At 63.8% G+C, this 113,725-nt stretch carries 106 protein-coding genes and 1 tRNA gene (1 of these 107 cut by a window edge); 50 read left to right on the forward strand and 57 right to left on the reverse strand.

The window, feature by feature from the left end:
- From Q3Y64_RS07135 to Q3Y64_RS07195, 13 genes are all read right to left on the reverse strand, one after another.
- Positions 1-245, reverse strand: a 245-nt coding sequence (locus Q3Y64_RS07135) for a sugar phosphate nucleotidyltransferase (protein ID WP_303560614.1), incomplete at its 3' end; no start/stop codon positions are given.
- 20 nt (positions 246-265) lie between these two features.
- Positions 266-1,168, reverse strand: coding sequence for a glucose-1-phosphate thymidylyltransferase RfbA (rfbA, locus tag Q3Y64_RS07140; RefSeq protein ID WP_303560615.1), 903 nt, complete (start codon positions 1,166-1,168; stop codon positions 266-268).
- A 14-nt stretch (positions 1,169-1,182) separates the two neighbouring features.
- A complete protein-coding gene (rfbD, locus tag Q3Y64_RS07145) occupies positions 1,183-2,067 on the reverse strand; it encodes a dTDP-4-dehydrorhamnose reductase (protein ID WP_303560616.1) in 885 nt (294 codons plus the stop codon).
- Positions 2,068-2,069: 2 nt separating this feature from the next.
- Entirely contained in the window at positions 2,070-3,140 is a 1,071-nt protein-coding gene (gene rfbB / locus Q3Y64_RS07150) for a dTDP-glucose 4,6-dehydratase (RefSeq protein ID WP_303560617.1), read from the reverse strand.
- 130 nt (positions 3,141-3,270) lie between these two features.
- Entirely contained in the window at positions 3,271-4,116 is an 846-nt protein-coding gene (locus tag Q3Y64_RS07155) for a symmetrical bis(5'-nucleosyl)-tetraphosphatase (protein ID WP_303560618.1), read from the reverse strand.
- 4 nt (positions 4,117-4,120) lie between these two features.
- Positions 4,121-5,995 carry a nucleoside-diphosphate sugar epimerase/dehydratase gene (locus tag Q3Y64_RS07160; RefSeq protein WP_303560619.1) on the reverse strand — a complete coding sequence of 625 codons (1,875 nt, stop codon included), beginning with the start codon at positions 5,993-5,995 and terminating at the stop codon, positions 4,121-4,123.
- On the reverse strand, positions 5,988-7,052 hold the full coding sequence (locus Q3Y64_RS07165; RefSeq protein WP_303560620.1) for a glycosyltransferase family 4 protein: 1,065 nt from the start codon (positions 7,050-7,052) through the stop codon (positions 5,988-5,990). Before Q3Y64_RS07165 ends, Q3Y64_RS07160 begins: the two co-directional genes overlap by 8 nt.
- Positions 7,045-7,986, reverse strand: coding sequence for an NAD-dependent epimerase/dehydratase family protein (locus Q3Y64_RS07170; RefSeq protein WP_303560621.1), 942 nt, complete (start codon positions 7,984-7,986; stop codon positions 7,045-7,047). Before Q3Y64_RS07170 ends, Q3Y64_RS07165 begins: the two co-directional genes overlap by 8 nt.
- Entirely contained in the window at positions 7,983-8,819 is an 837-nt protein-coding gene (locus Q3Y64_RS07175) for a glycosyltransferase family 2 protein (RefSeq protein ID WP_303560622.1), read from the reverse strand. Before Q3Y64_RS07175 ends, Q3Y64_RS07170 begins: the two co-directional genes overlap by 4 nt.
- Positions 8,816-10,288 carry an oligosaccharide flippase family protein gene (locus Q3Y64_RS07180; RefSeq protein WP_303560623.1) on the reverse strand — a complete coding sequence of 491 codons (1,473 nt, stop codon included), beginning with the start codon at positions 10,286-10,288 and terminating at the stop codon, positions 8,816-8,818. The genes Q3Y64_RS07175 and Q3Y64_RS07180 overlap by 4 nt, the downstream gene beginning before the upstream one ends.
- Positions 10,285-12,447 (reverse strand): glycosyltransferase, encoded by a 2,163-nt coding sequence (locus tag Q3Y64_RS07185; RefSeq protein WP_303560624.1) that lies wholly within the window; start codon positions 12,445-12,447, stop codon positions 10,285-10,287. The genes Q3Y64_RS07180 and Q3Y64_RS07185 overlap by 4 nt, the downstream gene beginning before the upstream one ends.
- A gap of 5 nt (positions 12,448-12,452) precedes the next feature.
- Positions 12,453-13,460 carry an NAD-dependent epimerase gene (locus tag Q3Y64_RS07190; protein ID WP_303560625.1) on the reverse strand — a complete coding sequence of 336 codons (1,008 nt, stop codon included), beginning with the start codon at positions 13,458-13,460 and terminating at the stop codon, positions 12,453-12,455.
- A 52-nt stretch (positions 13,461-13,512) separates the two neighbouring features.
- Positions 13,513-14,265 (reverse strand): glycosyltransferase family 2 protein, encoded by a 753-nt coding sequence (locus tag Q3Y64_RS07195; protein WP_101941878.1) that lies wholly within the window; start codon positions 14,263-14,265, stop codon positions 13,513-13,515.
- Positions 14,266-14,331: 66 nt separating this feature from the next.
- On the opposite strand from Q3Y64_RS07195, the gene waaC reads away from it, so the two are divergent.
- Together waaC and waaA are read left to right on the forward strand one after the other, a co-directional pair.
- Complete coding sequence (gene waaC, locus Q3Y64_RS07200; protein ID WP_101941879.1) at positions 14,332-15,291, forward strand: lipopolysaccharide heptosyltransferase I; 960 nt, start codon at positions 14,332-14,334, stop codon at positions 15,289-15,291.
- Positions 15,288-16,556, forward strand: a complete 1,269-nt coding sequence (gene waaA / locus Q3Y64_RS07205) for a lipid IV(A) 3-deoxy-D-manno-octulosonic acid transferase (RefSeq protein ID WP_303560626.1) — start codon at positions 15,288-15,290, stop codon at positions 16,554-16,556. Before waaC ends, waaA begins: the two co-directional genes overlap by 4 nt.
- A gap of 46 nt (positions 16,557-16,602) precedes the next feature.
- Here the strand turns inward: waaA and Q3Y64_RS07210 are convergent, their stop codons facing one another.
- The 6 genes from Q3Y64_RS07210 to Q3Y64_RS07235 all read right to left on the reverse strand — a co-directional run bounded on the left by Q3Y64_RS07210 (position 16,603) and on the right by Q3Y64_RS07235 (position 23,854).
- Positions 16,603-17,910 (reverse strand): TolC family outer membrane protein, encoded by a 1,308-nt coding sequence (locus tag Q3Y64_RS07210; protein ID WP_101941881.1) that lies wholly within the window; start codon positions 17,908-17,910, stop codon positions 16,603-16,605.
- Positions 17,911-17,940: 30 nt separating this feature from the next.
- A complete protein-coding gene (locus Q3Y64_RS07215; RefSeq protein ID WP_303560627.1) occupies positions 17,941-18,267 on the reverse strand; it encodes a rhodanese-like domain-containing protein in 327 nt (108 codons plus the stop codon).
- A gap of 10 nt (positions 18,268-18,277) precedes the next feature.
- Complete coding sequence (locus Q3Y64_RS07220; protein WP_303560628.1) at positions 18,278-18,913, reverse strand: protein-L-isoaspartate O-methyltransferase; 636 nt, start codon at positions 18,911-18,913, stop codon at positions 18,278-18,280.
- Between the two features lie 71 nt (positions 18,914-18,984).
- Complete coding sequence (locus Q3Y64_RS07225) at positions 18,985-22,119, reverse strand: efflux RND transporter permease subunit (RefSeq protein ID WP_101941884.1); 3,135 nt, start codon at positions 22,117-22,119, stop codon at positions 18,985-18,987.
- Complete coding sequence (locus tag Q3Y64_RS07230) at positions 22,116-23,213, reverse strand: efflux RND transporter periplasmic adaptor subunit (RefSeq protein WP_303560629.1); 1,098 nt, start codon at positions 23,211-23,213, stop codon at positions 22,116-22,118. Before Q3Y64_RS07230 ends, Q3Y64_RS07225 begins: the two co-directional genes overlap by 4 nt.
- Positions 23,210-23,854 carry a TetR/AcrR family transcriptional regulator gene (locus Q3Y64_RS07235; RefSeq protein WP_303560630.1) on the reverse strand — a complete coding sequence of 215 codons (645 nt, stop codon included), beginning with the start codon at positions 23,852-23,854 and terminating at the stop codon, positions 23,210-23,212. The genes Q3Y64_RS07230 and Q3Y64_RS07235 overlap by 4 nt, the downstream gene beginning before the upstream one ends.
- Before the next feature lie 202 nt (positions 23,855-24,056).
- Between Q3Y64_RS07235 and Q3Y64_RS07240 the strand changes: the two genes are divergently transcribed.
- The 4 genes from Q3Y64_RS07240 to Q3Y64_RS07255 all read left to right on the forward strand — a co-directional run bounded on the left by Q3Y64_RS07240 (position 24,057) and on the right by Q3Y64_RS07255 (position 27,042).
- Positions 24,057-24,305 (forward strand): FeoA family protein, encoded by a 249-nt coding sequence (locus tag Q3Y64_RS07240; RefSeq protein ID WP_101942228.1) that lies wholly within the window; start codon positions 24,057-24,059, stop codon positions 24,303-24,305.
- Entirely contained in the window at positions 24,302-26,158 is a 1,857-nt protein-coding gene (locus tag Q3Y64_RS07245; protein ID WP_303560631.1) for a ferrous iron transporter B, read from the forward strand. The genes Q3Y64_RS07240 and Q3Y64_RS07245 overlap by 4 nt, the downstream gene beginning before the upstream one ends.
- Positions 26,155-26,406: a DUF6587 family protein gene (locus Q3Y64_RS07250; RefSeq protein WP_101941888.1), complete on the forward strand. Its 252-nt coding sequence runs from the start codon at positions 26,155-26,157 to the stop codon at positions 26,404-26,406. Before Q3Y64_RS07245 ends, Q3Y64_RS07250 begins: the two co-directional genes overlap by 4 nt.
- A 108-nt stretch (positions 26,407-26,514) precedes the next feature.
- A complete protein-coding gene (locus Q3Y64_RS07255) occupies positions 26,515-27,042 on the forward strand; it encodes a hypothetical protein (protein WP_101941889.1) in 528 nt (175 codons plus the stop codon).
- Between the two features lie 69 nt (positions 27,043-27,111).
- Here the strand turns inward: Q3Y64_RS07255 and gloA are convergent, their stop codons facing one another.
- From gloA to glyQ, 6 genes are all read right to left on the reverse strand, one after another.
- Complete coding sequence (gene gloA / locus Q3Y64_RS07260) at positions 27,112-27,501, reverse strand: lactoylglutathione lyase (RefSeq protein ID WP_101941890.1); 390 nt, start codon at positions 27,499-27,501, stop codon at positions 27,112-27,114.
- A gap of 39 nt (positions 27,502-27,540) precedes the next feature.
- The gene (locus tag Q3Y64_RS07265; RefSeq protein ID WP_101941891.1) at positions 27,541-28,299 is read right to left on the reverse strand and encodes a M48 family metallopeptidase; all 759 of its coding nucleotides are present in this window, start codon (positions 28,297-28,299) and stop codon (positions 27,541-27,543) included.
- Positions 28,299-29,063, reverse strand: coding sequence for a 1-acyl-sn-glycerol-3-phosphate acyltransferase (locus tag Q3Y64_RS07270; RefSeq protein WP_101942229.1), 765 nt, complete (start codon positions 29,061-29,063; stop codon positions 28,299-28,301). The genes Q3Y64_RS07265 and Q3Y64_RS07270 overlap by 1 nt, the downstream gene beginning before the upstream one ends.
- Before the next feature lie 2 nt (positions 29,064-29,065).
- Entirely contained in the window at positions 29,066-29,608 is a 543-nt protein-coding gene (gene gmhB / locus Q3Y64_RS07275; RefSeq protein ID WP_101941892.1) for a D-glycero-beta-D-manno-heptose 1,7-bisphosphate 7-phosphatase, read from the reverse strand.
- A gap of 153 nt (positions 29,609-29,761) precedes the next feature.
- Entirely contained in the window at positions 29,762-31,861 is a 2,100-nt protein-coding gene (gene glyS, locus Q3Y64_RS07280) for a glycine--tRNA ligase subunit beta (protein ID WP_303560633.1), read from the reverse strand.
- A 2-nt stretch (positions 31,862-31,863) separates the two neighbouring features.
- Positions 31,864-32,805, reverse strand: coding sequence for a glycine--tRNA ligase subunit alpha (gene glyQ / locus Q3Y64_RS07285; protein WP_101941893.1), 942 nt, complete (start codon positions 32,803-32,805; stop codon positions 31,864-31,866).
- A 198-nt stretch (positions 32,806-33,003) separates the two neighbouring features.
- Here glyQ and Q3Y64_RS07290 point away from each other — a divergent pair, with 198 nt between their 5' ends.
- Positions 33,004-33,927, forward strand: a complete 924-nt coding sequence (locus Q3Y64_RS07290; RefSeq protein ID WP_303560634.1) for a hypothetical protein — start codon at positions 33,004-33,006, stop codon at positions 33,925-33,927.
- Between the two features lie 83 nt (positions 33,928-34,010).
- A complete protein-coding gene (locus tag Q3Y64_RS07295; RefSeq protein ID WP_303560635.1) occupies positions 34,011-34,844 on the forward strand; it encodes a hypothetical protein in 834 nt (277 codons plus the stop codon).
- A gap of 6 nt (positions 34,845-34,850) precedes the next feature.
- On the opposite strand, the gene lnt is transcribed toward Q3Y64_RS07295, so the two are convergent.
- From lnt to hemC, 8 genes are all read right to left on the reverse strand, one after another.
- On the reverse strand, positions 34,851-36,317 hold the full coding sequence (gene lnt / locus Q3Y64_RS07300; protein ID WP_303560636.1) for an apolipoprotein N-acyltransferase: 1,467 nt from the start codon (positions 36,315-36,317) through the stop codon (positions 34,851-34,853).
- Between the two features lie 80 nt (positions 36,318-36,397).
- Positions 36,398-36,853 (reverse strand): C-GCAxxG-C-C family protein, encoded by a 456-nt coding sequence (locus Q3Y64_RS07305; protein WP_101941897.1) that lies wholly within the window; start codon positions 36,851-36,853, stop codon positions 36,398-36,400.
- Between the two features lie 11 nt (positions 36,854-36,864).
- The gene (locus tag Q3Y64_RS07310; protein ID WP_101941898.1) at positions 36,865-37,707 is read right to left on the reverse strand and encodes an HlyC/CorC family transporter; all 843 of its coding nucleotides are present in this window, start codon (positions 37,705-37,707) and stop codon (positions 36,865-36,867) included.
- A 100-nt stretch (positions 37,708-37,807) separates the two neighbouring features.
- Complete coding sequence (ybeY, locus tag Q3Y64_RS07315) at positions 37,808-38,263, reverse strand: rRNA maturation RNase YbeY (protein WP_303560637.1); 456 nt, start codon at positions 38,261-38,263, stop codon at positions 37,808-37,810.
- A 2-nt stretch (positions 38,264-38,265) separates the two neighbouring features.
- Positions 38,266-39,438 carry a heme biosynthesis HemY N-terminal domain-containing protein gene (locus tag Q3Y64_RS07320; RefSeq protein ID WP_303560638.1) on the reverse strand — a complete coding sequence of 391 codons (1,173 nt, stop codon included), beginning with the start codon at positions 39,436-39,438 and terminating at the stop codon, positions 38,266-38,268.
- A gap of 8 nt (positions 39,439-39,446) precedes the next feature.
- Positions 39,447-40,541, reverse strand: a complete 1,095-nt coding sequence (locus Q3Y64_RS07325; protein ID WP_303560639.1) for a uroporphyrinogen-III C-methyltransferase — start codon at positions 40,539-40,541, stop codon at positions 39,447-39,449.
- 34 nt (positions 40,542-40,575) lie between these two features.
- Positions 40,576-41,343 (reverse strand): uroporphyrinogen-III synthase, encoded by a 768-nt coding sequence (locus Q3Y64_RS07330; RefSeq protein ID WP_303560640.1) that lies wholly within the window; start codon positions 41,341-41,343, stop codon positions 40,576-40,578.
- Complete coding sequence (gene hemC, locus Q3Y64_RS07335) at positions 41,340-42,296, reverse strand: hydroxymethylbilane synthase (RefSeq protein WP_303560641.1); 957 nt, start codon at positions 42,294-42,296, stop codon at positions 41,340-41,342. Before hemC ends, Q3Y64_RS07330 begins: the two co-directional genes overlap by 4 nt.
- Before the next feature lie 128 nt (positions 42,297-42,424).
- Here hemC and ppc point away from each other — a divergent pair, with 128 nt between their 5' ends.
- The 8 genes from ppc to Q3Y64_RS07375 all read left to right on the forward strand — a co-directional run bounded on the left by ppc (position 42,425) and on the right by Q3Y64_RS07375 (position 54,083).
- Complete coding sequence (gene ppc, locus Q3Y64_RS07340) at positions 42,425-45,193, forward strand: phosphoenolpyruvate carboxylase (protein WP_303560642.1); 2,769 nt, start codon at positions 42,425-42,427, stop codon at positions 45,191-45,193.
- A gap of 144 nt (positions 45,194-45,337) precedes the next feature.
- Positions 45,338-46,483 (forward strand): type IV pilus twitching motility protein PilT, encoded by a 1,146-nt coding sequence (locus tag Q3Y64_RS07345; RefSeq protein WP_101941906.1) that lies wholly within the window; start codon positions 45,338-45,340, stop codon positions 46,481-46,483.
- A gap of 101 nt (positions 46,484-46,584) precedes the next feature.
- The gene (gene rsmB / locus Q3Y64_RS07350) at positions 46,585-48,012 is read left to right on the forward strand and encodes a 16S rRNA (cytosine(967)-C(5))-methyltransferase RsmB (protein WP_303560643.1); all 1,428 of its coding nucleotides are present in this window, start codon (positions 46,585-46,587) and stop codon (positions 48,010-48,012) included.
- Between the two features lie 28 nt (positions 48,013-48,040).
- A complete protein-coding gene (locus Q3Y64_RS07355; RefSeq protein WP_170019924.1) occupies positions 48,041-48,613 on the forward strand; it encodes a DUF4390 domain-containing protein in 573 nt (190 codons plus the stop codon).
- Positions 48,610-50,745: an ATP-binding protein gene (locus Q3Y64_RS07360; RefSeq protein WP_101941909.1), complete on the forward strand. Its 2,136-nt coding sequence runs from the start codon at positions 48,610-48,612 to the stop codon at positions 50,743-50,745. Before Q3Y64_RS07355 ends, Q3Y64_RS07360 begins: the two co-directional genes overlap by 4 nt.
- A gap of 25 nt (positions 50,746-50,770) precedes the next feature.
- A complete protein-coding gene (locus Q3Y64_RS07365; RefSeq protein WP_101941910.1) occupies positions 50,771-52,009 on the forward strand; it encodes a sigma-54 dependent transcriptional regulator in 1,239 nt (412 codons plus the stop codon).
- Positions 52,010-52,162: 153 nt separating this feature from the next.
- On the forward strand, positions 52,163-53,137 hold the full coding sequence (ttcA, locus tag Q3Y64_RS07370; RefSeq protein ID WP_254048210.1) for a tRNA 2-thiocytidine(32) synthetase TtcA: 975 nt from the start codon (positions 52,163-52,165) through the stop codon (positions 53,135-53,137).
- The gene (locus Q3Y64_RS07375; RefSeq protein ID WP_101941912.1) at positions 53,115-54,083 is read left to right on the forward strand and encodes an FHA domain-containing protein; all 969 of its coding nucleotides are present in this window, start codon (positions 53,115-53,117) and stop codon (positions 54,081-54,083) included. Before ttcA ends, Q3Y64_RS07375 begins: the two co-directional genes overlap by 23 nt.
- On the opposite strand, the gene glmS is transcribed toward Q3Y64_RS07375, so the two are convergent.
- Positions 54,084-55,922 carry a glutamine--fructose-6-phosphate transaminase (isomerizing) gene (gene glmS, locus Q3Y64_RS07380; protein ID WP_303560644.1) on the reverse strand — a complete coding sequence of 613 codons (1,839 nt, stop codon included), beginning with the start codon at positions 55,920-55,922 and terminating at the stop codon, positions 54,084-54,086.
- Between the two features lie 137 nt (positions 55,923-56,059).
- Here glmS and Q3Y64_RS07385 point away from each other — a divergent pair, with 137 nt between their 5' ends.
- From Q3Y64_RS07385 to Q3Y64_RS07435, 11 genes are all read left to right on the forward strand, one after another.
- Positions 56,060-56,527 (forward strand): Lrp/AsnC family transcriptional regulator, encoded by a 468-nt coding sequence (locus tag Q3Y64_RS07385; protein WP_101941914.1) that lies wholly within the window; start codon positions 56,060-56,062, stop codon positions 56,525-56,527.
- Between the two features lie 98 nt (positions 56,528-56,625).
- Positions 56,626-57,360, forward strand: coding sequence for a hypothetical protein (locus tag Q3Y64_RS07390; protein WP_303560645.1), 735 nt, complete (start codon positions 56,626-56,628; stop codon positions 57,358-57,360).
- A 116-nt stretch (positions 57,361-57,476) separates the two neighbouring features.
- Positions 57,477-58,079, forward strand: a complete 603-nt coding sequence (locus tag Q3Y64_RS07395; protein ID WP_303560646.1) for a hypothetical protein — start codon at positions 57,477-57,479, stop codon at positions 58,077-58,079.
- A gap of 68 nt (positions 58,080-58,147) precedes the next feature.
- Positions 58,148-60,055 (forward strand): radical SAM protein, encoded by a 1,908-nt coding sequence (locus Q3Y64_RS07400; RefSeq protein WP_303561116.1) that lies wholly within the window; start codon positions 58,148-58,150, stop codon positions 60,053-60,055.
- Positions 60,056-60,146: 91 nt separating this feature from the next.
- Positions 60,147-62,909, forward strand: coding sequence for an EAL domain-containing protein (locus tag Q3Y64_RS07405; RefSeq protein WP_303560647.1), 2,763 nt, complete (start codon positions 60,147-60,149; stop codon positions 62,907-62,909).
- Positions 62,910-62,930: 21 nt separating this feature from the next.
- On the forward strand, positions 62,931-65,144 hold the full coding sequence (locus Q3Y64_RS07410) for a methyl-accepting chemotaxis protein (RefSeq protein WP_303560648.1): 2,214 nt from the start codon (positions 62,931-62,933) through the stop codon (positions 65,142-65,144).
- Between the two features lie 20 nt (positions 65,145-65,164).
- On the forward strand, positions 65,165-67,195 hold the full coding sequence (locus Q3Y64_RS07415; protein WP_303560649.1) for a methyl-accepting chemotaxis protein: 2,031 nt from the start codon (positions 65,165-65,167) through the stop codon (positions 67,193-67,195).
- Positions 67,196-67,209: 14 nt separating this feature from the next.
- Positions 67,210-67,641, forward strand: coding sequence for a hypothetical protein (locus tag Q3Y64_RS07420; protein ID WP_303560650.1), 432 nt, complete (start codon positions 67,210-67,212; stop codon positions 67,639-67,641).
- 305 nt (positions 67,642-67,946) lie between these two features.
- A complete protein-coding gene (locus tag Q3Y64_RS07425) occupies positions 67,947-69,566 on the forward strand; it encodes a methyl-accepting chemotaxis protein (RefSeq protein ID WP_303560651.1) in 1,620 nt (539 codons plus the stop codon).
- Positions 69,567-69,673: 107 nt separating this feature from the next.
- The gene (locus tag Q3Y64_RS07430; protein ID WP_101941923.1) at positions 69,674-69,961 is read left to right on the forward strand and encodes a hypothetical protein; all 288 of its coding nucleotides are present in this window, start codon (positions 69,674-69,676) and stop codon (positions 69,959-69,961) included.
- Between the two features lie 286 nt (positions 69,962-70,247).
- Positions 70,248-70,823 carry a hypothetical protein gene (locus tag Q3Y64_RS07435; protein WP_101941924.1) on the forward strand — a complete coding sequence of 192 codons (576 nt, stop codon included), beginning with the start codon at positions 70,248-70,250 and terminating at the stop codon, positions 70,821-70,823.
- A gap of 69 nt (positions 70,824-70,892) precedes the next feature.
- Here the strand turns inward: Q3Y64_RS07435 and Q3Y64_RS07440 are convergent, their stop codons facing one another.
- A complete protein-coding gene (locus Q3Y64_RS07440; RefSeq protein WP_303560652.1) occupies positions 70,893-71,438 on the reverse strand; it encodes an NADPH-dependent FMN reductase in 546 nt (181 codons plus the stop codon).
- Positions 71,439-71,587: 149 nt separating this feature from the next.
- Here Q3Y64_RS07440 and Q3Y64_RS07445 point away from each other — a divergent pair, with 149 nt between their 5' ends.
- On the forward strand, positions 71,588-71,923 hold the full coding sequence (locus tag Q3Y64_RS07445) for a TfoX/Sxy family protein (protein WP_303560653.1): 336 nt from the start codon (positions 71,588-71,590) through the stop codon (positions 71,921-71,923).
- A 65-nt stretch (positions 71,924-71,988) separates the two neighbouring features.
- Here Q3Y64_RS07445 and Q3Y64_RS07450 read toward each other — a convergent pair whose 3' ends face one another.
- Both Q3Y64_RS07450 and Q3Y64_RS07455 read right to left on the reverse strand, forming a co-directional pair.
- A complete protein-coding gene (locus Q3Y64_RS07450; protein ID WP_101941927.1) occupies positions 71,989-72,753 on the reverse strand; it encodes a LytTR family DNA-binding domain-containing protein in 765 nt (254 codons plus the stop codon).
- Complete coding sequence (locus Q3Y64_RS07455) at positions 72,753-73,805, reverse strand: sensor histidine kinase (RefSeq protein ID WP_101941928.1); 1,053 nt, start codon at positions 73,803-73,805, stop codon at positions 72,753-72,755. The genes Q3Y64_RS07450 and Q3Y64_RS07455 overlap by 1 nt, the downstream gene beginning before the upstream one ends.
- 73 nt (positions 73,806-73,878) lie before the next feature.
- Between Q3Y64_RS07455 and argH the strand changes: the two genes are divergently transcribed.
- Entirely contained in the window at positions 73,879-75,294 is a 1,416-nt protein-coding gene (gene argH, locus Q3Y64_RS07460) for an argininosuccinate lyase (RefSeq protein ID WP_303560654.1), read from the forward strand.
- Between the two features lie 87 nt (positions 75,295-75,381).
- A complete protein-coding gene (locus Q3Y64_RS07465; protein ID WP_303560655.1) occupies positions 75,382-76,281 on the forward strand; it encodes a fructosamine kinase family protein in 900 nt (299 codons plus the stop codon).
- Positions 76,282-76,324: 43 nt separating this feature from the next.
- Here Q3Y64_RS07465 and ruvC read toward each other — a convergent pair whose 3' ends face one another.
- From ruvC to thiS, 5 genes are all read right to left on the reverse strand, one after another.
- Complete coding sequence (gene ruvC, locus Q3Y64_RS07470) at positions 76,325-76,897, reverse strand: crossover junction endodeoxyribonuclease RuvC (RefSeq protein ID WP_101941933.1); 573 nt, start codon at positions 76,895-76,897, stop codon at positions 76,325-76,327.
- Positions 76,898-77,009: 112 nt separating this feature from the next.
- The gene (gene trmB, locus Q3Y64_RS07475) at positions 77,010-77,720 is read right to left on the reverse strand and encodes a tRNA (guanosine(46)-N7)-methyltransferase TrmB (protein ID WP_101941934.1); all 711 of its coding nucleotides are present in this window, start codon (positions 77,718-77,720) and stop codon (positions 77,010-77,012) included.
- Positions 77,721-77,742: 22 nt separating this feature from the next.
- Positions 77,743-78,348: a DUF1294 domain-containing protein gene (locus Q3Y64_RS07480; protein WP_101941935.1), complete on the reverse strand. Its 606-nt coding sequence runs from the start codon at positions 78,346-78,348 to the stop codon at positions 77,743-77,745.
- 16 nt (positions 78,349-78,364) lie between these two features.
- Positions 78,365-79,150 (reverse strand): thiazole synthase, encoded by a 786-nt coding sequence (locus tag Q3Y64_RS07485; protein ID WP_101941936.1) that lies wholly within the window; start codon positions 79,148-79,150, stop codon positions 78,365-78,367.
- Positions 79,151-79,205: 55 nt separating this feature from the next.
- Positions 79,206-79,409, reverse strand: coding sequence for a sulfur carrier protein ThiS (gene thiS, locus Q3Y64_RS07490; protein WP_170019880.1), 204 nt, complete (start codon positions 79,407-79,409; stop codon positions 79,206-79,208).
- A 118-nt stretch (positions 79,410-79,527) separates the two neighbouring features.
- On the opposite strand from thiS, the gene Q3Y64_RS07495 reads away from it, so the two are divergent.
- The 4 genes from Q3Y64_RS07495 (at position 79,528) to Q3Y64_RS07510 (ending at position 82,753) form a co-directional block, all read left to right on the forward strand.
- Positions 79,528-80,310, forward strand: a complete 783-nt coding sequence (locus Q3Y64_RS07495; protein ID WP_303560656.1) for a UDP-2,3-diacylglucosamine diphosphatase — start codon at positions 79,528-79,530, stop codon at positions 80,308-80,310.
- 3 nt (positions 80,311-80,313) lie between these two features.
- Positions 80,314-81,495 carry a glycosyltransferase gene (locus Q3Y64_RS07500; protein WP_303560657.1) on the forward strand — a complete coding sequence of 394 codons (1,182 nt, stop codon included), beginning with the start codon at positions 80,314-80,316 and terminating at the stop codon, positions 81,493-81,495.
- On the forward strand, positions 81,492-82,667 hold the full coding sequence (locus Q3Y64_RS07505; RefSeq protein ID WP_303560658.1) for a glycosyltransferase family 1 protein: 1,176 nt from the start codon (positions 81,492-81,494) through the stop codon (positions 82,665-82,667). The genes Q3Y64_RS07500 and Q3Y64_RS07505 overlap by 4 nt, the downstream gene beginning before the upstream one ends.
- Before the next feature lie 12 nt (positions 82,668-82,679).
- Positions 82,680-82,753, forward strand: a tRNA-Gly gene (locus tag Q3Y64_RS07510).
- 150 nt (positions 82,754-82,903) lie between these two features.
- On the opposite strand, the gene metK is transcribed toward Q3Y64_RS07510, so the two are convergent.
- Complete coding sequence (gene metK, locus Q3Y64_RS07515; protein ID WP_101941941.1) at positions 82,904-84,067, reverse strand: methionine adenosyltransferase; 1,164 nt, start codon at positions 84,065-84,067, stop codon at positions 82,904-82,906.
- 202 nt (positions 84,068-84,269) lie between these two features.
- On the opposite strand from metK, the gene Q3Y64_RS07520 reads away from it, so the two are divergent.
- From Q3Y64_RS07520 to xerC, 5 genes are read left to right on the forward strand one after another with little or no spacing between them, the layout of a single operon-like run.
- Complete coding sequence (locus Q3Y64_RS07520; RefSeq protein ID WP_101941942.1) at positions 84,270-85,145, forward strand: lysophospholipid acyltransferase family protein; 876 nt, start codon at positions 84,270-84,272, stop codon at positions 85,143-85,145.
- A 5-nt stretch (positions 85,146-85,150) separates the two neighbouring features.
- Positions 85,151-86,023 carry a lysophospholipid acyltransferase family protein gene (locus Q3Y64_RS07525; RefSeq protein ID WP_254048216.1) on the forward strand — a complete coding sequence of 291 codons (873 nt, stop codon included), beginning with the start codon at positions 85,151-85,153 and terminating at the stop codon, positions 86,021-86,023.
- Positions 86,024-86,049: 26 nt separating this feature from the next.
- Positions 86,050-86,880 carry a diaminopimelate epimerase gene (dapF, locus tag Q3Y64_RS07530; RefSeq protein WP_303560659.1) on the forward strand — a complete coding sequence of 277 codons (831 nt, stop codon included), beginning with the start codon at positions 86,050-86,052 and terminating at the stop codon, positions 86,878-86,880.
- Positions 86,881-86,903: 23 nt separating this feature from the next.
- Positions 86,904-87,554 (forward strand): DUF484 family protein, encoded by a 651-nt coding sequence (locus Q3Y64_RS07535; protein ID WP_303560660.1) that lies wholly within the window; start codon positions 86,904-86,906, stop codon positions 87,552-87,554.
- 4 nt (positions 87,555-87,558) lie between these two features.
- The gene (gene xerC / locus Q3Y64_RS07540; protein WP_101941947.1) at positions 87,559-88,467 is read left to right on the forward strand and encodes a tyrosine recombinase XerC; all 909 of its coding nucleotides are present in this window, start codon (positions 87,559-87,561) and stop codon (positions 88,465-88,467) included.
- A gap of 110 nt (positions 88,468-88,577) precedes the next feature.
- On the opposite strand, the gene Q3Y64_RS07545 is transcribed toward xerC, so the two are convergent.
- On the reverse strand, positions 88,578-89,087 hold the full coding sequence (locus Q3Y64_RS07545) for a hypothetical protein (protein WP_101941948.1): 510 nt from the start codon (positions 89,085-89,087) through the stop codon (positions 88,578-88,580).
- Positions 89,088-89,206: 119 nt separating this feature from the next.
- Here Q3Y64_RS07545 and Q3Y64_RS07550 point away from each other — a divergent pair, with 119 nt between their 5' ends.
- Positions 89,207-90,397, forward strand: a complete 1,191-nt coding sequence (locus Q3Y64_RS07550) for a class I SAM-dependent rRNA methyltransferase (RefSeq protein WP_303560661.1) — start codon at positions 89,207-89,209, stop codon at positions 90,395-90,397.
- Positions 90,398-90,474: 77 nt separating this feature from the next.
- Here the strand turns inward: Q3Y64_RS07550 and Q3Y64_RS07555 are convergent, their stop codons facing one another.
- Both Q3Y64_RS07555 and Q3Y64_RS07560 read right to left on the reverse strand, forming a co-directional pair.
- The gene (locus Q3Y64_RS07555; protein WP_303560662.1) at positions 90,475-91,458 is read right to left on the reverse strand and encodes a glycosyltransferase family 9 protein; all 984 of its coding nucleotides are present in this window, start codon (positions 91,456-91,458) and stop codon (positions 90,475-90,477) included.
- Positions 91,455-92,717: an O-antigen ligase gene (locus Q3Y64_RS07560; RefSeq protein ID WP_303560663.1), complete on the reverse strand. Its 1,263-nt coding sequence runs from the start codon at positions 92,715-92,717 to the stop codon at positions 91,455-91,457. The genes Q3Y64_RS07555 and Q3Y64_RS07560 overlap by 4 nt, the downstream gene beginning before the upstream one ends.
- 126 nt (positions 92,718-92,843) lie before the next feature.
- Here Q3Y64_RS07560 and Q3Y64_RS07565 point away from each other — a divergent pair, with 126 nt between their 5' ends.
- The gene (locus Q3Y64_RS07565) at positions 92,844-93,959 is read left to right on the forward strand and encodes a glycosyltransferase (protein ID WP_303560664.1); all 1,116 of its coding nucleotides are present in this window, start codon (positions 92,844-92,846) and stop codon (positions 93,957-93,959) included.
- The gene (locus Q3Y64_RS07570; RefSeq protein ID WP_303560665.1) at positions 93,956-94,972 is read left to right on the forward strand and encodes a glycosyltransferase family 9 protein; all 1,017 of its coding nucleotides are present in this window, start codon (positions 93,956-93,958) and stop codon (positions 94,970-94,972) included. The genes Q3Y64_RS07565 and Q3Y64_RS07570 overlap by 4 nt, the downstream gene beginning before the upstream one ends.
- 49 nt (positions 94,973-95,021) lie before the next feature.
- Here the strand turns inward: Q3Y64_RS07570 and Q3Y64_RS07575 are convergent, their stop codons facing one another.
- Together Q3Y64_RS07575 and alaS are read right to left on the reverse strand one after the other, a co-directional pair.
- Positions 95,022-95,324 carry a hypothetical protein gene (locus Q3Y64_RS07575; protein WP_303560666.1) on the reverse strand — a complete coding sequence of 101 codons (303 nt, stop codon included), beginning with the start codon at positions 95,322-95,324 and terminating at the stop codon, positions 95,022-95,024.
- A complete protein-coding gene (gene alaS / locus Q3Y64_RS07580) occupies positions 95,324-97,972 on the reverse strand; it encodes an alanine--tRNA ligase (protein WP_303560667.1) in 2,649 nt (882 codons plus the stop codon). The genes Q3Y64_RS07575 and alaS overlap by 1 nt, the downstream gene beginning before the upstream one ends.
- Before the next feature lie 190 nt (positions 97,973-98,162).
- On the opposite strand from alaS, the gene Q3Y64_RS07585 reads away from it, so the two are divergent.
- From Q3Y64_RS07585 to Q3Y64_RS07620, 8 genes are all read left to right on the forward strand, one after another.
- Positions 98,163-98,852: an energy transducer TonB gene (locus Q3Y64_RS07585; RefSeq protein WP_303560668.1), complete on the forward strand. Its 690-nt coding sequence runs from the start codon at positions 98,163-98,165 to the stop codon at positions 98,850-98,852.
- Positions 98,853-98,888: 36 nt separating this feature from the next.
- Positions 98,889-99,638 carry a MotA/TolQ/ExbB proton channel family protein gene (locus tag Q3Y64_RS07590; RefSeq protein WP_303560669.1) on the forward strand — a complete coding sequence of 250 codons (750 nt, stop codon included), beginning with the start codon at positions 98,889-98,891 and terminating at the stop codon, positions 99,636-99,638.
- A gap of 2 nt (positions 99,639-99,640) precedes the next feature.
- Complete coding sequence (locus Q3Y64_RS07595; RefSeq protein WP_303560670.1) at positions 99,641-100,066, forward strand: biopolymer transporter ExbD; 426 nt, start codon at positions 99,641-99,643, stop codon at positions 100,064-100,066.
- 128 nt (positions 100,067-100,194) lie between these two features.
- A complete protein-coding gene (locus Q3Y64_RS07600; RefSeq protein ID WP_101941958.1) occupies positions 100,195-100,641 on the forward strand; it encodes a copper resistance protein CopD in 447 nt (148 codons plus the stop codon).
- Positions 100,642-100,760: 119 nt separating this feature from the next.
- Complete coding sequence (locus Q3Y64_RS07605) at positions 100,761-101,066, forward strand: hypothetical protein (protein ID WP_101941959.1); 306 nt, start codon at positions 100,761-100,763, stop codon at positions 101,064-101,066.
- A 101-nt stretch (positions 101,067-101,167) separates the two neighbouring features.
- Positions 101,168-101,842: a response regulator gene (locus Q3Y64_RS07610; RefSeq protein ID WP_101941960.1), complete on the forward strand. Its 675-nt coding sequence runs from the start codon at positions 101,168-101,170 to the stop codon at positions 101,840-101,842.
- Entirely contained in the window at positions 101,839-103,194 is a 1,356-nt protein-coding gene (locus tag Q3Y64_RS07615) for an ATP-binding protein (protein ID WP_303560672.1), read from the forward strand. Before Q3Y64_RS07610 ends, Q3Y64_RS07615 begins: the two co-directional genes overlap by 4 nt.
- Positions 103,195-103,368: 174 nt before the next feature.
- Positions 103,369-105,618, forward strand: coding sequence for a bifunctional diguanylate cyclase/phosphodiesterase (locus Q3Y64_RS07620; protein WP_303560673.1), 2,250 nt, complete (start codon positions 103,369-103,371; stop codon positions 105,616-105,618).
- A 31-nt stretch (positions 105,619-105,649) separates the two neighbouring features.
- On the opposite strand, the gene Q3Y64_RS07625 is transcribed toward Q3Y64_RS07620, so the two are convergent.
- The 9 genes from Q3Y64_RS07625 to Q3Y64_RS07665 all read right to left on the reverse strand — a co-directional run.
- Positions 105,650-106,108, reverse strand: a complete 459-nt coding sequence (locus tag Q3Y64_RS07625; protein WP_101941963.1) for a bacterioferritin — start codon at positions 106,106-106,108, stop codon at positions 105,650-105,652.
- A gap of 11 nt (positions 106,109-106,119) precedes the next feature.
- On the reverse strand, positions 106,120-107,388 hold the full coding sequence (locus tag Q3Y64_RS07630) for a DUF2325 domain-containing protein (RefSeq protein WP_303560676.1): 1,269 nt from the start codon (positions 107,386-107,388) through the stop codon (positions 106,120-106,122).
- Positions 107,389-107,524: 136 nt separating this feature from the next.
- A complete protein-coding gene (gene rpsD, locus Q3Y64_RS07635) occupies positions 107,525-108,136 on the reverse strand; it encodes a 30S ribosomal protein S4 (RefSeq protein ID WP_101941964.1) in 612 nt (203 codons plus the stop codon).
- A 128-nt stretch (positions 108,137-108,264) separates the two neighbouring features.
- A complete protein-coding gene (locus tag Q3Y64_RS07640; protein WP_216821697.1) occupies positions 108,265-108,456 on the reverse strand; it encodes a hemin uptake protein HemP in 192 nt (63 codons plus the stop codon).
- Positions 108,457-108,466: 10 nt separating this feature from the next.
- The gene (locus Q3Y64_RS07645; RefSeq protein ID WP_101941966.1) at positions 108,467-108,766 is read right to left on the reverse strand and encodes a hypothetical protein; all 300 of its coding nucleotides are present in this window, start codon (positions 108,764-108,766) and stop codon (positions 108,467-108,469) included.
- 69 nt (positions 108,767-108,835) lie between these two features.
- Entirely contained in the window at positions 108,836-109,246 is a 411-nt protein-coding gene (locus Q3Y64_RS07650) for a DUF2149 domain-containing protein (RefSeq protein WP_101941967.1), read from the reverse strand.
- On the reverse strand, positions 109,243-109,740 hold the full coding sequence (locus Q3Y64_RS07655; RefSeq protein WP_217423229.1) for a MotA/TolQ/ExbB proton channel family protein: 498 nt from the start codon (positions 109,738-109,740) through the stop codon (positions 109,243-109,245). The genes Q3Y64_RS07650 and Q3Y64_RS07655 overlap by 4 nt, the downstream gene beginning before the upstream one ends.
- Positions 109,737-113,717, reverse strand: coding sequence for a cobaltochelatase subunit CobN (gene cobN, locus Q3Y64_RS07660; protein ID WP_303560685.1), 3,981 nt, complete (start codon positions 113,715-113,717; stop codon positions 109,737-109,739). Before cobN ends, Q3Y64_RS07655 begins: the two co-directional genes overlap by 4 nt.
- Position 113,718: 1 nt before the next feature.
- Positions 113,719-113,725, reverse strand: partial view of a TonB-dependent hemoglobin/transferrin/lactoferrin family receptor gene (locus tag Q3Y64_RS07665; protein ID WP_303560687.1) — the final stretch only. Its footprint extends 2,270 nt past the window's final position; the window shows 7 of its 2,277 coding nt (coding positions 2,271-2,277); its start codon lies off the right edge, out of view; its stop codon occupies positions 113,719-113,721.

The raw sequence follows: 113,725 nt of genomic DNA on the forward strand, positions 1-113,725 counted from the left end.
AGCACGATGCGGTCTGAACCTTTGCCGATCTGGCGCATCTGCTCGGCGATGATGAAGCGGTGCTCTTCGTTGGTGACCACGATCGGTTTGGCGATCTCGGCATCGAATCCGTCCAGACGGCGTGCGGTGATCTGCAGCAGTGATTCGGGGCCGGTAAGCGGCAGCAGCTGCTTGGGGTAGGTTTCGCGCGAAGCAGGCCACAGGCGGGTGCCGGAGCCACCAGAGAGGATGACAGGTTGGAGCATCGAATTCTTTCAGTTACTAATCAAAAAACACGTTCATTGAGTATCTGGGTCAGATACTGCCCATAACCACTTTTGCCCAGTCGCTTGGCCTGTTCTTCCAGCTGAGCATCAGTGATCCAGCCATTGCGCCAGCAAATTTCCTCCGGGCAGCACACTTTCAAGCCCTGACGCTTCTCCAGCGTCTGGATGAACTGACCAGCTTCGATCAGGCTGTCATGTGTGCCGGTGTCCAGCCACGCGTCGCCACGGCCCAGCATCTGCACATCAAGCTGGTTCTTTTCGAGGTAGATCCGGTTCAGGTCGGTAATCTCCAGCTCACCGCGTGCGGAGGGCTTGAGGTTCTTGGCGAAGTCGACGACCTGGTTGTCGTAGAAGTACAGCCCCGTCACGGCATAACGGCTCTTGGGGGCCTTGGGCTTTTCTTCGAGGCTGATCGCGCGACCGTCCTTGTCGAACTCGACCACGCCGTAGCGCTCGGGATCAGACACCGGATAGGCGAAGACGCTAGCCCCTGTTGGCTTGGCATCAGCAGCCTTGAGGCGGTTGGCGAGATCATGGCCGTAGAAAATGTTGTCGCCCAACACCAGCGCGGAGGGGTGATCCCCCACGAAGTCCGCGCCGATGATGAAAGCTTGCGCCAGGCCATCCGGGCTCGGTTGCACGGCGTATTCGAAACTCACGCCCCATGCTTTGCCATCGCCCAGCAGTTGCTCGAAGCGCGGCGTGTCCTGCGGGGTGGAGATGATCAGGATGTCACGGATGCCTGCCAGCAGCAGCACGCTGAGCGGGTAGTAGATCATCGGTTTGTCGTAGACCGGCACGAGTTGCTTGGAGACGGCCAGCGTGATCGGGTGCAAACGGGTGCCGGAGCCGCCGGCAAGGATGATGCCTTTACGGGGTTTGTTGGCCAGAGGAGCGGTCATCTCGAGAGTCTTTCTCAAAGGATTTCGATCAGCATGCGAGCGACACCTTTCTGCCAGTGCGGCAGGGTGAGGCCAAAGGCTTGCTGAAGCTTGGTGGTGTCGAGGCGCGAATTGAGCGGGCGCGCGGCTGGCGTGGGGTAGGCGCTGGTGGGGATGGGGCTAACCTCTTGCACCTTGAGTTCACGGCCGGCCTGGCGGGCTTGGTCGAAGACGAAGCGGGCGTAGTCGTACCAGCTGGTTTCGCCGCCAGCGACGCAGTGGTAGAGGCCGAACAGGGCCGGGTTGGCCAGGGCCTGGCGAATGGCGTGTGCGGTGACGTCGGCGAGCAGGTCGGCACCGGTCGGGGCGCCGATCTGGTCGTTGATGATCTTGAGCGCTTCGCGTTCGCTCGCGAGCTTGAGCATGGTCTTGGCGAAGTTGCCTCCACGTGCGGCATAGACCCAGCTGGTGCGGAAGATGAGGTGGCGGCAGCCGGATTGCTGGACGAGCAGTTCGCCTTCGAGCTTGGTCTGGCCATAGACGCTGAGCGGGGCAGTCTGCGCGGACTCGTCGCGCGCGCTGTCGCCGCTGCCGTCAAAGACGTAGTCGGTGGAGTAATGGACGAGCAGCGCGCCGATTTCCTTGGCGACCTGCGCCACGGCGCCGGGCGTGGTGGCGTTGAGCAGGCGGGCGAAGTCGGCTTCGCTTTCGGCTTTGTCGACGGCGGTGTGGGCGGCTGAATTGACGATGACGTCCGGGCGCAGCGTGCGCACGGTCTGCGCGACAGCTTCAGGCTGGCTGAAGTCGCCGCAGTAGTCGGCGCTGTCGAAATCGAGTGCGGTGACGTCGCCCAGCGGGGCGAGCGCGCGCTGCAGCTCCCAGCCGACCTGGCCGCCGCAACCAAGAATGAGGAGTTTCATGCTCAGGCTCCGCGATTGGCGTAGTTTTTGTCCAGCCACTCGCGATAGCTGCCATTGAGTACGTTGGCCACCCAATCCTGATTGGCGAGGTACCACTCGACGGTCTTGCGGATGCCGGTCTGGAAGGTTTCGGCCGGGCGCCAGCCGAGTTCGCGCTCGATCTTGCGCGCATCGATGGCATAGCGGCGGTCGTGACCCGGGCGGTCGGTGACGTAGGTGATCTGCTCGGCGTAGGACTTGCCATCCGCGCGCGGGGAGAGTTCGTCGAGCAGTTTGATGAGGGTCTGGACGATTTCGATGTTGGGCATCTCGTTCCAGCCGCCAACGTTGTAGACCTCACCGACCTGGCCCTTGGCGAGCACGGCGCGGATGGCGCTGCAGTGGTCGGTCACGTAGAGCCAGTCGCGGATCTGCTGACCATCGCCGTAAATGGGCAGCGGCTTGCCGGCGAGAGCGTTGGCGATCATCAGCGGGATCAGCTTCTCGGGGAAGTGATAGGGGCCGTAGTTGTTGGAGCAGTTGCTTGTGGTGACCGGCAGGCCGTAGGTGTGGTGCCAAGCACGCACGAGATGGTCCGAAGCAGCCTTGCTGGCCGAGTACGGGCTGTTGGGCTCGTAGGGGTTGATTTCGGTGAAGGGAGGGTCACTGGGCTTCAGCGAACCGTAGACTTCGTCCGTGCTCACATGATGAAAGCGGAAAGCAGTCTTGGCTTCGCCTTCAAGCGTGTTCCAGTAAGCGCGTGAAGCTTCGAGCAGGGTAAAGGTGCCGTCAATGTTGGTGCGCAGGAAGGCGGCCGGGCCGTGGATGGAGCGATCAACGTGGGACTCGGCGGCGAAGTGCACGATGGCACGCGGCTTGTGCTTGGCCAGCAATGAATCAATCAAGGCGCGGTCGCAGATGTCGCCCTGAACAAAAGTGTGGCGCGCATCCCCTTGCAGGCTCTTGAGATTTTCCAGATTGCCGGCGTAGCTCAGCACATCCAGATTCACCACCGACTCATCGCTCTGCTTGAACCAGTTCAGCACAAAATTGCTGCCAATGAAGCCGGCTCCGCCGGTGACGAGAATGCTCATGACGTCCTAGACCTAAAAGTTTCGGTAGCCCACCAACGGCGACCACCCAAAAAAGCTTTACATCTTAACGTGACTTCACAAATCCTCATCTGAACTCATGTCAAATATTCCCCAAAGGGCAAAGGAGCGCTCAATCACCCGTCTCTGGAGCAAGCCTAGGCTGGCCTTCGACCTGAAAAAGACGCCTATCCTCCAGGCGCAAAGCACTTAAGCGTCCGCCCCATACACACCCCGTATCAAGCGAGACGACGCCTCCCAAATCGCGGTAGCCAAGAGCGGACCAATGCCCATGCAGGATGGTGTGGGTTTGCCAACGCGCATCCGGGTAGGCATACCAGGGGATAAGCCCTGGCTGATCCTCAGGGCACCCCTTGGGTTTCAAGTCGATGCTGGCGTCGGAGCGTAGAAAACGCAGGCGACTCATCGCGTTGACGATGAGGCGAAGACGATCCGGGCCAGTCAGGTCATCACGCCAAGCGCACGGCTTACCGCCCCATAGACCTCGCAGGAACTCCTGCCAATCCTCCCCGCCCAGCTCGCACTCAACTTCGGCGGCCAGATCCTCGGCCTGCGCCACGCTCCACTGCGGCAACAAACCTGCATGCACCATGGCGTATCCGTCCTCGACATGAAACAGGGGGCGCTGCCTCAGCCAATCAACCAACTCATCGCGATCAGGCGCTTCAAGCAGATCCTGCAGGGTATCCTCAGCCGTTTGCGAAACGGCCCCTGCCACCACAGCCAGAAAGAAAATGTCGTGATTGCCGAGCACGCACACTACACGCTCCCCCAAGCCTTTGAGGTAGCGCAGCACAGCCAGGTTGCCGGGCCCACGGTTGATCAGATCACCGGCAATCCAGAGCCGATCCTGAACGGGATCGAAGTCGATTTTCTGGATCAGGATCCGCAGTTCGTCGTAACAGCCCTGGATATCGCCAATCACATAACTGTGGCGATCCGGATGGGTTGCCCTCATGGCGTCAGGCCTGCTGACTACTGTTGCTTTGAAGGGGTGCTACTGCAGCAATGTCAGCAGGCATGTACTCTGGCACCCAGTGCTGCAACTTGCTGCGCACGGCCTGATCGGTCGGACTGGCACTTTGCTCCAGCCACGCTTCGACCTCACGGACCAAGTCCGTTGCAACAGGGCGCGAGCGCGCGATCCTGAGCTTGGGGTGGTGCGTAGGCCGGGTATGTTCGGCGTCTGCCAAGAGCTCTTCGTAGAGTTTTTCGCCAGGGCGCAGACCGGTAAATTCAATCCGGATCTCGTCTTCGGTAAAACCGGAGAGTCTGATCATGTTGCGCGCCAGATCGGTAATTTTCACCGGTTCTCCCATGTCCAGCACGAAGATCTCACCACCCTCGCCCATGCTGCCCGCCTGCAAGACAAGCAAGGCAGCTTCCGGTATGGACATGAAATAGCGGGTTATCTCCGGATGCGTCACCGTCACCGGGCCCCCGCAAGCAATCTGCTCCTGGAATTTCGGGATAACGCTTCCGTTGCTGCCCAGTACATTGCCAAAACGCACCGTTTCAACCCGCGTTGCATTGGAAACTGAGTACAGAGCTTGGCAGAGCATTTCAGCCAGGCGCTTGGTAGCCCCCATCACATTGGTAGGGTTCACCGCCTTGTCCGTGGAAATCAGCACGAAGCGCTCAGCGCCGTAAGACTGACTGCAGCGCGCCACATTGAGCGTCCCCAGTACATTATTGCGCACAGCCTGCCAGGCGTTACGCACCTCCATCAGCGGCACGTGTTTGTAGGCTGCTGCGTGGAATACCACTTGCGGCCGCCATTCGCCAAAGATCTCGTGCAGCCACGCCGCATCCTTGACGTCTGCAGCCAGCGGTACGACCGGGATCTGCGGCTGGTGCTGCGCAAACCACTGCTCAATCGTATACAGGGCGTATTCACTTTGCTCCACCAGCAACACGCGCGCAGGGGCGAAGTGAGCAATCTGACGACACAACTCCGAACCGATAGACCCCCCCGCTCCTGTCACCAACACACACTTGCCCGCGAGCACGGCCGCAACATTGGCGGTATCAATGCACACGGTTTCACGCCCGAGCAAGTCCTCGATTTCGACCTTGCGGATAGCGTTCACGGCAATCCTGCCGGACATAATGTCTTCCAGCGCCGGCACGGTCAGCAACTGCAAGCCAGCCTGCGCGCAGCGGTCTGCAACTTTACGACGCACGGCAATCGAAGCCGAAGGAATTGCCAAAATGGCATGCCTGACTTTCAGATCACTCGCCACCTCGGGCAGAGAATCAACCGCTCCGATCACGCGTTGCCCCCCCAGCTCCCGCCCCCATTTGCCGGCATTGTCGTCCAGCAGGCCGACGACCCGCCAATCAGGAGAGCGCTCCATGTCACGCACCAGCATGGCGGCAGCGCGCCCCGCGCCAATTACGATCACGGGCTTTCCCTGGCAAACGAGGGCACCGAACATGCGGTGCTCCTTCCACATGCGGTAAGCAATCCGCCCACCGGCCATGCCCATAACCAGCAGCAGCGGGAACAACACCACCAGCGAACGTGGTACCGGTGGCTGTGGTGTCAGCAGCACGACATAAGCCACCATCGCTAGCAAAGTACCGCCCACCGCCTTGAGCACCCGCTTAAGGTCCGGCAGGCTCGCAAAAATCCACAACCCGCGATACAACCCCGCCAGCCAGCAAGCCAACGCGTGTGCCGGCGACAAGCACAGAAGGCCGATCAGAACGGTATCGCTGTAATCTTCAGGCCATGAAAAGTTGAAGCGCAACCAGAACGCGGCGTACCAGGCGAATACCAGTGCCAGCAGGTCAAACAGGAATACCAGCAGGGATTTGAGTCCGACTTTATGCATCAGGAGACTTTCTGTTCGGGCATACGCCAGCTTCGCGCGCGCACTCACTCTCTGGAACCCCAGCATCGAAGTACCAGGCCAGACCAACCAGTAGCGCGAAGATGAGCAGGCAGACCGGCAACGCGATGGTTGGCCATGCCTGGGTCGCCAAGGCTGCAGGCAGCATAACCAGCAGATTGATACAGAGTATGACCAAGGTCACAGGTCGATGTGCTCCAGCACGACGCGAGGCCCACTGATAGGCATGAGTACGATGTGCTTCGGTTACCCGGATGCCGCGCAACGCACGTCGCAGCAAGGTGAGTGTGGCGTCAGTCATGAATACTGCCAGCAGTATCATCCATGGCCATAGTGTGGTTTGGCCACTTGTCGTGGCATACAGGGCATGCAGGAACAGCGCATACCCCAGAAAGCCACTCCCGGCATCGCCCATGAAGATCCGGGCCGGAGGCCAGTTCAGTAACAGGAATCCAGCGCTCGCTGCCGCCAGCAGCCACAGGGGCATTCCATCCCCCCCCGTCAGGGACAGCATCACGCCACCCGCACCAGCCACAAAGACGGCCTGAGAACCCGCCAGCCCATCGATACCATCCATGAAGTTATAGAAATTGATGGCCCATGCCAGTAGCAAGACACCACTCAGATACCCCAGCCATCCCCAGTACAGGGAGCTCCCTCCCAGATCCAGTCGGGGCCACCCGCCCAACAGAAACATGGCCAGTCCGGCAGCCAGCAGATGAAAGCCGAACCGCACGCGAGCCGGTAGCGGAGCGTGGTCATCCCAGAAGCCAAGCACCGCAATCAACCCACCACCAAACAACAAACTCCAAAACAGGCCGTACGCCATGCCGACCCTGTATTCCCAGAAGATCAAGGCTGTCAGATAAGCCAGAACGATGGCCACCCCTCCGCCACGGGGTGTCGGCACGGAATGTGAACTGCGCGCATTGGGCGTATCGATGATCTGTCTGGCCAGCGCATAGCGTCGCAAGGCCAGCGTGCCAACAAAGGCCGCCAGCAAGGTCAGGCCAACCACCACCGGATGAAATTCAGGCACGCCTCACACCCTCATCAGCAACAGTTCGGCGAAGCGCCTCCGGACGACTCACATCGGCCTCCCAACCCAAAACCAGGCGCGCTTTGTCGCCGCTTACACGCAGCTCTCCGGTCAGACGACGCATGGCCGCACCCACACCAGGAACCCCGGCCGCAAGCGTCAGCAACCGCAACGGTACCGCAAACAGTCGGGACGGAACACCTGCCACCTCAGCGATCTCTCGCATCAGGCTTGCCGTGCTGCATTCGGTATCGGCAGCATGAAAAACCTGGCCTGCCGCCGCAGGGTGGGTACAGCAGCGCTCCAGCAACGTGGCAAGATTCCAGACATTCACAAAACTGCGCAAGGATTCGACTCGACCGAAAGGCAACGGAACACCTTTCTTCACCAATCCAATCAAACGCTCGAAATTGCCCCCGACGCCGGTGCCATAAACTAGCACTGGACGCACAACCACCCACTCCATGCAGGAAGCCTGCGCAACATCACGCAAGGCCTGCTCGGCTGCCAGTTTGGAACGGCCATAAGCATCTTCGGGCGTCGGCACATCGGTTTCCGTCAGCGGCCGCATCTCCGAATGCTCACCGCAGGCCTTAATGCTGCTAATGAATACAAAACGCTTGACGCCCGCACGAGCGGCCTGCTCAGCCAGGTGCCGAGTCACAGCAACGTTCTCCAGCACATAGGCCGCCTCGGGGTCCGCCACATCCTCCTGCATCTTGTGTACGCGAGCGGCCAGATGCACAACCACATCCACACCCAGAAAAGCATTCGAGCACTCAGGCAAAGTGCGCAGATCCGCGATTACCGCATCATCGGGCATACCGGCAATCTCGTGACGCAACCAGGGGCGCACAAGATGTCCGTCCTCGCGCATCCGACGGCAGAATTCGCGCCCAACAAAACCAGTCGCCCCGGTCACTAGGATCTTCATGCAATCCTCCATCCATGGCGATTGAAGAAACGCAAGCCGGAACGACAAAACATTCGCACATGCCTCCAGCCCTTCTGGCCGGCCCCGCCTCCAAAATGTGCGATCCGCACATCGCTCACGGCAGCAACCCTGCCGTGGCGGGCTGCGCGAAGGCTCAAATCAAAATCCTCAAAGTACAGGAAGTACCCCGGATCAAAGCCCCCCAGAGTCTGCAGAACAGGCGCGCGCAGCAGCATGAAACAACCACTGACGATTGGAGGGTCCCACAGCACCGATTGGCTACTCGTATCCAACATTTCGTAATGCGCCAGCCGCTGCGCAAAAAAACGCCGGCCAAGATGCGGAAAGAATCCCCGCAAAACCAGATCAAACACGCTCGGATAGCGTTTGCACAAAAAATGCCAACCGCTCTCAGCCCCCAAAATCGCTGGTGACAGCAACACACACCCTGTTTCTTCTGCCATGAACAGGCATGCCGCACTGAGCGCATCCGGCTGCAGGTAAACATCCGGGTTTAGGATCAGGTGAAGATCACCGGTACCGCCTGCCAGCGCAAGGTTATGCCCTTGCCCGAACCCGACATTGCCATGTCCGGAAAGAATGGAAAAATCTTCCCAGCCAGAAGCACGAGCCAGTTCATCAAGCCCTACGTCGTCGCCGTTATCAACCAATACCAGACGGACGCCATCAATGACGCCGGCAGCCCGGGCATGTGCCACCGCAACCCGCAGGCTGGCGAGAGTGTCGCGCAGCATCGGCTCATCGGGGTGATAGGTTACGAGGCTGACGGAAAGCTGCGTCTGGAGCGTGTGGGAACGCCTAGCTTCGTTCATCCCAACCCTCCTCCGCGAACCCCCAGGCGCACCATGACAGACGTCTTGACGACAGAGGGAAGCACTTTCAGCCACAGAAGCACTGTCGCCACGAGACCAACAGCCAGAGCCAGCGCCCACCTCGACCAGAACGGCGCAGCGACAATGAAGCAGGACGACAGAACTCCCACCAGCACTACACCCGCCCCTCCCAGCAAACCGGGCAAGCAATCTGTAAACGACGGTCCCCCGTTGTGGCGAACCAGGAACAACAAGGCCACGCAATCAACGGCAGCCCTGAGCCCCCAGGCGACGGCAACAGCCACGATTCCGAAATGATCCGCTGCCAGGTAAGTCAGCACCAGATAGAAAGGCAACTCACACAGGTGAAGCGCTACAGTCACCCGCACAAACCCCCGCGCCTGCAACCAGGCATAGGGCACCTGAGCAACTGAATTGAACCAGACACCGGAGACCAGCGCGATCAATGCCCAGGTGCTCTCCCCTGCGGCATCAAATCTGACCCATAAATGCAGCACATCGCCCCCCAGCCATATCAGCAGCAGACAAGGCAAGCACATCACCCATGCGACGGTCCGGCCAGCGAGCTCGTAAGAGCCCGAGCCTTGCGATGCAAATCGCGGAAACAGTGCCGACGACAGCGCCAATGGCAAGAGCAGCAGTTTGGTGGCCAGTTCGTAAGGTACCGAATAGTGCGCCACAGCACCCAGACCAATGATTGACCCGACGAAGAAACGATCCATGTACATCGTAAAAGGCACGATAGCCTGACTGCACATGAACCATGCCGACTCACTCCAGACGCCGGACACCTCTGCAAGCGAAGCACTCAGTCGCCAGCCAGACAGCTCCTTCCTGACCACTAGCATGTGCGCCAGCAGATCCGCCCCCCTCACCAGCAGTACGCCTGCAGTGAGCCAGGGCAACTCCGGACGGAGCAACGCGATGGCAATCAGCACACAGTAGGCCGCTACGGTAAAGCCGCCTCGCATGAGGTTCACGGCACCAAAGCGCAACGCGCCTTCCAGTACTCCACGCAGCGCAGACGTGGCCGCGATGCAGGGCACCATCAAGGCCACGCAACGGACAGCACCGTCGATTTCTGCGAGAGGAATGCCTCCGCGACGAACAAGGGCCTCCCCCCAGACCGACCATCCCAGCAGCAGCAGGACTGCAACACCAAGGCCAATCATCAGCACGCGCCGGAAGTTTTGCCATACGGCGGCAGGCGCCAGTGCCGGCATCTCGGGAGACCCCTGGGCCACGCGCCGGGCCATGGTTCTCGACAGGCCCAGGTCCAGCAGCCCGGCGTACCCCGCCACCGCCCACATGAGCGCCAGAAATCCGAAGCGCTCAGCGCCTGCCAGATGCATCAGCAACGGCACGGAAACCACGGCAAACATCAATGGCAGAACTGTGCCCATCAGGTTGAAGACGGTGTGCCGCACCAGGCCCTGGCCATGCGTCATGACTGCGGCTCCAATTGCATCACAACCGGCTCGCCGAGCAGGGCCGCACGCATGGCTGCGCGCGTGAAGTGCCTTCTCGCGTAATCCTGCATGGCACGCGAGGTTGACGCACGCAGTGCTTCTGCGCCGACAAGGGCAACAATGGCTTCAGCAAATCCGGCAGCCGCATCACGCACGAAAATGCACTCGGCCACGCCAGGCAATCCCTGGGCGCCCACGGATGTCGTGACAAGGGGCAGGCCATCACGTAGGGCCTCGACGACCTTGCCTTTCACTCCTGCGCCAAACCGCAGCGGCACAACGGCGATATCGGATGACGCATACAGCCCGGCAAGTGTGTCATCACTGACGTCGGCATGAAGCTCCACCCGGTCCCCCGCAAGCGCTCGCACCTCATCCGTCGGGCTTGAACCCACGATGCGCAGGAGCGTGTCGGGGTACTGCCGACGCACCAGAGGCAAGACTTCATTCACAAACCAGATCACCCCGTCGATATTGGGCGGATGACGGAATCCGGCTACGAAGATTAAAACCTGCCCGGTACCAGGATGCTGCTCTGCAGGCGAGAAACTATCAAAACAGAATAACGGGATCTGCCGGGCAACCGCCGCCACCCCCAGCTTTGCTTGAACCTCCCTTACCTCTTCGTCGGAAGGGTAGAGGACAAGGTCCGACGCCTGCCAGAGGCGCTCCTCGAGTGCGCGCATGCGGGCAATCGCAGCTTCGCCGTTACGCCCCCTGTCCAGCACATCTTCACGCTGCATGCGCGCCCAATGCAGGTCGTGGCCGTAAAAAACGACCTTGGCCCGGGAGTGGCGGCGTACATCCTCAATATAGTCTCGCGCCACGAGCGGTCGATTTAGGATCACCGCACTGACGCTCGGGCCAAGCGACGCCAGCCACGGGCCGAAACAATCACCGTATTCCGCTCCGTAGATAACCTCCACACCGCGCGCCTGCAGTGCTTCGGTATAAGCAGGCTCGTACCAGAGATTGTGTGGCCAAAATTTGACTCGCCACCCTTCGCGAAGATAGGTGTCGATGATGTGCTGCACTGAGCGCCCGCCCGCGTCTCGATCCGGACGCGGCACGTATTGATCCACGATCACCACGATAGGTGTCGCCTGGTTACGCTCGCGCGCCGTCACGGGAGACGTTCCATTCGGTTGATGCTCAGCATCAAGACATACCGCCCATTTCTCCCGGAACCGGGCAGCGTTGCGCACCTGATACTGCTTCAGCCCGCTGGCTAGGGAAGTTCCATTGGAAACGCCCTCGAAATGAATCACCTGAGATCCCGGTTGGTAGTACAACCTGAGTCCAGCCTCCCGCACCTTGAAAGCGAGGTCGGTATCCTCGTAATAGGCAGGTGCGTATTCGGCTCCAAAACGCCCCAGCTCATTGAAGAGCGCGGATGAAATCATCAGCGCGGCTCCCGAGCAGTAATCAACCTCCCTTAGATAACGGAACTCGGATCTGGATGGATCATCGAGGCGCCCGAAATTCCAGGCCGACCCATCCCTCCAGACAATTCCTCCGGCTTCTTGCAGGCGGCCATCCGGATAGATCAGCATGGAGCCAGCCATTCCGCAGTCGGCTCGAAAAGAAAACGTCTCAAGAAGCTGATCGATTGCCCCGTTCAGAATTTGCGTGTCGTTGTTCAGGAAGAACAAGAACTCACCACGCGCCAACGATGCGGCGGCATTGCAGTTTCCAACGAAGCCCTGATTTCTGGGCTGACGCACGAAGCGCACCCCGGGGACCAACTCAAGCCAAGCCATTGCAGGGTCCGGAGAGTCGTCATCAGAAACAATGATTTCGTACGCAGCACGCTCCCCAGCAAGTGCAATAGCCTTGAGGCAGGCTGCCGTCATTCTGAGATTGCCGAAAGTCGGGATGATGATCGAGACCTCCGGTTGCGCATGCTCCGCAAACCTCAAACCATCAAGAATCTCCTCAACCGTCAGATCTGCAGGTACGGGCAGCTGAAGCGGAGCCAGTCCGCGCGCCCGACGGGCCCGTTGCCACGCCTGGTAATGCGGCACACGACTGAAAGCAGGCCCCGCGAATGTGTAAACCGTATCCACCAGTCTGGTGCGCGTGCCCATCGATAGCGGTAGGGACAGGAAAACCTGGCGCAGAAAGGGAACAAGAGCCATGGGGCTCAGCCGCCCTGATACGGGCGGAACCACGCCACGAAACGTTTCACGCCCTCCGCGAGGGGCGTACCGGGAGAAAAGCCGGTCCAGGCCGTCAGCGCCGACACGTCCGCCGAGGTCACCGGCACATCGCCCGGTTGCATCGGCTGGAAGTCTTTCTCAGCGACTTTGCCGGTGGCGGTTTCGATAGCGGCGATGAAGTCCATCAGCGGCACTGGGTCCTGATTGCCAATATTGAAGACCCGGTAGGGTGCCGGCGACGTGCCGGGATTGGGAGCCTGGCCATCGTAGGCGGCGTCCGGCTCGGCCGGGCGGTCGAGCGTACGCACCACGCCTTGCACGATGTCATCGATGTAGGTGAAGTCGCGCAGCATCTTGCCGTGGTTGAAGACCTTGATCGGGCGACCTTCGAGGATGGCGCTGGTGAACAACCAGGGCGCCATGTCCGGCCGGCCCCAGGGGCCATATACGGTGAAGAAGCGCAAACCAGTGGTGGGCAGGTTGTAGAGGTGGCTGTAGGTGTGGGCCATCAGCTCGTTGGCCTTCTTGGTGGCCGCGTAGAGGCTCACCGGATGGTCCACAGCATCCTGCTCGGAAAAGGGCGTTTTCTCGTTACCACCATATACGCTGGAGCTGGAGGCGTACACGAGGTGCTGCACGGCGTTGTGACGGCAGCCTTCGAGGATGTTCACGAAGCCGACGAGATTGGAGTCGGCATAGGCATGCGGGTTCTGCAGGGAGTAGCGCACGCCGGCCTGGGCGGCCAGGTGCACTACGCGCTCGAATTTCTCGTCCGCAAAAAGCTTTGCCAGAGCTTCACGATCGGCGATATCAAGCCTGATGAAACGGAAGTTCGGCCAGGGTGTGAGCTGCGCGAGGCGGTCGTGCTTGAGCTGCGGGTCGTAGTAGTCGTTGAGGTTATCGATACCGACAACTTCATCGCCGCGTTTGAGCAGTTCGAGCGAGGTGTGCATGCCGATGAAGCCGGCCGCACCGGTGACGAGGACTTTCATGCCGGTCGTTTCCCATCCTGCAGCCCAGGCTGCTGAAAAAACAAACGCGGCTTCAACGCCGCGAAAACTCGATCATTTTCGCATACTTGGCGAAGCTGTTGAAACAGCCGATCAGGATGTGTATCAAGCCAGGAAGGCCATCCAGAAAGCCAGCCCGCATGACGTAAAACTTGATGAAACGGAATAAAGGGCTCAGCAGCAATTTGCCTGCCGACACCTGCCTGCCCTCCTCGACCAGCGCCTTGGCCGCCAGCGTCGTGTAGCGGTTCTGTTTGGCGAGATAGCTTTCGATCGTGTCTTCGGAGTGGTGCAGCAAATCCCCGCGCAGCAGGCCCACGCCACCGAGCGTGATGACACGCTCGTGCACGATGTCGTCGGACCAGCGTGCGTGGCGACGGTCAAACAGGCGCAGCGACAGATCCGGATAGCCCTCGCCGTGCTTCAGATAGCGGCCGAGAAAGCGATTGCAGCGCGGAAATTCGTAGCATTGATAGGCCGGCTGGACGAGCGCGCGCTCGATGCTGACGCGCAGCGCCTCGGACACGATTTCGTCGGAGTCGATGCACAGCACCCAGTCATGCGCAGCCTGCTCGATCGCGAACTGTTTCTGCGGACCAAAGCCACGCCACTCCTCGCGGATCACACGTGCGCCGAAAGATTCCAGCAGCTCGATCGTGCCATCCGTGCTACCCGAATCCACGGCAATGATCTCCGCGCAGAACGCCAGGGATTCCAGCGTGGCGCGCAGCGGGCCGACACAATCACGTGTGATCAGCACGGCTGACAAGGGAAGACGAGCACTCATGAGCAGTGGCCAGGGTTTACAATCCGGGCCACATTCTATGCCAGACCCGGCGATTCCCCTTAGCGCATGCGTTCCGTCCTCCTCGTCAAAACCTCCTCGCTCGGCGACGTGATCCACAACCTGCCGGTCGTCAGCGACCTGCTGCATCACTGGCCGAAGCTGGCCATCGACTGGGTGGTGGAAGAAAGCTTCGCCGAGATCCCGCGCTTGCATGCGGGTGTGCGTCAGGTTTTTCCGGTCGCCGTCCGGCGCTGGCGCAAGCAGCTCACGCAACGCATCACCTGGCAGGAAATAGGTGCATTCCGGCAGGCCGTGCGCGCCAACTGCTATGACCTCGTGATCGACACCCAGGGGCTGTTCAAAAGTGCGCTGCTGACCCGCATGGCCGATGGCCTGCGCTGTGGCTACAGTCGCGAAGCCGCGCGCGAGCCACTCGCCGCCTGGTTCTACGACTGCCGCTACGCGATCCCGAAAACCGCGCACGCGGTGGAGCGCAACCGCTGGCTGGCTGCCGCGGCCGCCGGCTATTCGCCGGACCTGCCGCTGCGCTACGGACTGCATGTCGACACGACCGATACAGCGAAGCCTTACTGCGTGCTGCTCACCGCCACCAGCCGGGACGACAAGCTGTGGCCCGAAGCCCACTGGCAGGCATTGGGTCAAGCGCTGGCTGCGGAGGGCCTGCGCTGCGTGCTGCCGGCTGGCTCGGCGCGCGAACGCGAACGAGCAAGCCGCATCGCCGCCGCCATCCCCGGTGCCGAGCTGGCACCACCCTCCTCGCTCGGTGAGCTGGCCCGGCTGCTCGGCGCGGCCGCCGGCATCGTCGGTGTGGATACCGGCCTGACCCATCTTGCGGCTGCACTGGATCGCCCGGTGGTGGCGCTCTATGTGGCCACCGAACCCGGGCTGACCGGCGTCTACGCCGGCCCGCGCGCGTTCAACCTAGGTGGCAGGGGGCAATGCCCCGCGCCGGCCGAAGTGCTCGCCGCCCTGCAGCCCTTGCTGACGAAGAAGATCCGCCCATGAATCGCCTGCTTTACTCCGCGCTGTGGCACCTCGCCCTGCCCCTGATCGGCCTGCGCCTTGCGTGGCGTGCGCGCAAGCAGCCGGAGTATCTGCAGCATCTGGGCGAGCGCTTCGGCGCGGCGCCACGCGCGGGTCAAGCGCCGCGCATCTGGCTGCATGCCGTCTCGGTCGGCGAAACCCGCGCCGCCCAGCCGTTGGTGAAAGCCCTGCTCGCTCGCTATCCGCAGCACGAAATCCTGCTCACTCACATGACCCCCACCGGTCGCGCCACCAGCGAAGAGCTGTTCGGCAAGGAAGCGCGTGTCGTACGAACTTATCTCCCCTACGACTTTCCCTGGGCCCAACGCCGCTTCTTCGCCCGTGCTCGCCCGCACATGGGCATCGTGATGGAAACCGAAGTCTGGCCAAACCTGATGTGCGCCGCCGAGCAGGCGGGCATTCCGATGCTGCTGGCCAACGCCCGCCTCTCGGCGCGCTCGGCACGCGGCTATCAACGCCTCGGCCAGCTCGCCCGCACAAGCTTCGGTCGTTTCAGCAAGGTGTTGGCGCAAACGGCGGATGACGCCAGCCGCCTCGCCGCCTGCGGCGCTGTGCAGCCGATCGTGAGCGGCAACGTGAAATTCGATCTGGAGCTGACGCCAGCCCAGCTCGCCCTCGGCACGGAATTCCGCGCCGCCGCGAGCGGGCGCCCAGTGATCCTCGCCGCCAGCACCCGCGAAGGAGAAGAAGGCGCGCTGCTCGCCGCCTTCCTCATCCATGCACCGGCAGACGCGCTACTGGTGCTGGTGCCGCGCCATCCACAGCGTTTCGACGAAGTGGCGACCATGGTCAGCAAGCTGGGGCTAACCCTGCAGCGCCGCAGCGCTGGCCTGCAGATCACACCGGATACGCGCGTGTGGCTCGGCGATTCGATGGGCGAGATGCTGGCCTACTACCGCATGGCCGAGGTAGCCATCATCGGTGGCAGTTGGCAGCCACTGGGCGGGCAGAACCTGATCGAGGCCTGCGCAGCCGGTGCGCCGGTGCTGATCGGCCCGCACACCTTCAACTTCACCGAAGCCGCCATGAAAGCCATCGAAGCCGGCGCCGCTCGGCGCTGCGCGGATCTCGACACAGCCCTGCGCACTTGCCGTGAGCTGCTGGCGGACACTTCTGCACGCAAGACCATGGCAGCCGCCGGCGAAGCCTTTGCGGCCGCCAACCGTGGGGCGACCGAGCGCACCCTGCAGGCGATTACTGCATTGCTAGCCAGCGCCAACCAATGAAAAGGGCGCGTTGCCGCGCCCTTCGTGATCCTGAAGCCTTCTTCAATCAGCGTTCGAGCAAGGCGTTGATCTCTTCCAGATCCTTCAGGCTCAGGCTGCCCACTGCCTGCTTAAGCTTCACCTGGGCCATGATCGTGTCGTAACGCGACTTGGCCAGCTTCTGCGCGGTGTCAGCGAGCTGGCTCTGGGCATCCAGCACATCCTTGTTGATCTTCACGCCCACCTGATAGCCCAGCTTGTTGGACTCCAGTGCGCTGCGGCTTGATACCACAGCCGCTTCATAGCCTCTCACCTGGGCCACACCACTGGTCACACTGAGGAAGGCTGAGCGGGCCAGTTGCGCGGCGTTACGCTTGGCCGCCTCCAGATCCTGCTGCGACTTGGCCGACAAAGCCTGCGACTCGCGCACCTTGGACTGGGTGCCGCCACCGGCGAAGATCGGCAGGGTCGCCTGCACGCCGACCTGCCAGTTGCGATACTCGAACTCGCTCTGCGAGGAAGTAGAGCCCGCGCCATGATTGCGGCCATAGGAGCCCACCGCATCGATGGTCGGCAGATGTGCCGCACGGGTCCGCTCCACCTCGCGCGCAGCGATTTCTGCATTGAGCTGGCCGACCTGCACATCCAGATTATTTTTCTGGGCGGACAGCGCCCATTGCTCCACATCCGCCGGCATCGGCGGCTCCAGCATCACGCCATCACGCAGACGCGCCAATTGCGGCGGCTCCTTGGCGATCAGCACACGCAAGGCTTCGCGCTTCACGTTCACATCGTTCTGGGCCGCAATTTCCTGTGCCGACACGATGTCGTACTTGGATTGCGCATCATTCACGTCGGTAATCGTGACCGTACCGACTTCAAAACTTTTCTTCGACAGGTCCAGCTGCTCGCGCGAGGCCTTCTTGAGCTGGCTCTGCACCGTGAGCACATCCTGCGCATTGAGCAGATCGAAGTAAGCCTGGGTGCTGCGCACCATCAGATCCAGCTCGGCTGCCGTGAGCTGCGCTTCGGCCACGCCCACCTGCAGTTCGCCCTGTTTGTAGGCCACCCAGTTCTGCCAGCGGAACAGCGGCTGGGAAAGCTGCAAGGTGTAGGAGTTGGTGTTGTAACCATACTCACGCTCGTTCGGCAGCTTGGCATCCAGGTTGTTATAGGTGCTGGCGCCATTCAGGTTGATCGTCGGCAGCAGACCAGCGCGCCCTTGCGGCAGCTTCTCGCGCCCGGCTTCCACCTGGTAGCGGGCGGCGCCGTATTTGGCATCGCTCTGACGCGCGTCCTGATAGATGCCCAGCAGATCGGCGGCCTGAACGCTGCCGGCACACAGCAGCGCGACGGACAGGGCAATACGCTTCATGTTCTCTCCCACTCCAGACTTCCCAGAAATTCAGTAACGCGGCATGGCCGGATCAACGCGCTGCGCCCACGCATCCACGCCGCCCGTGAGGTTATACACATTTTCAAAACCCTGTTGCGCCAGGAACAAGGCTACGCGCTGGCTGCGCATGCCGTGATGACAAATGCACACCACGGCCTGGTGTGCCGGCAGTTCATGCGCCCGCGCCGGGATTTCGGCCATCGGTACCGGCGTGATACCGGCCAGCGCGCAGTGTTCAACCTCCCAGGGCTCGCGCACGTCCAGCAACAGCGGCGCGGCACGCCCGCCATCGGCCAGCCAGGCAGCCAGGTCTTCAGCACTCAAAGGCGTCACCATGATGCCGCGCTCAGAACGCGAAGGCGGCCGCCGGCGTACGCAGGGCGTCCACCGAGGTTTCAAACAGGGCACGGCTGCCGCCCGCCGGCGTGTACAGGCGCACACTGAGCACCGGCGCACTGCCCACGCAAGCCAGCAGGCGGCCGCCCGGCTTGAGCTGGGTCAGCCAGGCCGCCGGCACTTCGAGCACCGCACCGCTCGCTACGATGAGGTCATACGGCCCATGCGCCGCATCGCCCTGCAAGCCGTCAGCCTCCTCCACCGTTACGTTGGCTACCCCGGCATGGGCCAGATTGGCGCGCGCCAGGCTCACCAGGACCGGATCAGCCTCCACCACCCGCACGCTCGTAGCATGCACGGCCAGCAGGGCGGCCAGATAGCCTGAGCCAGTGCCGATCAAGAGCACGTTCTCGCCCCGCTTGGGCGCCGCAGCCTGCAGCAGGCGGCCAGCCACGATGGGCGTCAGCATCTTGCGCCCGCCCGGCAGGGGCAGCGCCACATCAGCAAAGGCCAGAGCCTGTTGCGCTGGCGCCACGAAGCGCTCGCGACGCACCAGCGATACGGCCTCCAGGGCGGCCGGGTCGAGCACCTCAGCAGGGCGCAGTTGCTGCTCGATCATGTAGAAGCGGGCCTGTTCGATATCCATTCTTGTTTCCTTCCTGTATGGGGGCGGGGGCGTCAGCCGGGAATTCTAGCCTGTGCGCGCCGGCCCCGCCCTTAGGCCTTACATTCTTTCACCCGGTACCAGGCGGCATACAGCGCCGGCAGGAACAACAAGGTCAGCACCGTGGCGACCAGCAGCCCCCCCATGATCGCCACCGCCATCGGGCCAAAGAAGGCCGAACGAGATAGCGGGATCATCGCCAGGATGGCCGCCAGGGCGGTCAGCATGATCGGGCGGAAGCGCCGCACGGTTGCCTCGACAATCGCCTGCGCAGGCGGTACGCCGTTCTTTTCGTCCTGATCAATCTGGTCGATCAGGATCACCGAGTTGCGCATGATCATGCCCGAGAGCGCAATGGTGCCCAGCATGGCGACGAAACCGAAGGGCTGGCCGAAACCGAGCAGCGCAAGCGTCACCCCGATCATGCCCAGCGGGGCGGTGAGCACCACCATCAACATGCGCGCGAAGCTCTGCAACTGCAGCATCAGGATCGCCAGCACCACAATGATGAACAGCGGCACGCCGGCCGCCACCGAGCTGCCGCCCTTGGCACTTTCCTCCACCGCGCCACCCACTTCAAGGTGATAACCCAGCGGCAGAGAAGCACGGATCGCCTCGATCTGCGGCGCCAGTTGCTGGACCACTTCAGCCGGCTGGACGCGGCCATACAGACTGGCACGCACGGTCACCGTCGGCAGCTGGTTACGGCGCCAGATCAGACCCGGCTCGAAGTCATATTCGAGCGTGGCGAGCTGCGACAGGGGCACGCCGCGACTGCTGCCAACCGGGATCACCAGCTCGGAAAGCCAAGCCAGGCCCAGATCACGCCGGCTGCTGCGCATCTGCAACTCGATGACTTCGCTGCCTTCGCGGAACTGGCTCACCGACACACCGTTCAGCGCGGTGGCAAGGAATTGCTGCACCGCTTCGCGGGACAGGCCGGCCAGCCGCGCCTTCTCGGTGTCCACATGCAGACGCACGACCTTCGAGGCCTCCTCCCAGTCCTTCTGCACATTCGACAGATGCGGATTGGCGCGCATCACACCAGCCAGCTGGCTACCGATCTGCTGGATGCGCTCGTGCTCCGGCCCACTGATCCGGTACTGCACCGGGAAGCCCACCGGCGGCCCGTTCTCGAGCCGGTTGATGGAGGCGCGTAGCTCCGGATACTCCTGCTGGAAGAGCTCGATCAGGCGCGCACGCAAGGCCTCGCGCTCCGGCATGCCGCGCGCGAGGATCACGAACTGGGCAAAGTTGGCCTGCGGCAGCTGCTGATCCAGCGGCAGATAGAAGCGCGGGCTCCCCCCGCCCACGTAGGCCACGTAGTTTTCGATGCCTTCCTGCTGCTGCAAGTAGTGCTCGATGCGCTCCACCGAACGCTCCACAGCCTTCAGCGAAGCACCTTGCTGCAGACGCAGATCAAGCAGCAGCTCGGGGCGAGTCGAATCCGGGAAGAACTGCTGCGGCACGAAACGGAAGCCCCAGATTGACACGGCGAAGGCCAGCAGGGTCGCGCCGATCACCATCCAGCGATGCTGCACGCACCAGCCCACGGTCTGGCGAAAACGCGCGTAAAAGGGCGTGGAATAGATCGCTGCTTCGGAGTGGGTATGGTGGCTGCGCTCGATCAGGCGCACCGCGAGGCGCGGCGCCAGTTTTGCCAGCAGGCGCACAAGGATGCCGGTCTTGCCGGAGCGCTTGGAGAAATCGGGCAGCAGCCAGTAGCCGATGAAGGGCACGAAAAGAACCGCCGCCACCCACGAAACGAGCAGCGCGATCACCGTGACCTCGAAGATCGAGCGCGTGTATTCGCCGGTTGAAGAAGCTGCCGTGGCAATCGGCAGGAAGCCCGCCGCAGTGACCAGGGTGCCGGAGAGCATTGGCCAGGCCGTCGAGGTGTAGGCAAAGGCCGCGGCGCGAGCGCGCTCCCAGCCCTGCTCCATCTTCGTCGCCATCATCTCCACCGCAATGATGGCGTCATCCACCAGCAGGCCCAGCGCGAGAATCAGCGCACCCAGCGAAATCTTGTGCAGGCCGATGTTGAAGTAGTACATGAACAGGAAGGTGATCGCCAGCACCACCGGGATACTGATCGCCACCACCACGCCGGTACGAAAACCCAGCGAGAGCAGGCTCACGGCCAGCACGATCACCACCGCTTCGGTCAGCGAACGTACGAAATCCTGCACCGACTCGGTCACCGCGCGCGGCTGGTTGGCCACCCGCTCGAACTTCACGCCCAGTGGCAACTGCGCTTCGATCTTCGCGCTGGCCTCATCCATGTGGCGGCCCAGCGCGATGATGTCACCCCCTTCACGCATCGACACGCCGATGCCCAGCGCCTCGCGCCCCATGAAACGCATCTTGGTTGCTGGCGGATCAACGTAGCCACGCTTCACCTCGGCCACGTCGCCGATGCGCAGGGTGCGCCCGCCCGCGCGCAGCGACAGGGCACGAATGTCGTCAAGCGACACAAATTCGCCCTTGGCACGCAGGAACACGCGCTCGTCCTGCAGCTCGAAATAGCCGCCGGCGAGCTTGCTGTTCTGCTCCGAGATCGCCGCCATCAGGGTCTTCGGGTCGATCCCCAGGGTCGCCATGCGCAGCGGCGAGAACTCGATGTAAATGCGCTGCTCCTGCTCGCCGAAGAACTCCACCTTGGCTACGTCCGGCAGGCGCAGCAATTCCAGGCGGATCGCCTCGGCATGGCGCTTGAGTTCGGTGTAGGAGAGCCCCTCGCCGGTCAGCGCAAAGATGTTGCCGAAGGTGTCGCCGAATTCGTCATTGAAGAAAGGGCCCTGGGCGCCGGTCGGCAGGGTGTGGCGCATATCGCCCACCTTTTTGCGCACCTGATACCAGATGTCCTTCATCTGGCTGGATTTGAGCGAATCACGCGCCACCACGATGATCTGCGACTCCCCCGGGCGTGAGTAGCTTCTCAACGTCTCGACCTCGTTCATCTCGCGCAGCTTCTTCTCGATCTTGTCGGTCAGCTGTTGCTCGACTTCCAGCGCACTGGCGCCCGGCCATTTGCTGGTCACCACCATCACCTTGAAAGTGAAGGGCGGATCTTCGCTCTGACCCAGACGCGTATAGGAGAACAGACCGATCAGCGTCGCCACGAGCATCATGAACAACACGATCTGCGGATGACGCAGCCCCCAGTCGGAAAGATTGAAGCTTTTCATCGCTTCACATCCAGTACCACCGGTGCGCCCTGCTCCACCGGCCGCACCTTGAGGCCGGCAGACAGCGCATGGGCCCCCACCGTCACCACCCGCTCGCCGGGCTTCACGCCCCCCGTCAGACGCACCTTCTCATCTCCCCAGGCCGCCACCTCCACCTCACGAGGCTGCACCTGATCCTGCTCATCGACGATCCACACCCGGCCCTTGCCCCCGTCGCCGCGGATCACCGCGGCCAGCGGCAGCTCGATATTCGCTCCGGCAGGGATGGGCAGCACAAAACCCGCCGCTGCCGTGGAGCCCAGGCCCAGATGTTCGTCGGGCGCCGTCACGCTGATGCGGGCGGCATAGGTGCGGGTACTGGCGTCGGCACTCGCGGCAAGCTCGCGCAGCACGCCAGAATAGAGCTTGTCCGGCGCACTCCAGGCCTGCACCTGAGCCACCTGACCTGGTTTGAGGCCGGCCACGCGGGATTCCGGAATCCACACCAGCACCTCGCGCTGGGCCGGGTCGGCAATCCGCAACACCAGCTGACCAGCCGCCAGCACCTGGCCTACTTCAATCGGCGCCGCCGTGATCACGCCATCGCGCTCGGCCACCAGTTGTGCATAGCCCAGCTGGTTCTGCGCCACTTCACGCGCGGCCAGGGCTTGCTGGCGGCGAGCCTGAGCCGCCTCGAACTGGCTGCGCCGCGCATCCACAGCGCTGACACTGAGAAATTTCTGTGCAAAGAGATTCTGCGCCCGCTCGTAATCGGCTTTGGCCAGGGCCAGATCCGCTTCGGCGGCCGCCAGCTGGGCTTCGGCGGATTTGGCCGAGAGCCCCAGGTCTGCCGGGTCAAGCCGCGCCAACACCTGCCCCTTGCGTACCGTGTCGCCCAGATTCACGCGTCGCTCAAGCAGCTTGCCGGCCACGCGGAAAGCCAGATCGGCTTCGTAGCGCGAGCGCACCTCGCCCGCGTAGGCCAAGGTATTCACGCCCGCAGCGCTGCCAGCCCGGATAACCACCGCCGCCTGCGGCGCCGCCTGCGGAGGGGGCGCCTTGTGACAGGCAGACAGCGTCAGGGCGCTGGCGATCAGGAAAATGGTACTTCTCATCGGGAACTCCTGGCAGGAGGCGGCTCGCACAGCAAACCGCGCATGAACATGTCCAGATGGGTCTGAACGTAAAGATCGGGTGAAACGGTCTGCGCCTCGCAGCCAGCAAAGGACTGCTGCCACAGACAACTGAACATCAGCGGGGCAATGGCCAGCTGGCACATCATCAGCGGATCACAGGAGCGAAACACGCCAGCCTGGATGCCGCGCTCCAGTACCGTCGCGAACAGGGCGTGGCCACGCTGCACGACATGTTCGTGATAGAAGGCCGCAATCTCTGGAAAATTGCCCGCCTCGGCCATTACCAGCTTTGAAATGCCGCCCAAGCGCGGATTACCCAGCACCTGCCAGTACCGCAGCAGCAACTCACGCAAGAGCTGCGCCGGATCGGTTGCGTGCTGCGCCAGCAAGGCCTCGCCGGCCGCTAGGTGCGGCAGCACCGCCTCCTGCACCACGGCCCGGAACAGGGCTTGCTTACTCTCGTAATAAAGAAACACCGTGCCCTTGGAAACGCCGGCACGGCGGGCAATGTCCTCCATGCGTGCGGCAGCGAACCCCTTGTCGACGAAAACGTCGAGCGCCGCCGCCAGCAGTTCGGCCGGGCGGGTTTCCTTGCGACGCTGGCGAATGGCACGGGTCATGGAAGGCAAGCAGGGTGAGTGCAGCAAAGACAACAAAGAATGGAAAGGCAACAAACCACCGGGGCCGTCAGCCAAACAAATGACTAACCGGTCAGTAATTATTGGTGAAGACACAGGATTTGGCAAAAGCTTGATAAAACCCTGTTCACAAAACAGTCGATGAGAAGTATTCTCAATTGCAACACATCGCATACTGATGACCATGAAGCTGTCCGAACTCACGCCGGGTGTGCCGGCCACCGTCCTGCAGGTCTGCGAACAAGGCAGCCCCGATCCGATCGCCAGCCGCCTGCGCGATCTCGGCTTTGTAGCGGGTGAGCCGGTCAGTCTGGTCGCCCACGGACCTTTCGGCGCTGAGCCTCTGCTGGTGCAGATCGGCTTCACACGCTTTGCCCTGCGCCGCTCGGAAGCCGCGCGCATCACCATCGAACTGCCAGGAGCCCGTGCATGAACAGCGCCAGCCTGATCACCACCCCGCTCTCCCTGGCCCTCGTTGGCGTGCCCAACTGCGGCAAGACGGCCCTCTTCAACCGCCTCACCGGCAGCCGCCAGAAAGTGGCGAATTACGCCGGCGCCACCGTCGAGCGCAAGGAAGGCTTCTTCGTACTGCCCTCAGGCCGCCATGCCCGCGTGCTGGACCTGCCCGGTGCCTATAGCCTCAACGCTACCAGCCCTGACGAGGCGGTAACCCGCGACGTGTGTCTGGGCCAGCATCCGGCCGAACAACAGCCGGACTTGCTGCTGTGCGTGGCCGACGCCACCAACCTGCGTCTGCACCTGCGCTTCGTACTCGAATTGAAACGCCTCGGCCGCCCGATGGTACTGGCCCTGAACATGGCCGACGCCGCCGCGCGCCGTGGCATCCGCATCGATGCCCAGGCACTTGAGGCCATTCTCGGCATCCCGGTCATCGAGACCATCGCCATCAAGAAGAAGGGGGCGGCCAACCTGATCGCGGCCCTCGACGGCCACCTGCCGCCGGCTCCGCCAAAACTTGCGGAAGACGCCGACCTGCACGCCGAAACCCGCCGCATCCTGGCCGCCACGGTCAGCATGCCGAGCCCGACCAGCCCGGTCGACGCCGCCATCGACCGCTGGGTACTGCACCCGGTGCTGGGCCTGGTAATCCTCGCCGCCGTCATGCTGGTGGTCTTCCAGTCGGTGTATGCCTGGGCCGGACCGTTTTCGGACGGTATCGAGGCTGGCATCGGCGCGCTCGGCGCTCTGGTCGGCGAACACGTACCGGAAGGCCTGCTGCATAGCCTGATCGTGGACGGCATCATCGCCGGCGTCGGCGGCGTGCTGGTGTTCCTGCCGCAGATCCTGATCCTGTTCTTCTTCATCCTGGTGCTCGAAGAATCCGGCTACCTGCCGCGCGCGGCCTTCCTGCTGGACCGTTTCATGGTCGGCGCCGGCCTTTCGGGCCGCGCCTTCATCCCGATGCTGTCGAGCTTCGCCTGCGCGATTCCCGGCATCATGGCCACCCGCAGCATCCCGGATCCGCGCGATCGCTTCCTGACCATCCTCGTCGCGCCGATGATGACCTGCTCGGCCCGCCTGCCGGTGTATGCCCTGCTGATCGGCGCCTTCATCCCGGACCGCGCCATTGGTGGCGTGTTCAACCTGCAGGGCCTGACCCTCTTCGCGCTCTACATGGCCGGGATCTTCGGCGCACTGGGCGTGGCCTGGGTGGCCCGCCTGCTCGGTCGTCGCGGTGCGGAAGAACAGGCACTGATGATGGAAATCCCGGCCTGGCGCCTGCCCAATCCGCTCGACGTGCTGCTGGGCCTCAAGGAACGCGGCCTGATCTTCCTGCGCCGTGCCGGCACCCTGATCCTGGCCCTGTCAGTGCTGCTGTGGTTCCTCGCCACCTTCCCGACCCCGCCGGCAGACTGGAGCCGCCCGGCTATCGAATACAGCTTCGCCGGCCATATCGGCCGCGCCCTGGCCATCTTCTTCGAGCCGATCGGTTTCTCCTGGCAGATCTGCGTAGCCCTGATTCCGGGTCTGGCCGCACGCGAAGTAGCCGTCTCCGGCCTCGCCTCGGTGTATGCGATCTCCGGCGCTGGTGAGGAGGAAACTGCCCAGATCCTCGGCACGGCACTCGCCAACGAATGGTCGCTGGCCACCGCTTTCGCCCTCCTCGCCTGGTATGTGTTCGCCCCGCAGTGCCTGGCCACGCTCTCCGTGGTGCGCCGCGAAACCGCTTCCTGGCGCGCCACCGCCGTGTGGGCAGCTCTTTTGACCGGCCTCGCCTACGGCGCAGCCTTCCTCACTTTCCACATCACGGCCGCACTGACATGAGCTACGCCTCGCTCGAACCCGTCATCCTCGCGCTGGTGCTGGTCTTCAGCCTGTGGGGGGCCCTGCGCAAAGCGGCCCCCAAGCTCTCCCTGCTGATCGGCGCGGCCTCCCGCAAGGCAGGCCTGCCAGAGGCTGTAGCCAGCCGGCTTTTTGGCAGCCCGGCAGCCTGCAACAGCGGCTGCGGCAGTTGTGGTGGCTGCGAAAAACCGGCTGAAAGCACGCCGGTGCACTTCCATCCCCGTAGCTGAGGCACCAAGTTTTACAAAGCCCAGGCTTTCCCGCACTCAAGCTCGCCCGTCACCGCCCGTTACTCCGGACAAGATCGGCAGTTTTGCCGCCGCTGCTGGAGAAGCACCATGAAATTCTGGAACGGGTCCCTGATGTATGCCCCGCGCTCACCGGAGTACTACGCCATTCCGGGCACCGAGCACTGCATTTTCCGCCTCATGTACAAGTACCAGGACGCCGTGGCCTGGAACCTGTACTGGCTGACCAAACCGCAAACTGATCTGATCCCGCTGCATCCGCAGGACTGGCATCGCTACTACGAATCCTTCAGCGGCCAGGAAACCCGTGCTTTCTATGACGCGCTGGACACCGTCGTGCTCAACAGCATGACGCTCGCCACCATCATGGCCCGGCCGCCGCGCGAGGCGATCCGCCTGCTGCGGGGTGCGCATCTGGAACGCACCCGTTTCTATCAGCTTGCGGGCGGCGAAGCCTGGCGCAGCACCCTGCTCGGCCGGCTGTTCCTCGCCGAGCGCTTGAGCGATAGCCACAACAGCAGCGGTAACGCCGGCAATGTGGTGCTGGCCGACTTCATCCTGCATCGCTACACCCGTCCCGGCAGCACGGAATACAAGCAGATCCGCCGGCCGGCCTGAATCCAGCTCCACCAAAGAGAAAGCCCCGCGTGCGGGGCTTTCTCTTTGGGCGAATCAGCGAGGCAAGACTCAGAGCGTACCGCGCTGAATCAGCTCGATCTTGTAGCCATCCGGATCCTGCACGAAGGCGATCACGGTCGTGCCATGCTTCATCGGGCCGGCTTCTCGCGTCACCACACCACCACGGGCCTTGATCTCGGCGCAGGCGGCATAGGCATCCTCCACCGCAATCGCCACATGGCCAAAGCCGGTGCCCAGCTCATAGCTTTCCACGCCGTAGTTGTAGGTCAGCTCGATGACCGCACCGTCCGCTTCGCTGCCATAGCCAACGAAGACGTTGGTGAACTTGCCTTCGGGGTGATCCGAAGTGCGAATCACGTTCATGCCCAGCACTTCGGTGTAGAACTTGATCGAGCGATCCAGATCGCCAACGCGGATCATGGTGTGCAGTACGCGCATATGTAACTCCTTGAAAGTGGGGAGCAGGGCTCCCGTGAATCAGAACACCGGAATGACGCGGTGAGCCTGTTTGAGCGCCGCTTCGTCGCGCTCGTAGTCGGGCTTGAGTTCGCCGACCAGGCGCCAGAAGCGCGGCGAGTGGTTCATTTCCACCAGATGCGCAACCTCATGCGCCACCACGTAATCAATCTGCGGTCGTGGCAGATGGATCAGGCGCCAGTTGAGGCGAATGCCGGAGAGCTTTGAGCAGCTGCCCCAGCGCGTGCGAGCGTTCGACAGAGACAAGGGCGGGCGCTGGATCTCAGGGTAAGTGCGCTGGAGCAGATACACATACTCATCGAGGCGGCCGGCAAAGTACGGCAGGGCGTACTCCTGCAGGCCGCGCAGGAGCAGGCGCGGCGCATCCTCATGACGGCGCAGATGCAGATGCAGCTCGCGCCGCGCATAGCCTTCCACCCAGCGCGTGCGGTTGGCACCGGCCGTCCAGTGCACCGTGCAGGGCTCGCCAAACACCGGCAGTTGCATACCGTCACTGATCTGCACGGAGGATGGCGGCTGGCGCTGCGCCCACTCATCGAGCTTCTCGACGATCCAGGCCGCACGCTCGCGCATGAAGGCTTCGGTCTCGCGCAGGCTGGCACGCAGCGGGATGGTCACAGTAAGCCCGCGCCGGTCGATCTGCATGCCCAGCGTGCGGCGCGCACTGCGGCGCAAGGTGAATACGATCTCGCGCGGCCCCAGCCGGAGAGTGCGCTGTTCCGCGCCGGTCGTACTCTGGGCGGTGCGCTGCAGCTCCATCAATGGGCGACCCGGGCCGCTTCGCGCTTGCTGCCAAGCGACTGACGATAGTGCTGCGGGAAGAGGCGATGCATCTCGCCCTCGATCCAGGCAGCCGCCTCGGCATTCACGGCCTCGGCGCTACGGCCGGCCGTATCAATGGCGGGGCCGATGCTCACGGTGATTTCCCCGGGACGCTTGACGAAGGCATTGCGCGGCCAAAACTCACCAGCGTTATGCGCAATCGGCACGATCTTGCGGCCCGTCTCCACCGCCAGCGTGGCGCCGCCGATCTTGTAACGCCGCTGCCCACCCACCGCGGTGCGCGTGCCCTCCGGGAAGATCACCACCGAATAGCCCTCATTCATCAAGGCGCCCCCCTGCTCCACCACCTGGCGCAAAGCATCCTTGCCGGCACTGCGGTCGATGGTCACGATCGGCATCTGAGCCATCCCCCAGCCGAAGAAGGGGATGCGTAGCAGTTCGCGCTTGGCTACATACGCCGAGGGCGGCAGGAAAGCCGCCAGCGCCAGGGTTTCCCAGGCCGACTGATGCTTGGCGAGAAACACCACCGGCTCGGCCGGAATGTTCTCCAGGCCCTCTACGCGATGGGTGATGCCGAGAAGGCGGCGAAAGGCGCCGAGGGTGTAGCGGGCATTCCAGCCGGTCACGAAGTCGTAGCGCTGGCGCAGGCTCATCCAGCGCGTGAGGGCCACAAAACCGGTGAAGGGCAGGAAAACAAAGAGCAGGAACAGCGCAAAAACCAGTGAGCGCAACAGGTTCAGCATCAGGCCTTGTATCCGAGCAGGTGATTGGCGACGGCGGAGAGGTCCGGGAAGACCTTGGTCCCCACCGGCAGCTCAGGATCGAGGGCGGTCTTGCTGCCCTTGCCGGTCAGCACCAGATAGGGCGTGCAGCCCAGCGCCTGGCCGGCCACCAGATCGCGCAGGCTGTCACCCACGGCCGGCACGCCCTTGAGGTCCATATTGAAGCGCTCAGCCACCTGCTGAAACATACCGGGCTTGGGCTTGCGGCAATCGCAGGGCGAATCCGCCGGATGCGGGCAGAAGAAAATCGCATCGATGCGCCCGCCCACGGTGGCAAGGCACTTGATCATCTTGTCGTGGATCGCGTTGAGCGTATCCATGTCGAAGAGGCCGCGCCCGACACCGCTCTGGTTGGTGACCACCACGATCTTGTAGCCCGCCTCGCCCAAGCGGGAAATCGCTTCAAGGCTGCCGGGAATCGGCTTCCACTCCTCCGGCGACTTGATGAACTGGGCGGAATCGATGTTGATGACACCGTCACGGTCGAGAATGATCAGTTTCACTTGGCTCTCCGGGAAGAGGGTTGAAGAGAAGGGGAAAGGGAGAATCAGGAGGGGATCGATCCCGGCCCGGCTTCGCCCGCTTCCCGTTCAACACATCGGGCAGAAAGGAGTGGGCGCAGTGCTCGCACACTCCTCGCCCGCCCCGTCATTGCATTACGCCGACAGCTTCGAAAGATCCGCCACGCGATTCATCAGGCCATACAACTGGTTCAGCAAGGCCTGGCGATTGGCACGCAGCGCAGCCTCTTCGGCATTGACCATTACACCATCGAAGAAAGCATCAACCGGGCCACGCAGTGCCGCCAGGGCCTGCAGGGATGCGGTGTAATCGCCCGAATCGAAGGCGGCATTCGCCTGCGGGGCAATCGAGCCCAGCGCGGCGAACAAGGCCTTCTCGGCCTCTTCGGCGAGCAAGGCCGGCGTAACGGTGCTCGGCAGTTCGCCTTCGATTTTCTTCAGGATGTTGCCGACGCGCTTGTTGGCCGCAGCCAGCGCAGCCGCTTCCGGCAGCGCCGCGAAGGCACGCACGGCAGCCAGACGCTTGGCAATGTCGCCGAGGCGTTGCGGCCGCAGAGCCAGCACGGCGTCGACTTCCTGCGCCGAGTAGCCCTGCTCGCGCAGGCTGCCTGCGAGGCGGTCGAAGATAAACTCGGACAGCGCAGCCGAGGCGTCAGTAATCAAAGAGCCGAATGCAGCAGCAGAGTCCTTGACCAATGCTTCAAGCGACAACGGCAGATCGCGCTCGATCAGCATACGGATCACGCCCAGCGCATGACGACGCAGCGCGAACGGATCTTTGTCGCCGGTCGGCAGCTGGCCGATACCGAACAGGCCAACCAGCGTTTCCAGTTTGTCGGCCAGCGCCACCACCAAGCCCACTTCGTTGCGCGGCAGATCGTCACCGGCAAAGCGCGGCTTGTAGTGATCTTCCACTGCGTCGGCAATCGTCTCGCCGAGGCCGTCGTGGCGGGCGTAGTAGCCACCCATGATGCCTTGCAGCTCGGGGAATTCGCCGACCATGTCGGTCAAGAGATCCGCCTTGGCCAGTTGTGCGGCGGTATCGGCCGCCGCCGCATCCACGCCCAGCTTGCCGGCAATCGCCTTGGCAATCGCGCGCACGCGTTCGATGCGCTCGCCCTGAGTGCCAAGCTTGTTGTGATACACGACCTTACCAAGGCCTTCGACGCGCGAGGCCAAGCTCTTCTTGCGATCCTGATCGAAGAAGAATTTGGCATCTGCGAGACGCGGGCGCACCACCCGCTCATTACCCTGGATCACCGCGCTGGCGTCCGCCGGGGCGATATTGGAGACGATCAGGAATTTGTTCGTCAGCTTGCCAGCTGCATCCAGCAGCGGGAAATACTTCTGGTTGGCCTTCATGGTGAGAATCAGGCATTCCTGCGGCACGGCGAGGAATTCGGTCTCGAACTGACCGATCACCACATTCGGGCGCTCGACCAGGCCGGTCACTTCATCCAGCAGGGCTTCGTCTTCGATGGCCTTCACACCACCGCCGACCTTGGCTGCGGCCGCTGCGAGCTGGCGCACGATCTCGGCGCGGCGCTCAGCAAACGAGGCGATCACGGAGCCCTCGTTCTTGAGTTGCTCGGCATAGCTGTCGGCATCGCGGATAGCCACCACCGGCTGGGCGGCTTCGAAACGATGGCCCAGGGTTTCGCGACCGGACTTGAGGCCCAGCACGGAGATGTCGACGACATCCGCGCCATACAAAGCGATCAGCTTGTGCGCCGGGCGCACGAAGCTCACCGTGCTCCAGCCATCGGCCAGCTGATAGCCCATCACCTTGGGAATCGGCAGCTTGGCGAGTGCGTCTTCCAGTGCCTTTTGCAGGCCGGCGGCCAGCGCCACGCCCGGCTGCACAGAATCAAACATCAGGGTTTCGGCCTTGCCTTCGCCCACGCGCTTCAAGCCAGCCACAGCGGATGCGTCCGCGCCCAGCGAGGCCAGCTTCTTGAGCAGCGCCGGGGTGGCGGCGCCATTGGCATCCAGACCGACCGCGACAGGCATCAGCTTCTGCGACACGGGCTTGTCGGCGGCTTTATCGGCCACAGCGGCGACCTGAACGGCCAGACGGCGCGGTGAAGCGAAGGAGCTGACGGCAGCATCGGCAGCAGCGAGGCCTTGCGCCTTGAGGCTGTCGGCCAGCACGGCGGAGAAGGATTCACCAAGCTTCTTGAGTGCCTTGGGCGGCAATTCTTCAACAAACAGTTCTACGAGCAGATTCTTGTTCATGATTATTTCTCCTCCTTCTTCGGGAGGTCGGCGACCCATTCCCTGGGGGCCATCGGGAAGCCCAGACGCTCACGGCTTTCCAGATACGAGGCGGCCACGCTACGGGCGAGATTGCGGATGCGGCCGATGTAGGCGGCACGCTCGGTGACCGAGATGGCGCCACGCGCATCCAGCAGGTTGAAGGTGTGTGCGGCCTTGAGCACTTGCTCGTAGGCGGGCAGCGCGAGCTTGGCTTCCATCAGGTGCTTGGCCTGCTTTTCGTGCGCACCGAAGGCGGTGAACAAGAATTCGGCATCGCTGTGCTCGAAGTTGTAGGTCGATTGCTCGACTTCGTTCTGGTGGAACACGTCGCCGTACTTCAACACACGGGTCTGACCGTTCTCTTCCCAGGTGGTCCACACCAGATCAAAGACGTTCTCGACGCCTTGCAGGTACATGGCCAGACGCTCGATGCCGTAGGTGATCTCGCCAGTGATCGGCTTGCAGTCGATACCGCCGACCTGCTGGAAATAGGTGAACTGGGTCACCTCCATGCCGTTCATCCACACTTCCCAGCCCAGACCCCAAGCGCCCAGCGTGGGGTTCTCCCAGTCGTCTTCAACGAAGCGCACATCGTTTTTCTTCAAATCGAAGCCGAGGGCCTCAAGCGAGCCGAGGTAGAGGTCGAGAATATTGGCAGGGGCCGGCTTGAGCACCACCTGAAACTGGTAGTAGTGCTGCATGCGGTTGGGATTCTCGCCGTAGCGGCCATCCTTGGGACGGCGGCTCGGCTGCACATAGGCGGCGCGCCAAGGCTCCGGGCCGATGGCGCGCAGGAAAGTGGCGGTGTGGCTGGTGCCGGCGCCGACTTCCATGTCGTAGGGCTGCAGCAGTGCGCAGCCCTGGCTGCCCCAGTAGGACTGGAGCTTGAGAATGATGTCCTGAAAACTTGGTTTGGCGTTCATGTGAGGGGGGCGACCGGAGCGGCCGCGCCTGCAGCGGATGCGAAAGCGGGGATTTTACAGGCAAGCGTCGGCTTGGGGTCTTTTGGCAAGCATTCACGATCCGGTGAATGCCTGCCAACAGACCCTAAAGGCAAGCCCTGCTTGGCAGGCCCGCAAGTTTGGCTATAGTGGATTGCCCGCGATGAGGAGGAGACAAGGATGAAAGTCAGCGCGCTGTGCCTGCTGCTGAGCTGCCTGCTGAACGCGGCCTTGCCAGCGCAGGCGGCCGAGCCGATGAGCTTCATTCATCCACCACCGGAGAATGCCTCCGACAAGCGTCACACCTATTACTGGGAGATCCTCGAGGCCGCCCTGCAGTCCAACCGCAGCAAGTACGGTGACTACAAAGTGATGCCCTACGGCACGCCGATGAATTTCCAGCGCGCGGCAGCCGAAGTCGAGGCCGGCGAGAAGGGGCGCATCAATATCGTTTCACGCGCCACCAATCTGGAGCTTGAAGAGCGCCTGCGCGCGATTCCGATCCCGCTGGACAAGGGCTTGCTCGGCTACCGGATGTTTCTGGTCATGCCGGAAACCCAGGCCAGACTGGACAACATGCAGACGCTGGAGGAGCTCAAGCAGCTCACGATCGGCCAGGCTTCGGTGTGGACCGACACGAAAATCCTCGGCGACAACAACTTCAAGCTGGTGCTGGCCGACAACTATGAGGGCCTGTTCCAGATGCTGGGAGTACGCCGTTATGACCTCTTCTCGCGCGGAGCCATCGAGATTCACGCCGAATGGCTGGCCCACAAGGACAAGATCCCCGGCCTCGCGATCGAGAAGAAGTTCGTGCTGGCCTATCCGATGCCGCGCTACTTCTTCGTGCCGCGCAACAAGGATGGCGAGAGAATGGCCGAGCGCATCGAGGACGGCTTGCGCCGCCTGGCCAAGTCCGGCGAGTTCGAGCGCCGCTATCAGGCCTACAAGAAGCTGGTGCTGGCGGATCTGGATCTCTCCGGCCGCAAGGTCTTCCGCCTCACCAACACCCAGCTCTCCGACAAGGCACCCCCACTCAACGACAAGCTCTGGTGGGACGATCTCGCGCCCGAACTGGCTCCATCGAATCGGACGGGGCGCTGAAAATGCCCTCTCCACTTCGCCAATTGCTACGGATCCTGCTGCTCTGGATGCTTGCGACTGCTGCGACTTCTGCAGCGGATCCAATGCGTTTCACCTACCCGGCACCGGAAAACGCAGACGATCAACGCCAAGTCTATTACTGGCGGCTGCTTGCGGCCATCTTGGAAAGCAATCGGAGCCAATACGGTGAGTACACGCTAGAAGCCTTCCCGGTCCCGATGAACTATCAGCGCATCCAGTTGGAGCTGGAGTCCGGAGGGGAGCGCGTCAACATCTTTGCACCGGGCACAAGCCGGGCGCTGGAGCAGAAGCTTCTGGCTATCCCCTTACCACTGGATAAGGGGCTGCTCGGTCTTCGCCTTTTCCTCATCATGGAGCACCAACAGGCGGCCCTTGAGAAGGTGAAGAATCTGGACATGCTGCGGCGCTTCAGAATCGGGCAACGACCAAGCTGGACAGACACAACGATCCTTCGCCACAACGGCCTTGAGGTGGTTGCAACAGACAGCTTCGAGGGACTGTTCAAGGGGCTGGAGGCCAATCGCTTCGAACTGTTTTCACGCGGAGCGAACGAGATCCAAGCCGAGTGGATCAGCCGACGTGAAACGGTGCCGGGCTTGACGATAGAGAAACACCTAGCCCTACTCTATCCGCTTGCGCGCTATTACTTTGTGCCACGCACACCGACCGGTGAAAAGATGGCCGAACGCATCCGGGATGGTCTACAGCGTTTAGCCGCAACAGGAGAGTTCGAACGCCTCTACAAGGCGTACAAACGCGAAGTGCTTCGCGATCTGCCACTGGCCGGACGCCGGCTTTTCCGGCTTGAAAACCCAGAACTCTCGGGGTTCGCACCACCACTTTCCGACCCTCGCTGGTGGGACGATTTCTCGGCCGAGTTCGGGGCAGCCAGATAGACTCGCTCAGCCCAACCGACGTTTCCGGATCAACGCGCCCAGCAACACCAACCACACGAGCAGCCAGATTGGCCAGTCGCCCAGCAGCACGAAGGGGGTCACGCCCTGGTAACCACGCACCTCAGCTTGCAGTGCGCCCTGAGTGAAGGCCGGCAGCACGGCACTCACTGTGGCATCAGGCAGCACGATGGCGGTCATGCCGGTATTCGTCGAACGCAACTGTGGCCGGCCCGACTCCAGCGCGCGGATCCGCGACATCTGCAGATGCTGCGGCTGGGCATGCGAATCGCCGTACCAGGCCAGATTCGAGATGTTCAGCATCAGCGTGGCCTCGGGCAGTGCGCGGCGCAGCTCTTCGCCGAACACGTCCTCATAGCAGATGTTCATGGCCACTTTCTGGCCGGCCAGTTCCAGCAAGGGCTGCTGATCACCGCCGGGGGTCTGGTTGGCCATCGGAATGTTGGCCAGATCGAAGAACCAGCCAAAGCCCCAGGGGCGAAATTCGCCGAAGGGCACCAGATGATTTTTGCTGTACTGCTGGGGCGCACTGGAGCCGCGAGTAATCGCGCTGTTGAAGACACCGCCCGCTGCATCGCTGGTGAACACGCCGAGAATCGCATCGCCGCCAGCGCCCCGTGCCTGCTGCTCGATATGCTCAAGAAAGCCTTGCGGCAACTGGTCTACAAACAGCGGCAGGCTGCTCTCGGGCAGCACCATGATCCGGGCTGGATAGCGCGCCAACAGCTCGGCATTGAGCTGCAGCTGAGCCATCAGGGTGTCGGCGCGCCACTTCTGGTCCTGCGCCACATTGGTCTGGATCAGTGACACGCTGACGGGCGCCCCGACCGGGGCACTCCACTCGAACTGGCGCAGGCCGGCCCCAGCCAGCCAGGGCAGCAGCGCCCAGGCCAGCGCCCGCCGGCGCAGCACAGGCTCACGCCAGGCCTCCACCAGCAACGCGGCCGTGGCGGCCAGCAGAAAGCTCATGCCATACACGCCCAGCACGGCCGCCCAGCCCGCTAGCGGGCTCGGAGGCGTCTGGGTATAGCCGATCGCCAGCCACGGGAAAGCGGGAAACACCTGGCCACGGAGCAGCTCACACAGCGTCCAGCACGCTGCCATCAGCACAACCCGACCAACCCAATGCGCGGGGCGCAGGCGAGCAAACAGCGCCGAGAGCAAGGCCGGATACAGCGCCAGTGCGCAGCAGAAGAGCAGGATCAGGAATACGGCAAGCGGCGCGGAGAGGCCGCCGAAGCGGTTGAGCGCCACCACCAGCCAGCACAAGCCGGCAAACAAGGCACCACTGCCCCAGGCCCAACCGGTGAGAAAAGCCCGCCCGGGTCGCAGATCCGGCTGGCGCAGAAAGAAATACAGCACGCCCCAGCTCAAGGGCATCAGCCAGAACTGCTCGAAGGGCGCATAGGCCAGCACACTGGCGGCGCCGGCCAGCAAAGCAATCAGAAAGGACATGGTGACGTACCCGGAAGAAGCCGCGGCGATTCTACGCGCTGGCGTGTGACAGGCGCATGGATGCTCGCTTGCCCGAAGACTCAGGCAGCGGTCTGGTTGAGGACTTCTACGGCGATTTCAGTTGCCCGGCGCGTGTATTCCGCGCACTTCCGGCCAAGCCGATCCTGACGAAAGGTGGCTTGCCCTTCCTGTGTTCCAAGATCGCACCCCAGCAAGGAATGACAATCCCTTGAACCGAATTCGGCCTCAAAGGCGTTGATGAGTTGCCGGGTCGCTTCGTAGGTGGCCTGCACAGAATCCGTCTGGGCCGTACGGCCCGAGCCAAGGCCGATTCCCATCATGGCTCCGGTCAGGGCGCCGCAGGTCCCACAGGTACGTGCCATACCACTGCAAAAGGCCGTGGCTATCCTGGGCAGCACATCACTTTCAATGCCCTGCGCGCGTGCGAGCGCAAGCAAGACGCTCTCCGCGCAGAAAAAGCCTGAAGCAAACAATTCTTCCGCGTAATTCGCCGCCATCCGGGGAGCATTCGTCATGATCTCAGAACCTAGCCGCCCACGCCGTCCGGTGCCGGCAAAGGCTCGGCCAGCAGGGTGTAGACCCGGCGACGGTCAGCGCGCAGCACCTTGAAGCGGAAGCCGCGGATCTCGATCATCTCGCCGCGCGCCGGCACGCGGCCGAAATGCTGCAACACCAGGCCGCCAAGGGTGTCCACACCATCGCGTTCGAGCTGGCTGCCGAAGCGTTCGTTGAAGCTATCCACCGCCGTCAGCGCCTTCACGCGCCAGCGCCCGCCGGGCACCGCCACGATATCGTCGGAATGCTCATCGAAGTCGTACTCGTCTTCGATATCGCCCACGATCTGTTCCAGCACATCCTCGATGGTCACCAGCCCGGATACACCGCCGTACTCGTCGACCACGATGGCCATGTGATTGCGGCTGACCCGGAATTCACGCAGCAGTTCGTTGAGGCGCTTGGTTTCCGGCACGAAGGCCACGGTCCGGATCAGGCCGGGCAGGTTGAAGTCGTCCTGGCGCAAAGCCGGCAACAGATCTTTGGCCAGCAGCACGCCGAGCACATCGTCACGATTCTCGCCCACCACCGGAAAACGCGAGTGGGCTGTGCTGATGGCGATATCCAGGATCTCGTCGAAGCTCTGCTCGATATGCACCACATCCATCTGCGCACGCGGCACCATCACTTCGCGCACCGGGATGTCGGCCACCTGCAGCGCTCCCTCGATGATGCTGAGGGCGTCAGCATCGAAGAGCTTGCGCTCATGGGCCGAGTGGAGCAGGTCTACAAAAGCCTCGCGGTCGTCCGGCTCACGCGTGAGCAGGGAGGAAAGGCGTTCAAGGATACTGGGGCGACTACTGGAAGGGTCCATTTCTTGTCAGGACTGAGGAGCGAGGACTGAGGGCTGGGTAAAAACATGCATCGGCACAGCCGAGGGAAATGTCCACTCAGTCCTCAGTCCTCGGTGCTCGTCACTTCTCTTCATTGGCGTAAGGATCGGGATAGCCCAGCTCAGCAAGAATCGTGCGCTCTTCCTGCTCCATCTCTTCGGCTTCGGCATCCTCTTCATGCTCCCAGCCCTGCAGGTGCAGCACGCCGTGCACGATCAGGTGGGCGCAATGGGCCTCCACCGGCTTGCCCTGCGCGGCAGCCTCTTCCACCACCACCGGCCAGCACAGCACCAGATCGCCGGTCAGGATTGGCTCCTGCTCATAGGGGAAAGACAGCACATTAGTGGCGTAATCCTTGCCGCGATACTCGGCATTGAGGCCGCGCCCCTCTTCGCGATCAACAAAACGCACCGTAAGCTGGGCCGCGCCCGGCTCGGCCGCGCGGATCCAGCCGCGCAACTGGCTGCGCTCAGGCAAAGCCTCGGCGGACAGGGCATATTGCACGGAAAGATTCAGGCGACGCGGAATACCGGACATGCTCAGGCCCCCAGCACAGCGGCTTCGCGGTAGTGGCGCTCGGCCACTTCCTTGCGCTCAAGGCGCTCGGCCAGCCGCGCCAGCTCCAGATGTGCTGCGCGCGAAGCCTGCTGCGACAAGGACGCTTCGAAGTAACTCTGCGCCTTGCCCCACAACTGGGCACGCAGGCACAAACGCCCCAGCGCAAGGAGCAGGCTGGCGTCTTCCGGATGCTGCTTGAGCCAGGCTTCCGCAGTAGCCAGTTGGGCGCGCAAATCCTTACTCTGGCAACGACCATACAGCGCTGCCAGCTCGGGCTCCCAATCATGCTTGAGGGCGTCCTCGATGGCAGCCACGCCGAGCTTGTCATCCCCTGCGCCGATCAGGTGTGGTACAGCGCGCAACAAGAAGCCCGCGTCGCGTCGCTCTGCATCCGGAACTCCCTGCCAGACGCGTTCCAAGGCGTTCAGATCACCGTCTGCCTCGCGCAATTGCTCAAGCTGGGCGCGGCGCAACAGCGGAGCCGTCTGCTCTGCCGTCAGCGCGCCATGCTTGTGCAGGGTGCGCGCCAGGCGTGCCACTTCGGGCCAGCGCCCGCGCCCTTGCTCGACCTGCAGCGACAGGCGCAGCGCGGCGAGATGGCGATGGCCACGGGCACGCAAGCCTTCAAGGCTGCTGGCCGCATCTTCAAAACGGCGGTCGGCAATCGCCAACTCGGCCTCGGTCATCAAGCGCGCCAGGCGGATTTCACGATCATGCGCGGCCGCGTGGGCAAGCCAGGTATCGCGCCGCTCGAAATCGCGCATAGCATGCGCCGCCCGCGCCGCCAGCAAGGCCGCAAGGCCCGGCTGCGGCAGGCCGGCATAGGCATGGGTGGCTGAGCGGAAGGCCTGACCGTAACGCCCTTCGCGATAGAAACGCTCGGCTTCAGCCAAGGCGTTCTGGGCCTGCTCACGGCGGCGCTGCTTGCGCCACACATTGACCTCGCCCGGCAGTTCAACGGCGCGCACGGCAATCCGCGCCACCCGGTAACTCAGCAAGAAAACCACCAACAGCAGCAGCAGAAGCAGGTTCATGGACACCTGCACGCGGTAGGGCGGCCACACGAAGAGGGTGTAGGCCTCGTTGTAACGCGCCGCGAGGACGATCCCCACGGCCATCGCGAAGAGTCCGATCAGCCAGGTCAGTGCACGCATGGCGGACCTCAGCGCTTGCTGCCGGACTTGAGCGCACGCAGGGCAGCCTGCGTGTCCTCAAGTGCGGGAAGCTGAACACCCGGACGCGCCTGCGCGATGCGGGCCAGTTCCTCGGCCGTGCCGGCCACTGCGGGCGCTTCAAGATCGAAATAGCGCTTGAGCCAGAGGCTCGCCTGCTGCATGTCTTCGGCAAACAGTTTGCCCTCGCGCTGGAGCAGTGCCACCCGCGCCGAAAGCAGTCGCAGACGCAGGTTCTCGCGCAGATAGGCCGCTTGGCTGGGGGCCAGCAGGGCCGGATCCGGGCGATCCAGGCGCTCAATGCGGATCAGGCCGCGGAAGTCCTGCCACAGATCTCCCAGCAGACTCATCAGGGCATTCGGGCTGGAGAGCGGTGCCGACGCTTCGGCTGCCGCACTGGAAGAGGAGGCTGCGGCCTTCTTGGTCGGCGCCTTGGCGGCCTTGGGCGGTGGCGGCACCTGACGCTCGAACCCCAGCGGCAGGCTATCGACCCGCGCAATGATGGTTTCCAGTTGCAGGGCCACGCTGGCGGTGTCTGCGCCAGGCAGGGTCTTGAGGGTTTCGATGTCGCGCGTGACCAGCTTGCGCAGCGGCAGGTAACGGCTCTGATCGAGCAGCGCCAGACGGGTATCGGCAGCCTTGAGTGCATTCAGGGCCGCCGGCACGTTGCCGGCAAACTGCAGTTGCTGCACGGCGATCTCGATGGCCAGGGCAATTTCGTCCAGCGCACGCTCGTCGCGCATACGGGCGAACTCGGCCCGCAAGGCCTCGACCGAGGCGTACTGGGTTTCGGATTCATGCAGGCGCGCCTCCAGGGTGGTGATGCGGCCTTGCGCGGTTTCCAGCTGCTCCAGCCCCTGACGCGCCAGCGTGCGGGCCTCTTGGGCAGATTTATCGCCCTCGGCCACGCGCTGCTGCAATTCGGCCTGCACGCTCGCCAGATCGTGGCGTGTGTCGTAAGCCAGCCAGCCCAGCAAGGCCAGCGCAGCGACGGCTGCAGAAGTGTAGATACGGTTCCAGCGCGGGCCGCTGCGGTGCTTCGCTTCGGGCGCGGAAGGCTGCGGAGGGAGGACTTGGTTTTCCATGACCGAATCTTAACCGATAGGCCCCTCTGCGGGCTTAGTCAGAAGGGGCAGCAAAAAAGGCCGCAAGGCCCGCCAGCAGGCCGGCATCGCCCGGCAGGGTCTGCTCGACCTGCGTGGCCCCAGCCGCCCGCAAGGCTTCTGCGATGCGCGGATGCGGCGCAAAACAAGGCAGGCCAGCGAGCATCATACGGCCCTCCTCGCCGGTGATTTCAAGGAAGAAACGCAAACCTTCGCTGGCCGTAAACAGCAATGCACTCAACTCGCCGCGCGCAAAACGCGCCCACAAGGGGGCGGGATCCAGTGCAGCACAGCTGCGCCGATAAACGCCGACCTGTTCAACAGCAGCCCCGCGCTCACGCAGGGTGTCGGCCAGCAACTCGCGCCCGCCCTCGCCGCGCAGCACCAGCACACGCCGGCCGGCAATGGCCGCCGCCTGAAACTCGGGCAGGGCCAGGACGGCTTCGCTATCGAAGCCCTGTGCCGGCACGATGACCTCGCTGCAGCCGTGATCCCTCAGGGCCCGCGCGCTGGACGGCCCCACCGTCGCCACCCGCAGACTGGCCGGCCACTGTGCGCGCGGCCTGATCGCAAAAGCCTGCTCGACCGCGTTCGCCGACACAAAGAAAGCCAGCTCGAAGCCAGCCAGATCGAGCGCCCGCAGCGGCGCTGGATCGGCGGGCGCGATAGCTATCACCGGAAAGTTCAGCACTTCAGCGCCCAGCGCCTGCAACTCGCGCCCCAGCACGGCGGCCTGCGCGGCCGGGCGGGTGGTGACGATGCAGCGCCCGGCCAGCGGCTTCATTCGCGCAAGGAGGCAAGAATCGCGGCCGCGCCCTGGGCCAACAAGTCCGCCGCCAGACGCTGGCCCAGCGTTTCCGCCTCGGCCGCTGCCGCCTCGCCCGCGCTGCGCACGATCTGCGCACCATCCGGCGTCGCCACAAAAGCGCGCATGGAGAGCCGACCATCGGCCTGCGACTCGCAGAAGGCGCCGATCGGCACATCGCAGCCGCCTTGCAGGGCCTGCGTCAGTGCACGTTCGGCGGCCACGCAGGCAGTAGTAACCGGATCAACCAGCGGCGCCAACCAGGCCGCCACTTCGGGCCGGTCGGCCCGCGCCTCGATGCCCAGCGCGCCCTGACCGGCGGCCGGCAGACTGTCCTCGCTGCTGAGCACGCTGCGGATCCGATTGCCCAGCCCCAGGCGCTTGAGGCCGGCGGCGGCAAGGATGATCGCGTCGTACTGGCCCTCATCAAGCTTCTTCAGGCGTGTGTCCAGATTGCCGCGCAGGGGCAGCACGCCCAGATAGGGGTGCTGGGCATGCAGTTGCGCCTCGCGGCGCAGACTGGAGGTGCCGACCACGGTGCCCGGCGGCATGTCGGCCAGCGTCTCGTAGCGGTTGGAGACAAAAGCATCCAGCGGCGTTTCGCGCTCCAGCGTAGCGATCAGGGCGAAACCCTCGGGCATCTGCGCTGGCACATCCTTCATGGAGTGCACGGCTATATCGGCACGGCCATCGGCCAGCGCCTGCTCCAGCTCTTTCACGAAAAGCCCCTTACCGCCGACCTTGGACAACGAGCGGTCGAGAATCTGATCGCCGCGCGTAGTCATGCCCAGAAGCTCCACCACGCAGCCGGGCCAGGTCGCTTCAAGACGGGCTTTGACATGCTCGGCCTGCCACAAGGCCAGGCGGCTCTCGCGGGTGGCAATGACGATGCGGGAGGGGGTTTGCACCCTGGCTTTGGCGGAATTCGGCATTCGGATGGGGTACGGCTCTTGCTTGATCGGGAACGGTTCGATCTTAGCACGCGTGCCCGGGCGGGCCGCCGGGCTGCTATATTCTGCAGTCCGCCCAGAAAAACAGCTTTTTAGCCCTCAGAGCCAGCATGAACAATCACGCCCCCCTCACCGATCAGGACAAGGACACCCCGCTCCGCGACGACATCCGTATGCTCGGGCGCATCCTCGGCAACACTGTGCGCGCCCAGGAAGGCGTCGACGTTTTCGGCCTCATCGAACGCATCCGCCAGACCTCGGTGCGCTTCCACCGCGATGACGACAGTGACGCCCGCCACGAGCTGGAGGCCATGCTGAAGGAAGTGGCACACGAAAACACTCTCAACGTGGTACGTGCCTTCAGCTACTTCTCGCAGCTCTCGAACATTGCCGAAGACGAGCATCACATCCGCCGCTCGCGTGCCCACCTGCGGGCGGGCTCCGCACCACGCGAGGGCAGCATGGCTCACGCCCTGACCCTCGCCAGCCAGGCCGGCATCGATGATGCGCGTCTGAAGGAGTTCTTCGACACGGCGATGATCCGCCCAGTACTGACCGCCCACCCGACCGAAGTGCAGCGCAAGTCCATCCTCAATTGCCAGCTGCGCATCGCCCAGTTGCTCGACGAGCGCGACCGCGTGGCCCTCACCCCGGAAGAGGAAGAGGAAAACGAAGAATCCCTGCGCCGCGAAATCCTGCTGCTGTGGGAAACGCGCATGCTGCGCCTGACCAAACTGTCAGTCGTCGACGAAATCGCCAACGGCCTGTCCTTCTACGACTACACCTTCCTGCGCGAGCTGCCCAAGCTGTATGCCCGCCTCGAAGATCAGCTTTCCGCGCGCAGCCAGAGCGGTGAGCACTTCGATCTGCCCTCCTTCCTGCGCATGGGCAGCTGGATTGGCGGCGACCGCGACGGCAACCCCTTCGTGACCGCCGACATCCTGCGCCGCGCGCTGCAACTGCAGTCCCAAGTCGCCTTCAATTTCTACATCGAGGAAAGCAGCCGCCTCAGCAACCGCCTCTCGCTTTCCAGCGGGCTGGTGGACGTAAGCCCGGAGCTGGTCGCTCTGGCCGAACGCTCGCCCTACAAGAGTGCGCACACCGAGGATGAGCCCTACCGCCGCGCCATGCGTGGCATCCACGCACGCCTGTGGGCGACCGCCGTGAAACTGGGTATCCAGCCGATAGGCCGCCAGCCCGGTGCCGCTGCCGAGCCTTATCCGGATGCCGAAACTTTCCGCACGGATCTGGACATCATCCACAACTCCCTGCTCAAGTACTGCTCGCCCGCCCTCGCCCACGGCAAGCTGCGTGAGCTTCAGCGCGCTGCCTCGGTGTTCGGCTTCCATCTGGCCAGCATCGACGTGCGCCAGAACTCCGACGTGCATGAGCGCAGCGTGGCCGAACTGCTCGAAGCCGCGCACCCCGGCACGAAGTATCTGGAAAAAGACGAAGAAGGCCGCATCGCCATCCTGCTGCAGGAGCTCGCCACCTCGCGCCCACTGTCCTCGCCCTGCGTGCAGTATTCCGAAGAGACCACCGGTGAGCTGGCAATCTTCCGCGCCATTGCCGAATCGCACCGCATCTACGGCAAATGCTGCGTGCAGAACGCCATCATCTCCAAGACCGACGGCGTCTCTGACATGCTGGAGCTGGCCGTGCTGCTCAAGGAGGTCGGTCTACTGAACCCGGCCGCCGGCACTCTGGACGTCAACCTGATCCCGCTGTTCGAAACCATTGGCGACCTGCAGAACGCCCCGGGCATCATGGACCGTATTTTCAGCATCCCGGTCTTCCGCAAGCTCGTCGCCTCACGCGACGAAGCTCAGGAATGCATGCTCGGCTACTCGGACTCCAACAAGGACGGCGGCTTCCTCACCTCCGGCTGGGAACTCTACAAGGCCGAAATCCAGTTGATCGAGGTCTTCAAGCGCCATGGCGTGCGCCTGCGCCTGTTCCATGGCCGCGGCGGTTCGGTCGGTCGTGGTGGCGGCCCGAGCTATCAGGCCATCCTCGCCCAGCCGGGCGGCGCGGTACAAGGTCAGATCCGCCTCACCGAGCAGGGCGAAGTCATCGCCTCCAAGTACTCCAACCCGGAAGTGGGCCGCCGCAACCTCGAAGTGCTGGCCGCAGCCACCCTCGAAGCCACGCTGCTGGCTCACCCGGAAGCCGCGCCCTGCGCCGACTACCTAGCCGTCATGGACGAGCTGTCGGACGAAGCCTTCAAGGCCTATCGTCACCTCGTCTACGAAACCCCGGGCTTTGAAACCTATTTCTGGGAGTCCACCGTGATCTCGGAAATTGCCAACCTGAACATCGGCTCGCGCCCGGCCTCGCGCAAAAAGAGCACGGCCATCGAAGACCTGCGTGCGATCCCCTGGGTGTTCTCGTGGGCGCAATCCCGCGTGATGTTGCCGGGCTGGTTTGGTTTCGGCTCGGCCGTAAAGGCCTTCCTCGCCAAGCGCGGCGACGCCGGCATGGCCCAGTTGCAGTCGATGTACAAGGAATGGAGTTTCTTCGCTACTCAGCTCGCCAACATGGACATGGTGCTCTCCAAGAGCGATCTGGCGATCGCCTCGCGCTATGCCGAACTGGTACAGGACGCCTCGCTGCGCGACGCCATCTTCACGCGCATCAAGGCCGAATGGGAGTCCACCCTCGAAGTGCTGCTGGCCATCACCGGTCAGAAGGAACTCACTGAAGGCAATCCGCTGCTGGCCCGCTCGATCCGCAACCGCTTGCCCTACCTGAACCCCCTCAATCACGTTCAGGTCGAGCTGCTGCACCGTTACCGTGAAGGCGACAAGGACGACCGCGTGCGTCGCGGCATCCTGCTCTCCATTAACGGCGTGGCGGCCGGTCTGCGCAATAGCGGCTAAGCAAGCTCGAACACGCCGCCTCACGCACCCAGGCCCCAGACGCAAACGCGACTGGGGCCTGGTTACTTCCATCACCCGACGCTTGCAATTCCTGCCCGCTCGGGCAAGGATTCGGGTCGAACAAAATTACCGCCGGGGCACGCCATGGACCAGACCCATCATTCGCTGATCGAAACCCTCTCGCCGACCGAGAATCTCGATTACCCAGGCTCGGGCACGCTGATCGAGCAGATCCTCAGCCTGCTCAATTCGGAGATCGTGTTCTCCGACATCATCATTCACCAGAACAGTCCGGTCATGCTGCGTCAGCCCAAGCGCCTGGTGGCCGTGTCAGACATTCCGGTTACCGGCCAGGAGCTTGAAGAATTCTTCGAAGTGATCGAGCCAGCCTGGGAAGAACGCATTCTTGAGCGCGCTTTCGACCGTGCCAAGGATCTCTACAGCGCCCGCCTGCGCGTGAACTGCTTTTCCTTCCACGCCCGCAAACGCCTGGGCTGCGTGATCCGCCGCTTCCCGGCCGAGCCGCTGCCGCTCGCCAGCCTCGGCCTGCGCCCCAACACCCAGGCCTTCGCCAAGTTCACCAGCGGACTGGTGCTGATCGTTGGCGACACCTGCCAGGGCAAGTCGACCACCATCGCGTCCCTGCTCGACGAGATCAACAAAACCCGCCCGGGCCATATCATCACCATCGAGGATCCGGTCGAAACCCTGATCCCGCAGAGGAAGAGCATCATCACCCAACGCGAGGTCGGCACCGACGGCGACGTTGCGAGCTATTACCTCGGCGCGCTGGATGCCCTGCGCGAGCGCCCGGACGTGATCCTGATCGGCGAGATCCGCGATGCGGCCACCGCGCAGGAAGCCCTGGCCCTGTCGGAAGCCGGGCCGCTGGTCCTCGCCACCTTGCACGCGCGCTCCACCGAACTGGGACTGCAGAAGATGCTGCGTCTCCTCGGCAACGGCGAAGCCCAGGCCCAGACGCTGGCGAGCAGCCTGCGGGGCGTGCTGTGCCAGGCCCTGCTGCCAAACACGGCGGGTGATGGCTACCAGCTCGCCACCGAATGCCTCACGGTAAACCAGGAAGCCGCCCATCTCATCGGCAGCGCCAACTTCAGCGGCATCCGCGGCCTGCTGGATATCCAGAGCCTGGAGCGCAACGCCTCCTCGCACACCATGAACGATGATCTGCTGCGCCTCATCACGGCCGGCAAGGTCAGCGTGGAAGACGCCCGCCGCGCCAGCACCGATCCGCTGAAATTTGCCGGCATGGTGAAGGAATTGAAGCGCTGACCGGCTTGAGCGCAGCGATCCAGCACCCTCGCTGCGCTCACTGAGGCGCTGCAAGCGCTTCGTCTCCCGCGTCCGCAGGGCCGAACCCGTACAATGCGGGCATGGACAAGAAACCTTTCCCGCGCCGCACCGGCGCCCACCCGGCCACCGGCCGTGACCCCGCCCGCTCCCGCCCCACGCAGGACTCCCGTAACACCCCACCTGCCCGTGATCACCGCCCACGCGGCCCGGCCCTGCCACCACTGGCCGCCGGCACGCTCGGCGAAGCCTTGCTGGTTGCCAGCGATGGCCTTGCCGCCGTGCTCAAGGGCTATGCGCTGAACGACGGCCTGCTGGGCCTGTGGCAAGCCTACCCGGACCTGCTGCCGGCGACCCGCGGCGCAGTGCAGGATCTGCTCTACGGCACCCTGCGCGACTGTGGGCGCGGCAGCTTCATCCTCGCCAAGCTGCTCAGCAAGCCGCTTGAGGAGCCACGCATCGAAGCTCTGCTGCTGCTTGCCCTCTACCGCCTCGAAACCCGGCCGGACACCGCCCACACCGTCGTCGATCAGGCTGTTGAAGCCGCCGCCCGCCTCGCCGAGGGGCGCCTCAAGGCGCTGGTCAATGGCGTGCTGCGCAACGCGCTACGTCAATGGGCCGCTCTGCTTGCCGCCGCCGATGCCGACCCCGCCGCGCACTGGCGTCATGCCGCCTGGTGGATCAAGGCCGTACAGCGTCAGCATCCGGAGCACTGGCAGGCCCTGCTGGCCGCCAACAACACCCACCCACCAATGAGCCTGCGCGTGAATCCGCGCCGCAGCAGCGCAGACGCCTGCCGCGCCGAGCTCACAGAGGCCGCAATCACCTTCACCGAACTCGCCCCACTGGCTCTTCGGCTCGACACACCGCGGCCAGTTGCCAGCCTGCCCGGCTTTGCCGAAGGCCGCGTCTCGGTGCAGGACTGGGGCGCCCAGCAAGCGGCCGCGCTGCTGGATCTCGCCGCGGGTCAGCGCGTGCTGGACGCCTGCGCCGCCCCCGGCGGCAAGACCGCTCACCTGCTTGAGTCCGCAGACATCGCCCTGCTGGCGCTGGATGTGGAAGACAAGCGCAGCCAGCGCGTGCGCGACAACCTTGCCCGCCTCGGTCTTTCTGCCGAAGTCCGCACGGCCGACTGCCGCCATCTCGACGAGTGGTGGAACGGCCAGCCCTTCGAGCGCATCCTCGCCGACGTGCCCTGCTCCGCTTCGGGCGTAGCGCGTCGCCATCCGGACATCAAGTGGCTGCGCCGCGAGGAAGACATTGCGGGTTTTGCAACGGTTCAGGCCGAAATCCTCGAGGCCCTGTGGCAAGTGCTGGCGCCGGGCGGGAAAATGCTTTATCTCACTTGTTCCGTCTTCGAAGAGGAGAACGGAAGGCAGGTCGCCCGCTTCGCCGCCCGCCACAAGGACTGCCGCCGCGCCCGCCTGCCGGACGGTACATTCGAGAGACACTGGCTGCCCACCGCGCAACATGACGGCTTCTACTTCGCCCTGCTGGAGAAAAGCGCCTGAGCGTCAGCTCGGGACGAAGGCTGCCGTCATGTGTCTGCTGCGCCGGCTGTGGCTGCTGAGCTTCATGCTGCTCTGCGCGCCGGCCGCGCTGGCGGCCGGCAAGGGGCTGGACTTCCGCTTCCAGGAGATCGTCCCGGTCGATCAGGTGTATGTGGTCAATGCGTCGCTCGAGATGCAGGCCAATCCGCGCCTGGAGGAAATGATCGCCAGCGGGGTTTCGATCCCCTTTCAGGCTGAATTCACCCTGACCCGCGCACGCTGGTACTGGCTCGATGAGAGCGTGGTCGAGCGGAATCTGGACTTCCGCCTCTCCTATCACGCCCTCACCCGTCAGTATCGCCTCTCGGTAGGCAGCATCCACCGCAGCTTCGGCAGCTTCGAGGATGCCCTGCGCGCCCTGCTATCGATCCGCAACTGGTCGGTGATCGACCGCAACCGCCTCACGCCCGGCGAGACCTACAAAGCCTCGCTGCGTTTCCGGCTGGACATGTCCCAATTGCCCAAGCCCTTTCAGGTCGTAGTCTTCGGTAATCGCGAGCTGGATGTCTCGACCGGCTGGGTGCAGTGGAATTTCCTTGCTCAAGGGCCTGATCCGCGATGAGGCGACTGCTCATTGTCGTGCTCGCGCTGGGCGCCATCCTGCTCTTCCTGCTGGCCTCGGCAGGCGCCAACTCCTCACTCTTTGCCCACAACTATCCGGTCCTGCTGGGGCTGAACATTGCGCTGGCCGTGGCGCTCGCGGTGCTGGTCGGCCTGCAGCTGCGCAAGCTGTGGATCGAATACCGCTCGCGCCAGTTCGGCTCCCGCCTCAAGCTCAAGCTGATCGGCATGTTCCTGCTGCTCGCGATTGCTCCCGGCACCCTGATCTACGTGATCTCGGTGCAGTTCGCGGTGCGCTCGATCGAGTCCTGGTACAACGTGCGCGTCGACTCGGCCCTGGAGTCCGGCATCACCCTCGGTCGCAGCGCACTGGATGCTCTGCTCGACCAGCTGGCCGAACGCAGTCGCAACGTCGCCCTGGAACTCGGCGACCAGCTCACCCCACCCAGCCTGCCGGCGCTGATCCGCCTGCGCGAGCGTCTCGATGCCGACGAGATCACCCTCCTCACCACCAGCGGGCGCGTCGTCAGCTCCACGGGCGCGGCGCAGGGCGGCCTGGTGCCCGACGTACCGGCCACCGCTCAGCTGCGCCAAGCCCGTCAATCGATGGGGTATCGCGCCGTTGAAGGAGAGGGCGAAAAACTCGTGATGCGTGTGGTCGTACCGGTGCCGAGCCGCTTCCTGCAGGTCGACCCGTTGCTGCTGCAGGTGCGTGCCGCCGTACCGGAAGCACTCGCCCACAGCGCCGACCAGATCCAGGAACTGCACCGCAACTATCAGGAACTGCTGCTCTCTCGTCAGGGCCTCAAGAGCATTTACCTCGTGACCCTAACCCTGGCTCTGCTGCTGGCCATGTTCGCCGCCATGGCAGTAGCCTTCCTGTTTGCGCGCTCACTCTCGGCCCCCTTGCTGATCCTCGCCGAAGGCACCCAAGCCGTGGCGGCAGGCGACCTCTCGCCACGCCAAGCCTTGCCGGCCCGCGACGAGCTGGGCGTACTGACTCAATCCTTCAACCGCATGACCCGCCAGTTGCAGGATGCGCGGGCGCTGGCCGAGAAAAGCCGCTCGGCTGTCGACGCCGCACGGGCCTATCTGGAAAGCGTGCTCGCCAACCTCTCGGCCGGCGTACTGGCCTTCTCGAGCGAAGGCGAGCTGCGCGCAGCCAACCGCGGAGCCACCGCTATCCTGCAGGACGATCTGATCGGCTTCGAAGCCGTGCCCCTGGCCGAATGGCAGACCCACGTGAGCTTCCGCGATGCGGTGCTGGCAGGCTTTGCCGAACATGAGGCAGACTGGCACCGTCAGTTGGAAATCACCCATGGCGAAGGCTCGGTGCAGACCTTGCTGCTGCACGGCTCGCAGCTTCCCGAGAGCACGGGCGGCTTCGTGGTGGTGTTCGACGACATTTCCGAGCTCATCTCGGCACAACGCAACGCAGCATGGGCCGAAGTGGCGCGCCGCCTGGCCCACGAAATCAAGAACCCGCTCACGCCGATCCAGCTCTCCGCCGAACGCCTGCAGCACAAGCTGGCCGACCGCCTGGGCGACACCGACCGGGCCTTCCTCGATCGCTCCACCCAGACCATCGTGAATCAGGTCGAGGCCATGAAGAACCTGGTCAATGGCTTCCGTGACTACGCCAGGCTACCGGCGCCGCAGCTCGCCCCGCTGGATCTCAATGCCCTGCTGCGCGAAGTGCTGATGCTGTATGAGGCTGCGCCCGTGCCGATCGGCCCGATCCTCGCTAGCGGCCTGCCCCTGGTGCAGGCTGATGCCAGCCAGTTGCGCCAGGTCATCCACAACCTGCTACAGAACGCGCAGGATGCCGTGGCCGAGCATACGGCCCCGCTGGTTGAACTGGTCACTCGCCTGGATGGCAAGCGCGTGGAGCTGGTGGTGCGTGACAACGGCAGTGGCTTCCCGCCCAACATCCTCAGCCGCGCCATGGAGCCCTATGTCACCACCAAGCCGCGCGGCTCGGGCCTGGGGCTGGCCATCGTGCGCAAGATCATCGAGGAACACCGTGGCGAGATTTTCATCGCCAATCGCCCCGAGGGCGGTGCCGAAGTAAAACTGCGCCTGCGACTGGCCAAGCTCGACGCCACGCCGCCGGGCGAAACGACAACAAATTGACCCTGCTCTGGTAGTCTCCGAACCTATGGCAAAGATTCTGGTTGTTGACGACGAAATCGGTATCCGCGAACTGTTGCGGGAGATTCTCTGCGACGAGGGTTACGACGTGATCCTTGCCGAAAATGCCACGGCAGCCCGCAGTGCCCGCCAGGCGGCACGGCCGGATCTGGTTCTGCTGGACATCTGGATGCCGGACACTGACGGCGTCACCCTGCTCAAGGAATGGGCGGCCTCCGGCCTGCTGTCGATGCCGGTGATCATGATGTCCGGCCACGGCACCATCGATACCGCGGTGGAAGCGATCCGCTTCGGTGCCCTGGACTTTCTCGAAAAGCCGATTGCCCTGCAAAAGCTCCTTGCCACCGTCAAGCGTGGCCTGCAGCGCCAGCCCAGCAAGGCCCAGACTCACCTCACACTAAACGCCTTCACCCGCTCCACGCCGCTGCGCGATCTGCGTCGTCGCCTTGATCAGCTCTGCCAGAAGAGCCGTGTACTGCTGCTACGCGTGGGCGCCGGCTCGCTGGCCGAACTGTGCGCCCGCAGCCTGCAGGCAGCGGGCAGCCCCTGGCTGGACCTGGGCAGCTTCGGCCAGCCGATCGAAATCCAGAACCTTGAAGCCGCGCGTGGCGGCATGCTCTTCATCGAAGACCTGAGCCTGCTCAATCGCGCCCAGCAGAAGAACCTCGCCTTCGCCCTCGATCGCCTCGAAAAACACGATCAACGCCTGCTCGCCGCTTGCTCGCGCACGGCCGACGAACTGCTCACGGAAGGCTGGGATCCGCTACTGGTCCGTCGCCTGTTTGAAGTGTCGCTGGTGCCGCCCTCGCTGCTGGAGCTCAAGGATGAGCTGCCCGAGATGGTCACCCAGCTCCTCCAACATCTGGCGGAAACCGGTGATGTGCCGGTACGCACCCTGTCTACCGGCGCACTCAACGCGCTGCGCAACAGCCCTTGGGGCGGCGGCTTTCCCGAGCTGAAGGCCGCCGTGCGCTCGCTGGCCCTTGGTTCTCTGGAAGACGAGATCAATGCCGATGAGGTCGTGCGCTTCGTCTCCCGCGCCTCCAGTGCAGCGCTCGCCCTGCCGCTGGATCTGCCGCTGCGCGAGGCGCGTGAAACCTTCGAACGCATCTATTTCGAGCACCACCTGCAACTCGAAGACGGCAACATCACCCGCCTGGCCGAGAAAACCGGGCTGGAGCGCACCCACCTCTACCGCAAGCTCAAACAACTGGGCATCCAGGTGGGTCGGCGCAGCGAAAGCTGAACCGCTTTCAGACGGAACGCCCGAAACCCGGGCCGGCCGGCGTACCAGCCTGCGTGGAACAAGGCAATATCTGCGCGAGTGTGATCGGGGTCACCCCGGTCAGGCGGAGCGCACCGATATAATCAGAACTTGTCCAGCAGCAAGCATCGCACCGTGGAAACCATCCAGTCCCGCATCGCCGTCGAAGATCTTTCGAACACCGCCCAGCGTCTGAAGAAGCGCCTTAGCCGCGCTATCGGCCAGGCCATTGCCGACTTCAACATGATTGAGGAAGGCGACGTGGTCATGGTGTGCTGCTCCGGCGGCAAGGATTCCTATGCGCTCCTCAACCTGCTGATGGCCATGCGCGAACGCGCGCCGGTGAGTTTCCGCATCATCGCGATGAACCTCGATCAGCGCCAGCCCGGCTTCCCGGAGGACGTGCTGCCACGCTACTTCGAATCTCTGGGCGTGGAATATCGCATCGTCACCGAGGACACCTATTCCATCGTCAAGGAAAAGATCCCCGAGGGCAAAACCACCTGCTCGCTGTGCTCGCGCCTGCGCCGCGCCATCATCTACCGCACGGCCCGGGAACTGGGTGCCACCAAGATTGCGCTCGGCCACCACCGCGAAGACCTGATCGAAACCCTGTTCCTGAACATGTTCTTCGGCGGCAAGATCAAGGCCATGCCACCCAAACTGCTGTCGGACGACGGCCAGCACATGGTGATCCGCCCGCTGGCCTACTGTGCCGAGAAGGATGTGGCCAAGTACGCGCGCGCCATGGATTTCCCGATCATCCCCTGCAACCTGTGCGGTTCGCAGGAGAACGCTCAACGCAAGCTGATCAAGGCCCAGCTGGCCGAGTGGGATCGCATTTTCCCAGGACGCATCGAATCGATCGCAACCTCCTTGCAGAACGTCGTGCCCAGCCATCTGGCGGATAATGCACTGTTCGGCTTCAAGGATCTGACCCGCGATGCCGTGATTGGCGAGGGCGACATCGCTTTCGACGCGCCTGATCTTCCCGTTTCGCCGCTGGCGGCAAGCGGTGCAAGCACCGTATTCTGGAATCAAGCCAGCCCTGACACCCGAACTGCAAACCCTTGGAGTCTCCAGAGCGATGACCAGCCAGCCCACTCCTGATACCTGCGTGCTCATCGCCGAAGTCACCGGCGATGCGCCGCTGCTCGGCAAACTGGGCGCAGTGGAAACCCAACGCGCCGTCGAGCGCTGCCGCAACCGCGCCGAGCGCTCCATAGACGCCTACCGCGGCTACATCGTGCAGGCCGACGGCCGCACCCTGATCGCCCACTTCCCGCGCGGCGAGAATGCCGCCCTGGCAGCCTTTGACCTGCGCGCACGTGTCAAGCAGCTGCCGCCGGTCTCCGGCGTAGCCCTCTCGGTGCAGGTAGCGATTCATGCCGGCAATCTGGATACCATGAGCCAGCAACCAGCCGATGCAGTCATTGCCGATGCCCGCAAACTGGTTGCCTTGGCCCCTGCGGATCAGGTCCTGGTCAGCAGCGAGGGTGCCAACGCCATGCCCGACAACGTGCGTAGCCAGCTTTCCCCGGAACAGGTTGCCGGCTTTGCCCAGCAAGCCTACATTTTCCGTCCGGGTCACACGCCGGCCGCCGCGCCCAGCGTGGGCGAAGCTTTCGCACCGACCTCCACCTCACTAGCCCTGGATCAGCACGCTTTTGACACGGCCCCGCACAGCCAGTCGCCGGTCTTCAACCAGGCCGCCACAGCGCCTCAGCGCACTTCACTGATGCTGCGCCACAACAAGAATACCCTGTCGGTCTCGGACAACCAGCCAGTGGTGCTGGCAGGCCGCGAGGAAGGCAACGATCTGGTCATCGCCGATCGCCGCGCCTCGCGCCATCACGCCCGCATCGAGTGGCGGCACAACCATTTCGTGCTGATCGACACCAGTACCAACGGCACCTTCATGGTCGACGATGCCGGCAACGAAGTGGTGCTGCGCCGTGGCGAAGCGGACCTGCCCTTGCGGGGCCGCATCGCCTTCGGCTACTCGCCGACCGAGGTCGGTGCCGAAGTGGTGTACTTCGACATCGGCCTGCGCTGATTACTCCACCGTTACGCTCTTGGCCAGATTGCGCGGCTTATCCACGTCCGTGCCGCGGGCACAGGCGGTGTGGTAGGCCAGGAGCTGCAGCGGCAGCACGTGCAGGATAGGCGACAGAGCGCCGTAGTGCTCGGGCATGCGGATGACGTACACACCGGGTTCGCTCTCGATGCGTGAGTCAGCGTCGGCGAAGACATAGAGCTCGCCGCCCCGCGCGCGCACTTCCTGCATATTGCTCTTGAGCTTGTCGACCAGCGCATCGTTCGGCGCTACCGTCACCACCGGCATCTCGGCATCCACCAGCGCCAGCGGGCCATGCTTGAGCTCGCCGGCCGGATAGGCCTCGGCGTGGATGTAGGAAATTTCCTTGAGTTTCAAGGCACCTTCCAGAGCGATCGGGTAGTGCAGGCCACGCCCCAGGAAAAGAGCGTTGTGCTTGCGCGCAAAGGCCTCGCTCCAGCTCATGATCTGCGGCTCAAGCGCCAGCACCGCCTGCAGCGCGACCGGCAGGTGACGCATCTGGCGGATGTAATCGGCCTCCTGCGCATCGCTGAGGCGCCCACGGGTCTGGGCAATGGCCAGGGTCAGCAGGAACAAACCAGCCAGCTGGGTGGTGAAAGCCTTGGTAGAGGCCACTCCAATCTCGACGCCGGCACGCGTGATGTAGGCCAGCTTGCATTCGCGCACCATGGCGCTGGTCGATACGTTGCAGATGGTGAGCGTGTGCTCCATGCCGAGGCTGCGCGCGTGCTTGAGTGCCGCGATAGTGTCGGCGGTTTCGCCAGACTGGGAAATCGTCACCACCAGTGAGCGCGGATTCGGCACGCTGTCGCGATAGCGGTACTCGCTGGCGATTTCCACCTGAGTGCTAATGCCGGCAATCGATTCGAGCCAGTACTTAGCGGTGCAGCCGGCGTAATAGCTGGTGCCGCAGGCAAGAATCAGCACCGAGTCGATGTCCTTGAAAACCTTGTAGGCACCGTCGCCAAAGAGCTCCGGACTGATATGTTCCACACCTTGCAGGGTGTCGCCAATCGCGCGCGGCTGCTCGAAAATCTCCTTCTGCATGAAGTGGCGATAAGGCCCCAGCTCTGCAGCACCGGAGTGGGCATACACCGTGCGCACTTCGCGTTCGACACGCACGAAACCCAGTTGCGCTCCCTCGCACTGGCGCGCCTCGATCCAGAACTTGCCGGGCTGCATATCGACCACATCGCCCTCTTCGAGATACACGATCTGGTTGGTGACGCCAGCCAGTGCCATGGCGTCTGAAGCAAGGAAGTTCTCGCCTTCACCCACGCCGAGAATCAAGGGCGAACCGGCACGCGCGCCCACCACGCGATGCGGCTCGTCGCGGCAGAACACGGCAATCGCATAGGCCCCCTTGAGCTGCACGATGGCCTGTTTCACGGCAGCGAAGAGATCACCGTCATAGCAATGATCAACCAGGTGAGCGATCACTTCGGTATCGGTCTGGCTGGCAAACTCGTAGCCCTTGGCGCGCAGCTCGGCACGCAGCTCGTCGTGGTTCTCGATGATGCCGTTGTGCACCAGGGCGATGCGCTCGCGCGAGAAATGCGGATGTGCGTTGCGCACCGCCGGCACGCCATGGGTTGCCCAGCGGGTGTGCGCAATGCCGGTAAAACCTTCGACCTTGTCTTCGTGGATCAGGGCATCCAGCTCGGCCACCCGCGAGGTGGAGCGCGCCCGGCGCAGGGCGCCATCCTGATGCACAGCCACGCCGCAGGAGTCATAGCCCCTGTATTCGAGGCGCTTGAGACCCTCGACAAGGATGGACACGATATTGCGCTGGGCGACAGCTGCGACGATGCCACACATGAAAAGCTCCACTTCGGGAAGAATGAGATGAACTGAATGCTAGACAAGCCAGAACAAAACAAGCTTGCATAATTATCCAATAAGTAGAATAAAATTTCACAAACAACTTTTCGTGAAATTTTATTTCACCCCTTCTCATGGACGCTACCGATCTTCGCCTCCTCGCCCAGTTGCAACTCGATGCCTCGCTGACCAATCAGGCTCTGGCCGAGCGCGTCCATATCTCGCCAGCCACCTGCCTGCGGCGGGTCAAGCGCCTGATCGACACCGGCATCATCGAAAGCCGGGTGGCCATCCTGTCGCCGGAAAAACTGGGGGCTGGCCTCACCGCCATCGTCGAACTCACCCTGGACCAGCAGGCCGCAGAGCGCCTCGCCGCCTTCGAGGCACGTGCCGTGGCCGACAGTGCCGTGCAGCAGTGCTACCGGGTCAGCTCCGGGCCTGATTTCGTGCTGATCCTGCAAGTGGCGGACATGCCTGCCTATCAGGCCGCCGCAAGCCGTCTGTTCGCCACCGACGCCAATGTGCGCAATGTGCGCGCCTTCTTCTCGGTGCATCGGGCGAAATTCTCACCCCACATCAGTTTGCCTGCCAGTGAGCAATAAGCGCTGCCAAAACAGTGAGTTGTAAAGACACATTTAGTTTCACGCGGAGTCCGCAGTTCTTGGTAAAGTAGGACAAACACCTACAATTGGAGTTAAGTATGTCTGGCGTCTTTCGCATCGTGTTCAGCGGCGGCATCCTGCCCGGATTCTCGCTAGACCTGGTGCGCCGACACGCTCGCGAGCGACTCAAGGCCACGCCGGAGCAGCTCGTACGGATGTTTTCGGGACGCCCGCTGGTGCTTAAAAAGGATCTCGACGAGCCGTCTGCGCTGGGCTACCTGCACAAGCTGCAGGAACTGGGCCTTGATGTCACGCTGGAAGCCCCTGCAGCCTCGCGGATTCCGCAAGAAATCGCGCCGCTCACGCCGGCCCAGCCTCCGGTGCCGGTCGTCAAACCCGACGAGCCTACCCCGCCGACGCCTGCCGCAACCCAGCCCGCCAAGCCCCAGCCTGCGAAGAATGAGCCTTTTGCCGAGCGTGCGACCCGCACCGAAGGCTGGCTGAGCGAGACCGGGTTTGCCGACTTCGCCCGCACCCACCTGAACCTCGCCCGCGCGGAAGCCCTGCTCAATGGCAACAGTAGCGAGGAAACCCCAGTGGTGATTTCCTCGCCGGCACTGGCCCCTGCCGCCACGCCGCGCCCGGAACCCGCCGCATCGCCCATGACGGTCACGGTGCAACAAGCCTCCGCCACCAAGTCTGCAACGGCCGGGCTGACACTCAGTGGCAGCGTGCAATGCCCGCATTGTGGCCACGCCCACACCCTGCAGGGGCAGGTGCTGCTCGGCGAGCAGGCAGCCAAAGCCCACGGCGCCGCTCAGGGCGCGACTTAATTCACACCTGTGGCCGTTTTAAGGCCCGTTAGGTTTTGTTTCCTCCCCGAACAAGGCCCCTCTCCGCTAGTCTTGTAAGCCCCATCGCAGCACCCACAAAAACAACGGAGAGGCGCATGAACAAACAGTTTCGCATCGTGTTCGAGGGGCGGTTGCGAGCAGGCCTGAACCGGACGGATGTGATGACCCAGGCCAAGCTGCGTCTCGGTGCGAGCGCTAGCCAGACCATCCAGATTTTCTCCGGCCAGCGCGTAACCCTCAAACAGGGGCTCGATGCCGCCGCCGCCCTGCTCTACCAGCAAACCCTTGAAACTCTGGGCATGCTCGTCAGCGTCGAAGCCATGGATGGCCTGCAGAACCAGCCGGCGTTCGCAAGCCAGCTCGCTCCCGTGCTGCAGCCGCCCAATCTGCCGCCGCCCCGCCCAGCCGCTGCACCGCCGAAGCCTGCCGCCAAACCCAGTTTTCCTGAAGACTGGATGCACCGCTCCGGCTTCGAGCGCCTGGAAGTTGCTCAGCAGCGCCTCGCGGACGCTGAAGCGGTACTCAGGCAATCCGCTGCCGAAGCCGCCCGCCAGACCCAGCGCGCCCCCGCCGATCAGGGCGGGCATGGCCGCCTGCACTCACGTTTCGTCTGCTCGCATTGCGGCACCGCCCACGAAATCGAGAGCGAACTGGCCTTGCGCATCACCCCGACCATTGCCAGACGTCAGGCCGGCTGACAACACCCGCCGGGGAAGGCGGCCGGGAGCAACGTAGAATGGCGTCTCCGCCCCCTGCCGCCCTGCCGATGTCTGTCTCTCCGCTCCGCGTGCTGTCCGTCATCCCGCCGATGACCCAGCTCAATACGCCCTACCCCTCCACCGCCTACCTCACCGGCTTCCTGCGCCAGCAGGGAATCACAGCGGCGCAGGAGGATCTGGCCATCGCTCTGGTGCTGCGCCTGTTCTCGCGCACGGGACTGGAAGAGATTCGCAGCGTGGCGCAGCGCCTGCCGGTGAAGCAGCGCAGCGCGGCGACCGCCTTTTTCCTCGAACATTTCGCCGCTTACGCAGCCACCATCGATCCGGTGATCGCCTTCCTGCAGGGACGCGACTCGACCCTGGCCTTCCGCATCTGCGGCCGCATGCTGCTGCCCGAGGGAGCACGCTTCAACGCCCTCAACGAATACCTCGTTGAGGAAGACGAAGATCCGCTCGGCTGGGCCTTCGGCTCGCTGGGCCTGCAGGACCGCGCCCGCCACCTTGCGACCCTGTACCTGAACGATCTGGCCGATGTACTGCGCGAGGCCGTCGATGAACGTTTCGAATTCGTGCGCTACGCCGAATCGATCGCCCAGTCCGCCGCCAGCTTCGATCCGCTGGCTGCCGCGCTGGCCGCACCGCTGAACCTGATCGACCAGACCCTGCACAGCCTGACCCTGCAGGCACTAGCCCGCCATGCGCCACAGGTGGTGCTGATCTCCACGCCCTTCCCGGGCTCGGTGTACGGGGCTTTCCGCATCGCCCAGACGATCAAGGCCCATGACCCGGCCATCACCGTGGTGCTCGGCGGCGGCTATGTGAATACCGAACTGCGTGAACTCAGCGAAGCGCGCGTCTTCGATTACTTCGACTTCATCACGCTCGATGACGGCGAGCGCCCGACCCTCGCGCTCTTCGATCATCTTGCCGGCCAGCGTTCGCAGGAGCGCCTGGTACGCACCTTCCTACGCTCGGAGGGCCGGGTCCGCTATGTGAACTTCCCCGAGCTGGACGTGCCCTTCAACGAAGTCGGCACGCCCACCTGGGACGGCCTGCCGATCGACCAGTACCTGTCGGTGCTGGACATGCTCAACCCGATGCATCGGCTGTGGTCAGACGGGCGCTGGAACAAGCTGACCGTAGCCCACGGCTGCTACTGGAAGAAATGCAGCTTCTGCGACGTGAGCCTGGATTACATCTCGCGCTACGAGGCCGCCAATGCCAGCACCCTGGTGGACCGCATCGAAGCCATCATCGCCGAAACCGGTCAGAGCGGCTTCCACTTCGTGGACGAGGCCGCGCCGCCCAAAGCCCTGCGCGCCATGGCCGAAGAACTGTTGCGGCGGAATCTCGCTATCACCTGGTGGGGCAATATCCGCTTCGAGAAAAGCTTCACCCCCGAACTCTGCGAGTTGCTTGCGCAAAGCGGCTGCATCGCCATCTCGGGCGGGCTGGAAGTCGCTTCGGACCGGCTGCTGAAGCTCATGAAGAAGGGCGTTTCGGTCGAGCAGGTGGCACGCGTCACGCATGCCTTTTCCGAGGCCGGCATCCTGGTGCACGCCTACTTGATGTACGGTTTTCCCACCCAGACGGTGCAGGACACGGTCGACGCCCTTGAGTACGTGCGCCAACTGTTTGCCGCCGGCTGCATCCAGTCCGGCTTCTTCCACCGCTTCTCCTGCACCGTGCACTCGCCGGTCGGCCAGCACCCGGAGGACTACGGCATCCGCCTGATCCCCCGCCCCAAGGGCACATTCGCCAACAACGACATCGCCTTCATCGACCCCAGCGGCGTCGATCACGCCCTTCTGGGCCGGGCCTTGTCGAAAGCCATCTACAACTTCATGCACGGCATCGGGCTGGAGCAGGACGTGCGCAACTGGTTCGAGGAGTGTCGCGTGCCGCGCCCGCAGGTCGCCAGGCACTTCATCACCCGCGCCCTCCAGGAGGGCTGAGCCCCTCCAGTTTTCGCCGTCTCTGCCGTTACTCCTGCCTGTAGGCCCGTTTCGCCCCGACAAACGCATACAGACAGAGCCAAGCGGCAGCATGCATCCCGCCACCGATTCCTTCGACAAGCTGAGCAATCGCCTGCAGGCCGCCTTCATCCGGCTGGCCAAGGACGAGCATTTGTGGAGCGGCGATCTCTACAGCGCCCTGCGCAATGTCACGACCACCCTCGCCGAGGTGCTGGAAGTGGGGCGCGCGAGCGTCTGGCGGATGTCGCCGGACCGCCACGAACTGGTCTGCCAACTGCTGTTCCGTACCGACCGCCAGGGCTTCGAGTCCGGCGCCAGCCTGCCGGCAGCGCAATTTCCGCATTACTTCGGCGTGCTCGATGAAGAACGCCTGCTCGACGTGCCCGATGCCGCCAACGACCAGCGTGTGCAGGAGCGCTATCCGGGCCATCTGCGCCCGCTTGGCATCGGCGCCTGCCTCGAAGCCACCCTCCACGAAGCCGGTCAGTTAGCCGGGGTGCTGTGCCTGGAGCATCTGGGCAGCCCGCGCCTGTGGAGCCGAGACGAACAGCTCCTGGCCATCTCGGTGGCCGATCTGCTCTCCCAATTGCAGGTCTTCCATACCCTCAAGGATCGCGAACGCAGCTATCGCAGCATTTTCGATGCCGCCGGCGACGCTATCCTGACCATCGTCGATGGCCTCATCGCCGACTGCAATCCCCAGGCCCAGCTGATGCTCGGGCGCCCGCGTGCCGAGCTGATCGGCAAACCGGTGACAGACTTTTCACCGGAAATGCAGGGAGATGGCCGGCGCTCGGATGACAAGGCCGAGGGCCTGCTGCAGGCAGCCATCGATGTCGGCCCGCAGCAGTTCGAATGGACCCATCGCCGCGCCGACGGCAGCCGCATCGAAACCGAGGTCAGCCTGTCCGCGATCTGGCTGGCCGGGCGCTGCCAGGTCACCGCCATCGTGCGCGACGTAACCGAACGCCGCCTCGCCGAGCAGATCCGCCAGACTTCGGCCGAACTGCTCAAGCAGCGCAACCTGGCCCTGCAGGTCGTGTTGAACCTCGCCAGCCAACTACACCGCAGCTCGGACTCCGAAGCCATTGCCGACGAAACCCTGCGCGTGCTGCAGCTCTTGCAGCGCGCACCGCTGTCCCTCTTCCATCTGGCTGGCGAAGATGGCGAGCACTTCGAAGTCATCGCCTCAACCGGCTACACCCCGGCGCAAATCGCCGCTCGCCGGCGCATGCCGATCGAGCGCAGCCTCTCCGGTCAGGCCCTGGCTCTGGGCCAGATCCTGCACTGCACCAATGTCGAAGACGACGAGCGTATCGATCCGGTCATCCGCGAGCGCTCACTGATCGACGGCATCCACTCCTTCACCGTGCTGCCGCTGGTCTATCAGGACAAGCAGCTGGGCGTGATCGGCCTGCAGTTCTACGACTGCGGCAACGAGTTTTCGGATGCCGAACTGGAGATCCTGCGCGCCGTTAGCCAGACCGTGTCGCTGGCCCTGGCCAACGCCCGCAGCGTGCAGGCGCTCGAGTTCCAGGCTACCCACGATTCGCTCACCGGCCTGCCCAACCGCACCCAGCTGCACCGCGATGCCACCGAATCCTTGCGCTGGATCGCCGGCAGCCCGCGCCAGCTGGCCCTGATGCTGCTGGATCTGGACCGCTTCAAGGAAGTGAATGACACCCTGGGCCACCGAACCGGTGACCAGCTCCTGAAACTCGTCGCCACCCGCCTGCAGGCCGCCATCGAACGCGAGGACGCAATGCTGGCACGCCTTGGCGGCGATGAGTTCGCGATCCTGCTGCGCTCGGTCACAGATGCCGACCAGGCTCAGGACATCGCCCGCAGCATCGTTGCGGCGTTGCGCACCCCGATCGAGGTCGAAGGCATCTTCATCGAGCTCGGCGCCAGTATTGGTGTGGCGGTCTATCCACAGCATGGTGGCACCAGCCATGCCCTGCTGCGTTGCGCCGATGTGGCCATGTATGCCGCCAAGGGCAATGCCAGCTCGGTGAGCCTCTACGACAACAGCCACGACGCCCACAACCCGCGTCGCCTGGCCATGATTACCGAGCTCGGCTCGGCCATCCGCAGCGAGCAACTGGTACTCCACTATCAGCCGCGCTACAGCCTGCAGGAAGGGCGCTGGTGCAGCTGCGAGGCGCTGGTGCGCTGGCAGCATCCGAAGCTGGGGTTCATTCCGCCCGGCGAATTCGTGCAATTCGCCGAAACCAGCGAACTGATCCGCCCGCTGACCCTGTGGGTGGCACGTACCGCCGTGCGCCAGCTGGCCCTGTGGCAGCAAACGGGCCTGTGCATCTCCACCTCGATCAACCTGTCCACCCGCAATCTGCTGGACATCACCCTGCCCGAAGCCCTCGCCGAGCTGCTGCGGGAATACGGCCTCCAGCCGGGCTCGCTGGAACTCGAAATCACCGAGACGGCGCTGATGACCGACCCCGACCGCGCCATGCAGACCATCGAGCGCCTTGCGGAGCTCGGCATGCGCCTGTCGATCGACGACTTCGGCACTGGCTACTCTTCGCTGGCCTACCTCAAGCGCATGCCACTGCACGCCCTGAAGATCGACCGCAGCTTCGTGCGCGACATGCTCCATGACGATCAGGACGCCATCATCGTGCGCTCCACCATCGGCCTCGCCCACAGCCTCGGCCTGCAGGTCGTGGCCGAAGGCGTGGAAGACCCCGCCACCCTCAGTCGCCTGCGCGAGTACGGCTGCGACGAAGCCCAGGGCTATGTGCTCAGCAAGCCCATGGCCCATGCCGCCGCCCTGCGGGTGATGCAGGCCCCGCTTCCCATCCAGACGGGTTGAACCCGCCGTGCGAGAGATGCCATGCAGAGACTCCTGAAACTCCTCTTCAGCCTCCTCCAGCGGCTCTTCCAGCCTCTGCTGGGCTTCATCGCTGCACGCTTGCCGGCCGGCCTTGCCACCCGGGCCAGCGGCCTGCACCTGCGTCTGCAACCAGGCCAGGTGCTCGGCCAACTCCAGGCCGTGCGCCAGCAAGCCCTCGCCACCTACCGCGAAGGAGGCCTGCGCGCCTTCTTCGGCCCCGGTATCCGCCTGCTCAACGCCCGTCGCTATATCTGGAAATTCGGTCTGCTCGGGGCACTGGCGCTAGCCACTACCGGCCTCTACGTGGTGGGCCTGAATGTCTCGATGCGCAGCGAAATCAACGCGGCGCGCAGTGAAGCGCGTGCCCTGGCGCTCTACCCGCCTCTCGCAGAGGCCCTTCAGGCTAACCGTCAGTACAGCCTGCAGGCCTGGGCAGCCGCTGGCGATCCGAGCCTCGCGGCCGGCGTGGCGGCCAAGGGGGCGGCGCTGGAATCCGCTCTCGCCGCCCTCGACAATGCACTCAAACAGGAAGGCGACAGCTTCGCCCTCGCCCCGCGCTGGGCTGCCCTGCGCAGCGAAGCACAGAAGCTGCGTAGCGGCGAGGCCACGCTCACGGCCGAGAGCGTGAAAACCGCCCAGCCCAAATTCAGCCGTCTGCTGCTGGACTTCATCGGTGATCTCGGCGAGGCCAGCGGCCTCCTCGCGGACGACCGCCGCGAAGCCGCGCTGATCGCCGACCTGCTGATCCGCAAACTGCCCCAGGCCTCCGAACAACTCGCCGCACTCAGCAACACCTCGGCCCTGCTGCTGGGCAGCAAGGAGATGGGCGCCGACTGGAACCGCATGGCCGCCATCACCACGGACGCCGAGCGCGCACGTGATGCCCTGCTTGATACCCTGGCCCGCACGGCCAATGCCAATCCCGCCAACCGCAGCGAGCTTGAAACCGCGGCCAGCGAGCTGCGCACGCATTGGGCGGAAATCCTCGAGGTCACCGATCGCGAGATCCGCAAAGGCGCCTTCGCGCTCAGCAGTGAAGAATTCCTCGGCAGCGCCCGCAGCGCCGCCCTGGCTCAGTTCGAACACACCGCGCCGCTTGCCGGGGTGCTGCAGAAGCAGTTGCAGGCTCGCTCCAGCCGCCTCGAAGAGCGCTTCTGGATCGCCAGCCTGATCGGCAGCCTGCTGGTGTTGAGCCTGCTCTACTGCGGCGCCGCACTCTTCGTGAGCATCCTGCAGTCGGTACGCGAGCTCTCGGAAGGCGCCCGCCACATCGGTGAGGGCGATCTGGGTTTCCGCGTGGCCTACTCCGCCCACGACGAGCTGCGCGGCGTGGCAGCCCAGTTCAATCACATGGCCAGCGCCTTCGCCGCCATCATCCAGCAGGTCCAACGCACTTCGCAGGAGCTTGGCAGTGCCGCCGAAGGCCTCGCCAGCTCGGCCGCCCAGGTCGCCCAGAGCTCCGAACAACAGAGCGAAGCGGCCGCCAGCATGGCGGCCGCCGTCGAGGAGATGACCGTCGGCATCGACGAAATTTCGCGCAACGCCGGTGCGGCCGATGAAGTGGCAGCCCAATCTGGCCAGCTCTCGGCCAGCGGTGGCGAAGTGGTGGCACGCACGGTCAGCGAAATGGAACTGATCGCCGCTGCAGTGCGTGGCTCCTCCGAAGTCATCAGCGAGCTGGGGCGCAATTCCGCCCAGATCAGCAGCATCGTCAAATCCATCAAGGAAATTGCCGATCAGACCAATCTGCTGGCCCTGAATGCCTCCATCGAGGCCGCGCGGGCCGGTGACGATGGCCGCGGCTTCGCCGTAGTGGCCGACGAGGTGCGCAAGCTCGCCGAGCGCACCACCCGCGCCACCGCCGAGATCGGCGGCATGGTAGCCGCCATCCAGGCCGGCACCACCCGCGCCGTGGCGGCCATGCAGGACGGCGTACGCCGCGTGCAGGGCGGGGTGGACCTCTCCAACCAGGCCGGCGCTGCCATGCAGCAGATCCGCGACGAATCAGCCCGCGTGCTGGCCTCGGTCAGCGAGATCTCCGGCGCCCTGCGCGAGCAGGCAACGGCCAGCACCGAAATCGCCCAGAGTGTGGAGGCCGTGGCTCAGATGGCGGAAGCCAACCATGCCCAGGTCTCCCGCACCAACCACACCGCGCGCGAGCTGGTCGGCCTGTCCGCCCGCCTTGGCGAAGACATCCGCCGCTTCCGCACCTGAGCACGCCCAGGAAAGCCGCCATGAAATTCCTTACCCTGCTCCTCGCCCCGGCCATCGCGCTGCTCAAGCGGCTCGACTTCCGCCTCAAGTTCGGCCTCATCGGCGCCCTCGCCGTCGTCACCATGGGTTACTTCATGCTCATGCTGGCCGTCGAGATGCGCAGCGCACTCACCAGCACCCAGCGCGCCGAACTCGGACTGGAAATTCACAACGAAGCCCGCGCAGCCCTGCTGGCCACCCAGAACTACGTCGGCGTGAGCCTGCTCGCAGCTGGCGACGACAAACACAAGGAGCTCGCCAATGCGCGCCGCACCGCGGCCGATCAGGCACTCAAAGAACTCGCCGAGGCCGTTGCCGATGCCCCCGAGCTGGGCCTTGCGGAAGCCTGGAAGAAAGTGGACAGCGCCTGGCAGGCCTTCCGCGATCCAGCCACCCCACCCGAACGCAGCACGCTCGCCACAGCCCACCGCCCGCTGATCGAAGCCCAGCAGGCCTTCCTCCGCGAGCTGGCCGACGCCTCTGGCCTGATGCGCGATCCGGACCCGCGCGCCGCCTATCTTGCCGAGGCCGTGGTGATCACCCTGCCGGCGCTTGGCGATCAGCTCGCCGAGCTCAGGAACACCGGCGTCATGGTGCTGGGCGTAGCAGGCTTTGCCCGCGAATGGCGCCGCATGGGTGCCATGCTGGATGCCATCAGCGCGGGGCAAGAGACGCTTGCCGAACAGCTTGGCCGCGCCGGACGCGGTGACAGCGGCCTGGCCGCCCAACTCAGCGCGGGCCACAAGGCGCTCAGCGAAGCCAACCAGCAGTTCGCCGAGAGCGTGCGCAGCAGCATCCTCGCCGGCTCGCGTGACATGAAGGCCGAAGACTTCGCCAGCGCCAGCCTGAAAGCTATGCGTAGCTTCGACGAAAAGGCTGCCGACGGTGTCATCGATGAGCTCGACGGCATCATCGGCTGGCGCAGCTTCTCGCTCACCGCGCGTTTCTGGCTGCTCAACCTGCTGGCGCTGGGCATGGTGCTGCTGCTGGCCTACATCGGCATTAGCATGTATCTGGCGGTCAGCGATACCGTCGAGCAGCTCACGGATGGCACCCGCCGCGCCGCCGCCGGTGACCTTGCCCATCGTCTGGAGCACACCACCCAGGATGAGCTCGGCGAAGTTGCCACGCGTTTCAATGCGATGCTCGAATCACTCGATGGCGTGGTCCAGCGCGTGGCCAGTACCGCCGCCGCAGTGGAAACCGCGGCCCGCGAACTGAGCAGCAGCGCCCAGGCCGTATCGCAGGAGTCCGCACGCCAGAGCGAAGCCTCCGGCGCGATGGCCGCCACCATGGAAGAGATGACGGTGGGCATCAACGAGATCGCACGCTTTGCCGAAGACGCAGAAAGCATGGCCGCGGCCTCCGGCAAGGCCTCCGCCGCCGGCGAGCAGCTGTCTACCCGCACCGAAGCCGAGATCGGCCGCATCGCCGAGGCGGTGCAGCAATCCTCGGTGGTAATCGACGAGCTGGTTGAAAACTCGCAGCGCATCAGCGTGATCGTCAGCACCATCAAGGAGATCGCCGAGCAGACCAATCTGCTCGCCCTGAATGCCGCCATCGAAGCCGCACGGGCCGGTGAAACCGGGCGTGGCTTCGCCGTGGTGGCCGACGAAGTGCGCAAGCTCGCCGAGCGCACTGCCCGTGCCACCCTCGAAATTACGGACATGATCGAAACCATCCAGCGCGGCACCACCGATGCCGTTGGCTCCATGCAGCAAGGCGTGGCCCGCGTGGCTGATGGCGTGGGCCTCACCCGCGAAGCAGGCGAAGCCATGCGCAGCATCCAGCAATCCTCGGCACGGCTGGTCGGCGTAGTGGCAGACATCTCGGCAGCCCTGCGCGAGCAGAGCGCGACCAGTAGCGACATTGCCCGCAACATCGAACGCGTTGCTCAGATGGCCGAGGCCAACAATGGCAGTGCCCAGGGCACCCTTACCACCACACGCGCACTGGATGCGCTGGCTAGCCAGCTGGCCGGCCAGATCCGCCAGATCCGCAGCGGCGTCTAAGCCAGGAGGCAAACATGAACGGGCTCAACGAATTCATGTGGAAGAGCAGTCTTGACTGGCGCAGCCTGATCGCGGCCGCTGAAGCCGTAATCGCACGCTGGAACACGATCACCAAATTCGAAACGAAGACCGACCAACGCGAGCACATCTGGACGGTGCGCCACAGCAGCAACGCCCTGCCCTTCCTCGTCCTTAATGGAGATTCCCTGCGCGGCTCGGTGCCCCGCATCGGAAACCCGATGCCCTTCCTGCTCCTGATCGGCGTCTGCCATCAAAACCCGGGCGCGGTGGAGCTCTCCTTCGCCAACGGCCAGAAGATCGATCCTGCCCGCTTCGATCCTGCCGATCTCACCAGCCTCCTGCCCCACGCCACCCATGCCGCCCACCGCAAGCTTGCCGAACTCGCCGTCCAGGCAGCCGCGCCAGCCAGCGGAGTAGCGACTTGAACGGCCTTGCCTATTTTGAGACCCCGCCAGCGCGCTGCGAAACAGGCCGCCCTGGCGTGACGCGCGAGCCCCGTGCTGACGGCCGCACAGACCACCCCGCCCTGATGCGCAGGCGCTACGCACGCCGGCGAGCCCCGACCTAGACGGCACGCAGCTCTGCTGCATCACCACGATGCCGCTGGAGCGCGGCCTGGTTGAGGCCAACATCGGCGCCATCGACGGCGACCAGGCCTTCCGTCAAGCCGGTCAAGTCGCCCGGCAGCGGGCCGTTATACCTTTGTGCTTCGCACCATGAGGTCCGCCTGATGAACAAGACCATTGCTGCCGCCCCTCTAGCCGGCCTGCTCGCCGGCCTGGTGACCACGGCCATGCTGATCCTCACCCTGTCCGCAGCCATCAGCTGGGCCAGCCTCACGGCTCTGACCGGCTCGAATGCGGCCATCCAGCACAGCGGCAAACTCACCCGCACCCAGAGCGACGTCGACATGATGCATGACGCCATCCGTGCCGATGTCTACAAAGCCTTTCTCAACGCCGGTGGCGGCCCCGAACTGGAGGCGGCGCGCAAGGATTTCAACGAACACGCGGCGACGCTCAAATCGGGTTTCAGCACCAATCTCGCACAACTGCCGTCGGCTGCTCAAACGATCGCCGAGCAGGCCCGGCCGGTACTGGAGCGCTACCTCGCCAGCGCCACCACCCTCCTCGCCCAACCACAGGACGATCCCCAGCACAGCCGGCTCATCAGCTTTCACGCCGATTTCGAAGCCCTCGAAGATCAGCTCGCAGCCCTTACCGATAGCATCGAACTGAGCAGCGCTGAGCAGTCGGCCCTCGCCCAGCAAGCCGCCGATAGCGCCCGACGCAACATCCTGCTCAGCGCCCTCAGCGGCATCCTCCTGCTCTGCGGCGCAGCCTTTTTCGTTCATCGCAGCAGCGTGCCGGCATTGCGCCAGCTGGCCCGGAGCGCCAGCGAAATTGCCCGCAGCAGCGACCTCACCCTGCCTATCGAGGAGGCAGGCTGCCGCGAGGTGCGCAGCGTGGCTCAGGCCTTGCAACAAATGTTGATCAGTCAGCGCCAGGTCATCAGTCAGACCCATGCCACTTCACGCGCGGTACAGCAGGGCATGGATGCCGCCCACCAGCTCTCGGAGCAAGTCCAGCGCGGCGCCAGCGACCAGAGCCAGATGCTGCAGCAGGCCTTGGCTGGCTTCGAAGAGGCGGCCGAGGCCATCGAAATCGTTGCCACCAATACCCGCGATGCGGTGCATGCGGCCCAGAGCGCCGGAGAACTCTCCCAGCGCGGCGCCGACAGCGTGCGTGACACCGCGCGCCAGCTCGAAGGCATCGGCCAGAGCGTGCGCGAAGTCTCCAGCATCATCAGCAGCCTTGCCCAGCATGCCAACGAAATTTCCGGAGTGGTCGTGGCGATCCGCGCAATTGCCGATCAGACCAATCTGCTCGCCCTGAATGCCGCCATCGAAGCTGCCCGCGCTGGCGAACAGGGGCGCGGCTTTGCCGTGGTGGCGGATGAAGTGCGCAAACTGGCCGAGCGCACCAGCCGCTCTACCGATGAAATCTTTCAGCTCATCGAACGCATCCGTCATGCCAGCGAAGCCGCGGTCAACAGCGTGGATAGCAGCGTGCAGGTCGTCAGTTCCGGCATCAGCCGCGCCGCCGAATCAGCCGATGCAGTCGCCGAAATCCCTCGCGCCGCCGCCGGCGTACTCGACAACATGCGTGACATCAGTGCCACCCTCGATGGTCAGCGCCAAAGCCAGCACAGCATTGCCCAGGCCATCGAACGCGTCAGCCAGTCTGCCGTCACCACCAGCCACAACGCCAGCGGACTCGACCAGCTCGTCGGCCAGACCCGCCAGAACATGAGCGAGCTCACTGACACCGTGCGCCAGTTCAGGATCTGAAAACCGGTGCTAAGCGCCGCAAAAAATCCGCAGCCGGGGTCAAAACGCTGGCCTGCCGAAAACGCACTGACAATACTGAGCGGGTCATCCACGCTCAGGAGATCCCCATGTTGCGCCCTTTCCCAGCCTTGCTTGGCCCCGCCCTCCTCATTGCCCTGCTGAGCAGCAGCGGCACCCAGGCCGCCAGCAGTTCGGCCTCCAGTCACGCCGGTGGCCGTCCGCCCGGCCCGCCCCCCGAAGCCATTGCCGCCTGCAAGGGCAAGAGTGAGGGCGCTGAAGTCAGCTTTGCCGGGCCGGAAGGTCAGACCTTCAGCGGCACCTGCCAGAGTTTCAATGGGACGCTGGCCGCCATGCCCAAGGGCGGCCCTGGCGGCCAACCGCCCCCGGCGCGCTGAAGCGCCGACCCCGCATCAGCAAACGGCAGGCGGCGTCGCTTCCAAGAGGGGCGCGCCGCCTGTATTTTGCCGTTGCTCCCGCACGCCGCGCCGCTCATCCCAGAACCAGCACAATTGCATATCTTCGCCGCGCTGGGCGTTACCAAAAGCCTTACGAAAGGCCCCTTTCAGAGCAGGTAATCCCTCCATCATCAAGTCCGGTTCACGGCCTCGCCGGAGCCGCCGCGGGCAGGATCATGACTCGCCCGCCGGCCTACAAAACTGATACATGATTGGAGACTCTGTAATGCAGCTTCGTAAAACCGTACTGGCGCTTGCCCTCGGTCTCGGCCTGTGTGGCCTGGCCCACTCCGCAGACCTGCTCAATACCCGCTTCACCGGCGAGCAGATCTTCACCCCGGCCTTCAAGGCCTTGCCGGGAGATCCGGCCAAAGCCTATTTCGCCATCACCTTCGGCGAACCGAAAAGCGAGGCCGGCAACCTGCTCCTCGAAAATGGTCGCATCACCCTCGGCGCAGTGTCCGGCGCTGCCGGCAAGATAGAAGAATCCTCCGCCTCCAGCCGCCCCGAAGGCGTGATCGACCTGAGCAAGCCCTACCGCATCACGCTGCGGATCACTGAAGCCAGCAGCCTGGTCGAAGGCAAGGACAACTTCTTCATCTACGTGAACAACAGCAGCACCAAGATGACACTGTCACCGCATGGAGAAGCCTCTGTCATCGCCCGCGTGCCAGTGAAAGAGTTGAAGACCGGAGACAACGTGTTCACCGCCAGCCTCGGCGATGCGCGCTCCTTCCTGCAGTTGCGCGCCGAGTCCGGTGCCCGCGTGAAGATCGAGTCCATCAAGCTGGAATCGCTCTGAACCCTCCGGTGAAGCCCCGGGTCACCCAGGCTTCACCTTGTGTCATGGCGGCGCCTGGTGCGCGTGCGCTCAGGCCTTGATCCTGCCTGCCCACACCACCAGCGCCTCAACCAGGCCTGCGACCTGCTCACGGATCTTCGGGTCAGTCACATTGCCCGCCGCATCGAAGCCGCCAGCAAAGGCATTGCTGAAGACTTCGGGCTTGTTCAGCGGATGCAGATTCAGGAACACGCAGCTCTGGCGCAGGTGATATTGCGAACGCGAAGTGCCCATGCCGCCACCGGCGCCCATCAGGCCCACCGCCTTCTCAGCCAGCAAGGCATTGTTCGGTTCGCGCGAAGCCCAGTCGAGAATGTTCTTCAGCGCCGGGGCGACCGAATAGTTGTATTCAGGACAGGCCAACAGCAGCGCATCCGCCGCCCCGATCTGCGCCAGCACACGCTTAACCGCCGCCGGTTTCTCCGTGAGATCGCCGTTGTAGAAGGGCACATCCGTGAGATCGACAATCTCCAGCGTCACTCCGGCCGGCAAGTCCTCCTGCGCCGCGCGTAACAGGCCGCTGTTGCACGAAGCCTTGCGCAGGCTGCCCGAAATACCCACAAGCTTGAATGCCATGATGCTGTCCTTATCGAGAGTTGGAGGATGCCGCAGCGAGCGGCCTTTCTACTTTAGACCAAGCCTTCTACCCTGCCCGGCAACCCCACCTACACGGCCAGCCGGCAGCGGATAAGATTACTGTTTTTGCCTGCCCGGATTTAGCAGCCATGCCCATCTCCGCCGACTATCTGGCCTTCATCTGCGAACTTCTCGCTCCGCTCGGCCGCATCCGCAGCAAACGCATGTTCGGCGGTGCAGGCCTCTACTGTGACGAGCATTTCTTTGCCATCGTCATCGACGATCAGCTCTATCTCAAAACCGATGCAGAGAACCGCGCCGAATTCGAGCGCGAGGCACTGGAAGCATTCCGCTATGAGGCGCGCGGCAAGATCGTGCAGCTGGGCTACCACCGAGCCCCGGACGAAGCACTGGACTCGCCCGAGCTGATGCGCCCGTGGGCGCGCAGCGCGCTGGCGGCGGCCCTGCGCGCGCGCAAGTCCTGACGCCTCTCGGGCGGAAACGAAAACGCCGGCGGCTGCCGGCGTTTTCGTTGAAAGGCACGCAGCCTTCAGTCGCCCAACACGGCCCGCACATTGGCCCACTGACGACGGCTGATTGGCAGCAGTTCGGCGAGGCCATTGAGACGCACGCTCCAGTAGCCTTCTCCCCCATCCTCACCCACCGAGCGCTCGAAGCCAACCACCGCCTCACGCGACACCAGGCAATTGCGGTGAATACGCACGAAGCGATCCGGAAACTCCTGCTCCAGCTGCACCAGCGACTCTTCGAGCAGGAACTCGCGCGCCACCGTGCGGGAGGTCACATATTTGAGCTCTGCCTTCAGGTAGAGCACATCCGAAATTGGAATCAGATGGATCTTGCCGCGCTCGCTGCAGGTCAGGTGGCGACGTGGCTCAGCGATCGTGTCGATATTCTCGCGACTCACCGGAGTAGCCTGGCGCGCCTTCTGCAGCGCAGCGGAGAGGCGCTCGGCACGCACCGGCTTGAGCAGATAATCGATGGCATTCAGCTCAAAAGCCTGTACCGCATGTTCGTCATAGGCCGTCACGAAAATCAGACGCGGGGGATTCTTGAGGCGACTGGCATGCTGGGCGAATTCGATGCCGTCCATGGCCGGCATGCGGATATCCACCAGAATCACGTCCACCGCAGTGGTTTCAAGCATGCGCAACGCTTCCAGGCCATTGCCGGCCATCCCGGCCACGCGGGTAGGCTGATCTGCAGCAATGTCGCCCAGCAGGTCGCGCAAGCGCTCGCGAGCCGGGGCTTCGTCATCAACGATCAGTACGGCCAGTGTTGCTGCAGCTTCCATTACTTCTCCTCCCTTCGTAGTGGGATGCGGACACGCACCCTGAACTCGCCGTCGGTTTCTTCGGTTGTCAGGGTTGCTTCAAGATCAAAAAACAAGGTCAAACGCTCACGGATGTTGTTCATCGCCATCCGGTTACCGGTCGCCCGCCGCTCCACCTTGTGAGCGGGGTTGCTGATCCGCATGTCGAGCATGTTGCCGCGACGCACAATGCGGATCAGTATCTGTCCAGGCTCAGGGTTCGGTTCTATACCGTGAAACACTGCATTCTCAATAAGGGGTTGCAGCATGAGCGGCGGAACCTGGGCGTTGAGCGGCGCATGTTTGAGCTCCCACTTCACTTTCAGGCGCTCACCCAGACGCAGGCGCTCCAATTCAAGGTAGCGGTTGCAAAGCTCGATTTCGTCACACAAGGTGACCAGCTCGCGGCTATCGCGCATCAGCTCGCGGAACAGTTCGGCCATCGATTCCAGTGCTTCCTCGGCTCGTTTCGGGTCCGAACGGATCACGCCGAGCACGCCATTGATCGAGTTGAAGAAGAAATGCGGGCGGATACGCGCCGTCAGCGCAAGGATCCGCGCTTCCCCCAGCGCCGGCATCTGGGCAATCTGGCGCCAGCGGAAGTAGGCCATCACACAGATCGAGCTGGCCAGCGCCCAGATCATCCCGCGCAGATAACCATCAGCATTCACCGGCAGCAGGATCCACGATTGGCAAAAGATGGTCGAAGCCAGGGCCAGGCTCGCCACAGTAAGCGTGAGGTCACGCCAGTTCAGATGGCTCAACCAGTGGCCAAGCACGAACAAAGCAGTCGCGAACAGGATCAGCGGCAGCTCAACCCGTCCGGCCATCATCAGCAGGGTCTGACCAATCTCCGCCAGCGCCGGCGCCCGGATCAGCACGGTAATGAGCATCAGCACATTGCCGACCAGCAGCACCCTCAGCACGGCACCGAGATTGCGAAAATCCGGCACAGGCACGCGCAGGCGCTCGGGGATCGCGGAGCGCTCCGAGGCTTGCTTTATACTTGCGGACTTCTCCGGCGCTGCTGCCATGGTTATTTACCGGCCCTGACGGGCCACTTCGTTGCGGCCCGAACCCGAAAGCTGATTCAAGAATTCCGCGATTATGACTGATAAATCATCCGCCACCGGTACCTGGTCCGGTCGTTTCTCCGAACCCGTCTCGGATCTGGTGAAACGCTACACCGCCTCGGTGTTCTTCGATTGCCGCATGGCTGCGCAGGATATCCGCGGGTCACTCGCCCACGCAAAGATGCTCGCGAAGCAGGGCATCATCAGCAATCAGGACTTGTCCGACATCGAGCGCGGCATGGCGCAGATCCTCGGCGAGATCGAGCGCGGCGAATTCGAGTGGACGCTGGACGGCGAAGACGTGCACATGAATATCGAGCAGCGCCTCACCGCGCTGATCGGCATGGCCGGCAAGCGCCTGCACACCGGCCGCTCGCGCAATGACCAGGTCGCCACCGACATCCGCCTGTGGCTGCGCGACACGATCGACAGCATCCTCGCGCTGATCGGCGATTTCCAGACCAATCTGTTGAAGCTCGCCGAGGAGCACGCCGCCACCCCCCTGCCCGGCCACACCCACCTGCAAATCGCCCAGCCGGTGACTTTCGGCCACCACCTGATGGCCTACAGCGAAATGCTGCGCCGGGATGCCGAGCGCTTTGCCGACGTACGTCGTCGCGTCAATCGCCTGCCGCTGGGCAGCGCCGCCTTGGCGGGCACCACCTATCCGATCGACCGCGAATTCGTTGCGCGCGAGCTGGGCTTCGACGAAGTCTGCGAAAACTCGCTGGATGCCGTGTCGGATCGCGACTTCGCGATCGAATTCTGCGCCGCCGTAGCGCTGGCCATGATGCACCTGTCGCGCCTGTCGGAAGAGCTGATCCTGTGGATGAGCCCGCGCTTCGGCTTCATCGATCTGGCCGACCGCTTCACTACCGGCTCATCGATCATGCCGCAAAAGAAAAACCCGGACGTGCCCGAGCTGGTGCGCGGCAAGACCGGTCGCGTCAATGGCCACCTGATCGCCCTGCTGACCCTGATGAAGGGCCAGCCGCTGGCCTACAACAAGGACAATCAGGAAGACAAGGAACCGATCTTCGACGCCGCCGACACGATGATCGACACCTTGCGCATCTACGCGGACATGATCACCGGCATCAAGGTGAAGGCCCACAACATGCGCGAAGCGCTCAAGCTCGGCTTCGCCACCGCCACCGATCTGGCCGATTACCTCGTCAAGAAGGGCCTTGCCTTCCGCGATGCGCACGAAGCTGTTGCACTCGCGGTGCGCGCTGCAGAGACCAAAGGCTGCGACCTGCCCGACATGTCACTCGAAGAACTGCGCGCCTGCATGGCTCATGTACCGGGCGCACCGGAAAAGCTCAGTGATGACATCTTTGCGGTGCTCACCGTCGAAGGCTCGCTGGCCGCGCGCAACCACATCGGCGGCACCGCGCCAGAGCAGGTTCGCGCGGCAATTGTCCGTGCCCGGGCACGCCTCGCAAAGTAAGCATCACAGGAGGAATAGCCTCTGATCGCGAGTACGCGTGGCCAGAGGCTGTTTCTCATAAAAGCACACGCTTGAAGGATCGCCACCATGCTCTCCTCTTCGCTGCATGCCGAACTTGAAGCGCAAGCCCGGGCCATTGTCGGAAATGCCTTCCGAATCGATTCGGTGACGCCCGTCAACGGCGGAGACATCAACACCACACTCAAGCTTGAAGGCCCCGAGGGCGCAATCTTCGCCAAACTCCGTCCAGCACATGACGCAGCCATGTTCGCTGCCGAAGCCGATGGCCTTCAGGCGCTCGCCCACTGCGATGCAATCCGGGTACCGGCCGTACTAGGGGTTGGTGAAGCTGCAGATCAAGCCTTCCTGTTTCTGGAGTGGCTGGACATGAGCCCGCTGCGCGACGCTGCCACGGCCCGCCGCGCCGGCGCGGCGCTGACCGCCCTGCACCAGTGCACCGGCGAGCATTACGGCTGGGCGCAGGACAATTTCATCGGCAGCACACCGCAACGCAACCTTGAAACCGACAACTGGTCGCAATTCTTCGTGCAGAAACGCCTCCAGCCGCAGTTCGCGCTCGCCGCCAGCAAGGGCTTCAAGGGGGATCTGCAGCGCAATGGCGAGCGCATCGCCGAGCGCGCGCCGGGGCTGTTTGTCGATTACCGGCCGCCGGTCAGCCTGCTGCATGGAGATTTGTGGAGCGGCAACCTGGCGGCGCTGGCTGATGGCACGCCGGTACTGTTCGACCCGGCCTGCTACTTCGGCGACCGCGACACGGATGTCGCGATGAGCGAGCTTTTCGGAGGTCTTCCGCTGGAGTTCTACGCGGCCTACCGCGCCAGTTGGCCGCTCGCTGAGGGTTATGAGCAGCGCAAGGCGCTCTACAACCTTTATCACATCCTCAACCATCTGAATCTCTTCGGTGGCGGCTACCTGCGCCAGGCCGAACGCATCGCAGCCATGCTCGCCACCGAGCTCGGGCGTTAAGCCAACTCGCGTCCAAATCTGGCAGCCAAGCCAGATGCATCCCTCAGCGTTTCACCTCTGGAATCGTCATCAAGCGCCCGCCCCGCTTGCGCGAAGTCTTGGCCATTGCCAGCAGACCACCAGCCGCCGCACCACCATGCGCATGGGATATAGCCACCGCCAGAGCATCCGCCGCATCCGCCTGCGGATCGCCTGCAAGCTGCAGCAGGCGCTTGACCATGTGCTGGACCTGTTCCTTGTTCGCCTTGCCGTAGCCGACCACCGCCTGCTTGACCTGCAGCGCGGTGTATTCGGACACCGGTAGATCGCGGCTTACCAGTGCGCAGATCGCCGCCCCGCGCGCCTGCCCGAGCAGCAAGGTGGATTGCGGATTGACGTTCACGAACACGATTTCCACCGCAGCCTCGGCTGGATGGTAGGTATCAACCACTTCCTGCACCCCGGCCAGGATCACTTTCAAACGCTCGGGCAGAGAGCCATCCGGCGTGCGGATGCAGCCGCTGGCAACGTAATGCAGTTGGCTACCCTGGCGCTCGATCACCCCGAAACCGGTGATGCGCAGGCCCGGATCAATGCCGAGGATGCGCGTGGGCGGCAAAGCGAGCGGCGCGCTCATCACGAGGTGGCCGCTAAATGAAGTGAAACGTTTCTGGCGCGGCGTGCCGACGCAGACAGTGCGCTCAGTGCGGCAAGGAGGCGCAAGGACGCCAGAATCATTCTTTGCGGCCTCAAACGCGTTTGAAAACCAGATCCCACACCCCATGCCCCAGACGCAAACCACGCGCTTCGAACTTGGTCAGCGGGCGATAGTCCGGCTTCTCGGCATAGTCGGCCGCCGTGTTCTGCAACAAGGGCTCGGCGGAGAGCGTCTCGAGCATGAACTGGGCATACTCTTCCCAGTCCGTCGCACAGTGCAGATAGCCCCCGGGCGCGAGGCGCGAGGCCAGTTGCGCCACAAAAGCCGGCTGCAGGATACGGCGCTTGTGATGGCGCTTCTTGGGCCAGGGGTCCGGAAAATACACATGAATCCCAGCCAGCGAATCGGGCGCTAGCATGTCGCGCACAACCTCGGTGGCGTCGTGCTGCATCACGCGCAAATTGGTGATCTGCTGTTCATCGATCAGCTTGCACAGATTGCCCACGCCGGGGCCGTGCACCTCAATGCCGATGAAATCGGTATCCGGCCGGATGCGGGCGATCTTCGCCGTGGTGTCGCCCATGCCGCAGCCGATCTCGAGCACCACCGGGGCGCAGCGGCCAAAGCTTGCGGCATAGTCGAGCTGCTCTTCCTTGTAAGGAATCGCATAGCGCGGCAGCAACTCGTCCATGTAGCGCTTCTGCGCGTCGGACATGCGTCCCTGGCGCAATACGAAACTGCGGATTGGCTGGCGCGAAAAGCGACCACTAGGCTCGCTTTGAGAATCTTTTTCTTCAGTCATTTTTACTCTGCGATGGAGACCATCAGGCAATGATGTTTTTCAACCAAAACTGGCCGGACTCGCTCAACAAGTACGCCACAGCGCCACAATTCAACAACACGGTCATCCAGAAAACGAATTGAAACTCCTGCTTGATGGACTTGTGCCGCAACACTCTCTGCGCCGCAAGCGCACCTGGCCACCCTCCTGCCAGCGCAAACAGATGCAAGGTGCTTTCGGCCGTTCGCCAGCGTCCAGCCTGTGCGGCACCTTTGTCCAGCCAGTAGGCAACAAAAGTGATCAAGCTAGCAGCGGCATAGACAAGCACTACCGTGAAAGGCAGATACCCTGTGGTAACCGCCCCCAACAAAAACAAGCAGAAAGTCATGGCAAACAACGGCGCTTTCGCCCCGCGCCCATCTGGAACCTTTACGACTTTTTCACCGACCCTTGCCACTGTCTTAGCTCGAGGACGCTTGCGCTCGTCCAGCTCCAGCTCGTAGGTAAATAGCTCACCCTCCGAGGGGCGTGAGGCTTCACGGGGGAGGGCCTTTACATGCAAAAAAACACGTTCCCCTCCGCCATTGGGCGTAATAAAACCGAAGCCCTGATCATCCTTCCAGGTCGTCAGCTTGCCGACAAAGCGCATCCATCTCTCCCGGCGTTCAGCTTCCGATCAGGCCCGTGGTCGGCGAGCTCGGCGTGGCCGAGTACAGCTTCTTCGGCATGCGCCCCGCGCGGAAAGCCTCGCGGCCGGCCTCCACAGCCTTCTTCATGGCGCCAGCCATCAGCACCGGATCCTGTGCCTTGGCAATCGCGGTGTTCATCAGCACGCCATCACAGCCCAGCTCCATTGCGATCGCGGCATCGGATGCGGTGCCTACGCCAGCATCGACGATAACTGGCACCTTCGATTGCTCAATGATCAGCTTGAGATTCCACGGATTCAGGATGCCCATGCCAGAGCCGATCAGGGACGCCAGCGGCATCACGGCCACACAGCCGATCTCTTCGAGCATCTTGGCCTGGATGGGGTCATCCGAGCAGTAGACCATGACCTTGAAACCATCGCGCACCAAGGTCTCGGCAGCCTTCAGGGTCTCGGGCATGTTCGGAAAGAGAGTGGTCTGATCGCCCAGTACTTCGAGCTTGACCAGATCATGGCCATCGAGCAGCTCACGCGCGAGGCGCAGGGTACGCACGGCCTCATCAGCCGAGTAACAGCCGGCAGTATTAGGCAGGTAGGTGAAATCCTTCATCGGCAGTGCGTCGAGCAGGTTCGGCTCGCCCACGTTCTGGCCAAGGTTCACTCGGCGCACGGCCACGGTGACGATCTGGGCGCCGGAAGCGTCGATGGCGCGGCGGGTTTCGTCGAAATCCTTGTACTTGCCGGTACCCACCAGCAGGCGGGAATGGTATTCACGGCCGGCGATCAGCAGGGGGTCGTTCATGATGAGCTTTCTGAAAGATACGGGAGGCTGGGGAAAGCGTAGAGGCGGGCGCGGCTCAGCCGCCGCCGACAGCGACCACGATTTCCAGCGCGTCGCCCTCTGCCAGCACCGTGCTGGCATGCAGGCCCTTGGGAACGATCTCGCCATTGCGCTCGACTGCCAGGCGCTTGCCGACCAGTTCAAGTTCTTCGAGCAGGTTCAGCACGGAGCTGCCACTGGCGAGGGAGCGGCGGTCGCCGTTCAGGGTGATCTGGAGCATGGTGAGAAACCTCGGACAGCTTGGTTGAAGCACCCGCAAGTTTATCACGCGCCCCCTGCCCGACCGGCCGCCAGACGGGGTCACAAGACTGCAACAGTGCCTGCGGAGAATGCGCCGCATGTCCCGCGTACGCACCCTGTTCCTCTCGGATATCCACCTCGGCACTCGTGCCTGCCAGGCTGACCGCCTGCTCGCTTTTTTGCGCGAGCACCCTGCCGATAAGGTCTTCCTGATCGGCGACATCATCGATTTCTGGGCCATGAAGCGCTCGCTGGCGTGGACCTCCAGCCATAACACGGTGATCCAGAAACTGTTGCGCCGCGCCCGTCACGGCGAAGAAATCATCTTCATCCCGGGCAATCACGACGAAGCGCTGCGCCTTTACTGCGGCATGCGCTTTGGCGACATCCGCGTCGAGCGCGAGTGGGTGCATGAAACCGCTGATGGCAAACGCCTGCTGCTGGTGCATGGCGACGAATACGACCAGGTAACGCGCCACCATCGCTGGGTCGCAGTACTGGGCGATGTGTCCTACAACCTGCTGGTGCGGCTGAACGTGTGGCTGTCGTGGGCGCGGCGGAAGCTGGGCATCAGCGGCTACTGGTCACTCGCCGGTTATGCCAAGCGCAAGGTCAAGACGGCCCTGCAGTTCATCTTCGATTTTGAGGCCAGCGTCACTCATGCAGCCCGCACACGCGGCCTGGATGGCGTGGTCTGTGGCCACATTCACTGGGCCGCGATTCGCGAAATCGATGGCCTGCGCTACGTCAATTGCGGCGACTGGGTGGATAGCTGCACGGCCATCGTCGAGCATCTCGACGGGCGCCTAGAACTCATCGAATGGGCGCGCGCCGCGTGCTCCGAAACCGAGGCCAGCGAACTGGCCGTGGAGAGTCTCTGAATCATGCGCGTACTGATGCTGTCCGACGTCTACTTCCCCCGCATCAACGGGGTCTCCACCGCGATCCAGACCTACCGCGAACAACTCGCACACTGCGGCATCGAAACCCTTCTGATCGCCCCTCGCTATGAAAACGAGGCCGACGAAGCGGGAGTCCAGCGCCTGCCTGGCTGGAGGGTGCCGCTGGACCCGGAAGACCGTTTCGTAAGGCCCTCCGTGTTTCGTCAGGCCGCCATCGAAGCAGCGCGCGACTGCGATCTGATTCATATCCACACTCCATTCTGTGCACACGGCGCCGGGCTGGCTGCCGGCCGCGCCTGTAACTTGCCAGTGGTGGCGAGCTACCACACCCTGTTCGAGGAATACCTGCACCACTACGCGCCCTTCCTGCCCGCAGCCAGCCTGCGTGGTCTGGCGCGGCGTGTGTCGCGCCAGCAGTGCAACGGGCTGGATGCCATCGTCGTTCCCTCATCGCCGCTCGCCGAACGCCTGCAAGCCTATGGTGTAGCGCGGCCGCTGCACATCCTGCCCACCGGCGTACCGCTGGCCCATTTCGGCCGGGGCGACGGAGCTCGTTTCCGGCGCGAGCACAACATCCCTTCGGACCGCCCGGTGGCACTTTACGTGGGCCGTGCTGCACACGAGAAGAACATCGACTTCCTGATCGAAAGCCTGCCGCACGCACTGCGCAGCCAGCCTGAACTGCTTCTGGTGATCGCTGGCGAAGGACCGGCCCGGCGTGCGCTGCAGGAGAAAGTCGACAAGATGCGCCTGGCTCACGCGGTGCGCTTCATCGGCTACATGGATCGTGTCACCGCCCTGCCGGACTGCTATGCCGCCGCCAACCTGTTCGTCTTCGCCTCGCGCACCGAGACCCAGGGGCTGGTGCTCATCGAAGCCATGGCTGCTGGCCTGCCGGTGGTGGCGCTGGCCGAGATGGGCACCCGCGACGTTCTCGCCGCCGGCTCCGGCGCCCTCACCCCGGCAGACAACGTCGCAGCATTCGCCGCCACCATCGTGCAGGTGCTGGAGCAACCCGAGCTCGCCCGCCAGATGCGCCAGCTCGGACTCGAGTGGGCGCGTGGCTGGACAGATCATGCCCTCACCGCCCGCCTTGCCGAGCTTTATCGCAGCCTGCGTCGCCCGCGCACACCCCATCCCCTGCTCCAGGAACTGGCTGCATGAAAGCCGCTCTGCAGATTGCGCTGGTCACCGAAACCTGGCCTCCAGAGGTCAACGGCGTCGCCATGACCATCTCCCGCCTGGTCGCCGGCTTGCGCAGCCAAGGCCATCAGGTTCAGATCATCCGCCCACGCCAACGCGAAGAAAGCCCGACGACGCCGGATTTTCTCGTCGCTGGCCTGCCCCTGCCCGGCTATGCCGGCCTCCAGTTCGGTCTGCCCGCCGGGCGCCAGCTACGCCGGCTGTGGCAGGCACAACGCCCGGACATTGTGCATCTAGTCACCGAAGGCCCCCTCGGCTGGTCTGCCCTCAAAGCCGCCGAGGCCCTAGATCTCCCACTCAGCTCCAGTTATCACACCCATTTCGATGGCTACAGCCGTCACTACGGTGCGGCCCTGCTCACGCCACTAGTACGCCGCTGGCTGCATGGTTTTCACCGGCGAGCGGGGGTCACCATGGCCCCGACCGAAACACTGGTCAAGCAGCTGCGACAAGCTGGTCTCAGCGGTGCACAGGTTCTCGGCCGCGGCGTCGATACCCGCCTGTTCGCGCCCTCCCGGCGCAGCCAGGCGCTGCGCAGCCAGTGGGGCGCAGGCGAACACGATCTGGTTGTCATGAATGTCGGCCGTCTTGCGCCGGAAAAGAATCTCGGCCTGGCCGCCGCCGCCTTCGATGCCATCCAGTTACAACAGCCCAGCGCGCGCATGGTATGGGTCGGTGACGGCCCGGCACGTAGGGCGCTCGAAAGAAAACACCCACTCCACCAGTTTTCCGGTGCCCGCCACGGCGAGGATCTCGCCAGCCACTACGCCAGCGCAGACCTCTTCCTGTTCCCCAGCCTCAGCGAAACTTATGGCAACGTCGTCGCCGAAGCGATGGCCAGCGGCGTGGCTGTGGTGGCCTACCACGAAGCGGCGGCGGCCGAACTGATCATCAGCGGCGAACAAGGCCTGACCGCTCCCAGCGGCAACGAAACCGCCTTCATTGCTGCAGCCTGCCAGCTGGCCAGCAATGCCGCCTTGCGTGAGCTATGTTCAGGCGCGGGTCGCGCACGGGTCGAAACGCTGCACTGGGGTCATATCGTTGAGCGCTTCGAGCAGCATCTGCGCCTGGCACTCGAGAATATGTCTCAAACCACACACGGGGGTTCCGTCCGGCGCCGCTTTGCGGGATAATCGCCGGCCCGAGCGGGCGTCGTATAATGGTAATACCCTAGCTTCCCAAGCTAGAGCCGTGGGTTCGATTCCCATCGCCCGCTCCAGGAATCCGGCCGGCCAGACATTTGAGTCTGGCTTTTTTATTGCCCGCGCCCAGCAATTGCGGGAAGAAAACCCGACCACCACTCCCCGAAAATAAAAAAGCCTGCACATGTGCAGGCTTTTGAGTGCTGCGGGAGCCGGGCTCCCTGCTCTCAGAGTCCAGCGGCAGCGCGCAGGGCGGCAGCCTTGTCGGTCGCTTCCCAGGTGAACTCGGGCTCGGAACGGCCAAAGTGACCATAAGCAGCAGTTTTGGCATAGATCGGACGCAGCAGGTCCAGCATCTGCACGATGCCCTTCGGGCGCAGATCGAAGTGCTCGGCCACCAACGCGGAAATCTTCTCGTCAGCAATCACGCCGGTGCCATTGGTGAAGACCGTCACGTTCATCGGCTTGGCTACGCCAATGGCATACGCAACCTGAACCTGACATTCGCGCGCAAGGCCCGCCGCCACGACGTTTTTGGCCACATAGCGGGCAGCATAAGCTGCCGAGCGGTCAACCTTGGAAGGATCCTTGCCGGAGAAGGCGCCGCCGCCGTGCGGGCAAGCACCGCCATAAGTGTCGACAATGATCTTGCGACCGGTCAGACCGCAGTCGCCCTGCGGGCCGCCGATGACAAAACGGCCGGTCGGGTTCACGAAGTAGTTCGGGTTCTTCAGCAACGAGGCCGGAATCACGGCCTTGATGATGTCTTCGATGACCGCTTCGCGAATGGTTTCCTGCGATACGTCCGGTGCGTGCTGCGTGGACAGCACCACGGTGTCGATCTCGACAGGCTTGCCATCCACATAGCGGAAGGTGACCTGACTCTTGGCATCCGGGCGCAGCCAGGGCAAGCGACCGTCCTTGCGCAGCTCAGCCTGACGCTGCATCAGGCGGTGCGCGTAGTAGATCGGCGCCGGCATCAGCTCGGGCGTCTCGTCGCAAGCGTAGCCGAACATCAGGCCCTGGTCGCCCGCGCCCTGGTTCAGGTAGTCGTCATTGGCGTGATCGACGCCCTGGGCGATATCGTTGGACTGCTTGTCGTAGCAGACCATGACCGCGCAGCCCTTATAGTCGATGCCGTATTCGGTGTTGTCGTAGCCGATGCGACGGATCGTGTCGCGAGCGACCTGAATGTAATCAACATGGGCGTTGGTAGTGATTTCACCGGCCAGTACCACCAGACCTGTGTTGCAAAGGGTCTCGGCCGCCACGCGGGAGCGGGGGTCCTGCGCGAAAATCGCGTCCAGGATGGCATCGGACACCTGATCGGCGACCTTGTCCGGATGGCCTTCCGAAACCGACTCGGAAGTGAAGAGGTAATCATTGGCCATGTTGGCACTCCACAAAATCAAAAACCCCGGATATTCGTCGGCGCGGCCGACTCCGGGGTTTCGAGTGGTCGACGCTTTAGCAGAATTTGTCAGCAAGGCCTGCGCCTTGCACCCGCCCTGCAAGTTGTCTTTAACTCAGCGGTCTGGGGATTATAGGTAGCCGACCTTATAATGCAAGCGTCTATCGCCTGCCCGCCACCACGTGCTACAGAACCACCTCCTGCCCTTTCTGTTCCGCCTGCTGGGCCGCTGCTCGCTGCCCACCCTGCACCGCTTCGGCGGCTGGGGCGGACTGCTGGCTTGCCGGCTCTCGGGCAGCATGCGCAGGCGTATAGCGGCCAACCTCGCGCTGTGTCTCGGCCGCCCGCCAACCCCTGCGGAGATCCGCACGAATGCCCGCGAAACCGGCCGCATGATGCTGGAGCTGCCCTTTGTGTGGCAGCGCCCGCTCGAAGAAGTCATGCAGCACGTATTTGAAGTGGAGGGCATGGAGCATGTGGAGGCCATGCGGGCTGAAGGCAGTGCGATGATCGCCCTGACCCCACACATGGGCTGCTTCGAGATAGCCTCGCTGTATCTTGGCCGGTTCATGCCGCTCACCATCCTCTACCGCCCGCCCAAGCAGACCAGCGTGGAACCCATCCTGCGCGCCGGGCGTGCACGCGGCCAGCTTTCACTTGCCACTGCCGACCTGGCTGGCGTACGCCAGATCATCAAGGGTCTGCGTCAGGGCATTTCCACTGGCCTGCTGCCGGACCAGGCTCCAGGCAAAGGGGAAGGTGTCTGGCTGCCCTTCTTCGGCAAGCCCGCCTATACGATGACATTGGCCGCACGCCTGTCCGAGGTGAAGAACACCCGGGTACTGCTGTTCTGGGGCGAGCGTGTGATCGGGCGCGGCTGGCGCCTCCACATTCTGGCGCCGCAAAGCCCGATCGAAGGCACGCTGGAAGAGCGTGCTGCCGCCATCAATCGCGAGATCGAAGCCTTGATCCGCCGTTGCCCCGCCCAGTATCTGTGGGCCTATAACCGTTACAAGGTGCCCGCCGGCGCCACGCCGCCACCTTCTACTTCCCAATGATCGTCCTGACCCGCTTGTTCCTCGCTTTCCTGTGGTGTTTCCACTGGCTGCCCTTGCCTGTGCAAGCGGCGCTGGGCTGGTGCATCGGCCAGCTGCTGTATCTGCTGGTTGTGCCGCGCCGGCGCGTGCTCCACACCAACCTGCGCCTGTGCTTCCCCGAACTTTCCGCCCGTCAGCGGCGTCGCCTCGCCCGCCGTGTGTGCGTCGCAGTGGCCCGCTCAATGCTGGAGCGCGGCGTGCTGTGGTGGGCCTCTGAAACGCGCATCCGCAAGCTGGTTGAACTGCAGGGCGTGGACAAGATCAAGCGCCTGCACGCCGAAGGCCGCGCGGTGGTGATGCTGGTGCCGCACTTCGTCGGGCTCGACATGGCTGGCAGCCGCATGGCGATGGAAATGGATTGTGTGAGCATGTACTCGGCGCAGAACGACAAACTGGTTGAAAAGATGCTGCTGCACGGCCGCACCCGCTTCGGCCAGCAGGAGCTGCTTTCGCGCCAGGACGGCATCCGCGGTGCGGTGAAAGCCATGAAGCGCGGCCGCCCCTTCTATTACCTGCCGGATCTGGACTTCGGCCCGAAGGAATCGATCTTCGTGCCCTTTTTTGGCATCCAGACCGCTACCGTGCCGGGCCTGCCGCGCATCGCCAAGCTCGCCCACGCGGCCGTCGTGCCGCTGGTGGTTCGCATGAAGCCTTGGGGGCAGGGTTACGTCGGCGAATTCCAGGATCCGTGGAGCGACTTCCCTACCGAAGATGTCGAAGCGGACACGACGCGCATGAATGCCTGGATCGAGGCCGAGGTGCGCAAGATGCCCGAGCAGTATTACTGGGTGCACAAGCGCTTCAAGACCCGGCCAGAAGGCGAAGCCCGGTTTTACTGAACTCCGCAACGCAGGACAATCCGCCCATGAAACTCCTTTTCACCAAGATGCAGGGCCTCGGCAACGACTTCGTGGTAATTGACGCGATCAACCAGCCCGTCGAGATGACTCCAGCCCTCGCCCAGAAGCTCGGCGACCGCCGCTTCGGTGTGGGCTGTGATCAGCTCCTGATCGTCGAGCGCGCCCAGCAGCCCGGCGTGGACTTCCGTTACCGGATCTTCAATGGTGACGGCTCCGAGGTCGAACAGTGCGGCAACGGGGCACGCTGCTTCGTGCGCTTCGTGGTGGACAAACAGCTCACCAACAAGACCGCCATCCGCGTCGAAACCAAATCCGGCATCATCGAGCCACGGCTGGCGGACGACGGCCTCGTCACGGTCGACATGGGCGTGCCGATCTTCGAGCCAGCGCGCATTCCCTTTGTCTCCGAGTCGGACGCCGTCGTCCAGCCGCTCGAGGTGAATGGTGAAATGCTGGCCATCACCGCAGTGTCAATGGGCAACCCGCACGCCGTGCAGGTGGTGGCGGACGTCGACAGCGCCCCGGTCGAACAGCAGGGCCCTGCCGTCGAGCACCATCCGCGCTTCCCGGCTCGCGTCAATGCCGGCTTCATGCAGGTGGTGGACGAACACTCGATCCGCCTGCGCGTGTTCGAGCGCGGCGCAGGCGAAACGCTGGCCTGCGGTACCGGCGCCTGTGCTGCGGTGGTTGCCGGCATCCAGCGCCAGTTGCTGGCCTCGCCAGTACGCGTGGAGACCCGCGGTGGCGAACTGTCGATCGCCTGGGGCGGCCCTGGCAGCCCGGTGCTAATGACGGGGCCGGCCGTCAGCGTCTTCGAAGGCTCGATCGAAATCTGAACACCCTTGACCGGAACCCGACCATGAATGCCAACGACATCATTGCGTTCTTCAAGCAGCACCCGGAATTTTTCGACGAGCACCCGGAGATTCTCAACCAGCTGATCGTGCCGCACCCGGTCAACGGCCAGGCCATCTCGCTCACCGAGCGCCAGTTGCTGACCCTGCGCGAGAAGCTCGCCCAGGTGCAGGGCAAGCTCGCTGAACTGGTGAGCTTCGGTGAAGAGAATGATGTGATCGCCGAGAAAGTGCATCGCCTGACCCTTTCCCTGCTGCAGGCCGAGAGCTTCGAGGCGGTGAACTTCGCGGTCTATAACCACCTTCAGGAAGATTTCGCTGTCCCCCACGTAGCCCTGCGCATCTGGAACAGCATCCTCAAGCGCCCGGTGCCGGAATTCATCGAGGTTTCGGAAGAGCTGCGCTTCTACGCAGCCGACCTGCGCCAGCCCTATTGTGGCGCGGCTCAGAATCAGGAAATCCTCGCCTGGTTTGGCGAAGCAGCTCCTTTGCTGCGCTCGGTATCCCTCATCCCGCTGCGCCGTGACGCGCAGATCTTCGGCATGCTGGCGCTGGGCTCGGAAGATCCGCAACGCTTCTTCCCCGAGATGGGCACCATGTACGTCGAACGCATCGGCGATCTGGTCGGCGCGGCCGTGCTCAAGCAGATCGGCTGATGCCATGAACGAGCAGGCCTCAGCCATCTTGCCGGCCGAGGCCATCGCCTGGCTGGATTATCTGGCCCAGCAAAGGCGTGTAAGCCCGCACACCCTCACCAACTACCGCCGCGAACTCGGCAAGCTGCATGCCTTTGCGGCGCCCCGCACATTCGCCGAACTGAAACCGGCGGACATCCGCCGCTTCGCCGCCAAGCTGCATGCTGGCGGATTGGAGGCGCGCTCGATTGCCCGCGCGCTCTCCTGCTGGCGCGGCCTGTTCCGCTGGTTACTGGCCCGCGAACAGGTCAGCAGCAATCCGGTGCTGGGCATCCGCCCACCTCGTGCCGGCAAGCTATTGCCCAAAGCGCTGTCGGTCGATGCCGCCTCCGCCCTGCTCGATGCGCTGCCAGAGGACGCTCTGGAGATCCGCGACCTAGCTATGTTCGAGCTGCTTTACTCCTCCGGCCTGCGTCTGGCCGAACTCGCCGCACTCGACATCGATGGTCTGTACAGCATCGCGGATGGCGAGGTCACCGTGCTCGGCAAGCGCAACAAGACGCGCCGCGTTCCCGTCGGTACCCAGGCGCTGAACGCGCTCGAGAATTGGCTGGCAGTGCGTGCCACGCTCGCTGCAAATGGCGAAAGCGCGCTCTTCCTCAGCCAGCGCGGCACCCGCCTCTCGCATGGCGCGATTCAGGCCCGACTGGCGCGTTGGGCGCGCGAAAAGGGCGCACCGCAGCATGTTCATCCGCACATGCTGCGTCACAGCTTCGCGTCCCATGTGCTGCAGTCCTCAGGCGATCTGCGCGCGGTGCAGGAATTGCTAGGCCATGCCAGCATCCGTAGCACACAGGTGTATACCCATCTGGATTTCCAGCATCTGGCAAAGATCTACGATGCAGCCCATCCGCGGGCAAAGAAGAAGGACTGACTTGCAAAGTGCCCGGCGCTTTCGTGGTCGCGGCTAAAGAACGCTGACACTTCGTTCGTACCGGGGTCGCACGACCAATGACAGCGCCTGCTGCAAGCGGCGCCAGCTGATCAGCCCTCGTTGCTCAGCCCCGCGCTGCCCATCACGCACATCCAGGTCATCTGCAGCACACGCGCATCGGCACTCGCCCGGTGGCGCTGCACCTGCAGACTACGCTCCACGTCATCGCGCACTTCAAGCCATTGCCTCGCTTCGATCTGGGGCGTGATCCGCGAGAGCTGCTCCAGGTGGTAGGCCGGCGGTACTCCGGCGGCCTCATGGAGCGCGGCCAACCATACATAGTCATGTCCCCAGGCATCGGTGTAGACAGTCAGGCCTTTGAGCAAGGTATTCAAGCGAATCGCCACTGAAAGCGGCGGCAATCCATGTTCGCGCAAAGCTTCGCGACTGATACCGTGGACAGCCTCAGCGGAGAGATCCCAGTGCTGCCACTCGGCAATGGGCTGGATCAGGGCGCAATAGGTACGACCATCCGGCAACACGCAGCCTACCTCGATGGGGTAACTCCCCCGGCCGAAGCCAGAAGCTTCCACATCAATGATCGGCGGTGGCTGGAGCATCGCGGGATTTCCTTGCAGCAAGCGGGTTTCGCATGATGACATGGGCCGAAACACTACCCCCATCGGCGTTTTCCGCTAGCATTCGCACCCTTCCAGACAGGTTTCCGCAGGAGTTCACCATGGCCGAACTGATTCTCGCCCCCGGCAAGGAGCGCTCCGTGATGCGCCGCCACCCGTGGATCTTCGCCGGCTCGGTAGCCAAGCTCGCTGGCCGCTCCAAGCCCGGCGATACCGTCGAGGTTTTCAATGACCGCGGTCAGCTGATGGGCCGCGCGGCCTTCTCCCCCAACTCGCAGATCCGTGCCCGGATGTGGACTTTCGATGCGGACGAATCCATTGATCATGGCTTCTTCAAGCGCCGCGTGGCCGCCAGCGTGGCGCGCCGCGCCGTGCATCCGCAGCTGGCCGGGCAGGATGGCGTGCGCCTGATCCATGGTGAGTCCGATGGCTTACCCGGCGTGATTGCCGACCGCTTCGGCAAGGTCGTGGTACTGCAAATCACCAGCGCCGGCGGCGAGAAGTGGCGCGAGGCGATCATCGCTGGCCTGGTCCAGGCCACCGGCTGTGAATGCGTATATGAGCGCTCGGACTCCGACGTGCGCAAGCTCGAAGGCCTGGAGCCGCGCAGCGGCGTGGTGTACGGCGAGCTGCCGGCCGGGCCGCTGACCATTCGTGAGAACGGCGTCACCATGGAAGTGGATGTGGTGAGCGGGCACAAGACCGGTTTCTACCTCGACCAGCGCGACAACCGCCTGCTCACCGGCCAACTGGCGGCAGGGCGAGCCGTACTGAACTGCTTCTGCTACACCGCCGGCTTCTCGCTGCAGGCACTGGCCGGGGGCGCGGCCAGTACCCTGTCGATCGACTCATCCGGCCCCGCGCTGGAGAGCGCCAAGCGCAACCTGGCACTGAATCCGCAGCTCGATGCAGCGCGTGCCGAATGGTGGGAAGCCGACGTGTTCGAGGCTCTGCGCAAGCTGCGCGCGGACGGCCGCAAGTTCGACCTGATCGTGCTCGATCCGCCCAAGTTCGCGCCCTCGGCAGCCCACGCCCAGCGTGCCGCACGCGCCTACAAGGACATCAACATTCTCGGCTTCCGCCTGCTCAACCCGGGCGGCATCCTGATGACGTATTCATGCTCGGGCGGAATCGGCCAGGAATTGTTCCAGCAGATCGTCGCTGGCGCAGCGGTGGATGCCGGCGTGGACGGGCGCATCATCCATCGCCTGTCGGCCGGCGCCGATCACCCGATTGGTCTGGCCGTGCCGGAGGGTGAATACCTCAAGGGACTGGCCTGCCAGATTGACTGAGTGCTGCTGGGCTTCAGCTGAGCGGCTTTAAGCCGCTCAGCCCTGCCTCGCGCCGGGCCCAGCCGGCTGAAGCCGGCCTACCCAAGCACGTCCGGCAACGCTGCCAGCGCCGCCTCGACCTCTTCGACCGTGACCTCTCCCACCTCCCGCGAGGCCGGCTGCAGCAGCTGATAGGGCACGCCCCAAGGATGCCAGCGCGCGGCGTCCGACTTGCCGAACAGACACACGATCGGCTTGCCCAGCGCGGCGGCGAGGTGCATGTGGCCACCATCCGAACACAGCACGCGCGAACAGGCGGCGAGGCCAGCAATCAGCTCACTGAGCTCATGGGTCGGCATCGGCGTGAGCGGCAGGCCCGCGCAGGCCGCGATGATCTGCTGTGCCTTGGCGTCGTCGCCCGGATGGAGCGGATTGTCGCTGGCGCCCGGCGCCCAGAACAGCGGGAAACGCAGGGCCGGATCGGTGGCGTGCTGGCGCCGGATCAATTCGACGAAACGTTCCGCCGGCCAGCGCTGCGAAGGCTTGCGGGCGCTGATGTGGAGGCCCAGCACCGGCCCCGGGCCAAGTTTTTCCTGCGCAACCGCCAACAACCCGGCACGCGGCACAATGCGCGCGGCAGGCAGATCAGTCACGGGGAGATCGAGGGCACGCAGCAGGTTGGCGGCACGCGGCACTTCATGCAGCGCGGCCGGATCGCTTGTCACATCGTCCTGCGCAATCACGCGTTTCGCGCCGACAAGCCGGGCCATGCGGCGGGCGCTGGCCTGACTGCCACTGGCCGGCAACAGCACCAGATCCAGCTTCATCTGCCGCAACTGCCACAGCTGGCGCAGCCTCGCCCACATCGCACCGAGCGCACTCTCGCCCGCCGCCAGATGCTTGGCCTTGGTGTAGCTGAACACCGCGTCCAGATCCGGGCTGCCCTGCAGCACTTCGGCGTTGTAGCGGGTCACCAGCGCCCCGATCCAGGCCTGCGGGTACTGCTCGCGCAGACGCCGGATCAGCGGCAGGGTACACACGAGATCGCCGATATTGTCACGGCGGATGACCAGAATCTTCACGCCGCGGCCTTCACGCGCAGCGGCGCTCCGGAGAGCAGCAGGCCGAGGCAGACCATGCCGAGCATGCCATGCTCATGGTGCAGGGTGGTATTGAAGAGCCCGCCGATGAACACCACGGACCAGCCCGCCACGCCGGCGCCCCAGCACAGGCGGGCATCAAGCGTCGCCCCAGCGCCCGGCTTGCGACGCAGCAGCGCAGCCGACCAGCCGATGGTCAGCGCCAGCAGGGCACTGATGCCGAGCAGACCACGTTCGCCGAGGGTATTGGTAAACAGGCCGTGAGCATGGCTGGAGAAGTAGTAATCGTCGCGCACGAAGGGCTCGCCGCGCGCCTCAACCCAGGCCTGCACGGCCTCGGGCGAAACCGCACTGAAGTTGGCGGCACCAACACCGGTCAGCGGGTACTGGCGAATCATCTCGGTGGCGGTGTGATAGGTCTCTACCCGATAGGACGAGAGCTTGCCGCTACGCAGACCATCCAGGGTCTTCTGGATCACGGTCTGATTGTTCCGTCCGCCCATCAGTTGCACCGTGAGCAGTTGCGCGCCAACCGCCAGACCGACGGCCACCAGCGCCACCAGGCCAAGCGTGCGCAAGCGCACGGCAGACAGTACCGGCACCAGCACGACTACGGCAAACAGGTAGGCGATCAGGGCGCCGCGGCTGGCAAACGCAATCATCATGCCGAACATCAGCAGGGCCACGCCCAGCCCGATCAGGCGCGGGCCGCGGGCCAGCGTCTGCCAGGCCGCCGCGATCCACGCGGCCGCCAGCGCGGCAGCGCCGGCTCCGTACAGCGCGGAGTGATTCACATGCCCCACCGAGTTGAGCTGCAGCCAGATCCGCTTCGGATCAGTGGCCATCACCCAGCCGCCGTGCAGCGCACCGAGCAGGGTCGCCCCCACCAGACACAGCAGCAACCACTTGATCTGCTGCGCATCGAGCCGGCTGCGCGCGATCATCCAGCCCAGCGACACGTAGCCGATGATGTCGCCCACTTCCTTCCACTGCGGCGCATAGGCCGTATTCAGGATGCTCGCCACCGGCGCCACGATGAGTGCGGCGAATACCCAGTCCCAGCCTCGTGCGAGCTGGCCGAAATTGCGCTGGCGGATGCTGCCTACAAACCACAGCACCAGAAACAGGAACCAGAACACGTTCTTCGGCGCCTCCACCAGCGGCAAGGCCACTGCAAAGAGGGCCAGCACGACGAACTCAGGCCTAGACAGCGTACGAACAGCAGGAGCGAAAGCTTGCATGAGACGCGACGGAGTTTTTGCGATGCGCAATGATAGCCTATGGGCCAGATTTCCCATTCCGCTGACCGGACTTTACAATCCCCGGCCTTGCGGGCGCTTCAGTCCGCTGCCGGAGGACTATTTCCCATGCCAGACGCACCCGTGCGCCATGTCCTGCTCGCCATCGATTCCCTCACCGGTCGCGGTGCCGAGAAGGTGGTGGTGAATCTCGCTGAAGCACTGGTCAACATGGGTCACAAGGCCAGCATCGTGATCTTCGAGGACGTGGTTGAGTTCAAGCTCGATCCGCGCGTTGCGCTCTACCGGCTGGAGCCGCAGCTGCGCGGCAAGTGGCGCTTTCTCAGCGGCCTCACCGATCTCGAAAACCGCCGCCGCTTCAAGGCTCTGCTGGCCCGCATCGAAGCGAAAGACGGGCGGGTCGATCTGATCCTCTCGGCCCTGCCGCGCATCGACCGCATCCTCACCGGCCTGCGCGATGCGCGCATCCATCATGTGATCCACAACGCCCTGTCGCTGCAGAACGGCATCCGCCATGCCGGCTGGCGCAAGCGCTTCTCGCGCACCCGTCACCTCAAGCGCGATTACGACCGGCGCCAGATCATCGGTGTATCCGCCGGCGTGGTCGAGGATCTGATCGAGCACTGCCGGGTACGCCCGCGCGCCACCCGCACCATTTACAACCCCTTCAACTTCGACGAGATCCGCGCGCTCGCGGCCCAGCCTGCCGAGTTGCCGGCGACGGACTACATCCTTCACGTCGGCGCCTTCACGCTCAAACAGAAGCGCCAGGACCTGCTCCTCGAAGCCTTCGCCCAGGCCGACCTGCCCTGCAAGCTGGTGTTGCTCGGCAAGGGTAAGGATGAAGCGAAGATCCGCGCCCTGATCGAGCGGTTCGGGCTGCAGGACAAGGTCATTCTCGGTGGCTTTCTCGCCAACCCTTACCCGGTGATCAGGCAGGCGCGCATGCTGGTGCTATCGTCCAATTACGAAGGCTTTGGCAATGTGCTAGTCGAAGCCCTCGCGCTGGGGGTACCGACCATCGCTACGGACTGCCCCTCGGGCCCGGCCGAGATCCTGTCGCAGAGTTTCCCTGAAGGCCTGGTGCCAAGCGGTGATGCCGCTGCACTCGCCCAGCGCATGCGCCAGTTCCACGACAGCCCGCCCACCGTACGCGCCGACGCCGTCGAGCGCTTCTCAGCCCCTCACATCACCCGCGAATACTTGACCCTGATCCGCTCATGAAAATCCTCATCCTCAAGCGCGACAAGCTCGGCGACATGCTGCTCACTACGCCGATGTTCGCCCTGTTGCGCCAGCACTTCCCCGGCGCACGGATCGACGTGCTGGCCAACACCTACAATGCCTGGGTGATCGACGGCAACACCGATGTGAGCCGCGTGTGGTCCTACCAGCGCGTCAAGGAAGGCGGGCGCATCCACTGGCGCGCGGCCTTCGCCCAGCTGCGCCAGACCCTGGCCCTGCGTGCAGAGGAATACGACTGGGTCATCGTCGCCAATGGTGATGCCTCACACCGCGCGATCAAGCGCGCGGCCTGGCTCGGCGGCTGCAATCTGGTGTCCTACACCGATGCGAAGAACACGCACCGCAAGGTCAATCATCCGCTCGAAATCCCACGCCAGATCCACGAAGCCCGGCGCATGGCCAATCTGCTCACGCCACTGGGCATCACGCTGCCGGAGGAGTTGCCGCCCCTGCGTTTCCACTTGCCGGCTGAAGCCCAGACCTTCGCCACGCAATGGCTGGCCGAGCAGGGCCTTGCCCCCGGCGGCTACCTCACCCTGGGGCTCGGTGCACGCCGCGCCAAGAAACAGCCCACCACCGAGCAGATCATCCGCTGGACGCGCCACTTCCATGAAGCCTGGGGCCTCAAAACGGTGTTCATGTGGACCCCGGGCAAGAGCGACAACCCGATGTATCCCGGCGACGATGAAACCGCCCAGCCGGTGCTGGACGCCAAGCTGCCCTGGCTGGTGCCCTTCCGCGGCCCGCTCAAACCCGCGCTGGGGCTGATCTTCAATGGCCGCACCAGCCTGTTCCCGGACAGCGGCCTGATGCACTTCGCCGCCGCCAGCCCCGGCGGCGTGCTGGGTTTCTTCGCCGAGACCGACGTTTCGCCCGCTCCGGCGCAATGGGGGCCAGTCGGCCCGCGCGCGCGCTGGCTGGAAGCCCCCAAGGCAGTCTCGCAACTCGAAGACGCCGCCGTTTTCGCCGAGCTTGAAAGTCTGCTGAAATGAAAAAACCCGGCCACTGACCGGGTTTTCGCTCACTCATGCAAAGAGATGCTCAGCGCGTCTTTGGACTCAGGCTGCCACGGTTGTAATCCTTGTCGCCCGGCATGATCGTGCGGCCGACGCCGAACAAGCCGCCCTGCGCTTCAACCGGGCGGGTCTTGTTCTCCGGGTATTCCTCCGCAACTTTCCGGGCCGCCTCGGCCTTCTTTGCGTCGACGAATTCCCAGCGGCCATTCGGATGCAGCAACACCTTGTCGCCACTCGCCGTCTGCGCTTCCAGTGGCGCGCGCTCCGACTCCTGCGCCTGAACCGCGCAGGGAAGGAGGCAACTCAGGGCTATGAGCAGGCTGCGCATCAGGCCAGCTTGCTCGCCACCCAGGCTTGAACACCGGCCAATGCGGCCGGCAGTGCGGCAGCGTCAGTACCACCGGCCTGGGCCATGTCCGGACGCCCGCCGCCCTTGCCGCCCACTTGCTGGGCGACGAAGTTCACCAGATCCCCGGCCTTCACCTTGGCAGTGAGGTCGGCTGTCACGCCGGCAATCAGGCTGACCTTACCCTCATTCACGGCAGCCATCACCACCGCAGCGGAGCCGAGCTTGTCGCGCAGCTTGTCGACCGCTTCACGCAAGGCAGGCACGTCAGCGCCATCGAGCAGTGCCGCCAGCACCTTGATGCCATTCACATCAACAGCCTGCTCGAGCAGGGCGTCACCCTGACTGCTGGCAAGCTTGCCCTTGAGCGCGGCAATCTCCTTCTCGAGGCTGCGTACATGCTCCAGGGTCTGCGCCAGCTTGGCCGGCACTTCACTGATCGGGGCCTTCAGCACGCTGGCTACTTCGCCCAGCGCTGCATCGCGGGCCAGCACGTAGTTGGTGGCGTTCTCGCCGCTCACGGCCTCCACGCGCCGCACACCGGCCGCCACGCCACCTTCCATGACGATCTTGAAGAAGCCGATATCGCCGGTGCGGGCCACATGGGTGCCGCCGCACAACTCGCGCGAGGAGCCGATATCCAGCACGCGCACCGAGTCACCGTACTTCTCACCGAAGAGCATCATGGCGCCGGTCTTCTGCGCATCCTCGATGCCCATCACGCGGGCCTGGGTCTCGGCATTAGTGAGCACTTCGCGGTTCACGATCTGCTCGACCTTGCGGATCTCTTCATCGGTCAGCGGCGCATTGTGGGCGAAGTCGAAACGAGTCTTGTCGGCATCAACCTGCGAGCCCTTCTGCTGCACATGATTGCCCAGCACTTCACGCAGCGCCTTGTGCATCAGGTGGGTGGCGGAGTGGTTGCGGGTGACGGCCGCACGGCGGTTACCATTGACGCGCGCGTCGATGGTGTCGCCGACGCGGATTTCGCCTTCCATAACGCGGCCGTGATGGCCGAACACGTCAGCCTGGATCTTGAAGGTGTCATCCACACCGAAGCCAGCCTTGCCATTCATCATCCATCCGGCATCGCCGCACTGGCCGCCGGACTCGGCGTAGAACGGCGTGGTTTCCAGCACCACCACCGCATCATCACCGGCGCGGATCACTTCCACCGGGCTGCCATCCACATAGAGCGCGGCAACCTTCGCATCTTCGACCCAGATCTTCTCGTAGCCTTTGAAATCAGTCGGCACGCCGCTGTATTCGAGGCCCTGGGCCATCTTGAACTTGCCCGCCGAACGCGCCTGCTCACGCTGGCGATTCATGGCGGCGTTGAAGCCGGCCTCGTCGACCGCCAGACCACGCTCGCGCAGCACATCGGCGGTCAGATCCAGCGGGAAGCCGTAGGTGTCGTGCAGCTTGAAGGCCAGCTCGCCATCGAGCACCTTGTTGCCACCGAGATCGCCCAGCGCGGTTTCGAGGATTTCCATGCCGTTGGCAATCGTCAGGAAGAAGCGCTCCTCTTCCTGCTTGAGTACTTCAGTCACCCGGCGCTGCTTGGCGACCAGCTCCGGATAGGCCTTGCCCATCTCGGCAGTCAGCGCGTCGACCAGTTTGTAGAAGAAGGGAGTGCGCGCACCGAGCTTGTAACCGTGACGAATGGCGCGACGAGCGATGCGGCGCAGCACGTAGCCACGGCCTTCGTTGCTCGGCACCACGCCGTCGGTGATGGTGAAGGAACAGGCGCGAATGTGGTCAGCAATCGCCTTGAGCGAAGGAGAATCCTTGTCCACATCCTGCCCGCCCGCCGCTTCGACTTCACGCTTGGCGGCCGCCATCAGGTTCACGAAGAGATCGATATCGTAGTTGGTCGCCACGTTCTGCAGCACGCGTGCGAGGCGCTCGAGGCCCATGCCGGTATCCACGCTGGGCTTGGGCAGAGGCTCCATCACGTAGTTGCCGTTCTCGTCGATGCGACGATTGAACTGCATGAACACGTTGTTCCACACCTCAGTGTAGCGATCGCCATCTTCATCAGGGCTGCCCGGAGGACCGCCGGCGATGCTCGGGCCGAAGTCGTAGAAGATCTCGGAGCACGGGCCACACGGGCCGGTGTCGCCCATCATCCAGAAGTTGTCTGAAGCGTAGCGCGCGCCCTTGTTGTCGCCGATGCGCACCACACGCTCGGGCGGCAAGCCGATTTCCTTGGTCCAGATTTCATAGGCCTCGTCATCCTCGGCATACACAGTGGCCCACAGCTTGTCGGCCGGCAGCTTGAAGACTTCGGTCAGCAACTCCCAGGCGTACTTGATGGCGTCCTGCTTGAAGTAATCGCCGAAGCTGAAGTTACCCAGCATCTCGAAGAAGGTGTGGTGACGCGCGGTGTAGCCCACGTTCTCCAGATCGTTGTGCTTGCCGCCGGCGCGGATGCACTTCTGTGCAGTGGCTGCGCGCGAATACGGGCGCTTGTCGAAGCCGAGGAAAACATCCTTGAACTGGTTCATCCCGGCGTTGGTGAACAGCAGGGTCGGATCGTCGCCGGGCACCACCGGGCTGGAGGCCACGATCTGGTGACCCTTGGATTCGAAGAAGTTCAGGAAGGTGGAGCGGATGTCTGCGGCTTTCATGGGCGGGGCCGTATCGAAAAAGCGTTGGGAATCAAGGGGCGTGATTCTACCCCGGATGCTCGCAACGGCGCGAGCCGCCGCCCCGTCAGCGGCGGATGCGGAAGGGCTTGACGCATTGCACCGCAACGAGAATAATTCTCAATAACAAGTTTTAACTTCTTGCGCCAGCCTGCGCTGAAAGTCGCCAACCATGAACGCCCCCGCCCTCGTTCGCCCTTTATTCTCGGAACGCAGTCTGAGTCTGGCTGTCGTGATCGGCTTTCATCTGCTGGCCGGCTTTCTGCTGCTGCGCCTGGCTCAGCCGGTGATCCAGCAGATGCTCGGCAGCAGCGTGCAGATCGAGCTGATCGCCCCGCCGGCACCTGAATTGAAGGCACCCGAGCCGCCCAAACCTCTGCCGCCCAAGCCGCAACAGCGTGTTGAACCCGTCAAGCGCACGATTGCTCCGCCCCTGCTGCAGACGCGGGCGCCCGTCACGGCCAATACGCCGGTCATCGAGGCGGCGCCCACGCCAAAGGAAGCCACACCCGCCGTCACCGACGCAGGTGCGCCGCAGGCTGCACCGGGGCCGGTCAGCGCTCCCAGCCCGGAGCCTGTGCAGGCGCCACGCTTCGATGCGGCCTATCTGCAGAACCCCGCACCAGCCTATCCCTCGGCCTCCCGCAATCTCGGCGAGCAGGGCCGTGTGCTACTGCGGGTGCAGGTCGGTGAAGATGGCCGCCCCTTGCAAGTGCTACTCGACACCAGCTCCGGCTATCCGCGCCTTGACCGCGCTGCGCGCGAAGCCGTCTCCAACTGGCGCTTCACGCCCGGCTCACGCGGCGGCAAGCCGGTCGTCGACTGGGTGCGCGTCCCCGTGCTGTTTGAACTGAATCGCTGACAATTTTCCCTCCTCCCCGCTTCCGAGAACAACATCATGCAAACCCAAACCACCCTGGGCTTCGCCCACTTCCTGGCCCAGGCTGACGGCCTTGGCAAGACCCTGTTCGTGATCCTGCTGACGATGTCGGTGGTGTCCTGGTACTTCATCATCACCAAGGCCATTTCAAAGTGGCGTCAGCGTCGTGAATCCGGCCGTTTCGTGGATCTGTTCTGGAACGCCAGCTCGCTGGAAGAAGTACGCAACGAAATCACCACCCACGGCGCCAATGAACCCTTTTCGCACCTGACCAGCCACGCCCTGTTCGCCCGCGAACACCATGAGCGCACTGGCGGCGGCAAGCTCGGCGAAGCCGGCGGTCTGGGCGACTTCCTGACCCGCAGCATGCGCAAGGTGATCGACGAGGAAACCGCCAAGCTCGAGAACGGCCTCACAGTGCTGGCCACCGTCGGCTCCACCGCCCCCTTCGTGGGCCTGCTGGGTACGGTGTGGGGCGTGTATGGCGCGCTAGTGTCGATCGGCATGAGCGGCGCCGGCACGCTCGACAAGGTGGCCGGCCCGGTCGGCGAGGCGCTGATCATGACGGGCCTGGGGCTCGGCGTGGCGATCCCGGCCGTGGTGGCCTACAACAGCTTCACACGCCATAACCGCCTGACCCTGTCGAGCCTCGACGCCTTCGCCCACGACCTCTTCGCCTACCTGACCACCGGTGCCCACGGCCAGCAGACCCCGGGTCGCCTGGCCGGCATCGGCAACAAGCTGCGCACGCTGGCGCAAGGAGTCTGATCATGGCCTTCGGCGGATTTTCGAAAGAAGCCAATACCAGCCCGATGGCGGAGATCAACATGGTGCCGCTGATCGACGTGATGCTGGTGCTGCTGGTGATCTTCATCCTCACTGCTCCGCTGCTGACCCACGCTGTGAAGGTGGAGCTGCCGCGCACCTCCAGCGAAGAAAACAAGATCCAGGCCGAGCGCATTGAAATCGCGCTGACGCCCGAATCAGAAATCTTCTGGAACGGTGAGAAGCTCGATCAACCGACACTGGAAGCCCGCATGAGCGCTGCCGGCGCTGCGGTGACCGATGCCGCCAGCGCGCCGGAGATCCACCTGCGGGCCGACAAGACCACGCCTTACGACGCCGTCGCCAAGGTGATGGCCGCCGCAGCGCGCGCGCATCTGTCCAAGATCGCCTTCGTCAGTCAGCCGGAGTAAGTCCGGGCAGCATGCACACACAGCGGCTCCACGGAGCCGCTTTTTTTTGCCCGCGCAGCAGTGACATCCCGTCGGCATGACTGCGCAACCTGTGCTTGAATGCGGCTTTGTGCCAAGGAGAGAATACGATGTACAGATATGTCCTGTTGGCCCATATCCTCGGCGCCTGCGTGTGGACCGGCGGCCACCTGGTGCTGGCCATCGCGGTGCTGCCAGAAGTGATGCGCACACGTTCGGTGGAACGCCTGCGCCAGTTTGAGGGCGCTTTCGAGCGTGTCGGCCTGCCCGCCCTGCTGATCCAGCTTGCCAGCGGCCTGTGGCTTGCCTACACCTTCCTGCCCAACCCGCAGCAATGGCTGAACACTGATCTGCCGCTGAGCCGCGCGATTCTCACCAAGCTGACACTGCTGGGCTGCACCGTGCTGGTGGCCGCCAATGCGCGCCTGCGCATCATCCCGCGTCTGACCCCGGAAAAGCTGCCGCTGATGGCCGCTCACATCCTCGCCGTCACCACCCTCTCGGTGCTCTTCGTGCTGAGTGGTGTGGCGATCCGCACCGGTTGGTTGTTCTACTGAAAACATACTCGGCAGAAAACCCGCAGATTTAAGTTTCCGCTAAGTCTTGCTCCTTAGACTGGGCTCCATCGACTGGCACACAGCCAATCGTTCTTCCCCCAAAAAACAAGGAGTTCATCATGCAAATCAAATCCCCCCTGCTGATCACCACCCTCGGTCTCTCCCTGCTGGCCCTCACCGGTCAGGCTTCGGCAGCCAGCGTCAGCACCGAACAGCTGAAGTCCATCAACGCCGGCCAGAGCCGCACCGAAGTGCTCAAGAATCTGGGCAAGCCGGACGCCACCCCGCGCTGGGCGGATGGCACCCAATCCCTGGTCTACCCGGTGCGCAATGGTGACTCGCCGAGCACCCGCGCCTATGTCACCGTCGGCGCCGGTGACAAGGTTCTCAGCGTGCAGCTGGACGACGACGGCGGCACCAACTGATCCCTGCCTGGCCACCACAGCCCGTGCCCGCGCACGGGCTGTCGCCGTTCACGGCGGGCATGACTACGCCGATAATGAAGCTTGCCCCGCTGGAGAAACCGATGCGCCTGTTGCTGGTAGAAGATGACCTGATGATCGGCGAGTCCGTACTCGATCTGCTGCGCGACGACGGCTATGCCGTCGACTGGGTGCGCAGTGCAGGCATGGCCGACAGCGCGCTGGCCAGCGGCACTTACGACCTGATCCTGCTCGACCTGGGCCTGCCGGACCGCGATGGGCTAGAGCTGCTGCGCGCGCTACGCGCACGCAAGGAGCGGGTACCGGTGCTGATCGTCACCGCACGGGATGCCGTACCGGCCCGCGTGCTGGGCCTGGATGCCGGCGCCGATGATTACATCGTCAAACCCTATGACCTGGACGAGCTGCTGGCGCGCATCCGCGCCCTGCTCCGGCGCAGTGCCGGGCGCGCCGAGCCGGTCTACGAATACCAGAATGTGTGCATCAACCCGGCCACCCGCGAAGTCACGGTCGATGGTCAGCCGGTCCTGCTCTCGGCACGCGAATGGGCCGTGCTGGAGCCGCTGCTGGCGCGCCCCGGCATGATCCTGTCGCGAGCCCGGCTGGAGGAAAAACTCTTCAGCTGGAAGGATGATGTGAACAGCAATGCCGTAGAGGTCTACATCCACGGTCTGCGCAAGAAACTCGGCGCCCAGCTGATCCAGAATGTACGCGGCGTCGGCTACCTGATCCCCAAAGAACAAGGCTCTGCGCAATGACCCCGATCCGCTCCATCCGCACGCGCCTGCTCCTCATCGTGGCGCTGGTGATCGGCCTTGCCACCCTGGCACAAGCCATCGTCGCCTATCGCGTGGCCCTGAACGAAGTCGACACCATTTCGGACTTCTACATGTTCGAGATGGCCCGCGCCGTGCATCGCAGCATGCCGGACACCAGCATGCCGGACACCACCCAGATCGTGCCGATGCCGCCGAGCAAATCCCTGCCAGCCAACGAGAGCAACTGCTTCACGCTGAAGGTCCGGCGCACCGAGAACACGGAGCGCCCACCGGGCACGCGACCCGAAATCCTGCGCCACTTCTCGCAACGCCAAGACGGCCCGCAGACCCTCAGAGTGCTGGAAGTGGACGTACCGGGAGCCCACATCGAGGTCTCCCACGATCTCGCCGTACGCGCCCAGACGGCCCGAGCCCTGGCCTTGCGCACCATCCTGCCCATCATCATCAGCGCCCCGCTGCTGCTGCTGCTGATCGCCTGGGGCACCACCCATACCCTCGCCCCCTTGCGGCGGGCGCGCCGGGAAATTGCTGCGCGCGAAGCCAATGACCTGCAACCGCTGAGTACAGCCTGCGTGCCGGAGGAAGCACTGCCCTTCGTCAACGAGATCAATGTGCTGTTCACCCGAATCAACGCCGAATTCCGCGCCCGCAATGAATTCGTGGCCGACGTTGCACATGAGCTGCGCTCACCGCTGGCGGCACTCAAGCTGCAGGTCCAGGGGCTGCTGCGCGCCCAGTCACCCGAAGCCAAGGCCCTTGCGCAGGAACGCGTGCTGGCCGGCATCACCCGCGCCACCCGGCTGGTCGAGCAACTCCTCGTGCTGGCCCGGGAAGACGCCGCTCGGCCCGGCCACAACATCACCACCCTGCCCCAGGTTGCGCGGCTCGCCCTCTCCGACGTACTGACCCAAGCCCAGGCGCACCAGATCGATCTGGGCGCGGAATTGCAGGAGCAATTGCCGGAAGTGGTCTTCACCGTGCGCGGAGACGCCGAAGCCCTGCGTACCTTGTTGCGTAATCTGCTCGACAACGCCATCAAGTACAGCCCGCGCGGCGGTATCGTGACCCTGAAGCTCGCCCGCGAAGCGACGCATATTGCCCTGAGCGTGGAAGACAATGGCCCCGGCATCGCCCCGGAAGAGCGCAGCGTGCTGTTCGAGCGTTTCCGTCGTGGCCACAGCGGGCAGGATGCTGGCGGCAGCGGCCTCGGCCTCGCCATCGTGCGTACCATTGCCACCCGCCAGGAAATCGACATCCGCCTGGACCGCTCGGAAACACTCGGCGGCCTCGCCGTACACCTGACTTTTAAGCCCGCGGACGCAGACGCCTGATCCGCGCCAGGCGGCGGAACCGTGCTCCCGGGCCGGCCTTTGCGCGCACCCGGAGCCCCCCTGGGAGCCCAGCAGACCCAAAAGCTGATTTTCTTCAAGTAAATCAGTGGCCAAGCCGCTAAAGCTGTCTGATCCGACGCTTTCCGAGCCCACTCAGAACACAACCTGCCCACGATGTATTCCGGCATCCACCTTTCCTTGCTGGCCGATCTGGCCTTGGGCTCCATCCTGATCTTCCTGTGGGTGGTGCGCCGCAGTGATCGCCATGCGCTCTACTGGGGTGCTGGCCAGATCATGCTGGGCGTAGCAGTCAGCCTCTGGAGCTTCAAAATCCAAGGCCTGTGGGAAACAGCCCTGATCGCCATAGCCGGCACAGCAGGGCTGCTGGGTTACGTGGCCGGAACCCTGCATTTCTGCGCGCACCCCATCCACTGGCGCCAGCAATTGATGACCTGGGGCTTGTACGCCCTGTTCCTGATCGGCATCGCCCTTATTCTCCCCAACCTGAGCTATCGCCTAGAGTTGCTGGCGCTTTCAGGCGTGCTCGGCTGGTGTGCCTGGAAGCTCTCGCGGCGCAAACACGTCTACCTCGTAGTCAGCCTTTTTTTCGCGCTGCGTGCCTTCCTGAACCTGATCTTAGCCAGCGAGTTCCTGACCCATGTGAGTCTGGATCTGACTTTCGCGATCAATTTCATCCTGAAAACCGGCTCGATCCTGGGGCTGATCCACGCCGTCCTGCATGAAAACTCGGAGCGCTTTCTGGCCACCCTGAACGGCCTCGGCCACGGCTTCGTGATTCGCGATGCGGACGGCATCATCCGCTTTGCCAGCCAGAAACTGATCCAGTACACCGGCAAGACCAGCGCAGAAGTGTTTTTTGGCAAACACATCTCCGCCGTCACGCACAGCCGATCCGTTGAGCAGAGCGCCGAATGGTTCCGCCAGGTCACCGCACCCGGCACGCGGCTGCCCTGCATCGACGAAGCGCTACACAAGCGCGAGGATGGTGTGGAAATCCCGGTTGAGATCATCAGTGTGCCCTACGAAGATCGTGGCCAGACGCTGGTGCTGAGCCAGATCATCGACATCCAGGCGCGCAAGGCTCAGGAGGCTGCGCTGCAGCGCAGCGCGATGCTCGACGAAGAGACTGGGCTGTTCAATCGCAGCACACTACGCCAGCTACTCGGCGGGTTGCTCGAAGACAGCGCGACCTCCGGTCGGCATACGGCCTTGCTGTTGATCGATATCGATCACTTCCGGCGCATCAATGAAACCCTCGGTCATTCGGTGGGTGACCAGTTGTTGCGTCTGGTCGCCACCCGGCTGCAGGGCCTGCAAGGGGTGCACGACATCCTGGCACGCTTCGGCGGTGACGAATTCGTGCTCGTAGTGCCGGATCTGGACCCTGCCAGTGCCGCGGAAGAAGCCGATCACTTGGCTCGCCTGCTCCTCCTCACACTGGCCACGCCCTTCCCGCTCGAACCGTTCAGGATCACCCTGAAAGCCAGCATCGGGATTGCCTTCGGCCCCAGCCACGGGCTCGATGCCGAGAGTCTGTTGAGCGCCGCCGACACTGCCCTGCACAGCGCCAAGGATGCTGGCCGGAATCGCTACTGCGTGTTCGAAGCGCAGATGAGCGCCCAATCCCGCGATGCTCTGCTGATCGACGAAGCCCTGCAGCAAGCCATCGCCCGCAAGGAATTCCGCCTCGTCTATCAACCCATCGTGGAAGCTCGCAGCCGGCGCCTGTGCAAGGTTGAAGCACTGCTGAGGTGGACAAACCCCACGCTGGGTTTCGTCCCCCCGGACCGCTTCATTCCGATCGCCGAGGAAAGTGGCCAGATCGTCGACATCGGCACCTGGGTGTTGCAGGAAGCCGCGCGCCAGGCCCACGCCTGGGCCGGACAAGTCGGAGCGCCGAGCTGCATCAGCGTGAACGTCTCGGCGGCCCAACTGACTGATCCGGATTTCATGGCCACGATGGAGGACGCTCTCGCGCGCAGCGGCGCCGCCGCAAGCATGCTCGAGGTCGAGATGACAGAGCGGGTGCTAATCGAAGAGGCCGACACCGTCATCCGGGTCCTCGAAGCGCTACATGCCAGAGGGCTGGGCTCATCGCTCGATGACTTCGGCACCGGCTACTCGTCGCTGAGTTACCTCACACGCTTTCACCTGCGCACGCTGAAGATCGACCGCGCCTTCGTGAACGGCATCGAGCATGACGCACGCAACCTGGCGCTGGTCCGCGCGATCATCGCCATGGGCCACAGCCTTGGCATGCAGATCGTTGCCGAGGGCGTGGAAACCGAAGAACAGGCCAGCATCCTCGCCGATCTCGGCTGCGAATACCTGCAGGGTTATCTGATTTCGCGCCCGGTGCCGCCGGGTGAGCTACCCGGCCTCACGACCGCCACAGAAACCTGATGGACTGCTGGCGGCGCTAGCCGGCGGCGGATCATCCGTCGTGAAAGGGATCCAGGTCGCCGGGCTTGCGCAGCATCTTGTTCACTTCATCCAGATGCAGCTCTTCGGCCACGATCATCTCGCGGGCATATTCCTCGAGCAGCACCGATTTGCCTTCGGTGATCTTGAGCAGCTCGTAGTAGCCCGCCAGCGCGTTCTTCTCGTGCTCAAGGCTCTCGCGCAGGATGTCGCCAATGTCGTGCTGCTCGGTTTCCAGCAGGGCGCCAATCTTCAGCGAAGGATGGCCCCCCATCAGCGTCACCAGCTCACCGGCCTTGTGAGCATGGGCAAGTCCTTCCGAAGCGTTGTCCTTGAGCCAGGAGACGATCGGGATGCGGTTGTAGCCGTACACCATCAAGGAGTAGTGGGTGTAGCGCACTACGCCCGCCAGCTCGGTTTCCATGATGCGGTTGAGTGCGGCAATGGCTTTCTTGGTATCGCTCTTGTTCATAGGGGGCTCCGTCAGGTCTGCTGCATGCCGGCAGTCATCGCGCTGCCGCTTACTGCAGTCTGGACCTCATCCTGACTCTCTACAAGCGCGTCGCTCAGCAGGCAGCGCAGGCCGCGGGCCAGCCCCGCCGCACTGGGATTCTCGACGAAGGCACAGCGCTTGCCGGTGCGCTTGCAGTGATCCTTCACGCGCCAATAGGCGTTGTGACTGATGCAGCCAGTCTGGCAGATCACCAGATCAGCCGCGCCGAGCGCCGAGTCGAGCTGGCCGAAGCGATCCTCCACACCGCCATCGTGATGCAGGAACTGGCCCCCTGCCTGCTCGATGAGCTTGCGATAGACCACCACCACATTCTCGCGGCCGCCCACACAGAGAATGCGATGGCCTTCCAGCGAAGCCTCCGGTGCCCCTTCGTCCGGCAACACGCTCGTGCTGGCAAGTGCCACGCCGGGGGCCGGGGCACTCAGGGCGGCGTCGAGCTCCTTGCGCAGGCGGGCATTCTCAAGGCACAAGCGCGCATTGCGCTCCTCCTGATACATCAGCTGATGCTCCAGGCGACGCCGTGCGGCCTGATCCGGCACCGCTGCGCGCAGGGCTTCGAGTTCTTCGCGCAGCGCGCCGAGCTCGGTGTCACGACTGATGACTTCACTGCGCGTACGGATCAGCTGAGCCTGCAATTGCTCGAGCTCACCAGCCTTCTCCTGGCTCTGCCGCTCGCAGCGCTGCTGAGCAGTCGCCAGGCTGCGGGCGAGTGCCGCGTTCTCTTCCTGCAGGGCACGGTAATGCGCGATATCGAGGCGCAGCGAGGCTCCCGCCTGATGCTGGATCATGTGCATCTGCTGGCTGATGACTTCCGCCAGGATCGGATCACAAGCCGGATGGGTCAGCGTGGCCCACAGCGCGCCGGCTATTTCGCCCGCCGCCACAGCCTCTTGCCAGGCCGCCTCCAGGCTTACCCGATCCGGCAGGCGGCGCAGTGCCTTCACGATGGTGGCGTGGCGTTGATCAAGCTCATCTTGAATCGATTCGGCCAGCCGGTTGCGGCTACGCCCCATCTGCACGGCCGCCGAGTGCAGGGCATAGTCATCCAGCCGCGCCATCTCCGGTGCGGCCTTCACGGCCAGCCGGCGCAGCACTGCCATGGGCAGGCACACCCCGATCACCGGGCAATGCACATGCGAGGCCAGCTCCCACAGCCGGCGCCGCTTCGAACCCTGTTTCAGCACCACCGGCTGGGCGGCCGTGGTGAAGGTCTGCTTGATGAAGTGGGTGCTGAACATGAGAAGTCCTCCAATCGTGACGCCACGGGCCAGAGTGCCCATTCCGTTACAGGCTGAAGCCGATCGCGAAGACCTGCCACTGACAGTGGCAAGGCGTGGCGTACTCGCCAACGAGCGGCTTGGCCCTGCAGCGGAATCAGAGACGTTGGGCGTAGTACTCGACCACCAGCTGCATTTCCAGCGGGAAGGGAATGTCGGCGATATCCGGCAGATGGCTGACGGTGGCCTCGGCCTTGGCCTCGTCAAAAGCCAGCCATTCGGGACGCGTCAGCGCCAGATCGGCGAGACTGGCTTTCACCACCAGCAGCTCGCGGCTCTTCGGGCGAATGCTGATGACATCACCGACACGGGTGCGGAAGGACGGGATGTTCACCGGCTTGCCATTGACCAGCACATGGCTGTGATTGACCAGCTGACGGGAGGCCGGGATGGAGCCCGCAAAGCCGGCGCGGAAGACCACGTTATCCAGACGCCGCTCCAGCAGCTCGGCGAGCTTGGCGCCGGCGGAATCGCGCGAGCGCCGCGCATCGGTCACCAGGATGCGCATCTGGCGCTCGGTGAGGCCGTAGTTGAAGCGCAGCTTCTGCTTTTCGAGCAGCTGCAGGCCGTAACCGGACTTGCGTTGCTGCTTGGCGCCGTGCTGGCCGGGGCGCTGATCGCGATCGGCGATGGTCTTGCGCGACAGGCCGGGGAGATCAACGCCGAGTGCACGCATGACTTTGAGACGGGGGCCGGTGTAACGGGACATATTTGTTTCACTCCTTGCAAAGGGCATGTGGATGACGGGGCGTCAACACGCCCTGCCATGCAGGATGGATGTTCATAGCCGCAGCATTCCCCATCCTGCAAAGAAGGCTGCGGCAGTCATTCATTGGCTCACTTGGTGAGAATCAGCTTTCCGTTGCGCGTGGCACGCAGGGTGTAATGCATGCCCTGATGCTCGATGACCAGGGTGCTGGCGCCACCGAGCAGACTGCGACTGGAAACGATGGTTTCGCTGGCAGGCAGTGAAGCTGCGGCGGAGGCGTTGCGCGGCAAGGGCAGCGCGGGAGCGAGTGCGGTGCTCATGGGCGTCTCCTCAGTGCAGCACGGCATGCTGGGCGCGTTCGGCCAGGGCTCGACGCTGGGCGGCTTCTTCATTCTTGCGTGCCTCCAGTTCGTTACCGAGGCGATGCCACACATCGGCCAGCTCATCGCAAGTGCGGGCCAGCAGCGGATCGGTATCTGGCCGCTCAGCAAGCGTATTGAGGTGCTGCACCAGGGCGCGGGCCTTGGCGCTGCTCATGCCGTGGGCGGCGGAGCAGCTCAGAAGATGCAGCGCGGCCGCCATCAGCACGGCAGGGCGGGCTTCGGCGAAGTCGGGGTCCAGGTTGTTCATCTGCTCACTCCTTGGGGAATTTCGGATCACTGCGAGATCACTGCGGATTGAACTGCGGGTAAAAAAACGTCAGGGTTGAACTGCTGCTGCGGGCTCACCGCCCGTGCCCTCGGGCACGTACACCATCGAGCCATCCTTGAGCCGGTAAGCCACTCCGGCCTTCTCTCCATCGCCGCTGCCGATCTGGCCCTTGGCCTGGTAGCGGGTGATCTTCTGGCCTTCCTTCATGGTGATTTCCATGTCCGGTTTGCCAGGATTCTTGATGACGGTGACGTTCTCGGCGCCGAAGGGATTGGCCGGGCTCTGCGCCACGCTCACCAGCAGCGCGGCGATGATCACGAGGAACACGTCGATCAGGTTCACCACCGACAGAATCGGGTCATCGCCTTCGTCCTCATGCAGGAAGCTTGAGGTGCGCGCCCGGCGCACGGCCGGCTGGGCTGCCACAGCCTGCTCGATGACCGCCTCGGGCGCGTTCATGCACTCACCTGTTGCTGGTTCAGCCACACCATCTCCTCGGCCAGCCAACGGCGGCGCACACCCACGACCAGAAAGGTGATCGAGGCCGCGATCAGGGCCAGGATCACCGCCGAGAAGGCGATGGTCAGACTCATACCGACATTGCCCAGATTGCCGTCCGACAGCGAACGCAGCGCCGGGCCCATCGGGATCATGGTCGCCACCAGCCCCAACATCGGCGCCACGCGGGTGGCAATGCGAGCCTTCTCGAGCAGCTTGTGGGCTGCCACGTCGAGGGCTTCCGGATCCTGCAATCGATGGGCTTTTGCGTGCGCGATCAAGGCATAGCCACGGCCGCTGGCCGGCTGATGGCGGGTGCGCAGCCAGGCCTGGAGGCAGAACTCGCCGAGTGCCCAGAAGGCGTAGAGGAACAGGATGGCGATCAGCAGCAGCACCGGCAGCAGAAAGAGCTGGCCGATGTCATACATCATGGTTTCGAGCGGATTCGGGGTCATACAGTTACCTTGCGAAGAGCTGGGTTGGAAGAAGTCGTCAGGAAGCTGCGCAGCGCACCACCGCCAAAGGCCAGGAGCATCAAGGCTCCGCCGAACAGCCAGGCCAGCGAGGCCGGCGGCAAGGCTGGCGGCTCGACCTTTTCGAGCTTCATGCCCTGTACCGGCGGCGGGGCCGGCACCGGCTCGGGTGCTTGCTGAGATGCCGGCGCCGGGGATGCAGGCGCAGCCGCACCCGCTGCCGTGGCCTGCAGGCCGAAGCCCGGCGTGGGCGCCGGGGCCTTGGCCGCTACAAAGTCGCGGAAGGCGGCGTTGTCGCTATGAATGTCGAAGCGCTTCGATAGGTTCTGATAACGCTGGGCAAGCTGCTTGAGGGTGGCTGCATCGGTCTGCCAGTAATCCTTGCGCGCGGCTTCCAGCATGCGTTCGATCATCTGCGCCTGGGCCTGCGGTGCGTGCTGCTCGAACCACTTGTCGAGCCCCATCTTGTACTTGTCCTTGACGTAGACCTCGGCGAATTCCTGCCACTGATCGTCGCGCACGATCTCCGGCGAAGTCGCAGTCCAGCCCCAGAAGTTGTTGATCGAGTCGAGCATGTTCAGCGCGCCGGAATAACCCTCGGCCTTCATGCCCTCGATCCAGCCCGGGTGGAAGTTGCGCGTGCGCAGCTCGGTGGCAAGAAAGCCGGCCGCCGTTTCGGTGCGTGCCGCACGCGGATCACGCAGATTGGAGATCAGGAGTTCTGGCGCCTTGCCGGTGAGATGGCGCACCGCCTGCCCCAGCCCGCCCAGATACTGGAAGGGATCATCGGTGGTGAGCATGCCGTAGAGGTTGGACGAGCGCGCCAGCAGCGCGGCCTCCACGCCCTTCAGGTTCTCGGCATACAGATTCACGCCTTCGAGTTTCTGGCCCCAGGCTGCCTCGTCCGGACCATACGCATATTGCATGCGCGAGAGGTACATCGTGGCGAGTTTGGCATCGGCCTCCTTGCCCTTGCTGGCAAAACTGTCGGAGGCCAGGGTGGCTTCGTTGAGTCCCGTGCCATAAGCGCCGGACTGGTTGCTGAAGATGCGCGTATCAGCCAGTGTCGCCAGCGTCGCTTCGGACAAACCTTTGCCAGCCAGCGCCACTCGGATCGCATTGGAAGCCGCACGCACGGCGTTGTCCGGTTCGTTCTGGGCGGCGGCAAGCTTCACCGCCTCGGCTAGCCACTTCATGACATTCGGAAAGTGGTCGCGATACAGACCCGTGGCCGAGAGCACCACATCCACGCGCGGGCGCTTGAGTTCATTCGCCGGAATCAGCTCGACGCCGGACAGGCGCCCGCCCTGATCCCACTTCGGTCGCACGCCCAGCGCGGCCAGGGCCTGCGCTTCGAGCACACCCGCGTGACGCATGGTTTCCACGCTCCACAGCGAATAGGCGAGCTTTTGCGGGTACTTGCCATGGCGCTGACGGTATTCGACGAGCATCGCCTCGGTGGCCTGTTGGCCGGCTTCCCAGGCAGCCTTGGTCGGAATCTTGGACGGATCGAATCCGTACAGATTGCGCCCGGTGGGCAGCGAATCGGTATTGCGCACCGGGTCGCCGCCGGTGCTGGTCGGAATGAATTCACCATTCAGGCCCGCGAGCAGGCCGGTGGTCTCCGGCGCGGCATCCAGGCTGGTCCACAGGGCCTTGGCGCGCTCCACGTCTTCGCGCAGGGCCGCGTTGCGAATCTCGCGGGTTGCAGCCCCCTCGATCAGGTGATGGCGCAGCAGGGCAAAAGGCTTGCTCGCGGCGAGTTTTTCGTAATCGACCGCAAACACCTCCTGTGGATCTTCAGGCTCCACACGCTTGTAGAAGTCATTGCCCAGCATGCTCATGACCGTGTAGAGACGCAGCTCGTCGGACTTGTTGAGGCCGAAGGCGTGCAGGCCGTAAGGCTGCAGCTGGGCTGCCAGGGCATGCAGGTGATCGTGCAGGGCGTTGATCCAGTGGGCGAAGTCGGCCTCGGCGCGGGCCGGCGTCCAGCCCATGTCCTCGAACAGATGCATCTTCGCGCCGGTACGCAGCAGATCGCGCTTGAGGGCTTCCTTCACACCGCCTTCGTCCTGCTGCAGCCAGGTGTGGAGCTGGTCGTGCATGGCGTTCAGCTCGGTGTGCAGACCGGCCGGGCGGAAGCTCGGGGTCTGGTGGCTGATGATGGTGGCGCGGCCACGGCGCTTGGCCTGCAGCGCCTCGCCCACGTCATCGACAATATAGGGATAGACCACCGGGATATCGCCGAGCACCACGAAGGGCTGATCGTCCATCGACAGGCCACGCTCCTTGCCCGGCGTCCACTCCTGGGTGCCGTGGGTGCCGTAATGCACCAGCGCATCGCGATTGCTGCGCGCCCACAGATAGGCCGCCATGTAGAAGTGGTTCAGCGATTCCTTGGTGGAGTGGTAGATCGCGGCCTCGTGATCTTCCTTGCGCTCGCCACGCGGCGGCACCGGCATGAAGCTCACGTTCCCCAGTTGCAGGCGCGGAATCACGAAACCGGCCTCGCCCTTGTAGCGATAGGCCATCGCACTCTTCTCGGGCTCGCCCCAGCGCGCGATCACCTGCTCGCGCAGGGCAGGCGACTGGGTGGCAAACCAGCGCTTGTAGTCCGCCATCGGCAGCCAGGCCGCGAGGCCCGCGTCGAGCAGCGGCTGGAGCTGGTCATCACGATAGAAAGCCGTCAGCAAGCGGCCCAGGTCGCGGGTCAGCGCGTCCTCGTCCAGCGTTTCGGTGCGGTAGCCGGCTGCCTTCATGGCAGCCAGCGTGTTGGCAAGGCTCTTGGGCAGATTCAGGAAAGAGGCCGAGAGGTTCTTCTCGCCCGGCGGATAGTTGTAGAACAGGATCGCAACACGTTTTTCGGCATTTGCAGTGCGGCGCAACTGCGCCAGATTCATGGCCTTGGCGGCGATCGCGCGCACCTGCGGTGCGATGGCTTCAACCTTGCCGCTCTGCTTGGCTATGGCCGAGGCGATCAGCGGATCCATGCTGCCCGCAATCTCGCTCTGTACCAGGTAGAAAGGCAGATCAATCAGGCGCATGCCCTGCGGATCGGCCTGCCAGTCGGCGGTGTCGCCCCGGCGGTAGGGAATGGCCTGGATCACCGGCACGCCAATCTTTTCAAACTCGGCGCGGCGCCCGCCAGCGTCGTACATGATCTGGTTGTTCACCAGCACATCGACGATGCGTTTTCCGCCCGGCGCGGCCATCTTGAGGAAAGCATCCTCAACCATCATCGGGGTGTAGAACACCAGCGCCCGGCCACCCAGACGCTCGATATCGGCCACCAGCGTATCCACATAGGCCGAGTCGACGGCCGACACATAGGACTGGTGAATCGCGACGCCCACCACCGGCTGCCCCGGTTTGCCGGACACCGCCAGCGCCTCGTCGGCACGCGTGGTGACGCTCTCGGCCAGCTTCGGGTGGTAATAGGCCGCCGCCGGCATCAGCTGCAGCGGCGCGATGCCCTCGGCGCTGCGCAGCTTGAAGACGCGCGCCGCGATCAGCTGGGCAGCGGCCTCCAGATTGCGCCGCCCGCCGTTGCTCACGTAGCGGCGCAGCTCACCGGCCAGCGCTACATCCAGCCCACGCGCCTCTACCCGTTCGTCATCCAGCAGCAGGCGCGCAGCCTTGCGCTCGCTCCACAGCGGGCCCAGCTTGCCGAGCATGAACTCGAGCAGGCCGGGGCGCGGCGTGTCCACGATCAGCAGATCGGCCGTATTGGCAAAGCGGGCCAGGCCCGCCTCATCCAGTTTCTCCAGATAGCGCGCATCCAGCTCAAAGCCCTGCTCGCGCGCGGCACGGCTGAGCACTTCGAACTTGCCGGCCGGTGCCGGGGCAGCCGTCAGCCAGGCCACCTTCGGCACAGCCGCGGATACCGGGCTGACTCCAACGAGGAGTGTGAGGCTGGCCAGAGCCAGCCCGGCGCGCAGAAACTTCAGCAACACAGGCATCTCAATAA

The sequence above is a fragment of the Uliginosibacterium sp. 31-12 genome, assembly GCF_030548425.1.
Taxonomy (GTDB): Bacteria; Pseudomonadota; Gammaproteobacteria; order Burkholderiales; family Rhodocyclaceae; genus Uliginosibacterium; species Uliginosibacterium aquaticum.

Coding starts and splice junctions, on each gene's coding strand:
- Q3Y64_RS07180 (WP_303560623.1), bottom strand. CDS start 10,288: ATGACGCATGGCCAGGGCCTGGTGCGGCACACCGTCTTCAACCTGATG.
- waaA (WP_303560626.1), top strand. CDS start 15,288: ATGAATCGCCTGCTTTACTCCGCGCTGTGGCACCTCGCCCTGCCCCTG.
- Q3Y64_RS07645 (WP_101941966.1), bottom strand. CDS start 108,766: ATGAACAACCTGGACCCCGACTTCGCCGAAGCCCGCCCTGCCGTGCTG.
- Q3Y64_RS07375 (WP_101941912.1), top strand. CDS start 53,115: ATGACCAGCCAGCCCACTCCTGATACCTGCGTGCTCATCGCCGAAGTC.
- xerC (WP_101941947.1), top strand. CDS start 87,559: ATGAACGAGCAGGCCTCAGCCATCTTGCCGGCCGAGGCCATCGCCTGG.
- ybeY (WP_303560637.1), bottom strand. CDS start 38,263: ATGTCCGGTATTCCGCGTCGCCTGAATCTTTCCGTGCAATATGCCCTG.
- Q3Y64_RS07400 (WP_303561116.1), top strand. CDS start 58,148: ATGTCTGTCTCTCCGCTCCGCGTGCTGTCCGTCATCCCGCCGATGACC.
- Q3Y64_RS07595 (WP_303560670.1), top strand. CDS start 99,641: ATGGCCTTCGGCGGATTTTCGAAAGAAGCCAATACCAGCCCGATGGCG.
- Q3Y64_RS07455 (WP_101941928.1), bottom strand. CDS start 73,805: ATGGCAGCAGCGCCGGAGAAGTCCGCAAGTATAAAGCAAGCCTCGGAG.
- Q3Y64_RS07395 (WP_303560646.1), top strand. CDS start 57,477: ATGAACAAACAGTTTCGCATCGTGTTCGAGGGGCGGTTGCGAGCAGGC.
- lnt (WP_303560636.1), bottom strand. CDS start 36,317: ATGTCCTTTCTGATTGCTTTGCTGGCCGGCGCCGCCAGTGTGCTGGCC.
- waaC (WP_101941879.1), top strand. CDS start 14,332: ATGCGTTCCGTCCTCCTCGTCAAAACCTCCTCGCTCGGCGACGTGATC.
- Q3Y64_RS07625 (WP_101941963.1), bottom strand. CDS start 106,108: ATGAACAAGAGCGATACCAAGAAAGCCATTGCCGCACTCAACCGCATC.
- rpsD (WP_101941964.1), bottom strand. CDS start 108,136: ATGTCCCGTTACACCGGCCCCCGTCTCAAAGTCATGCGTGCACTCGGC.
- glmS (WP_303560644.1), bottom strand. CDS start 55,922: ATGTGTGGCATCGTCGCAGCTGTCGCCCAGCGCAATATCGTGTCCATC.
- Q3Y64_RS07355 (WP_170019924.1), top strand. CDS start 48,041: ATGTGTCTGCTGCGCCGGCTGTGGCTGCTGAGCTTCATGCTGCTCTGC.
- Q3Y64_RS07195 (WP_101941878.1), bottom strand. CDS start 14,265: ATGAGTGCTCGTCTTCCCTTGTCAGCCGTGCTGATCACACGTGATTGT.
- Q3Y64_RS07535 (WP_303560660.1), top strand. CDS start 86,904: ATGAATGCCAACGACATCATTGCGTTCTTCAAGCAGCACCCGGAATTT.
- rsmB (WP_303560643.1), top strand. CDS start 46,585: ATGGACAAGAAACCTTTCCCGCGCCGCACCGGCGCCCACCCGGCCACC.
- metK (WP_101941941.1), bottom strand. CDS start 84,067: ATGGCCAATGATTACCTCTTCACTTCCGAGTCGGTTTCGGAAGGCCAT.
- Q3Y64_RS07320 (WP_303560638.1), bottom strand. CDS start 39,438: ATGCGTGCACTGACCTGGCTGATCGGACTCTTCGCGATGGCCGTGGGG.
- Q3Y64_RS07330 (WP_303560640.1), bottom strand. CDS start 41,343: ATGAAGCCGCTGGCCGGGCGCTGCATCGTCACCACCCGCCCGGCCGCG.
- Q3Y64_RS07605 (WP_101941959.1), top strand. CDS start 100,761: ATGCAAATCAAATCCCCCCTGCTGATCACCACCCTCGGTCTCTCCCTG.
- Q3Y64_RS07295 (WP_303560635.1), top strand. CDS start 34,011: ATGCGTTTCACCTACCCGGCACCGGAAAACGCAGACGATCAACGCCAA.
- Q3Y64_RS07210 (WP_101941881.1), bottom strand. CDS start 17,910: ATGAAGCGTATTGCCCTGTCCGTCGCGCTGCTGTGTGCCGGCAGCGTT.
- Q3Y64_RS07155 (WP_303560618.1), bottom strand. CDS start 4,116: ATGAGGGCAACCCATCCGGATCGCCACAGTTATGTGATTGGCGATATC.
- Q3Y64_RS07585 (WP_303560668.1), top strand. CDS start 98,163: ATGAACGCCCCCGCCCTCGTTCGCCCTTTATTCTCGGAACGCAGTCTG.
- Q3Y64_RS07410 (WP_303560648.1), top strand. CDS start 62,931: ATGCAGAGACTCCTGAAACTCCTCTTCAGCCTCCTCCAGCGGCTCTTC.
- Q3Y64_RS07235 (WP_303560630.1), bottom strand. CDS start 23,854: ATGACCCGTGCCATTCGCCAGCGTCGCAAGGAAACCCGCCCGGCCGAA.
- Q3Y64_RS07655 (WP_217423229.1), bottom strand. CDS start 109,740: ATGACCCCGAATCCGCTCGAAACCATGATGTATGACATCGGCCAGCTC.
- rfbB (WP_303560617.1), bottom strand. CDS start 3,140: ATGAGCATTCTCGTCACCGGCGGAGCCGGCTTCATTGGCAGCAATTTT.
- Q3Y64_RS07430 (WP_101941923.1), top strand. CDS start 69,674: ATGTTGCGCCCTTTCCCAGCCTTGCTTGGCCCCGCCCTCCTCATTGCC.
- Q3Y64_RS07480 (WP_101941935.1), bottom strand. CDS start 78,348: ATGCGCTTTGTCGGCAAGCTGACGACCTGGAAGGATGATCAGGGCTTC.
- Q3Y64_RS07435 (WP_101941924.1), top strand. CDS start 70,248: ATGCAGCTTCGTAAAACCGTACTGGCGCTTGCCCTCGGTCTCGGCCTG.
- rfbA (WP_303560615.1), bottom strand. CDS start 1,168: ATGACCGCTCCTCTGGCCAACAAACCCCGTAAAGGCATCATCCTTGCC.
- Q3Y64_RS07220 (WP_303560628.1), bottom strand. CDS start 18,913: ATGGATATCGAACAGGCCCGCTTCTACATGATCGAGCAGCAACTGCGC.
- Q3Y64_RS07170 (WP_303560621.1), bottom strand. CDS start 7,986: ATGAAGATCCTAGTGACCGGGGCGACTGGTTTTGTTGGGCGCGAATTC.
- Q3Y64_RS07415 (WP_303560649.1), top strand. CDS start 65,165: ATGAAATTCCTTACCCTGCTCCTCGCCCCGGCCATCGCGCTGCTCAAG.
- Q3Y64_RS07590 (WP_303560669.1), top strand. CDS start 98,889: ATGCAAACCCAAACCACCCTGGGCTTCGCCCACTTCCTGGCCCAGGCT.
- Q3Y64_RS07425 (WP_303560651.1), top strand. CDS start 67,947: ATGAACAAGACCATTGCTGCCGCCCCTCTAGCCGGCCTGCTCGCCGGC.
- gloA (WP_101941890.1), bottom strand. CDS start 27,501: ATGCGCGTACTGCACACCATGATCCGCGTTGGCGATCTGGATCGCTCG.
- Q3Y64_RS07185 (WP_303560624.1), bottom strand. CDS start 12,447: ATGGCTCTTGTTCCCTTTCTGCGCCAGGTTTTCCTGTCCCTACCGCTA.
- Q3Y64_RS07550 (WP_303560661.1), top strand. CDS start 89,207: ATGGCCGAACTGATTCTCGCCCCCGGCAAGGAGCGCTCCGTGATGCGC.
- Q3Y64_RS07215 (WP_303560627.1), bottom strand. CDS start 18,267: ATGGTGACGCCTTTGAGTGCTGAAGACCTGGCTGCCTGGCTGGCCGAT.
- Q3Y64_RS07245 (WP_303560631.1), top strand. CDS start 24,302: ATGAACAGCGCCAGCCTGATCACCACCCCGCTCTCCCTGGCCCTCGTT.
- Q3Y64_RS07620 (WP_303560673.1), top strand. CDS start 103,369: ATGTATTCCGGCATCCACCTTTCCTTGCTGGCCGATCTGGCCTTGGGC.
- Q3Y64_RS07365 (WP_101941910.1), top strand. CDS start 50,771: ATGGCAAAGATTCTGGTTGTTGACGACGAAATCGGTATCCGCGAACTG.
- Q3Y64_RS07265 (WP_101941891.1), bottom strand. CDS start 28,299: ATGGAGCTGCAGCGCACCGCCCAGAGTACGACCGGCGCGGAACAGCGC.
- Q3Y64_RS07325 (WP_303560639.1), bottom strand. CDS start 40,541: ATGGAAAACCAAGTCCTCCCTCCGCAGCCTTCCGCGCCCGAAGCGAAG.
- Q3Y64_RS07500 (WP_303560657.1), top strand. CDS start 80,314: ATGCGCGTACTGATGCTGTCCGACGTCTACTTCCCCCGCATCAACGGG.
- ppc (WP_303560642.1), top strand. CDS start 42,425: ATGAACAATCACGCCCCCCTCACCGATCAGGACAAGGACACCCCGCTC.
- Q3Y64_RS07450 (WP_101941927.1), bottom strand. CDS start 72,753: ATGGAAGCTGCAGCAACACTGGCCGTACTGATCGTTGATGACGAAGCC.
- Q3Y64_RS07310 (WP_101941898.1), bottom strand. CDS start 37,707: ATGGACCCTTCCAGTAGTCGCCCCAGTATCCTTGAACGCCTTTCCTCC.
- Q3Y64_RS07255 (WP_101941889.1), top strand. CDS start 26,515: ATGAAATTCTGGAACGGGTCCCTGATGTATGCCCCGCGCTCACCGGAG.
- Q3Y64_RS07230 (WP_303560629.1), bottom strand. CDS start 23,213: ATGAGAAGTACCATTTTCCTGATCGCCAGCGCCCTGACGCTGTCTGCC.
- cobN (WP_303560685.1), bottom strand. CDS start 113,717: ATGCCTGTGTTGCTGAAGTTTCTGCGCGCCGGGCTGGCTCTGGCCAGC.
- Q3Y64_RS07485 (WP_101941936.1), bottom strand. CDS start 79,150: ATGAACGACCCCCTGCTGATCGCCGGCCGTGAATACCATTCCCGCCTG.
- ruvC (WP_101941933.1), bottom strand. CDS start 76,897: ATGAGCGCGCCGCTCGCTTTGCCGCCCACGCGCATCCTCGGCATTGAT.
- thiS (WP_170019880.1), bottom strand. CDS start 79,409: ATGCTCCAGATCACCCTGAACGGCGACCGCCGCTCCCTCGCCAGTGGC.
- Q3Y64_RS07360 (WP_101941909.1), top strand. CDS start 48,610: ATGAGGCGACTGCTCATTGTCGTGCTCGCGCTGGGCGCCATCCTGCTC.
- Q3Y64_RS07240 (WP_101942228.1), top strand. CDS start 24,057: ATGAAGCTGTCCGAACTCACGCCGGGTGTGCCGGCCACCGTCCTGCAG.
- Q3Y64_RS07640 (WP_216821697.1), bottom strand. CDS start 108,456: ATGAGCACCGCACTCGCTCCCGCGCTGCCCTTGCCGCGCAACGCCTCC.
- trmB (WP_101941934.1), bottom strand. CDS start 77,720: ATGACTGAAGAAAAAGATTCTCAAAGCGAGCCTAGTGGTCGCTTTTCG.
- Q3Y64_RS07545 (WP_101941948.1), bottom strand. CDS start 89,087: ATGCTCCAGCCACCGCCGATCATTGATGTGGAAGCTTCTGGCTTCGGC.
- Q3Y64_RS07565 (WP_303560664.1), top strand. CDS start 92,844: ATGCCAGACGCACCCGTGCGCCATGTCCTGCTCGCCATCGATTCCCTC.
- Q3Y64_RS07175 (WP_303560622.1), bottom strand. CDS start 8,819: ATGAACGAAGCTAGGCGTTCCCACACGCTCCAGACGCAGCTTTCCGTC.
- hemC (WP_303560641.1), bottom strand. CDS start 42,296: ATGCCGAATTCCGCCAAAGCCAGGGTGCAAACCCCCTCCCGCATCGTC.
- Q3Y64_RS07570 (WP_303560665.1), top strand. CDS start 93,956: ATGAAAATCCTCATCCTCAAGCGCGACAAGCTCGGCGACATGCTGCTC.
- Q3Y64_RS07420 (WP_303560650.1), top strand. CDS start 67,210: ATGAACGGGCTCAACGAATTCATGTGGAAGAGCAGTCTTGACTGGCGC.
- Q3Y64_RS07385 (WP_101941914.1), top strand. CDS start 56,060: ATGGACGCTACCGATCTTCGCCTCCTCGCCCAGTTGCAACTCGATGCC.
- Q3Y64_RS07190 (WP_303560625.1), bottom strand. CDS start 13,460: ATGAAAGTCCTCGTCACCGGTGCGGCCGGCTTCATCGGCATGCACACC.
- Q3Y64_RS07495 (WP_303560656.1), top strand. CDS start 79,528: ATGTCCCGCGTACGCACCCTGTTCCTCTCGGATATCCACCTCGGCACT.
- rfbD (WP_303560616.1), bottom strand. CDS start 2,067: ATGAAACTCCTCATTCTTGGTTGCGGCGGCCAGGTCGGCTGGGAGCTG.
- Q3Y64_RS07615 (WP_303560672.1), top strand. CDS start 101,839: ATGACCCCGATCCGCTCCATCCGCACGCGCCTGCTCCTCATCGTGGCG.
- glyS (WP_303560633.1), bottom strand. CDS start 31,861: ATGAACAAGAATCTGCTCGTAGAACTGTTTGTTGAAGAATTGCCGCCC.
- Q3Y64_RS07630 (WP_303560676.1), bottom strand. CDS start 107,388: ATGTTCAGCACCCACTTCATCAAGCAGACCTTCACCACGGCCGCCCAG.
- Q3Y64_RS07305 (WP_101941897.1), bottom strand. CDS start 36,853: ATGACGAATGCTCCCCGGATGGCGGCGAATTACGCGGAAGAATTGTTT.
- glyQ (WP_101941893.1), bottom strand. CDS start 32,805: ATGAACGCCAAACCAAGTTTTCAGGACATCATTCTCAAGCTCCAGTCC.
- Q3Y64_RS07505 (WP_303560658.1), top strand. CDS start 81,492: ATGAAAGCCGCTCTGCAGATTGCGCTGGTCACCGAAACCTGGCCTCCA.
- Q3Y64_RS07160 (WP_303560619.1), bottom strand. CDS start 5,995: ATGCATAAAGTCGGACTCAAATCCCTGCTGGTATTCCTGTTTGACCTG.
- Q3Y64_RS07440 (WP_303560652.1), bottom strand. CDS start 71,438: ATGGCATTCAAGCTTGTGGGTATTTCGGGCAGCCTGCGCAAGGCTTCG.
- Q3Y64_RS07610 (WP_101941960.1), top strand. CDS start 101,168: ATGCGCCTGTTGCTGGTAGAAGATGACCTGATGATCGGCGAGTCCGTA.
- Q3Y64_RS07405 (WP_303560647.1), top strand. CDS start 60,147: ATGCATCCCGCCACCGATTCCTTCGACAAGCTGAGCAATCGCCTGCAG.
- Q3Y64_RS07345 (WP_101941906.1), top strand. CDS start 45,338: ATGGACCAGACCCATCATTCGCTGATCGAAACCCTCTCGCCGACCGAG.
- Q3Y64_RS07575 (WP_303560666.1), bottom strand. CDS start 95,324: ATGCGCAGCCTGCTCATAGCCCTGAGTTGCCTCCTTCCCTGCGCGGTT.
- argH (WP_303560654.1), top strand. CDS start 73,879: ATGACTGATAAATCATCCGCCACCGGTACCTGGTCCGGTCGTTTCTCC.
- dapF (WP_303560659.1), top strand. CDS start 86,050: ATGAAACTCCTTTTCACCAAGATGCAGGGCCTCGGCAACGACTTCGTG.
- Q3Y64_RS07465 (WP_303560655.1), top strand. CDS start 75,382: ATGCTCTCCTCTTCGCTGCATGCCGAACTTGAAGCGCAAGCCCGGGCC.
- Q3Y64_RS07600 (WP_101941958.1), top strand. CDS start 100,195: ATGTACAGATATGTCCTGTTGGCCCATATCCTCGGCGCCTGCGTGTGG.
- Q3Y64_RS07560 (WP_303560663.1), bottom strand. CDS start 92,717: ATGCAAGCTTTCGCTCCTGCTGTTCGTACGCTGTCTAGGCCTGAGTTC.
- Q3Y64_RS07225 (WP_101941884.1), bottom strand. CDS start 22,119: ATGAAAAGCTTCAATCTTTCCGACTGGGGGCTGCGTCATCCGCAGATC.
- Q3Y64_RS07445 (WP_303560653.1), top strand. CDS start 71,588: ATGCCCATCTCCGCCGACTATCTGGCCTTCATCTGCGAACTTCTCGCT.
- Q3Y64_RS07290 (WP_303560634.1), top strand. CDS start 33,004: ATGAAAGTCAGCGCGCTGTGCCTGCTGCTGAGCTGCCTGCTGAACGCG.
- Q3Y64_RS07390 (WP_303560645.1), top strand. CDS start 56,626: ATGTCTGGCGTCTTTCGCATCGTGTTCAGCGGCGGCATCCTGCCCGGA.
- Q3Y64_RS07650 (WP_101941967.1), bottom strand. CDS start 109,246: ATGAACGCGCCCGAGGCGGTCATCGAGCAGGCTGTGGCAGCCCAGCCG.
- alaS (WP_303560667.1), bottom strand. CDS start 97,972: ATGAAAGCCGCAGACATCCGCTCCACCTTCCTGAACTTCTTCGAATCC.
- Q3Y64_RS07250 (WP_101941888.1), top strand. CDS start 26,155: ATGAGCTACGCCTCGCTCGAACCCGTCATCCTCGCGCTGGTGCTGGTC.